The sequence below is a fragment of the Bacillus sp. GC_Bacil_1 genome, from assembly GCF_026540675.1.
Classification (GTDB): Bacteria; Bacillota; Bacilli; order Bacillales; family Bacillaceae_G; genus Bacillus_A; species Bacillus_A cereus.
The window spans coordinates 57,672-173,014 of sequence record NZ_JALNUG010000005.1; the positions used below are offsets into that span (position 1 = coordinate 57,672).

The window sequence follows — 115,343 nt, forward strand, 5'->3', positions numbered from 1 at the left end:
TATAATTGCTGGTCTTATAATTATTTTCTATCACTACGACCAAATTCCTGAAGCATTTTCACTTATTTTTTCTGGTGCATTTAATGGTACAGCAGCTGCTGGTGGTTTTATTGGGTCAACAGTTGCATCAGCTATTCAAATTGGAATGGCGCGTGGTGTATTTGCGAACGAAGCTGGTTTAGGGAGTGCACCAATTGCTGCTGCGGCTGCAAAAACTGATTCACCTGCAAAACAAGCTTTAGTTTCAATGACTGGTACTTTTCTAGATACGTTTATTGTATGTACAATTACAGGACTAGTATTAATTACTACAGGTGCTTGGAAATCTGGTAAAACTGGCGTTGAAGCTACAACACTTGCATTCCAATCTGTATTTGGTACTGCTGGTAGTATGATTCTCGGTATCGCAATTATTTTATTTGCCTACTCTACTATTTTAGGCTGGTCGTATTATGGAGAAAAATGTGTAGCTTATTTATTCGGAGAAAGTGCTGTTAAATATTATAAAGCAATCTTTATCGTCATGATTGCAATTGGTGCTAATTTAAAGCTAGGAATCGTATGGACATTTGCTGATATTGCAAATGGACTTATGGCCATTCCAAACTTAATTGGTCTAATTGGATTAAGTAGTATTGTTGTTGCTGAAACGAATCGCTTTTTACAAGCAGAGAAATTGAAAGAAAATAATAAAAAACAGGCCAGTTAATCTATGAAAAAAGGAATGACTCATACATGATGAGCATTCCTTTTTTCATCCCCTCTTTTACTTAATTACTATCATTAAAAATATATTTATATCAATGTTTACTCCTTTTTATTCCTCCAAAAGTTTTTCACATAAATGTCATAAATCGTATGGTCTAACTATATAGTTGAAAAGGAATGCGACATTAAAGTGTCGCTGAAAAACTCATCCAAGAAAAGGGAGGAAAAATCTTTTGAAAAACAAAATCATTGTTTTCCTATCTGTTTTATCATTTATTATTGGTGGTTTCTTCTTTAACACAAATACTTCAAGCGCTGAAACATCATCTACTGATTACGTTCCTAACCAATTAATCGTTAAGTTCAAGCAAAATGCATCTTTAAGTAATGTGCAATCTTTTCATAAATCTGTCGGAGCTAATGTCTTATCTAAAGATGATAAGTTAGGTTTTGAAGTCGTACAATTTTCAAAGGGTACTGTAAAAGAAAAAATAAAGAGTTATAAAAATAATCCAGATGTAGAATATGCAGAACCGAATTATTACGTTCACGCCTTTTGGACTCCAAACGACCCATATTTTAAAAATCAATATGGATTACAAAAGATTCAAGCTCCACAAGCTTGGGATAGCCAACGAAGTGATCCTGGTGTAAAAGTAGCTATTATTGATACAGGAGTTCAAGGTTCACATCCTGATTTGGCTTCGAAAGTAATTTACGGGCATGATTATGTTGATAACGACAATACATCTGATGATGGTAATGGTCATGGTACACATTGCGCTGGAATTACTGGAGCACTTACGAATAACAGTGTCGGAATTGCTGGTGTTGCCCCACAAACTTCAATTTATGCTGTCCGCGTATTAGATAATCAAGGAAGTGGTACTCTTGATGCTGTAGCGCAAGGTATTCGAGAAGCTGCTGATTCGGGTGCAAAAGTAATTAGTTTAAGTTTAGGAGCTCCAAATGGTGGTACTGCATTACAACAAGCCGTTCAATATGCATGGAATAAAGGCTCTGTTATAGTTGCAGCTGCTGGAAATGCTGGAAATACAAAAGCTAATTACCCTGCTTATTACAGCGAAGTAATTGCAGTTGGTTCTACAGATCAATCAGATAGAAAATCTTCATTTTCTACTTATGGTAGCTGGGTAGATGTTGCAGCACCAGGTTCAAATATATATTCAACATATAAAGGAAGCACGTATCAATCATTAAGTGGTACATCTATGGCAACACCTCATGTTGCAGGAGTCGCTGCTCTTTTAGCAAATCAAGGATATAGTAATACACAAATTCGCCAAATTATTGAGTCAACTTCTGATAAAATTAGTGGTACAGGTACGTACTGGAAAAACGGTAGAGTCAATGCATATAAGGCTGTACAATACGCTAAGCAATTACAAGAAAATAAAGCTTCTTAAGAAAACTTTAATCAGTCGATCTACCATGAATGCGGAATAAAATAGAAGGAGAGACTTCTATAATTAAAGCCTCTCCTTCTTACAAACTATATTACTCTCCCTGCTTTTTAACCATATGTAAATACAGTACAAAATCCATCATTGTCGACGAATGACCAAGTTGACGGATCATCGCTGTTATATTTCCTCTATGATATGTACCATGATTTACGACATGTTGCACTAATTCTAAAATCGAAGTTTCTAATTTCCCTACATATGGATTCTCAATAACAAATACAGCATTCACATCTTGTATTGTAATTAAAAAATCTTTATATTGATTTGCCATGTTTTCAAACATTTTTTCTAATTCATGTAACGATTTAGTTTCAATTTGTTTTCGTAAATCTTCTCGGTCTTGTATTGCTTCATTCATACTTTTACCATGCAATATATGTAACCACACTTGATCTGTAATATAAATATGCACAAAAGTATCCTTAATGGATGGAAATACACTCTGTATCTGCTCCTTAAAAATGGTCTCATAGTTTGGTAACTCTTTTAATCGATTGAATAATCTTGTATTAGCCCAAGCATGATAATCACACTGTTTTAATATATAATCTTTCAATTTATATTACCTCCTTATTGTATGAAACGAATGGTTTGTTTCTTCATTTCTGATTCTCTATCAGCCTTTGCAATCCCTTTTTCTTTCATTTCATGCTTATTTATCGTTTTATATTTTACATACGTATAAAATTCCGTTTGAAATGGAAATGGTGTAATCCGAATTGTTTCCTCATCCACCCATTCAGCTTGAATAAGTTTCTCCTCTTTACTATTAAACATTTCTGTTCCTTCAAAACCATCTTTAAATAAATCAATTTCATCTTTCTTTTTGACACCAGGCTTATTCATACATACGTATAAAGAAAGTTCATCACAAAACTTTAATAATCTATAATGTTTATCGAACATCGCAAACTGTTCCTTTGTTAACGTTTTCAAGATTCTTTTTTGTCGTTCTAATTCATGTTTATAAAATGACATCATCTCTTCATCTTCCTCGTTTAGTGGAAATGATAAAAAATGTTTACTACAAAGCAATGCCCCGTATGGATTAGAATTTTCAATTTCATTCAAACCAATCGTATAAAAAACAAAACGTAATGGGCTTGGACAATCCATAAATGTATATGGAATATTTTTAGCATCATTTAAAATTGGTACTTTATCAAGCTCTATCCATCCTCTGTCATGCTCATATATTGCATCAACTGTTTCTTTTAAATATGTTTTACCTTCAAAAAAGTGTTCTTTTATATGCTTTGCAATCTCTCCAGCTAAAAAACCATGATCATGTTGACGAATTAATATACTTTCCTTCTCATTTTTTTCACGAAAAATCATTCGTATACTCCCCCTCATCCTCATACTAAAGCTTTTTATATGCATCGATTCTTAATTAATCCCCAAATAATAGAAGGGATTCAGTCTCTTGCAACGAAATTAACATAATTATATAGTATTCTTTCTAATCATAGTGATAGCTTTATCTTTACTATCTATTATACTAAAACATTCATTCCAAAAATTTTTTTATGAGGTGAAAACATGAACAAAACAGAATTAATTAAAAACGTAGCACAATCAGCTGATATTTCTCAAAAGGACGCTTCTGCAGCTGTACAATCCGTATTTGACACAATTGCTAATGCATTACAATCTGGCGATAAAGTTCAATTAATCGGATTTGGAACTTTTGAAGTGCGCGAAAGATCTGCTCGTACAGGACGTAATCCGCAAACTGGCGAAGAAATTCAAATCGCAGCTGGTAAAGTTCCTGCATTTAAAGCAGGTAAAGAATTAAAAGAAGCTGTTAAATAAACAAGAAACCAGCCATTTTATAGGCTGGTTTCTTGTTTATTTAAGCAATTGCTTTATATTCTCTGCATGATACACTTCACAAATATAAAATACACATTTGCAGTTACTGACAATTTGATACTTTCTAGTTGGATACACATTCGCTGTAACAGAACATCCATCAAACAATTCGATAATATTTCCAGATGGCTGATATCCTTCATATAATACGTTTCTTCTTACTTCCATCTTTTCTATAAGCTTTTCAACAGGAATATTTCCACTCTCTAATTCACTCTTTATTGCGTCCGGTAAAAACGAAGTGTCTGCAAAAATTAGATTTTCAGATAACACCTTGCCTTTATAACTAACATTAGATACACGGTAAAGAAATGTTCCATCTTTATCAAAGAAATTCTTTGCTTCTTTCGGAATGTACTGTCTACCAAGTGCCTCTTGTTCAAGAACATCAAACTGAACTGTATCATTTAAAAGCTTTTCTAAAGCATGAATGGATGATGTATCTCCAGAAAATAAAATATTTTTAATTGCTTGTATGTTATAAGTGAATTCATTCTTTCTATTTTCCGCCACTAACATGAGGAACACCTCTTCTATAATTTTTTTATTTAAGATTTAAAAGTGCTACCGCGTCTAATTGCGTAATTTCAGTCACTTCCTTACTGAATACTGCAACAGAAGCCATATAATCTAAACTAGGCCTTACATCTTCCATCATTGTATTATCTGCCAACTCTTGCTTATCTTTAAAAACTAACAATTTTGGAGGAGTATTTGGAGCTGATACTGTAATATGTACTGGTGGAATCAATAGTCCTTCGCCTGTCGCTTTCAGCACCGCTTCTTTTCGAGTCCAATATGTTAAAAAACCTTCTATTTTCTGTTCATTTGGTAGTTTCATAACTTGCACTATTTCAATGTCTGTTAATACACCTTCTGCCATTTTCATAACATCTACATTTGGATTCATTTGTTCTACATCTATGCCAACAGGTGCAGATTTTGTAAATGCAACGACAACCCACTCACCTGAATGCGAAACAGATAATTGCGGCATACCTTCTGGTAATTGTGGTCTACCATGTTGCAATTTACATACTGAGCACATTCGATCAATTGGTACTTGGACTGGTGACATAGAAAGTATTTTGCCGAGAACTAATCTACTAATTACGCAACCTATTATAAAACGAGCTCGATCTGCCGAATGATGATACGAATTTGCTTTCTCTCGCTCTATATCATTTAGTAAATTGTAATGCCATGATTGTAAATCTGAAATTCTTGCCCACCATATTTGACAATCATTCTCATTCAAAGTTGGAACAGAATCTGCAACTTTACTTTCTATCATGTAAACTCTCCTTTATTCAACGAATATCAATTTTCATAAAAAAGCATACGTATATTGTTATTCATTGACGAGTGCTTTCTCTTTTTTTGATACAGATAATGTTTTTTCTTTCTTATTTGACATTACCTCTTTATCGGAAATACGTAAAGAAAATAGTAGTGCTATGAGCAAAAATATTGCTGATCCAATTAATGCTGCTTGATATGGTAAAAAATCGGATTGAACGTTATTACTTCCAAAACCAGCTAGTATACTAGCTAAAACAGCTACTCCTATCGCTGAACCTAATCGATTTTGCACATTGAATATAGTAGTCGCTCTCCCCATGGAAGGCGGCGTGATATTGTTAAAGGCAGAAAATTGAACCGCACCGACAGATTGACCTAAGAAAATACCGATACCAAACAATAATGCCCGAATTTGCCACGGATTCGTATCGTGATTTACAAAACTTAATAAAACAAAGATAATCGCCGTACAAATTAATCCTATAGAAATTACCTTTCGAGCTCCTAATTTCTTATATGACCATGGCACAATTTGTGAAGAAATCATTAATCCAATCGCCTCTGGAAATGTCGTAAGTCCTGATTCTAGCGCGGAAACTCCTATCACATTTTGATACATAAGTGGAAAAACAAATAACATTCCTAGTAAACCAGCTGATGAAAATAATGATATAAGGCTCATCTTTCTAAAGACTGGTTCTTTTAATAAGCGTAAATCTAACATCGGTTGCTTTACTTTCAGTTCTACGATTATAAACAATGTAATGAATACAACCCCAGCTATCCCAGTACTCATAATTTCTGGAGAAATCCACCCTTTTGATGGTCCCTGGCTGAGTGCATATATGAGCATCGCAAATCCTGGTGCTGATAAAATAAAGCCGAGAGAATCAAAGCGACCAGCTGATTTTTCAACATGCTCTGCTAAAAATAGAAGTCCAAAGAGCAATGCAACGATTCCAAACGGTAGATTAATATAAAATGCCCAACGCCAAGACATTTGATCTACAAAGAAACCACCGATGATAGGACCAATTGCTGGTGCTACAGCAATTGGAAGTACAATGAACCGAGAAATCTTCGGTCTTTCCTCTGGTGAAAATGTTCGAAATAACATCGCCATTCCGACCGGTGTTAAAAGCCCTCCACCAGCACCTTGAATAATACGGAAAATATTCAATGAAGTAATATCGTTAGCCATTCCGCATAAAGCAGAGGCAATTGTAAATACGAAAAGAGCAATTAAAAATACTCTTTTCGTACCAAATCGATCTCCTAACCAACCAGAAATCGGAAGGAAAACAGCTAAACTAACTAAATACCCAACATTAACCGTCCCCATTGCAGATGGAGGTACTTGTAGTTCTTTACTTATCGTTTGTAGTGCTACATTTACAATCGTTGCATCCATCGCAGCCATAAACATCGCAGTTATATAAACGATACTTACGACTACTTTTGGATTTAGTTTTGCTTTCATTATCGTTTTCCTGCTAATGTTTTTTCACGAACTTGATTACTTTTTGGATTCAAATCTTTCCAGTTATATTCAACATATTCTAAGCAACTCTGCCTACTAGCTTCTTCATATACGACACTCCAGCCAATAGGTACATCGAGAAAAGCAGGCCAGAGAGAATACTGGCCCTCCTCATTTATTAATACTTTATATGTGTAATTATCATTTTCAAATGGATTCGTCATACTCTACTTACCCCTTTCTTATTCTGCAAATATTTCGCTAATACTTGTCCAATTTCCGTAAGTGGACCTGGCTGACATAAATCTTTATGTCTACAGTCAATATCATGCTGCACAATTTGCCCATCTAAATAATTTAACCACGTATTTGGAGAAATAGGATCAAACCAGTCTGGTATAACAGTAGATCTAAAGAATAAGATGTCTCCGCTATAAACTTTCGGTACATATTTCCCTAACAACCCTACTGAATTTACATATGTTTCTTTCAAGTTCAATATAGTCTCTTCTTCAAGACTTGCTAATGCACTTCCATCTTTACGAAGGATTTCAACTGCACTTTCCATTGTAAGTGGTTTACCATCCATGTTATCTGGGTCATATCCGCCTAAAGCGAGTAATGCGATTAACGCTTCCTCTTCAGTAGGCGCTTCCGTATTCGGTAAGAAGTGTCCAGGATAAGAATCAAGCATAACGAGTAATTCTACTTCTTCCCCTTCATTTTGTAGTTGCGCCGCCATTGCATGCACAACATTTCCTCCAAGCGACCAACCTAATAAACGATATGGTCCATGAGGCTGTACTTCACGAACGTGTTTCAAGTAATCCGCCGCCATCTCCTCTAAACTTTTTGGAAGTTCTTCATTTTTAGCGATACCACGTGCTTGTACACCATAGATTGGATAATCTGTTCCTAAAGATTTCATAAGTCCTGCATAGCACCAACTTAATCCACCTGCTGGATGTACACAAAATAGTGGTAATTGATCCCCGCTTGCTCGTAATGGAAGCAACACATCAAGTGCACTTTGACCATTCCCCATCTCAAGTCTTTCAGCTACCCCTGCAACAGTCGGTGCTGCAAATAAAGTACCAATGTTTAGTTCCACTCCAAGCGCCTCTTTAATGCGGCTCATAAGCTGCACTGCAAGGAGTGAATGGCCACCAAGATCAAAGAATCCGTCATCAATTCCAATTTGAGGTACACTTAGCACTTCTGTAAACAAGTCACATAACATTTCTTCTTGCGGTGTTCTTGGACCACGACTAGAAGATGATGCGATAAATTCTGGAGCTGGCAATGCCTTTCTATCTAACTTACCGTTTGGAGTTAAAGGTAACTCATTTACTACTACAAAAGCGTATGGAACCATATAATCTGGTAAACTACCACTAGCAAACTGACGCATTTCATTCGTATCAATCGCTTCATTATTTGATGCAACGATATAAGAAACTAACCGTTTATCCCCTGGTTGATCTTCCCGTACAATAACGGCTACTTGCTCAACTTTAGGGTGCTTCATTATGACTGCTTCTATTTCTCCTAATTCAATTCGGAATCCACGAATTTTTATTTGATGATCTGCACGTCCTATATAATCTAGCGTCCCATCTTTACGCCAGCGAGCTAAGTCTCCTGTACGATACATTCTTGTACCTGGCTTTCCAAATGGATCTGCGATAAAGCGTTCAGCCGTTAATCCTGCTCTTCCTAAATATCCACGCGCAAGCCCTGCACCTGCAACATACATTTCTCCAACTACTCCAGGTGGCACTGGTTGTAAATAGTTGTCTAACACATACACTTTAAGGTCAGGTATACTGCACCCAATTAAACTATTTGCTCGTAAAGAGACGATAGTTTCATCTAATTCAATATAACTAACATGTACTGTCGTCTCCGTAATACCGTACATATTAATAAGCTTTGGTGCGTTATGAGGATGTCGACTATACCAATCTTCTAAGCGACTTAGCTCAAGTGCTTCTCCTCCAAAAACAACATATCGTAAAGATAATTTTTGGCCAATCTCTTCATTTTCACGATCTGCTTGCATCAATTGATAGAACGCTGATGGAGTTTGGTTTAAAACCGTAACCTTTTCTTTAACAAGAAGCTGTAAAAATTCTTTCGGTGAGCGACTTACAGTATGTGGCACTACAACTAAACGCCCTCCGTATAATAAAGGTCCCCAAATTTCCCAAACCGAGAAATCAAAAGCGTATGAATGGAACATCGTCCAAACATCGTTTCCGTCAAACTGGAACCAATGATCAGTTGCTCCTAAAAGTCTTACTACATTTTGATGAGGTATCATAACGCCTTTCGGTCTACCCGTTGAGCCTGACGTATAAATAACGTAAGCAATATGTGATGGAGATAATAGCTTAATTCGTTCCACTTCATCAATATTGTCATCACTATATTTCTCAACTTCTGCTATTACTTTCACATCATCAACTAAAACTTTTAGTGCCTCATCACATTCAATTTCCACTTCTGAATTCGTTAAAACACATGATGGTTTCGCATCGTGTAGCATAAATGAAATGCGGTCTGCTGGGTAATCTGGATCTAACGGAAGGTATCCGGCACCAGCTTTAAGAACAGCTAATAAGCTTACAACCATGTTTAATGATCTTGGCATCGCTAAAGCAACGAGTTGATCAGGACCAATCCCTTTTGCTATTAGGAATCGAGCTATTTTATTTGCTTTTCTATTTAACTCTTCATAAGTTAATTTCTTATTTTCAAAGACAACAGCTATAGAATTTGGATTTATATGAGCCTGCTTTTCAAACAATTGTGGCAATGTCATTTCTGGTGCAATTTGAAAACCACCATTCCACTTTTCTAACACTGTATTTTTCTCTGCTACAGTTAATATTTCTAATCTGCCAATTGATTGATCCGGATTTGTAGCTGCATCATCTAATAACAAAATGAATCGTTCTATTAGTTTTTGAACCGTTTCACGTTTATATAAATCGGTACTAAACTCTAGTAATCCATATAAACCGTTCGGAGTACCATCAACCTCGTTACTCTCACTAATTTCAAATGTTAAATCAAATTTTGCAGAACCAACGCTTTGAATTTCAAGGCTCGCTTCTAAATCGGGTGCATTAAACGTTGCTTCTGGTGTATTTTGAAAAGCTAACATAACTTGAAACAACGGGTGGCTGTTTCGAGTACGTACTGGATTTAACACTTCAACAAGCCTTTCAAATGGAACATCTTGATTTTCATAAGCTGCAAGATTTACCTGCTTCACTCTATTTAATAATTCTTTAAAACTTGGATCTCCTGACGTATTTGTACGTAACACTAATGTATTTACAAATAAACCAACGATATCTGAAAGTACATCATCATTTCTTCCAGCAATCGGACTTCCAATTGGTATATCAGTGCCTGCACCTAATCTTGTAAATAGTGCACTAAGCCCTGCTTGCAATACCATAAACAAACTAACTCCATTTTTACGTGCAAGCTCTACTAACCTACTATGCATACCTTCATCTATATGAAAATGAATTGTTTCCCCGCGGTAACTCGTCTCAATTGGACGCTGGAAATCTGTAGGTAACTCCATTTGGTCTGGTAAACCTTTAAGTTCTTCTTTCCAAAAATCTAATTGTGTTGAAATAAGACTCTCTGGTGTCGTTTCATCACCTAGCAATTGCTGTTGCCAAAGTGCATAATCTGCGTATTGAACTGGTAGTGTCTCCAGCTGAACTCTGTCACCTTGACATCGTGCTTTATACGCCGCTGTAAAATCTCTCGTTAACGGCTGTAATGACCAGCCATCACCTACAATATGATGTAATAAAATTAATAATACATGTTCGTTTTCACTCACTGTAAAAAGTTGCAAACGAACTGCCGGCTCAATATCGAGGTTAAAGCTATATCTTACCGCCTCTGAAAGTACACTTTCTAATTCATCTTTACATGTATTAGTTATAACCATTTCTAGATTTAAATTTTCCATATCTAAAATTTTCTGATAGGAACTACCTAATACGTTAGGGAAAATTGTTCTAAGTGTTTCATGTTTCTCAACTACATCATAAAAAGCACCTTGTAATGCTTCCCGATTCAATATTCCATTCATACGAATGACTAGCGGAATATTATAAGTAGGACTTGGACCTTCTAAACAATTTAAGAACCATAACCTGCGCTGTGCAAATGAAAGTGGAACTTCATTTGGCCTAATTGCTTTCTGAATAGCTGGTCTTGCGCTTTTTGCATGGTTTAATTGTTTCGCCAGTTCGGCAACAGTTGGTGATTCAAATAGTTTCCCAATTCCTAATTCCACACTTAACGTTTCACGAATTCTTGCCATTAAACGAGATGCGAGAAGTGAATGTCCACCCATTTCAAAGAAATTATCATCAATGCTAATTCGAGAAACACCAAGTACTTCTGCAAATAAATCACATAATATTTCTTCTTTCGGATTTCTAGCAACTCTCTCGTTGTTCATTCCATTAAAATCAGGAGCAGGTAATTTCTTTCTGTCAACCTTACCATTTGGCGTTAATGGTAATTCTTCTAGCACAACAAATGCCGATGGTATCATATAATTCGCTAAACTTTCTGAAACATAAGAACGAATTTCTGAAAGATTAATCGGTTCCTTTTCTTCTGCAACGATATACGCAATGATGCGTTTATCATTTGCACGATCTTCTCGTACCATTACTACCGCTTGTTGAATATTTTCATGTCGTTGTAATACCGTTTCAATTTCAGCTAATTCAATTCGGAATCCACGAATTTTAATTTGATGATCTGCGCGACTAATGTACTCTAACGCACCATCACTACGCCATTTCACAAGATCTCCTGTACGGTACATGCGCTTCCCTGATTCTCCATAAGGATTTGCAACAAACCGTTCAGCTGTTAACTCAGGTTTTCCTAAATATCCGCTTGCAAGTCCTTCCCCTGCAATATATAATTCACCAATAATTCCAGGTGGAACTGGTTGTAGCCCTGCATCCAATACATACACTTCTGTATTGCAAATTGGCTTTCCAATAGGTGGTATACCCTTTTCACCTTCATCAATGTTCATGAAAGTAGACCAAATCGTCGTTTCAGTTGGTCCATATAAATTAGTTATTGAACAACCTAATTCTTTTAATTTATTTGCTAAATGCGCTGGGAGAGCTTCACCACCAACAAGTATATTTAGCCCTTGTAGCTTCTCTGGATAATCAGTTACTAACGCCTGCCAAAGCGTCGGTGTAGCCTGCATAATTGTCACTCTTTCTTCTTGTAAAAGTGTCGTTAATGCTGATGGCTCTTGTATGTCTTCTTTTTGCGCAATTGTTAAACTTGCACCACTAATAAGAGGTAAATAAATTTCTAGAGCAGAAATATCAAACGCAAACGTTGTAACTGCTAATAAATGATCATTTTCATTTAATGAAAACTTTTGCTGCATAGCCATTAAAAAGTTACTTAAACCTCTCATAGGAACAATTACACCTTTTGGGTTTCCTGTTGAGCCTGAAGTATATATTGTATAGGCTGGGTTTAAAAGTGATACATCATTCTTACATGCTATATTCATACGAGAATATGTATGTAACGCTAGTTTCGTTTCTTCGTCATCTAATACAATTTTTTTCATATCCTTTTCTATAACTAACTTAGATGAAACAGATGAATGTGTTATGATACAAACTGGTTTTGCATCATTTACTATATAATTAACTCTTTCTGCTGGGTATTCTGGATCTATTGGTAAATACGCTGCACCAGCCTTTAAGACTGCTAGCATACTAACTACCATTTCTATTGATCTAGGGAATACTAAAGCTACAAACTGATTTGGTCGTATTCCTTCTTCTACTAAATAATGTGCTAGTTCATTTGCTCGTTCATTTAGCTCTTTATACGTAAGGATTACACCGTCACAAGTAATCGCTAGTTTATTTGGATTTTTTTGCACTTGTTTTTCAAATGATATAGGTAAACTGATTAACTCATCGTCTTCCTTCGTTTCATTCCATTCCAATAAAACTTTATGATTTTCTTCAGGCAGAGTAATGTTTATTTTTCCAATCGGCTCGTTTTTCTCATAATTATTTATTACTAATTCAAATAGATTCATAAATCTTTCTTTATGCAATGCTAGCTCTGCGCCATTATATACTTCGGGATTCGCATCAAAATGAATCATTAGCTCATTTTGATCAAAACGTTTATATACATTTATCGATAAATCATCTACAGGTCCTGCTGATAAGTTATGCGTAATACCACGATTTCCAGCAAAATTAAGCCCGTAATCAAAAGGCATAACATTCACTAACGGTCCAAACAACCTTTGATTTTCACCTAGTAACTTTAAGTCTCTTCTTAATTCCTCATGACGGTATTTATAATGGCGACGTACATCTCGGATTTCTTTAGAAACTTGCTGCAATAATTCCGCAAGAGTTATATTTGGAGTTACTGTGATACGAAGTGGAACTAAATTCATTACCATACTTGGTGTATGAATAGATACAGAACCTAGACGTCCCATCATCGGTAAACCTAAAACAATATCATTTTCACCTGTTAATTTATGCATATAAATACTTGTTACAGCCACAATGAATTCCGGCCAACTTGTTAACGAAATATTGATATCTTCTAGTAAAGTTTTCGTGCTAGAACTAGATAAATAAGCTGTTTCTCGTGAAAATCCATTTGATGTTCTCGGTGCTCGTTCTGCCAAACTTACAACTTCTGGGGCATCTGCAAACTTTTCTAACCAAAAAGTACGATTTTCCTGAAATTGTTTAGACTCACGATACTCGATATCTTCTTGCACGACTTTTGCAAGAGAACCAAATAGCTTTTCACTCTTGTTTGTTTCTTCTATAAGTGATGTATACTCATTCGCTACCTTTTGGCTAAGAAGTGAAAATCCATAGCCATCCATCACAATGTGATGGATGCGCTGATACCAAAAGAAACGATTATTTTCAACTTGAATAAGTGCTTCAGTAAATAATGTATCTTTTTTCAAATTGACTGGTATAGATAAATCATTTTTCATCCATACTTTAGCAGCTTCTTCAGGGTTTTCTTCTTTCCGAGCGTCAATAAAATGCATATGAAACTGTGATTCTTCAATAACTTGCCATGGGCCAATTTCATCCTCTTCGAAGCGAACGTGAAGTGCTTCCGCTTCCATTACAACTTTACGTACAGCTAATTCAAAAATGTCTTGATGAATATTCCCGTTTATTTCTACATATTCCCCAGTATTATATATCGGATTAAGCGGATCTAATTGTTGCGCAAACCACATACCAGACTGCGCAGATGATAACGAATGACGAATCTTTTGACTGTTAGGCATTCTTTACTACCCCTTTATTATGTAGTCTATTTGTTACAGCACCTGTGCTGTTTGTGAAGATAGTAAGCTGTACCAACCTGCAACAGTTGGACGTTCTGCTAAATCTGCAAACGTGATTTCTTTTCCTTCACGACGCCACTTCTCTACTAAACTCATAATTCTGACCGAATCAAGCCCTCTATTTAATAAGTCCTCATCAATATCAATACTCTCTACTGACTCACGAAGTAGTTGTGCAACTAGTTCATGTACTTGCTGTATAGTGATTCCTTCACTCTCATCACCTTTTACACTTTGTAAATCTTTTAACAGTAGGTTTGTTGATGTCGTTACTGCGCATCTATTAGATGCATACTCCAATGCTTGTTTATGATGCTCTAGTGAAAAATCAGCAACTGCATCTGCTACAAAGAACGGCTCTATACCATCCATAAATGCTTCACAAGCTGTTAAAAGGCATCCAATATGCGCATAAATACCGCAAATAATGAGTTGATCTCTTCCTTTTTCATTTAAAATTTCTAATAGATTTGTCTTTTTAAATGCACTATATCTCCATTTTGTTAGGAATATATCATCCTCATCAGGAGTAAGTTCATCAACAATTTTCTTTTTATCTGGTCCAGCAGGAATACCGTCACCCCAAAAGTCTTGTAATAAACCTCTTTGTTCTAACGTTTGTCCACCAGGTTGCGCTGTATAAACAACTGGTATACCAAGTTGTTTACATTTTTCTCTTATCATTTTAATATTTGAAATAAGTTCTACTTTTGGTGATTCTTTATCGCTATATGCATCAAGAAAATATTCTTGCATGTCATGAATTAAAAGTACTGCACGTTTCGGGTCTGGTGTCCAATTCACTTTATTTTTTGGTAGTTCTGATTCAATTGGCATTTTATATACTGAAATAGATGGGATAGCCATCTAATCACTTCCTTCCGGTTTTTATTATTGTTTTACTGTAATAAGTTTTTCAGCAATGACTTTACGTAGTTCTTTTTTGCTGACTTTTCCGACTCCTGTTTGCGGGAATGATTCAATAAATTCAATTCGATCTGGAATTTTATAAGCCGCTATACCACGTTCTCTTAAAAACATTTTTAATTCACTTACTGCCGGAACTTGTCCGCGAGCTATAACAAAAGCACAGGTGCGTTCACCTAAATAATCGTCAGGCATAGATACAATTGCTACGTCATGGACCGCATCGTGTGCTAATAAATGATTTTCAACTTCTTCCGCAGCAACTTTCTCACCACCACGGTTAATTTGATCTTTATCTCTTCCTTCTACAATGATGTATCCTTTTTCATTTACTTTTACAAGATCGCCTGTGCGATAAAATCCATCCTTTGTAAATGATCGTGCATTATGCTCTTCAGCTTTATAGTAACCACGAATTGTATATGGACCTCTTGTTAATAAACTACCTACTTCGCCAGGTTGTACATCGTTGTCATTTTCATCAACAACTCGTACTTCATCGAGTGCAGACATTGGTCTACCTTGTGTATGAATAATAATTTCTTCCGGATCGTCTAATCTTGTATAGTTCACTAATCCTTCCGCCATACCGAATACTTGCTGTAACGTACATCCAAATGTAGGGCGTATACGTCTTGCAACCTCAGCGCTAAACTTAGCACCACCTACTTGAATAACCTCTAGGCTCGATAAATCGGTATTACGAGAAGATGCAGCATCAAGCCAAATCATTGCTAATGGCGGAACGAGCGCTGTAATTGTAACTTTTTCTTTTTCAATAAGAGCAAATGCCTCATCTGGACTACCACCAGTTGCCAATACCACTTTTCCACCCGCATAGAAAGTTCCAAATGTCCCTGGAGAACTCATTGGGTAATTGTGTGCTACTGGAAGAACTGCCATATAGACGCTTTCTGCATTCAAATTACAAATTTCAGCGCTTACACGTAAACTATAAATATAGTCATCATGTGTTCTAGGAATTAATTTAGAAAGACCTGTTGTCCCTCCTGATAATTGGAGAAATGCAACATCACTTGGCTGAACTTCTGGTAATGAGACGGGATCCATATACAGATCATTTATGTTCACAAACTCTTCTTCTTCCCCCACTACAATTACACGTTGTAAAGTTGGCACTTTCTCTTTCACTTCTCTTGCTAGTTTTCGATAATCAAAACCGAGAGCCTTATCTGAAATAACGTAAGCGCTCGCCTCGCCAAACTCACAAAAATAACTAATTTCACTGCTTCGATGTGAAGGTAGTGCAAAGACAGGAAGCGCTCCAATTCGAAATAGTGCAAAACATATTTCGAAAAACTCGATAATGTTAGGTAACTGGATTACAACTCTGTCCTCTTTCTTTATTCCTAAATTCAGTAAACCTGCTGCTAAACGATCTGCATTTTTATCAAGTTCACTATATGTTATATGCTTCTTACCACTTACAACCGCGATTCGATCTCCATATTTCTCAGCCCGCTCTCTTAACACTCCTCCAAATGTTTCACCAAGCCAACATCCTTCATCTCGATAATGATCGGCAAATTCTTTTGGCCATTCTGTATAACCTACTAGCATTCTTTCTTCCCCCTATTTTTCATTAAGTGAACTATCTCTTAACCCTAAAGCTTTTAGCATTGTTTGGAACTTAGCTGATGTTTCTGCTAACTCATCTTCTGGTTTTGACTCAGCAACAACTCCAGCTCCTGCATATAAACGCAGTGTATTTTCTTGTACTTCAGCACAACGAATTGTAACAATCCATTCTCCATCTCCATTTAAATCGCTCCATCCTAGCATTCCTGTAAAGAACTCGCGGTCAAATGGCTCAATATGCTGTATAGCCTCTCTTGCTTTTTCCATCGGAGTTCCGCAAACTGCTGGCGTAGGATGAAGGGCAATTGCTAATTGTAAAGAAGAAGTATTTGGATCCTTCAGTTCACCTTTCACTTCTGTAGACAAATGCCACATCGCTTCACTATGAATAACTGATGGCTTTTCTGGAACATGTAATGTATGACAATACGGACGAAGTGCAGCGGCAACCGCTTCAACTACTACCGCATGTTCATGTAAATCTTTTGGAGAAGAAAGTAATTCCTCTGCTCTTCTTTTATCTTCTACTGGGTCCTCACTACGTGGCCTTGAACCAGCTAACGGATTAGAAATAACTTGCATACCATTACGTGAAACAAGTAATTCAGGACTTGCTCCAATTAGCGTCTTACTGTTCTCTTTTTCATCTTTCGGTAAATTCACAGCAAATGTATAACCATGCTTATTATGTTCTGCTAATTCTCGCAGAAGTTTTTGCTTATCAATTTTTTCGGAAGATTTAACATCTAACGATCTAGATAGAACGATTTTCTTTAAATCACCGTCCTGTATTTTTTTAATTCCTTGCTTCACACCATTCATATAAACTTCAGGGTCTGGTACTGGCGTCATTTCAAATGTTACGTTCTCATTTGTTTCAAGCTGATTTGTTGTATCCAATTGTAAACGCTCAGAAATCCTACTATATTCTGGTACGATAAGTTGGACTTCTTTTCTACGATCAAATGGCAAAGCACCCACAACGATAGGATTTGGATTTCCAGCTTGTTTCGCGTTACTTAATGTCGCTTGCACAAGCTCTGGGAAATTTTCAATTTCACGATGCTTTACTGTAGTAAACTCTCCTTCTGCTAATATAGTTCGAGTTGGTGAAGCGAAAAAGAATGAAGATTCAGTCTTATAATCTTCTAAAAGTTTTTCTGACAATTCCTTTACAGCTATATGTTCATTCATAATATAATAACCTCCTGAATTTTTATTAAACTCCTAACGTAGCACCGCCATCGACACATAAATTGTGCATTGTAATATGACTTGCTCTATCTGAGGCTAAAAATAACACTGCTTCAGCAACTTCTGAAGGTTGTGCAATTTTTTGTAATGGAATTCCGAGTCTATATGTATTTTGAGAACCAGCAATTATATTTTTAGCTCCATTCTCATCAGCCCATAGTAATCTTTGCATCTCAGTTTCAGTAGAACCTGGAGAAACTAAGTTGCAGCGTATATTGTATGCCGCAAGCTCTAGTCCTAAACATTTCATAAACATCGTCGTTGCAGCCTTTGACGCAGCATACGCAGCCATCTCCATTCTCGGCGTATTTGCCGCATTTGAACCGACTGTAACAATTGCCCCTGATTTTCTTAACATCATATTTTTACTTACCGCTCGGGACATATTGAAAACCCCTGTAGTATTTACAGAGAATGTTTTATTCCAATCTTCATCACTTAACGAATGAATTGGTCCCATACGTAAAACCCCTGCAACATTTATTAAAATATCTATTGGCGCTATTTCATTTGCAATATGATTTACCATGTCTTCAACAGCAGCGCTATCACTCACATCTAAACGAAACGTTTTCATACGTGTATTATTTAATTCATTTTGATTTAAGAGTACATTTAACCCCTCTTCATTTTGATCAACCGCAATAACTGTGGCTCCTCTTTCTAAAAACATTTTGGCAACAACACTGCCTATGCCTTGTGCTGCACCTGTTACTAAAACTGTTTTCCCATCAAATTCCCCTAAGTTCATTTTCTCTATCCTTTCACATAAACATTAATTTCATTAAGTAACACCACTGATATTGATTTTCATTATCAGTGGTGTTGTAAAAAATAATACACTTACTAAACTAATTGGTCAAGTGCGCATTACTTTAAAATCCATTTTATTGATAATGTTTTTCATTTACTATCTTACACCGAAATGATAATGTTTCTCAATAAACTTGTCAATCTTTTTTTATTTTTCAGACAAAGTATTTTAATGCTTCTTAATAAAATCATATGTAAACGTATTAAATGTACTTATATTATAAATAAAATTCCAAATCCTCTTTTTAAAATTGAAGAAGACAAACTAGAGATACGTTCATTTACAATGCTTTATGAAAAACTCAAGTATATATTTTCTCAATATTTTTCTGAAAATATATCTTACAAATACTAACGAATGTCTTCTTTATCATTTAAGATTTAATATATATTTTAAACGCGATGTATCAATTCATTATATTCTAATATATCCCACTCACTTTTACATCTATAAAAATCCCAAAAGTAATTTAACCTTGTTAAAATAACTCATAAAAAAAGCATCCTAATTAATAGAATAGGATGCTTTTTCGTAATCATAGCGTTATAGAAGATTTGTATACTTACGCTACGCTGCGATACTCTTCTTCGTGTTCTTTTTTCTGTTTAGGTGCTTGAATTAAAATTGCGATAATGAATGACACGACACATAATACACCGATCACCATGAACGTTGGTTTGAATCCACCTAGAAGTGCACCGATAAAGGAACCTGCAAGCGCCCCGAATCCAAATCCTTGATACACAATTCCGTAGTTCTTACTATGGTTTTTCATACCGAAGAAATCACCAACAATAGCTGGGAAAATAGTGATATTTCCACCAAAGCAAAACGCTACACTTGCTACACATACGAAGTATATACCGTAATTTAAATCTACAAAACTTAGAACTAATACTGAACTCGCCATAACAACAAAAGTACCAGTAACGATTTTTAAACGCCCAATTTTATCCGATAACGGTCCTAAAATGATACGACCTAATGTATTGAAGATTGCAACCATAGCCACCGCATTAGCTGCTGTTGCTGCGCTAAGTCCTACAAGTTGAACACCAATGTCTTTTACCATACCAATTAAGTATAAGCCACTCATACATGATGTAAATAACATGATAAATAATAAGTATACTTGTTTTGTGCCTAACATTTCTTTCGTTGTGTATTCCTTAGTTTTTGTTTCATGAACTGCTCCTTGATCTGCAGCTTGATGGATTAAACAAGCACCAATTACAATCATAGCTGTAACAATTAAACCCCAGTATATAAATGCTTGCGATACACCAACTGATTCAATCAACTGTGCGTTAACGTATTTAAAGATTAAGCTACCTGAACCATATGCAGAGACAGAAATACCAGCAATTAGACCTTTACGCTCTGGAAACCACTTTATTAAATTTGATAGTGAAGTGATATATGCTGTACCATCTGCATAACCTACAACAACTCCTGCTAGTGCATAAAGCAATATTAATGAAGACGCTTGTGAACTAAGTATTAACCCTAGTCCTAATGCTAATCCAGCTATCATAATAAGTTTACGAAGTCCCCATTTTTCTTGCAATTTACTCGCAAATAAAGTTGAAAATGCTAAAGAAAGACTAGTAATTGAGAAAGTTATCGCAACAGCGTTAAGACTCCAACCGTATTTACTAACTAAAGGCTGATTGAATAAACTCCATGTATATATCGTTCCAAGCCCCATTTGTACTATAACTGTGCCAAGGACAACAAACCATGGATTAACAGTTGATTTTTTCATATCTTTCCGCCTCCTCTTTCTATTTCAATGCTATTCGCTAAATTTACTTTTTTTATGTTCATTTTGGTCACCTCTTTTGATTTGACACCTTCATTGTATAAGATGTTTCTGTTTATGTAAGCACTTACAATACAGAGCGTCAAAAACATGGAATCAGTTACAAAAAACGAAGGATGAAATACAAAAAACTACTGATTAAATACACTAGAAAAATTTTTTATACTTCGATTCACCTTATTTTTTATAAAATCACAAATTTTTTCCCAATAAATAAAACTAAATATTCACTAATATATCTATCCGTGGTTTAATATATATAATAAAAAAATATTTCTGTCTTTAATGAGGAGGTACTATGAAAGCAAACGTAGGGGATACTATACTTTTTCAACGAAACAATTTAAAGATTACAGGATCTGTACTAAAACTTTATACTGAATCGGTCTTAGTTGAAATTACAAATGTAAGCGGTGGTACTTTTGAATTTGATCGAACAATTGTAAATCATAAAAACTATAAAGTTTTAAATACAAATACATAAAACAACACAAAATAGCCCCTGCTCAACAGCAGGGGCTATTTTATATAAAAATATTTCACTAGTTTATATACCCTAAAACATTAACAATCTTACTCGCTTTTAAATTGTTAATATGATAATAAATTTCTAAACCTCTTCTCTCTGCTCGTAACACTTTACCCTTCATTTTTGATAAATGTTGTGAAACAGTAGATTGCGGAATATTCAGTAACTCTGTTAATTGTGTTACATTACAAGTTTTTCTCGTACTTAATTCATTTACAATTTGCAGTCGGATTGGATGCGCCATAATTTTTAAAATATCTACATCTTCTTCTGAAACTAAAGTTTTTTTCATTTCACTTGTATATGTTGTCATAAGACATTCCCCTTTTATATGAATTCCATTTTTATAAGATCTATTTCCAAAATTTTTAAAACCCTCGATTAAAACTTTCATATAGAAATAAAAGGATTTTAAATTTTTGAAAACAGAACTTACATTCACTTTATTTATTTGGTACATATACATAATACAATGTTAATATGTGCTCTATGTGAAGTTCGCATAAATTTGTGATGAAGATTTATTTAGCCACTCGCATCCTACTCATCTAATTACCCACTGCATAAAATCATCAGTTATTTTAACACATTTTAGGCGTTTGTATATACTATTTATAAAACAACTTTTATAAAGGGGAATTCATATGCCTACAGCGTTACAAGAAGAAGTCGAAGAAGCACGGGAAACATATGTCAGTCGTATCATCTTAGTTGGAGGATCCGCTTTATTTTTAGTAGGCGGGGTTATCTCAGCAATTTCAGCCTTTAAAACTTATAATCGTTTGGAGAATACGCCGCCTTCTACAGATAATTCATAGATATTTTATAAAATAAAACGTCGCCTCCAATATGAAGAGACGACGTTTTATGATTCGTACATATGACACTAAAAGTATCGGTAGATTCCCTACTCCATTTTCTAAGCTTACTTCACCACAAACCTAGTCTGACTACATCCATCCTTCTGCTTCGTTACTTCTAATACAGCTGGCATTGCGTTTTTCAGTTCTTGTACGTGTGAAATGACACCGATAAATCGGCCTGATTTTTGTAGGTCAATTAAGGCATCTACTGCTTTCGTTAATGATTCTTCATCTAATGAACCGAACCCTTCATCGATGAACATCGTTTCGATGGAAATACCACCTTCATATGCTTGAATGACATCTGCCATTCCTAGCGCTAAGCAAAGTGATGCGTTAAATTTCTCTCCGCCGGATAATGTTTTTACATCGCGCGTTTGGCCAGTGTATGCATCGTACACATCTAAGCCTAATCCACTTTGACGGTTTCTTTTTTCAACTCGTTCACTTCGTTTTAAATAAAATTGTCCATTTGATAATTTACGTAGTCGTTCGTTTGCGATTTGAACGATTTGTTCTAAATACTCAATTAAAATGTAACGTTCAAATGATATACGACTTTCGTTATCACCTTTCATTACTTCATATAAATCAACAAGTTCTTGGAAGGCTTTTTCTTCCTCGTGAATTTGTTCGTCAATACGTCTAATGTTTTCATGTAAATCAGAAATATATGTTACCGCATTTTGCGCACGTTGACGTTTTTCTTTAATGATATCGAGATTAATTTCTAGTTCTTTTATGTGTTCACCTAAAGATGTAATATCCATATACTCTTTATCTTTTAATTCTGAGTTTAGCTCTTCAATTTGTTTTGCAAGCACTTCAAGAGATGAATAATAACCTTGAATTTCTTTCTGTAACATCTCCATCTCGGCGTCGCTTAATTTGGCTTCTTTATACGTGAATTGATCTGTAAATCCGCTTTGTTCTAGCTCTTTCATAAAGCGTGCGAAAGTCTCTTCTTTCTTCAATTTTGCACTTTCAAATTGATTAGAAGCACCTTTCTGTTCTGCTTGAATACGTATATTTTCATTTTGCCAATGTTGATACGCTTCCTGCACTTTCTTCCATTCGTCCTCCATTAACCTAAGTTCGTGCATAGCTTGGTCAAACTGTGATTTCCAAGCTTGTACTGTTTGCAAGTTTTCTGGAATATTTCGTTTATCATGTTCATATGACGTACGAAGTTGCATGCACTCTATTTCTGTACGGTGCTGCATTCTTTCTACTTCCCGTTTTTGTTTCTGAAGTTCTTCTATTTTTTCTTCTACGCTTTTCATGTTCGCAGCAATCTGCTTACGTGTTTCTTCACTTGCTTTTAACGTATTAACGTCTGCTGCTAATTGTTTTCCTTTTTGAACAAGTGCACTATATGTTTCAACTAATTTTTCGGAGTTATAGCCACGCTTCACAACTTCTTCTATCACTTGTTCATATTGTAGTCGATAAAAATTCCATTTCTCCTCTACTTGCACATGTAATTTTTCAGCAATGTTCTTCTTATCTCTTAAATCGTTTAACTCTTTTTCATCGATCGCATTACTTTGCTCTGTAGCTTTTTGCGGATGATTCGTACTACCACATACCGGACAAGATGCACCGTCATGTAAATGAAGAGCTAATATACCAGCCTGTTCACTTAACCAGCGGCGCTCCATGTTTTCATATGCACGAACTGCCACGTGCATTTTATTATTTGCCACTTCTTTTTCTTGCTCGAATTTTTGTTTTTCTTGCCAAACATCATATGCTTGCTTTAAAATTTTTGCATCTTCTCGCATATTCGTTAGTTCTTCTACTTTAGCTACATATTGCTCAAGTGCTTGTTCTAATTGATGCAATTCATCAGACATTCTCTGTTTTTGGCTTGTATGCTCTTCTAGTTGTTGATCCAACTTTTGCATACTTTCTTTTAATTTCCCTATTTGAATTTCGGCATTTTGTAAATTCAGCTTTCTCTCAGCTAATGATTCAATGATTGCTTGTAACTCTTCTAATCTTTGAACAAGTTTTTTAGCCTCTTCTCGTTCAGCTTCTTTATTCTTTACTACTTCATACTTCTCCTGAGCAAGTTCAAAGCTGTTCATTATCTGTTCTTGTTTGACGATTATCTGTTTTAACAAACTTTCAGCTTTCTGCTCATTTTGCATCGCTTCTTCATACCATTGTTCAAATGGTAATAAGCGCTTTGCTTGTTCCGCACGTTTAAAGGATTTTTCTTTCCTTTCAATTGCTGCACGGTTCTCTTGTAAAGTGTTATATTTCTCATTCTTTTGTTGTAAATCTATAAATTTCTCATTTACAGATTTTGCTGCATGAAAACGTGTTTCTGCATCCTTTAATTGCTTCGTTTGAACATCTTGTTCTACTTGTAATTGCTCAACCTCTGCCTTATACACTGTTGTTTCTTGTTCTAACGCTTCTACTACTTGATGCGTATTTACATGTTCTTGTGCCGCTAATGTCTCTAATAATGCTCCATCACGGATTGGTAATTTAAAAACATTACGGAAATAGAGCTCTCTCTCTTTTTGTTTTTCTTGTAAAACATCTTTCCATTGTTTTCTCTTTTGATCAAGTAACTCACGCATTAATTTATAACGATCCGTTTTAAAAATACGACGTAAAATCTCTTCTTTGTTTTCCGTCTCAGATGTTAATAGTTTTCGGAATTCACCTTGTGGTAACATAACAATTTGACTAAATTGATGTTTACTTAAACCAATTAAATCTTCCACTTTTTTGTTTACGTCTGTTACATGAAAACGATCGACGGCTGGAACGTTTTCTCCATCAATAACTTCATATAATTCTACTGCATGTCCTGTAATGGTCTTATTCCCTTGTTTTTTATGTCCAAGTTGTCTTTTTATTTCATAGCGTTTCCCTTTTAATTGAAAGGTTAATTCTACACTTGTATAAACATCATCATCAGCAAATTGACTTCGAAGCATGCTCGTATCACTACGTTCTTCTCCACTAGCCTCACCATATAACACATAACAAATCGCATCAAAAATCGTTGTTTTTCCAGCTCCCGTATTCCCAGAAATAGCGAAAATACGATGTTCTCCAAGATCTTCAAAATCGATTACTTCTTTCTGTTTATATGGCCCGAATGCTGTCATAATAAGCTGAATCGGTCTCATCCTCGTTCACCTTCCCGTTCTTGCACTGTTTGTAATACATCTATAAATAGGCGTTCTTTCTCTTCTGATAAATCTAACCCTTTCATTTCTTTATAGAAAGCCTTTAAAAGAGATAAATCATCCGTTTTATGTCTTGAAACCGTTACTTCATTTGTATCTGTGAGTTCTCGCCTTTGCATCGCTCTTTCAACGTGCATTGCATTTGGATATACAGATCGTATTTTCTCCATTGGCTGTAAGACAGGGTTTTCATCTAATAATTTTACAAATACGTAATCTTCACTTACTGGGTGCTGTAATAATTCATCTATTTTCGCTTCTACTGTTCGCATTTTACGACGTGGTGAAAGTAACCTTTTTTCAATTGCTACTTCACCAGTTTCATTCAGTTCTACAATGTAATAACCTTTTTTATGTTTCTCTTCAGAAATTGAATAGGCAAGTGGTGAACCTGAATATCTAATGGTCTCATTACGTACGAAATGCGCTTGATGTAAATGTCCAAGCGCAGTGTAATGAAACTTATCAAAATAATGACTATTTACATATTCAGCACCACCAATTGAAAGTGGTCGTTCTGCATCACTTGTATTCTCCTCCGCTTCTCCTGAAGAAGTTACAAATGCATGTCCAACAAATACATGTCTAGCTTCTTTATCCATTGTTTCAGAGAGCTCATTCATAAAAATGCGCATCGCATCATCATGAGAACGTACGTCTTCATTTTTCAACACGTGTCTAACTATGCTTGGGTCTGCATACGGTATTAGATGGAAGTGAACCTCTCCATATTCATCATTTAGTACAACAGGTTCATACGGGAATTGAAATTGGCCTGCAATATGTAATCCCTGTTTTTTCATTAAACTACTCCCAAAATGGATACGATCCGGACTATCATGATTACCAGCTACTGCAATAACTGGTGTTTGTAAATCAATAACTATTTTTTGCAGCACATCATTTAATAAGTCTACTGCTTCTGTAGGTGGAATTGCTCGGTCATATAAATCCCCTGCAATAATTACAGCATCTGGTTTTTCTTCTTCAACAGCCTGTACAAACTGATCTAATACAATCTTTTGGTCTTCAGTCATATACACGCCATGAACAAGCTTACCTAAATGCCAATCCGCTGTATGAAATAACTTCATATTTTTCTACTCCTTTTAATTTACTGATTTTAGTGAAACGAGTTGATAGTTTATTGTAGTTTTTCCGTTCTCCCACTCTAGCTTCAATATCGTTGCACTTCCAATTCTTTCTTCATTTGATTTATATAAAGGCAATATTTCTTGAATTGTAAATAAGTGATAACCATCCAATATTAATTGAAATATATTTTCTTCAATATGTAATCTTACTTCTTTTTCATTTGAAATAATTTTTGTGTGCATCTCAAATTTCATGATAGATACAACCCCTTTTTATAATCTCTACATTTTAATAGTATAGTGGCTATGCAAGATTGACAAGTACATACACAGCAAAGTACACACTTTTCTATTGTTATATGTTTTATGTATTTTATATAAAATACGGTATGTGAAATTTTATATTTTCTCCAAAATAAAAATGCCTATTGTGACATCTTTATTTTTGTATAAAGTCTTTCATTACATAATATAAAACGGTAATTAAAACGATTGCGACGAAAAATGAGAACACTGCGACAATGTACCCATCTTTATTTAATAAAATACAGAATGAAATAGATATTATAAAAATCGGAAATACGAGACGTACTTTATCCTTCACTTCTTCTGTCGTATCTGTATGATGAAAATACTGCGTTATCCCTATCATTAAAGAAGACAAAATAATAACCGACAATAGTAAAGGTCCTGGCATTCCGATTTCTCCTTTCTCTATTTCTAATTCAGTGTAAAATTTTTTATTACAATTGTACGATTCATTTTTTCTTCAAACACTCTTTTTAGAATTGATAATGAACAATTCACACCTATATAATAGCGCTTTTATCATTATAACTTCAAATAATTACACTTACAGTAATGTTGTAATATTCCCCCTCAGTCTCTGAAATCCTGCAAAGATAACTCGTCAAAATATGCGGTGACCAAATTAATATTTACCGTCAACTTTTGACAAAATTTATAAAGGACATTTCAGTACATATCAAGAATTAAGAATAAGAAGATATGTAAGGGAGGATGCATTATGACTGAACACGTTTTATTTTCTGTTAGTGAAAACGGCGTTGCAACAATTACTTTAAACCGTCCAAAAGCACTTAATTCTTTATCTTATGACATGTTACAACCTATCGGACAAAAACTTAAAGAGTGGGAACACGATGAGCGTATTGCACTTATCGTGTTAAAAGGAGCTGGCACAAAAGGTTTTTGTGCAGGTGGCGACATTAAAACTCTTTATGAAGCGCGTTCCAATGAAGTGGCATTGCAACATGCAGAACGTTTTTTTGAAGAAGAGTATGAAATTGATACATATATTTATCAATATACAAAACCGATTATTGCTTGTTTAGATGGAATTGTAATGGGCGGTGGTGTCGGTCTTACAAATGGTGCGAAGTATCGCATTGTAACTGAACGTACGAAATGGGCAATGCCAGAGATGAATATCGGCTTCTTCCCAGACGTCGGAGCTGCATATTTCTTAAATAAAGCACCTGGATATACAGGTCGCTTCGTTGCTTTAACAGCATCTATTTTAAAAGCTTCTGACGTATTATTTATTAATGCTGCTGATTACTTTATGACATCTGATTCATTACCAGAGTTTCTTACTGAACTTGAAAGTGTAAATTGGCATAAAGAAGATGATGTACATACTAATTTAAAAGAAGTTATTCGTACATTCGCAACTGCTCCAAACTTAGAAAGCGAGCTGACTCCTTCATTAGAAGTAATTAATTCACATTTTGCTTACGATACAATTGAAGAAATCATCCATTCATTGGAGAAAGATGAAAGCTCCTTTGCTCTAAAAACGAAAGAAACACTGTTATCAAAATCACCTATTTCACTAAAAGTAACATTAAAACAGTTTATTGATGGACAAGATAAATCCGTTGAAGAATGTTTCGCTACGGACCTTATACTTGCTAAAAACTTCATGAGACATGAAGATTTCTTCGAAGGAGTACGCTCCGTTGTCGTTGATAAAGATCAAAATCCGAATTATAAATATAAACAGTTAAGTGACGTTTCAGAAGAAGATGTGAATCGTTTCTTTAATTTACTTAATGCATAAAATGAAACTGTAATGAGTGGGTGTTTTGTTCATCCCCCACCTAACTTCTTTGCTCCAGCTAAATCTTGTGCGGTGGAAATCTTACTACTCGCAAATAGCGGGATAAAATCGAGGCTATATAGTAGTGTAATTACAGCTACTATATAGCCTTTTTTATTTAATAATTTTTAATAAAATTTAATTTTATTAAATCCATTTTTGTGCTACACTGATTTTAATCAAATATTCTAAAAATAAAAAGGAGGGGCGGCTATGATAGAAAATTATCTTCTTTTCATCATTATGTCTATTTGCCTTATCATTTTACCTGGTCCAGATACAGCAATGGCTACGAAAAACACATTGGTTGCTGGTAAAATCGGTGGAGTGAAAACAGTGTTTGGTACATGTATTGCACTATTAATTCATACTTTAGCTGCTGTAATTGGTCTTTCTGCACTTATTGTAAAGTCAGCTCTTTTATTTTCTATTTTCAAGTACGTTGGGGCTCTCTATTTAATATATATCGGTATTAAAGCCCTTTTAGCAGTAAGAAACAAAGAAAACTTAGATACAAATGATCTATCTTTGAATAATGAAAACGAACATACTTCTTGCTTTCGCCAAGGATTTCTTACAAATTTATTAAATCCTAAAGTTGCAGTCTTCTTTTTAACTTTTTTACCGCAATTTTTAAATCCAAATCATAATACATTTATTCAACTTCTTGTAATGGGCCTTACTTACCTCGTTTTAACAGTCATTTGGTTTGCATTTTATATATTTTTAATTGATAAAATTAGTGCTTTTATGAAAAAACCAAAGACGCAACGTTATATTCAAGGGCTAACAGGAGTCGTCCTAATTGGATTTGGTATTAAACTAGCTTTTGAAAAAAATAATTAACAAGATGAAAACCACCACCACTATTAATAGTGGTGGTGGTTTTCATTTAATAGCTGATTTGGCTGTTTACTCTATATTAAAACCAGCGCTCAGTTACAACTTTTTTACGTGTATAGAATTGAACGCCATCTGTACCATTTGTACCTAAATCACCAAAGAATGAAGCTTTATTTCCTGCAAATGCGAAGAATGCCATTGGTGCTGGAACATTTACATTTACACCGATCATACCAGCATCGATGTTATCACGGAATGTTTGTGCATGTTTACCATTTGACGTATAAATAACCGCACCGTTTGCAAATTTAGATTGATTTGTTAGTTTAATACCTTCTTCTAAATCTTTAACACGTACAATGCTTAATACTGGAGCAAAAATTTCATCTTGCCAAATTTTCATTTCTTGATTCACGCCATCAAAGATTGTCGCACCTACAAAGTAACCTTCTCCAACTTCTTCATTAATTTTACGGCCATCTACTAATAAAGTTGCCCCATCTGCTACACCGCTATTAATATAGCCTAAAACGCGCTCTTTATGAGATTCACGGATTAATGGTCCAACATAGTTATCTTCGTTAAAGCCATCGCCTACTTTTAATTTTTTCGTTTCTGCTACTAATACATCAATGAATTCATCAGCAATTTCATCCACTACTGCTACTACTGAGCATGCCATACAGCGCTCTCCACTACTTGCAAATGCAGATCCAATTACACCTTGTACTGTTTTCTCAAGATTGCAATCTGGCATTACAATCGCATGGTTTTTCGCACCTGCTAACGCTTGTACACGTTTTCCGTGTTTTGTACCTGTTTCATATACGTAACGAGCTACCGGCTCAGAGCCAACGAACGAAACAGCTTGAATATCTTTATTTTCTAAAATGCTATTTACAACATCTTTTCCGCCTTGTACTAAATTTAATACGCCTTTTGGGAAACCTGCTTCATAGAATAATTCTACAAGTCGCTCCGCTAAAAGTGGCGTTCTTTCCGATGTTTTTAATACGAATGTATTACCGCAAGCAATTGCAAGTGGGAACATCCATAATGGAATCATCATTGGGAAGTTGAACGGTGTAATACCAGCAACAACTCCGATTGGGTAGCGCCAAATTGATCCATCAATTCCGCTAGCGATATTCGGAAGTGCTTGACCCATCATTAAATTTGGCGTAGATGTTGCAAGTTCTACCGCTTCAATACCACGCTGTACTTCACCTGTTGCATCTGTTAGCGTCTTACCATTTTCTAGCGTAATAATTTTTGCAAGCTCATCTTTGTTTTCTTGTAATAGCTGTAAATATTTATATAAATTTCTTGAACGATTCGGAACTGGTACTTTAGACCATGTTTCGAATGCTGCTTTTGCCGCTTCAACAGCTTTTTCAACATCCTCTTTTGGAGATAGTGGAACGTAAGCGATAATTTTTCCAGTCGCTGGATTTGGAACTGCTTCTACTTCCGTACCTGTCGATTCAACCCACTCACCGTTAATGTGATTTTTCACTCGTTTAATTTCAGTTGTAATCATTGTATTCTCTCCTTTGTATAATTTATTTTTGATTAGAAATTAATTGCTCGCTAACTTTCTTATATAAAGCAGCCATATCGTTTTCACCATATCCAGCTTGACTCGCTTCGTCATATACATTTAATAACATTTCGCTTACCGGTAAATGGAGTTCGCTTTCCTTAGCTAAGTCAACTGCAAACCCTAAATCTTTCTTCAATAAGTTCACAGTAAATCCTGGCTCGTAGTTTTCAGGTGCTATAAAACTTTTAAAATTACGTTCATAAATTCTGCTTTGGCCGTAACTTACATTTAAAATATCAAACATTTTATCTAAATCCATATTGTTCTTTTTCGCTAATGTTAAAGCTTCACTTACACCAGCTGTATAAAAACCAATTAATAAGTTATTAATTAACTTAACAGTTGTACCACTATCAATCTGCTCACTAACATGGAAAATGTTCGCGCCTAGAACGCCCATGATAGATTCCGTTTTCTCATATACCTCTTTTGATCCACCAACCATAAACGTTAATGTACGATTTTCGGCTCCAATTACACCGCCGCTCACAGGTGCTGCTAAAAAGTTTACTTTCTTTTCCTTTGCAGCTTCCTCTAATTGTTTGTTTAACTGCGGCGATACCGTACTTGTATCAATGAAAACTACATTCGAGTGACCATTTTCAAATAATCCTTCTGCTCCAAAATATACCGCTTCAACAGCGCGAGGTGAAGGTAAACTTGTAAAAACTACATCACATGTTTCTGCTAGTTTTGAGATTGATAGACCGATAATTCCGCCTTCTTTTTCAAAGGACGCTTCTGCCTCTTTATTTAAGTCCACGCCATATACTGTGTAACCTGATTTAGCTAGATTTTTTGACATCGGAAGACCCATGTTACCTAAACCGATAAAACCAATCTTTTTCATATCGCTTTCCTCCTATTTACACAATATATTTCCCACGATTTATAATAGCTTTCGCAATTTCTCTCTTCTTCGTAAATACGTTCGTGTATAAAGGTACTAATAATTGACGGATTTCAGCTAAAATCACATGTCTATCTTGTTCTTCTGTGACAGCCGCCGAAAGTACAGAAATCGCTGCTTCTTCTACTTTACGGTATCCTTCTTCACAAATAACATCTGTTATGAGTTGCTTCGTATGTTCTTTTTCCTCACCATTTTTACTTACCGCTTTTCTCGTACGTAAAAACGCTGATTCCATGACGTACACGTCCGTCAACATATTTGAAATTACACGTGAATATTCTTGTTCTTGGTCAATTTTTAGGGCTGGAGTTTTAGAGAGCGTTTTCAAAGATTGTTTCAACAATTTTTTCGCTAATAAAATGTAACGATGGTTTCTTTCTACATTTGCTACATCACTTTCTACTGCAGTATCTTCTAATTGTTCGATTTGCTTCATTAACATTTTGGCAACTGTTAATCTATTAATTTCATTCGTTCCTTCAAAAATACGACTAATTCTAGCATCACGATATAATCGTTCTACCTCATACTCTTGCATATAACCGTAACCACCATGAATTTGTACAGCTTCATCTACGATATAAGCAAGTGTTTCAGAAGCGTTCACTTTATTAAGTGCACATTCAATTGCAAATTGGGACATTTTCTTCATAAGATCTTCATCGCTCTCATGAATTGCTTCATCGATTACACCTGCTGTACGATAAGCTGCACTTTCTGCTCCATATGTAGCAATGATCATATTTGCAATTTTCTCTTGAATCATCGTAAAGTCTACTAATTCCGTTTGGAACTGTTTTCGCTCTTTTCCATATTGAACCGACAAACCAATTGCTTGTTTTGCTGTTCCAATATTTCCAAAAGCAAGTTTAAGTCTAGCAAAGTTAAGAATATTAAGGGCTACGTGATGCCCTTTCCCAACTTCCCCTAAAACATTTTCAGCAGGGATGACAACATCTTCTAAAATAAGAGTCGCTGTTGAAGAACCTTTAATCCCCATTTTCTTTTCTTCTAATCCAATAGATACACCTTCACATGTTCTTTCGACAATAAATGCTGTCATTCCTTTATTTGTCTTCGCAAAAACAACGTATACATCTGCCATATGAGCATTTGTAATCCATTGCTTCTCACCATTTAACTTCCAAGCTGTTCCCTCTTCATTCAATACGGCGCTTGTTTTTGCACTTAATGCATCCGAACCAGCATTTGGCTCAGTTAAAGCATAAGCCCCAATCCATTCTCCCGATGCGATTTTCGGTAAATATTTTTCTTTCTGTTCTTTCGTTCCGTAATATATGTAAGGCAATGTACCAACACCAGCGTGTATATTAAAAGAAACGCTAAACGCACCAGCGTAACCCATTTTCTCTGCTACAAGACCTGAGACAGCCTTTCCTAACTCGAACCCGCCATAATCTTCTGGTACCTCAATGCCTAATAATCCAAGTTCCCCAGCTTTCTCAAATAATTGACGAGAAACTTTATAGTTATGTTGTTCAATATTCTCCATTTGTGGAACAATTTCTTGTTTAACGAATTGTTCTGTCGTTTTTGCGATTAAATCTTCATCACCTGAAAAATCTTCTGGTGTAAAGTAAGTATGATTTATATCTTTATTGAGTGAAAAAAATTCATCCCATGGTAACTTCGTTTTCTCCATATGTATCCCCCTATCATTCGGCTTTCATAGCTTTTTGCTTATGCTCGTCTACGATGAGTGGAATATCTTTTTTGAAAATAGAAGGCGATGATTTTTCACATCAAGCATTTTATTTTGCCAAAGATGTATTTTCATCGCCTTCGCTGCTTTATCTATTGATCTTCTGATAATACTGTTTTTGCAATACCAGTATCTAACTCTTCAAAGTCATGATATGAAATTGTTTCGTATAATTCACTTCTCGTTTGCATATTAGAAAGTGCATCTTTTTGAGAACCTGTTTCTTTAATTAAAGTAAACACATTTTCATACGCTTTCGCTGCAACGCGAAGTGAAGTTACAGGATAAATAACCATTTGGAAGCCCATATTTGCAAATTCCTCTGCACTATAATATGGAGTTTTTCCGAATTCAGTCATATTCGCAAGTAAAGGTGCATTTACCTTACTATTAAATAGACGGAATTCTTCCTCTGATTGAAGCGCTTCAGGGAAAATTGCGTCTGCACCTGCTTTTACATATGCATTTGCTCTTTCAATTGCTTCATCTAATCCTTCAACGCCACGAGCATCAGTACGTGCTACAATGTATAAGCTCGGTGCAACTTCTTTAATCGCTTTAATTTTTTGAACCAATTCTTCTGTAGTAACAAGTTTCTTACCATTTAAATGCCCACATTTTTTTGGTAATTGCTGATCTTCAATTTGGACAGCTGCTACTTTCGCTTCCACCATTTCTACAGCTGTTCTCGCTACATTTAGTACACCACCAAATCCTGTATCAATGTCAACAAGAACAGGTAAGTCTGTAGCTCTTACTAAATCTCTTGCTCTCTCAGCCACTTCAGTAGACGTCACGATACCTAAATCTGGTAAGCCTTTACTTGCAGTATAAGCAGCTCCTGATAAATAAAGAGCTGAAAAACCTGTATTTTTTGCAACTAAAGCCGCCATTGCATCATGAGCACCTGGAATTTGCAAAATTTCATTTGCTTCTACTAAAGCTCGGAATCGATTCGCAAGCTCCTCTTGTGTTGACTGCTTTTTCACAACCCAAGCCATTCTAAATTCCCCCTATTATTAAATTAAGAATAGATCTACAAATTCATTTACATTCATATTTTCTAGCTTTTCTTCATTTAAACAAACTTCATGAATTTGTTCTTGTTGCTTACTAGAATAATGACCTGCCATATTTGCAGTGAATTTTTGAACAACTTTTGGAATTGCTTCGTCTCTACGGAAACGGTGACCAAGTGGATATTCACATTCCACATTTTCTGTTACTGTGCCATCTTTAAAGTGAACTTGAACAGCGTTGGCGATTGAGCGCTTGTTCGGGTCAAGGTAATCTAAACTGTACTGTTTGTTTTCAACAACAACCATCTTATTACGTAATTCGTCTACACGTGGATCGTTTGCTACTGCATCTTCATAATCGTCTGCAACGATATCTCCTTTTAATAAACCAATTGCCGTAATGTATTGTAAGCAATGATCACGATCAGCTGGGTTATTTAATGGGCCTTCTTTATCAATAATACGAATTGCTGATTCATGAGTCGTAATTGTAATACGGTCAATTTCATCCAATCTCTCTTTAATTTCCGGATGCAACTTCACTGCACATTCTGCAGCTGTTTGTGCATGGAATTCTGCTGGATATGACACTTTAAATAATACATTTTCCATTACATATGACTCTAGTGGTCTTGCTAATTTTAATTCTTGTTTATTGAATAATACATCTTGGAATCCCCATCCTGGCGCAGATAATGCTGTTGGATAACCCATTTCACCTTTTAGAGCAGTCATTGCAAGATGAACACCGCGGCTCGTTGCGTCACCTGCAGCCCATGATTTACGTGAGCCCGTATTTGGAGCATGACGATATGTACGAAGACTAGAATTATCAATCCACGCATGTGATAATGCATTAAAGATTTCTTCACGTGTTCCGCCAAGCATTTTCGCAACTACTGCAGTTGTTGCTACTTTTACATATAATACATGGTCAAGACCAACTCTGTTTAAGCTGTTTTCTAAAGCAAGCACGCCTTGAATTTCATGTGCTTTAATCATCATTTCTAATACTTCACGTACTTTTAAAGCTTCTTTTCCTTCTGAAATGCGAACACGGCTAATATAATCTGCGACCGCTAAAATTCCGCCTAGGTTATCAGATGGATGTCCCCACTCTGCTGCAAGCCAAGTATCGTTATAGTCTAACCAACGGATCATACATCCGATATTAAATGCACCTTTTACTGGATCTAGTACATAAGACGTACCTGGTACACGTGTACCATTTGGCACGACTGTTCCTGGCACAACTGGTCCTAGTAATTTCGTACATTCTGGATATTGTAGTGCTAAAATTCCACATCCAAGTGTATCAAGTAATACGTAACGAGCTGTACTGAATGCTTCTGCACTAGTAACCTCTTTATTTAATACATAATCCGTAATCTCTTCTAATAATGCATCTTTTTGCTTAATTTCATTTGTTTTAATCATGCTATCCTTCCCTTTCTGTCGAAAATTCGTTATTATTAATGATGGGTGTCGGTCAAACACCCATCTGGCGGGCGGTGCTAACAACTCCCCAGTTGTTCTTATTTACTAAGTACATGTCGCTCGCCAATATAATTTACACGCGGACGGAACAAACGATTATTTGCATGTTGCTCAATAACGTGCGCACATAATCCCACTGTTCTAGAGCTAAAGAAGATAGGTGTGTAAAGTTGAATTGGAATACCTAGCATCCAATATACTGGAGCTGCATAATAATCAAGATTTGGATAAATTCCTTTTTCCTTTTCCATAATCTTTTCTCCAGCTTCACACATTTCATATAGTGTATAATCACCTTTTACATCACATAACTGTTTTAAAGCTTCCTTCATCATAAGTGCTCTTGGATCCATCTTCTTCATATAAACACGGTGTCCAAAGCCCATAATTTTTTCTTTGTTATATAGTTTCTTCTGTAATAACTCTTCAAATTTCTCAACATTACCAGCTTCTAAAAGCATGTACATAACCGCTTCATTTGCACCGCCATGTAAACTTCCTTTTAAAGATGCAACTGCACCTGTTAAAGCACCGTATAAATCTGATTGTGTTGATGCAATAACGCGCGCTGTAAATGTAGAGTTTGGCATTTCATGCTCACTATATAAAACAAGGGAACGATCAAAGATCTTTTCCTCAAGTTCAGTTGGTTTTTTACCAGTTAACATATAGAAGAAATTCGCACTATAAGATAATTCTTTAAGAGGTTCAATTGGCTCCTCATTATTTAAAATATGATAGCTATTCGCTACAATGTTTGGCACTTTACTTAACAGCTTGTACCCTCGGCTTTTATTCACTTCTAACGAGCGGTTTTCGATATCATTATCGTAACCAGCTAACGCTGACACACCTGTACGTAATCCATCCATGGGATGCGTCTCTTTAGGCAATGCCTTTAGTACGTTGAATACACCTTCTGGTACTGCATATTCTTCTTTTAATTTCTTTTCAAGTGTTGCTTTTTCATCTTCATTCGGTAGATGTTCCTCCAATAAAAGGTGCACAATGTCTAAATACTCTTTTGTTTTTGAGAGTTCGATTAAGTCATACCCTTGAATTACAATTTCACCTTTTACTGTGTCAAGAAACGAGATTTTCGTCTCCGCTGCCACTATACCATCTAATCCCGGGGAAAATTTTTCTTCAGCTTTCATCATTATTTCCTCCAATCCTAATAGATCTTCGTGCACATAACTGTAAGCCTTTACAATATTGTGAAACTACATTTCTATTTCAATGTATCAGAGTTTTTAGAAGATTTCAATTTATTTTATAATGATAAGTTTCCTACACTTTTCTTACTGTAACAATACAATTTTTTAAAAATAATTCTTATATTTTATAAAGAAAGAATAGACTTTTTTGCGTATTTTCAAAAACAAGATATAAAGATTTTTCATATAACACCGCCAAATATACAATTATTCTAATTTTATTTGAGAAATAAAAAAAACGAGCTGTACATAAATACAGCTCGTTACTATATGATATTTATTTCACTATCTCTTAAATATAATTTTTATATAAAACTTATTCATTTTTAATAAAGTTATTATTTTACATAATTAAATTGAATTTCTTCCATTTCCTCATGATAACTTACAAATAAATCATAGTTTTGAAAATACCAAAGATCATCAGAATCTACAAAAAATATAATACCTTCCTTCTCAACTGACACTATTTCCCCATCTGGTTTCTCAGCAACAACCCCTAAAGAATATCCGGGCTGAATTGAACTATCCCCTCCGTACCTTACAGTAAAACGTACAGATTCACCGTGCTTTATACGTAATTCTTCCTGGAACCATTGCAGAGCTTTACGATCAATTGAAATTCTCATCTTTATTCCTCCAGTTTACGCAAACTCTTTTTTTCCTAATCGTTGTTTTACAAAGAAGACAAAAATGATTAAGGCTATTAATGCCGAAATTGCACTCCCTGAAAATAAAATACGATAACCAAACATTTGTGAAACAACTCCAAGTAAAATAGCACCTAACCCGATTCCTAAATCAAACGCTGTAAAAAATGAAGCATTTGCAACTCCTCTTTTACTCGGATCGACAATTGTAAGCATTGCCGCTTGCAAAGCTGGCTGCGCTGAACCAAATCCAATACCGTATAATGTTGCTGCGATAATTACACCTAACAAACCATTTGAAATAGTTAAAACAACTATAGCTAAAATAGTAATACATAATGCTGGGAGTATGATGAATACTTCTCCATACTTATCTAATAGTTTCCCTGAAATTGGTCTTACAATTGTTAATGCAATTGCATATACAAGAAAGAAAGTTCCTGGATTCACATGAATTGATGATGCAAATAACGGTAAAAAGGTTGTTATTCCTCCATATGCAAACGATAAAAAGAATACTACAATCGTGATTGTTAATACAGATTTCTCAAATAGCTGAATTTTCCCTTTTTCTTTTTGTGGCGTAAATGGCATCTTCGTTATTAGTGATAATACGACTGCCATAAAAGATAACAACGTCGCTAATAAAAATAGACCATGAAATGAATAATTTTGTACAACCCATAGTCCAATCATTGGTCCGATCGCCATTGCAATTGTCATCGCCATCCCGTACCAGCCCATACCTTCACCACGGCGTGAATCTGGAATAATATCCGTTATTGCTGTTCCAACAGCTGTTGTAGAAACAGCCCATGTTACTCCGTGAATAACACGTAAAACAGCTAAAAGGACAATAGTCGATGCTATATTATAGGAATACATCGTTAATCCAAAAAAGATGAGTCCGAAAATAATAAAGGATCTTCTACCATATTGATCTAACATTCCTCCAATAATCGGTCGTATTACAACAGCAGCTATTGTAAACATTCCCATCATGAGTCCAACTTGCGATTCATTGCCACCTATCTCTTTAATAAAGAGCGGGAGCGTTGGAACAAGTAAATAAAATCCTGTAAATAAAAATAACATTGCGAAAGTCATTTGAATAAATGATTTCGTCCATAATCGTTCCATAAAAATACCTCCATACACTCGTAAAATATTACGATTAACACCCTCATTGTACATTTTTTTTATCTCTTTTCCCTCCGCAAATAGACGTATCTTTTCATATTAAATAGTCCACCATCAGCTTACATTAGTCTTAAGACTTTGTACGCATGTTTTAAACGAAAGTCCTATATATGTGCCTTTATATGTGTGAAAAGAATATACTAATTTATTATCACAACTTAGGAGTGAATATTTCATGTGGGTATTATTAAGAGTAACTGCCGTAGTTCCTTCGACTCCTGGAATACATGTTCCTGCAGTTCATACAGCTAGCTCCGATGTAGGAATTGAACTTCCCGCAACTTGGCAGCAATATCAAATTCCCGGTCAAGTTACCCCATCATTTTGGCATCATGGTACACACCCCAGTAGTACTCCCATTCATAGCCATAGTTATCCTCCACTACCTCCGACTCAAGTCTTTTATCATTTCCCTTCAATTTTTTTTCAAAATTTTTATGGTACGTTTAACATTTAATAGCTATCACTGTATTACCCCTACATTTTAATAAGGCGAACCTTTAATCCAGTTTCAACATAAAAAGTCGAATTCCTTAAATAAGAAATTCGACTTTTTAATTGTTTTCCAAACTAAAGTAACCGTTAAAGAAAGACATTTATTAAAGATTTGAATATAATTCCCACTCATTTAATGGTTTATGTAATCCATCACAGTTAGTCCCTTTCCGGGATAACCCGCACGTACAATCATTTCTCTCTTTACGTTATATTTCACATAAACTACATTCACTCTTTTTCTATCCGGCCCTTAACATTACATTTTCTGTAGCAAAATGAAAAGAGCACTTAAGATTGTAAATTCCTACAAATCTTAAGTGCTCTTTTGAAAACTTTTCTATAAATTTTTCTTATTGTCCATTATTGGCAGGAACCTCTCCTGCATTTCCACCATTATTTGGTTGTACTGTTGCAGGTGGGGTTGGAGTTCCTTGACCTCCATTATTATTCGCTGGAGGTGTCGTTCCTTGACCTCCTCCGTTATTTGCTGGAGGTGTCGTTCCTTGGCCTCCTCCATTATTCGCTGGAGGTGTCGTTCCTTGACCTCCTCCGTTATTTGCTGGAGGTGTCGTTCCTTGGCCTCCTCCGTTATTCGCTGGAGGTGTCGTTCCTTGACCATTTCCGTTATTTTGTTCATTTTGTTTCTTTTCTTCTTCTTGTTTCTTTTGCTCTTCTAGTTTCTTTTGTTCTTCTTGCTTCTTAAGTTCCTCTTGTTTCTTTTGCTCTTCTTGTTTTTTCAGTTCTTCTTGTTTCTTTAATTCTTCTTGCTTTTTCTCTTCTTCAGTTTTTTGCTGTTGATCTTGTTTTGGTTGCTCCGTTGTATCCGGTACGCTAGTATTTGGCGATGAATCACGTTTTTCACCTTTTATACGTAGCTCACTACCTTCTTGAATAACGCTACTTGGCATTTTAAAGCGTGATTTATCTGTAGCCATTTCACTCATCATTTCTTTAAAGATCAACTGTGCAATTTTCGTATTTTTACTACTAATATACTCGTCTTTACCATCTTTCATATACCCCGTCCATACTGCCATCGTATATTGCGGTGTATATCCAGCAAACCAACTATCACGAGTTGCACTTTCTGGAATTTTATATTGAGCTAATTGTTTTGATGAGTAGTTTGTCGTACCCGTTTTACCAGCTACATCTAAAGATGCTATATTTGCAGATGTACCAGTACCTGATGTAACTACAGAACGAAGCATATCTGTAATCATATATGCCGTAGAATCTGTCATAACTTGTTTTGGCTTTTGTCCAAAACTTTGTGACTTACCATCTGGATAAACAACTTTCTTAACAAAATGCGGTTTCGTATATTTACCATCATTACCAAATGCCGCATAAGCGCCCGCTATTTCAGTTGGTGATACTTCATTTGTACCAATCGCTGTTGATTCAGTCGGTGCCGCATTAAATGTAATGCCTAATTTCTCAGAGAAGTCTTTTGATTTATTAATTCCAACTTCTTTCGCAGTCTTAATTGCTGGGATATTTCGTGACTTTTCTAATGCTACACGCATTGTAATAGGTCCCATATGACTTCTATCTGAATTTCGTACTTCTTGTCCCGTTGAATACTTAAATGGAGAGTCATCAATTTGATGGTACGTGGCCCATTTTAAATATTCAATTGCAGGAGCGTAGTCGAAAATCGGCTTCATCGTTGAACCAGCTGCACGATCTAATTCAATTGCCATATTATGCCCTTTAAATACAGCTTTATTTTCTCCACGGCCACTACCTATAGCACGAACTTCTCCTGTTTTCGTATCCATAAATGTAAATGCACCTTGGAATTTATCGTTCGGATAATCAATGATATTATTATTTAAAATATTATCAGCGAGTTTCTGTGCTTTCGGATCTAACGTTGTATAAATTTCTAAACCATCAGAACCAATATTAGCATCTGGCAATTCTTTTTCTACTTCTTTCACAACTGCATCCATAAATGCAGGGTATGGCATTGTTTGTAGTTGAGTTGCAGGCTTGAGTCCCTTTTCTACGTCAACTTTTAATGCTTCTTCCATTTCCTGTTTTGTTATATATCCATGTCGATTCATTAAGTTTAGAACAACATTTCTTCTTTCTGTTGCTTTTTGAACATTTTCTTTTTTCGTTGGATCATAGTTATTCGGTGCTTTCGGTAAACCTGCCAACATCGCAACTTCTGGTAATGTTAAGTCCTTCAATTCTTTACCATAGTAGTTTTGTGCTGCTGTTGCGATCCCATATGAACGGTTTCCTAAGTTAATTTTATTTAAGTACATCTCTAATATTTCATGTTTTGAATACTGTTGTTCTAGCTTATAAGCTAAATATATTTCTTGCGCCTTACGCTTTGGTGTTTTGTCCATTGATAAGAAGTAGTTTTTAATAACTTGCTGTGTTATCGTACTTCCACCTTGAGAACCGTAATCTCCTTTAAGACTTACTAGAACAGCACGCGCAGTACCTTTAAAATCTACTCCGCTATGCTCATAAAAACGTGAATCTTCTGTCGCTAAAAATGCATTTTCTACTAATTTAGGTATTTGCTCATACGTAACATTCGTCCTTTTTTCTTTTCCATATTCATATACCAAATCCCCGTTTTTATCATAAATTTTTGAGGATAACGGATTAACAAGTTTTGCTTTCTCAAGTTTTGGTGCATCCTTAATCATTACGAAAAAGGTAGCAACCCCCGCCACTAAACCAACAATACCAAGTAATAAACAAGTAATTAAAAACTTGCGAAAGAATGATGTTTTACCTTTTGGTTTTTGTGTTTTAGAAGCTGGTTGTTTTTTCTTTTTAACTTGTCGTCGTTCCTCTCGAGAACGATAATTTTCTGACATGTTACTTTCTCCTGCCTTTCAATTCTCCCGTTGATTTACTTAAAAATATTGAGGTCACTTTCTAAAATGCATTTGATTAAGAAAGTATATTGACCTGGAGCATTCAATATTTTCCCAATTCACAGATTATAAATTTTAGAATACTTCTTATACAAACTATTTTCACTTCTATTTTTCCTAATAACGCTGCCCCTTTAAGCATAGAATGTAAAAAGTGAATTTTTAATACCTCGTATAAATAATATACCTTTTTTTCAAATGGTCAATATTTTCTTATTTATAAATCAAAGGTGAAATAAAAATAGCACAACGATATGTACTTCGTGTGAACTTCCTTATAATTACGTATAACAAACATTTAATATATTGCATATAAGTATAATACCTCTTAATTTATAAGGATTTCAACTTCACAACCTCAATATCTACAAGAAATTATTAAAAATGAAAAGTGAGGAGTTGCGTAATGATGAAGCTATCTCCCGTGATTTCAAAAAATATAGTTGCTGTTGGCTATAATCCTTTTTCTATGATTTTGCGAATCCAATTAAAGAATGGTATGTACGATTTCTTTAATGTACCAGAAAGTATTTATACTGGCCTATTACATGCACAATCTAAAAGTTATTATCATAAAACTTATATTAAAAATTCTTTCCGCCACACAAAAATTTAAACTTAACACCCACTAAAAAAAGGAGGTTAATCCTCCTTTCTTTTAAAAACATTTCACAGATGAATTATCTTCGATTCCTCTTATTAATTTCATCATATGCTTGAATTTGTTTTTTCAAACGCCGATCAGCTTTTTTATCATGCACTACAAGAATTGCATGTATAACTCCTGGCACCCAAAATATTAATGTTAATATGAAATTTATTATTGCCTGAATTGGTTTTCCACAAAATAGTACAGCAACAGGTGGAAGAAAAATTGCTAATAAATACATCATCCCTTGAAAACTCCTTATTTTGTATTTTATATATCCCTTTTCAAAACATACGTAAAGAAACCTTATGATGTTGTTGTTACATAAATTTTCATTAAGTATATATAACATCTCTTACTTTATATATTCTATCTATAGGCAAAAAAACCTACTACTATTTTAATCTTAACGTACCTATAAAATTCATGTATCTCCTTCTATTTATATAAGTATTTCAACCTTTTCATTGTTTTCTAGCCTATTTTCTTCCTCTATTGCAGTTACTCCAATTGCAGAAATTAACGTTCCTATCGCTTGTATCCAAATACCAATGAGTGCAATTATTCTCTCATCCTTCTTATCAAAAATACTATCTTCATTTTCTCTCTCATCTTTCAATACATTTGAAACACCTTGATACGCTTGTAATCCAGCACCTAAACTTTGCATGGAGTTACCTAATATAATAATTTTCTGTAGTACATTTATATCCATCAAAGCTGCTTCTACTCCTAAAAAAGCACCGATCGATTGTAAATTGTTCCCTGTAATAATAAGATAATCATTTTCTTTCGATTGTTCATTTATATTAAAATATGTTCCTATTACATTTGATATATTCCCTAATGCTAATAGCTCAATTCCTATTTGATCAAGTAATTTACTTTGATTCTCTAAGCCTATATTTTGATTTTCTCTTTTTTCTTCCCCATCATCATAATTGCTCGCAATGATTTGTAATATATACCCGAGGGCTTGTAATGAGCTTCCTACAATAACGAGATCCGATTCAACTTTCTCTTCTCCAATAAATCCTCTTGTCGTTCCAATTGCAGCTGTAAGGTTCCCACCTACTTGAAACCATGCCCCTGTAACTTTTAAACCGCTTGGATTCATTTTTATCACCTATTTAAATATTTTCTAAACCTTTCAAAATAAAGTGAAACTTTAATCAGTGGGGTTTTCTTCATCCCCCTCCTAAATTCTTTGCTTTCGCTGAATTTTGAGGTAGGGGTCTTACTAATCGGCAAATAGCGGAATAAATAAATTCCACCCTTAATCTTTTATTTTATTTTTTAAATGTAATTTTGTGAATGATATAATGTGCTACTAATATAAAAAGCACCTTAAAGGTGCTTTTTATATGCATGCTGGGCATGTCAGTGAATCTCCATTTTTATCTATTGTTATATTCAATATATATTGAGTTGCTTTATGTGACCAAGTTTCAGGTGTAGGTGATTCATTTATATATTGTGGCGCACATGACTTCAGCATTGGAGTACTAATACTCCCTCCAGGATCTAAAGCAACTACAGCCATGCCATGAGGTAATTCCAGTGCCATAGATTTAGTGATACCTTCAATTGCAAATTTTGAGGCACAATATGGCGCAAGCTCAGCTTCACCTTCTCTCCCCCAACTAGAACTCATATTAATGATAATTCCTTCTTTCCTAGCTACCATTGCGGGAACAAACGCTCTTATTACATTTACTACACCATTCACGTTTACATTCATTACATTTTCGAATTCTTGAGCCGTAATTTTCCAAAGTTGTGCATTTTGATTTACAATCGATGCATTATTTATTATCATATCGGGAGCCGTATGTCTATTAAGTATATAATTTGCCCAGTTGTTAACTTGCTGAGAATCTGAAACATCAATTACTTGAAAATCATGTATTTTACTGTACTGTTTTTTTAGTTCTTCAATTTTATCTTTTGAACGTCCACAACCATATATGTTCCACCCTAATTCATCAAATCGGTCAACCATCGCACGTCCTAACCCTTGTGTCACACCTGTAATAATTACAGATTTACCAATTTCTTTTCTCTGCATTTCTCTCATCCTCCTTCCCTATATCTTACTCTCTTCATTTTTATTCAGCCATTTACTATAGTATCAACTCAACTCATACTTTAGTAATGGTTTTGATATTGCATACATAAATAAAAAAAGTAACCATCATGGTTACTTTTTGCTATATATCTAAAAATTCATTGTTTATTTCATTATCGTTTTTACATTTCAACTTCTCTTTTCCACATTTTTCACACTGGTAAATATAAACTACACCTAATGTATCTTTTTTAAAATCCTCATTATCCTGCATCTTAATAAAAATATATTTATGTTTACAATGCGATTCACCCAAATAATTTTCAAACCACTTTTTCAACACAACACATTCCACCTTTATGATAGAACCTTTATTTAGCTGCCTTATTACATACTTTTATTTAAATATTCAATCTCATATTGCAATTTTTTAAATTGCTCAAAATGCATGGTAATAGATTGGCTACTACCATAATCAACATTTTGTTTCACTAATATAACACCCGTATCATGAAAAAGCGCTTCAAGTTCTTTCCTAATAGACACTTTCGCAATATGAGCTGTTTTAATTGCAGATAAAATTGCAATTTCATTAAACTTTAATTTTATTTCATTTGGACAAAATGCGTCTTCAACTAATATAACTTCATTACTATAAATTAGTGCAACAAGATTACTTGATTTGGCATCTGTTAAATCAACTTTTTTCATAATATCTTTCATTACATTTTGCCTCCTTTATTTTCGTATATATCAATTATACAAATTTTTTAAAAAAATTACTCAACTTTATTATATTAATTTTAACACACTTTTATTGAAATCCATGCTCCAAACGTTTTACTATTCCACAATTTTTATTATATGAACCATCTGGACTATAACTCCATATAGTAATGTTAACAACTTATTATAAAGCAGGTGAAAATTATGCCATCAGTTGTAGGGAATTTAGTTGTACAAAATAGTAATGGTTCATTTAACTTAGGTGATTTCTACAACGTTTCTCCAAAAGAAAATACGAAAGCTTATAATGGCTCTGGCGCATCAAACGTTGGTTTTGTTGTTAATACTTTTAGCGGTGTTAGCGCGACCAATACATTTGATTCTGACCTTGCAGATCAAAACCAAGTGGGTACAGCCTAATCTTATGTTCAACTTTTAGTATAGAAAATCTTAATTTGTCTATACTATAATCAGGCTGTTTGACAGCTCTTGTTGATTTTGGAGTACCCTATCTTTTTCTCCCTTTCCCTGGGGCTCAGCAGCTAGCACGAAGCTAGCTGCTTTTTCTTGTATTATTTGTCTCATAAATCAGAAATAAAAGAAGCTGCCATTTAATATTCAGCTTCTTTTACGTTATTTCAATAATATCCATAGCGTTAAATACGTAAGTTTTATAAAAGGCGTCTGTACAAATTACAATTTGTTTTACCGGATTGATATGTACAACAGTCATGTAGTTTGTTAGTATGTAACCATCTTCAAAATATGTTACCAATATTTCTTTCTCAGACAGTAATGACGTTAATAATTTATCAGAAATTCTCTCTTTTGCTTCGTTTGTTAAAAGCGGTTTTTGTACTTTTAATTTCTCTCCAATAATCTTTCTCATATTTAAAAGTTGTTCGGATATTACTGTAAACGGAACCCACTCTCTTTCTTCCTTTTGTATCTTTACATCGTTCATTTTTATCTCCTTGATCATTTATACATTTATTTAGCCATACTATCCCTTAGTTATTTTTAATACGCACTAAACTCGGATTTACTTCTAAACTATAATTAGGTTACCTCTCAAAAGAACATTCGTTCTTTTGAGAAGAGCCATACTTATTATTTTTTAACAAAAAACATAATTTTATTTATCTCCATACTTTTTTCCTTTATCAAATAAACTTCTCATTTCTTATGTAAAATGCATATAACAACTAAAAGGCGACTTCACACAAAGTGAAATCGCCTTTTCTTAAAAAATATTTCAATGTTTATTTTTCTATCCTAACTAATGTTCTTTCTGGAATACATAATTCATCTATATTAAAATGATTTATTTTTAATTTCAATTCCCCTACTCGTTCCTTATCTTCATCACCAACCCAACAACTGAATAATTCGAAATAGTCTCCATCTTCCAAATAACCTTCCATAATCTTGCATAAAGTTAAAAGTTTTTCTTTCGCTTCTTTTTTTTCCTTTACGTTTTGCCACTCGACAAGTTCAATTCCCCAACTAGTTGAAACCTCATATATGTAATTTTTTTGGAATTGATACTCTTGTACCATTTCAAGCATACTTTCCTCTGCAAAACATGATCCAAAAACAATTACATCATTAGAATCGGGCTCCGTTAACGGAATTTCTACATTACAGCCTATGTAACTTGCTAAACTCATTTTATACTCCTCCAATATTCGTATAAAAAATACTTCATAGTATATTTATTTACTTAAATATAAAATCCCTGCCTAAACAAAAAAGTTTTAAATTTTTTCGTTTATTAACCATCTATAACTGAACACATATACTATGATGAACGAACTCACAAAGCATAAGAAAAGAGAGCATTTACAACACTCTCTTTTCTTACATACTCTATGAAACTTTACAAAACTGAATCAGTGATTTTTATTATTATATTTCATTACATATACTTAGGTTGTACTATTATATGTAACTCTCTCTCTGTATCCGCTTTTTTCGGATGACGAAAATAATTAAGTTCGTACTTTAACACTTTATACTCAACAATCCCGATTTTAATCCCTTTCGTTTCTTTTAATATAGCTAATAAATCACTTACATTTTCATCATATGACTCAAAAATTTTCGCGCCGCCCTCTCCTTGAAAGATTACTTTCATATATTCTCCCCACCTTAATTTATTGATGTGGTAAATGACGCGTTTAATACGATTCATTATTTATCCTAAAATTTTCACACCAAAAAGAACATCCTTTCCATTCGAATGCTCAGCTTTTTACTAATTATCCATATTAAATATTTATTCAAAAACATTATATGTATTATTTTTTAAATTATGTTCGATATCCATTATTTCCCATTGTAATTCTTAATATTTAAATGTAATATTGTATTGTCTTACTATCTATTTATAACTCACACACTAATTAGAAAAGGGAACTCTATATGAGTTCCCTTTTCTAATTATGATTACAATCATTATTTCTTTTCTAGAAATTTAAATGTATCTTTAAATTCTTTATTATTCACTTTAATATCAGCATCTTTCAATAAATCATTGACTACTTGTTGTTTCCATTTACCTGTCGTATCTTGTAGTCTTTGTTGTTCTAAATCTTTACGAATTTTTTCCTTTACTTCATCAAATGGCTTCAATTCTTTTTTATCCGTCACTTTAATAATATGGTAACCGTAAGTTGTTTTAACTGGATCACTTACTTGGCCTGCATCTAATTTATACGCAGCTTCCTCAAATTCTTTCACAGTTTGTCCAGGAGCAAAACCAGATATTTCCCCGCCCTGTTCCTTTGAACCAGTATCTTCTGAATACTGTTTTGCTAAGGCAGCAAAATCTTCACCATTATTTACTTTCTCCTTTACTTCTTTAGCTGTCTTTTCATCTTTCACTAAAATGTGACTTACTTTCATTTCTGGTTTATAGTTATTTTTCACATCTTTTTCTGTGACTGTTGCTTTAATCGCTTTCTCAAATGCAATTTCTGGCTTCATTTTTTCTTTTAATTCATCTTCATTTTTCAATCCAAGTTGTTCTAAAGTTGATTTAAAGTTCTCACCCATTTTATCTTTTGCTTCTTCTACTTTCTTTTTTGCTTCCTCATCCGAAACTTTATATTTATCTAACAATGCCTTACTTAACATCATTTGATATAAAGTACTTTCTCCATATTGTTGTCTTAATTCTTTACTTAATTCTTTCTCTGTAACATTTCCTACTTTTGATGTTACTACGTTGTCTGAAGAACCACATGCAGATAATGCTAGCATCACGCATGAAATAATTGTTCCAATAAATATTTTTTTCTTTTTCAATTCAAATACCTCACTTTTATCATTATGCAAATTAACTATACACAGGCATTGTGAAAACAGTGTGTTTTCTGCATGTAATTCATTTCATATGAGTTGACTATGTATCATGCATTTCCATTTTTAAACATAAAGAGTCTTCTTACTATTATGTATAGTAAGAAGACTCTTTACATACACCTCAAAAACAATACGGCTGCTATAGTTACTTAATACTTACATGTTCTTCAGGTATCCAACTATTCTGCCCGATATCTACCGCATTTCCCACTCTACCCCACACTCGAAAAGATGTCGATCCATCTATATTTCCTTTATAATTCATACATTCAGGCTCTTCATAATAATTTACTCTGTAGCCGACAGGATATTTCGAAGTTGCATAAAACCATTTCACCTTAAAATGTTTTAAATATGCCCACTGCTTATCGTTCCCTAAACAAATCATATCTTGCTCACCGCCTCCCCAATAACCTGTTAAGATTAAATATGGAATTTTCTGAGTGAGTGCACCTGTAAATTGAGGATTCATGGGGTTCTCATATAAATTTATTCCGTATCCATCAGGATATTTCGAAACTGCAATACCAATGCCATTCGGTTGCTGTTTATACACTATGTTAGATTGATTTGCTTTGTTCGAATCTATAAACCAAGAAAGTGACTTATTTCCTACTAATCGATTCAGATCACATTTCCCAATCCCAGGAACATTCCCTGAATCCGTATATTGCCAAATATCACATGGATATGCTGGCTTATTCCCTCCATAACGAGGGATCCATACGAAATCAGCTTCAATATTACGTGCTCCAAATGATAAATACATGTGATGCCCTACATATAATCCTACTTTTTCCGCACCTAAACGGCGTAATTCATCAATAAATGCCTGTGTCCCGCCTTGCATATCTGCCATCGTTTGAACTTCTACGTCCGCCACCCAAAACTTAGCTGATTGATCACCACGATTCCAAAAATCTTGTGCCTCTTTCTTTGCATCAGCAATAGATATAAAACGGCAAAAAGCATAATTACCGAATGGGATACTATACTTTTTCATTTCACTAACATAATTTTGATACATAAAATCCACCGTATTAGAGCCATCTTGAACTCTAGCAATCACTAAATCTAGCTGAGATGCTGCAATATCCCAATTGATAGTTCCATTCCATTTTGAAATATCTACAATATAACCCATACATTCCAGCTCCTTTTTAATGTCTTATTCATAGCTTGTTTTATTGTAAGCCTTATCTCTCTAAAACTAGCTATCTATAATATAAATAAAAAGAATCGTTACTGTTTTAAAAAATATATTCTCTTTCAGAAATATTTCTATTAACTTTAACATATATACCATATAAAACATTCTCATATTTGAAATATACCCTACTATTCATTTGTTATGTAATCTCGTCCTATCAATCCAGGTATCAATCATTTTTACGGATATTAGAAAACATCCCCCTACATTATTAAATTAAAACTTCCAAACTTAACGCATGCACTAAAATAATATAATTACCACCAACAGGAATAAGCGGCCCAACTGTAACAGTTGGATCAGCACCTATTGAATTTTTTAATTCATTAAAATATGTGATCCACGGTGGCGAAAGCTGAGCTTGTACATTTTCTTCCACTATTTTATACTACCTCCTTATACAATTCTTACTAACATAATATGTAGAAAATAAAAAAATGCATTAGTTATATTAACCATTTGCGTATTTATTGATTATATTAATTAAACGTTTTATTTCGCATTCTCAATTTCCCCTTTACATCTTTAAGCAATTTTACTACTATGAAATTCTTTATTATAAGCAAATCCACTGAAGTTTCATATTATACTAATACGACTCTACATCCTTTAACTTATAATACTCAATATTAGGAGCTGATTTCATGGAAAAAAAACCTATCGTGTTCAAAATCCCACCAAATTCAAAACTAAAAGTTACATTTTTCGGTCCTTGTAACGAAGTAATTACAAATGTGTCTATAATTAATCAACTATGCACCCCTAAATGTCAAACTATCACGCAATATCCAGACTTTAAGAAATATGTGACTGAAGTACGATCGCTATCCCGTTGTTAGTCCGCATAATGTACGATTTTCACAAATTTGTTACCTAAAATAACTGAGAAAGAAAATAAATGCATTCCTAAACTAAAATTACACATTTTATGATATTCCATTGATAATTCATTGATTTTTTACACGTTTTTATTAAAAGAACATATATTATCGTATGGAGATTATCCACTCATAAAACCTATCTTTCTTTAGAGCGTACTTATTATGTATGCTCTTTTTTTATGCAACCGTCCCCCTTCTAAATTGACCAATAATATATTAAAATTCTTTATATACTCAAGGAGGTCAAATATGTTCAAGCTGCATCCAATACTACTCATCTTAGGATTGATTTTGTTTTTATATAGTGTAATCGCCTTTATGTTATTCTTTTCAGTGTATTAGTATTACCTTCACAAATCTATGTTCAATATATAATTTCTATATAGTAAAGAAAAAACGTAACGATACGATCTTTTATGTATTCCTTCTTTCTTGTTCTATAAGAAAACTAGTAAACTTACTAACAATGAGTTTGTACAAGCATGTTACTTATTATTCTGTTTATTATCTGAAGAAGATTGAAACCCTTACAAATTAAACTATACTTAACCTGTTTACTTATATATTTTAGAAAAACAATAATAATCCCCCACCATTTGGTAAGGGGATTAACTAAACCTACTAAAAAACATTTAATGATCTGTTTTATTTAATTGGAGAAGGAAATCTTGCAACTTCAAAGTGAACCGTATTTACACCATTAACATTTTGTACAATTACGCCAGCAATACTACTTTCTGCAAAAATTTCAACTACATCTCCTGCTTCTAATTGAAGAATAGTAGTTACGGAAACATCATTATTAAAAAATACTCCTGTTCCAAAGAAATCATTATCTATCGCTATTGCTGGATTTCCATTCACACGAATTTCTACTCTAGCTCTGTAATTCACATTAAAATCATTTGGAGAAAATGTTATATTTCCTAATACACTATATACCCCTCTAGTTTTCGGAGTGAAAATGGATGTTACTGGATTATATTCATTCGCTAGATCAAATTGTTCATTTTGAAATAATACTTTAACAGGAGTATTTGCTAGAACAGGTTGATTAACTGTATTCACAGCTCTAAATGCCGATGCCCTTACAAGCTCCTCTTTCTTATCATCACAACACTTCACCTTTACATACTTCCTATCACATTTACTACTTTTCCTATAACAATCATGACTTTCCTTTTTGTAATCTTTACAATACTTACAGTAATAATAAGACATAGTTAGTCCCCCTTTACACTTATTTTTACATAGTATGCTATATAGATTAGAATAGCTTGGACGACCTGTTACTATTTTTAATAGAGTAAAAAACCCTCACCATTTCGGTGAGGGTTTACCTTTAAGCTTCTGTAAACTCATTGTTTAATGACTTTATTTAATTGGAGAAGGAAATCTAGCTGCTTCAAAATGTGCACCATCTTCTAAAGGACTTAAAACTCCATCTATACTACTTTGTGCATAAATCTCAACTTCATCCCCTGCATTCAATTGAACAATCGTCGAAACACTTACTACATTTCCAAAACTTATTGGACCAAAAAAGTCATTATCTATAGCTATCGCTGCGTTTCCATTCACACGAATTTCTACACGCGCTCTATAATTTAAAGTTGGATCGTTTGGAAAGAAACCAATCGTTCCAATAATAGAATATACTCCTTTAGTCTTCGGCATAAAAATAGATGTTGCTGGATTATACTCATTCGCTAAATCAAATTGTTCATTTTGAAATAACACTTTCACAAAAGTATTAGCAGGAACATTTTGATTTACTGTATTTCTAGCTCTAAATGCGGATGCTCTAACAAGATTGTCCTTGTTATCATGGCACTTACTAGTGTTCTTACAACAATCATGATGCTTCTTTTTATACTCCTTACAATACTTACAGTAGTAATAACAAGACATACTAATTCCCCTTTCAAACTTATTACTACATATTATGTAAGATTGATTTATAAGGTTTGGACTAGCTATTTTTATTATTCATAAGGGCGCTATTAACCTGCACCCTTATTTATATACACCACTTCATTCCTTACTAGTTATAAGTTGTATACAGTTCCATATGGAATAGTAAGAAAAGAACTTCCGTACGGTGTAACATGATGTACTGGGTAAAAATACTCTACGGATGAATAATACGGTTGTACACCTTGCTGCTGCATTTGCAATTGTTGTTGCATTTGCAATGCTTGTTGAATAGCTTGGACTGTACTTTGTGCTCCACTATACGTTATAGATGTACCATACGCTGGTCGCATACCAGTTTCAGAATTAAAATATGAATAAAACATGATTTTCAGCTCCCTTCCCGTATAAGTTATTACAAATTATATTATGATTCTTTATTTCAGTGGGTACTATAAAGGTAGTCCACTCGCTTATATTCAAATAACAAAATAAAAAAGTAGCTGCTAGACTACTTTGACTCCTTCTTATTACCAAATGAAATGATATACATATTCTCCTGTTACACGCTCATTAATTCCCGCAACCCTGACGAACCTAAGTAAATCCGCCCCTTGCAGAAAATATATCGACATCGTAACCGGTACTTGTGACCACATGAATTGAAAAAGCTCATTCACCCTCTGATTCGTCGTAATGATTAAATCATTTACAGGTCCATGATTCCATGCAGAGGTTTGAACTGAAGTGAAAGAAAGGTCTTTTCCATTAACCACTATTCTTGATACGCTTTGAGTTATGTCCACAATAATCCCCTCCAACATTACAAAAATCGGACCTTTTTTAGTTCATATTATTATAAATATTCTTAACTGCAATAAATGTTTAAGGCAAATCCCTAATAAAGTGAAACTTTAATCAGCCCTCACCAATCGGGCTTTTACGGGCATCCCGACTCCACCTAACTTCTTTGCTTCCGCTGAATTTTGAGGTGAGGATCTTACTGCCCGTTAATGCGAGATAAATTTTTTTATTCATATCCCTTAATTCCCGTTACAACCATATAATTTCTAACCTTATTCAATTTTTGTAATTAAAATAAAAAATAGCTAATTCACTACTTAAAAAGTAAAAAAAGCATCAGATTGACTAGTATGTAGATGGTTAAATGAATGTAAAATGTTTTTAAATTATCTACTCTTTTTTTAGTTTGGAAGTAACTCTCATCTCGTCCCATCTTTATACACCACTTTCTTAATCACACTGAACGCAATATTCAATTGATGAGTTTGTCATTTCGTTACCTCCAATTAACGCCTTTGTTCAATGTAGTAATTTTCTTGTATAATAAAAGTTAATTAATCTAGAAGGGACTGAATTATGCGCAGATATCAATATTTTTAATCTACCTATCATTACAACATAACGGAGGTAAAAGTATTGATTACAGAACTACACTCACAGAGATTATATTTAAGGAAAATGAAAGCATCTGATTCACTAAGTATGTTTAAAATATGGTCTGATCCTGATGTTACTAAATTCATGAATATAAGTAATTTCACTGATGAGAACCAGGCAAAAGATATGATTCAATTCCTTAACGAACTCGCTAAAAATAATAAAGCTATACGTTTTACTATTATTGAAAAAGAATCTAATCACATTATCGGTTCATGTGGCTATAATTCCTTAGATTTTGAAAACTCAAAGACTGAGATTGGCTATGATATTTCAAAAACATTTTGGGGTAAAGGATATGCACCTGAAGCAATATCCTCTTTATTAGATTATGCTTTTACACATCTAAAACTAAATCGTGTTGAAGCAAAAGTTGAACCTGCAAATGTAAATTCCATAAAAGTATTAGAAAAATTAAACTTTACTTTTGAAGGTACTCTGAGAAAGAGCGAAAAATCAGCTGGAAAGCTTATCGATTTAAATATCTATTCGAAATTAATAAGCGATTAATTTTAGTCCCTCTGCCCATACTCAATCAAAGTGTGGGCTTCTTTAATTTTTGTATAAAATTCAAAAGTTTGACACAATCCTGGAAAAAGCTTATAAAGAAAAGTGAGGTTTCGTTATTTTCACACTTAGTAGCGCAGTCATGTTACATACAATTTTATAAGTGTGAACGAACTACAAAACTAAAAAACAAATAATAAGTTTGCAACATGTTTGCAAATACGAATTTTGCATATAAATTCGTGTGATATTGAAAGGAGTTTTACTTATGAAAGAAATTAAAACAGAACAAGAATTCAAAGACATCATCGCAAGCGAGGAGCCTGTAGTTGTTAAGTTCTTTACTACATGGTGCCCAGATTGCGTACGTATGGACAACTTTATCGGAGATGTAATGGAAGAGTTCAATAAATTTGAATGGTATTCTATTAATAAAGATGAGTTTCCAAGTATCGCTGAAGAGTATCAAGTAATGGGTATTCCAAGTTTACTTGTATACCAAAATGGTGAGAAGTTAGGCCACTTACATAGTGCTAACGCAAAAACTGAAGAGCAAGTTACTGAGTTTTTAGAAGCATACTAAAATAAAAGCCCTCTGGAAAATATTTTTCAGAGGGCTTTCATCTATTTTCACACTTACCTTTTGACGTTTTTCATCGTTTAATGAATTACACCTTGTCATTATAAGAATAATACATAGTAAGAAAAGTATTCGTTTCCTCATCCATCTCCCCTCCTATCTCTTTAGTAAATAAACTCCAATTCGGTTTACACCCTGACTTTGTACTTTTCAACATATTTTTCCTTCACGAAACTTTGTTATCCCCTTCTTAAAAAGCTATAAAACGTCAACAATGTTTGTATAGACCCACACGACTTTCGTTTGATACTCTATTTATAGAAAGAATTCCTTTAAAGAAAGGTGAGTGATTAAAATGGATACTCTTTCTCATAAAGAAGCTGATAAAGGTGCTATTGTCAGCATTATGGCCTACATATTTTTATCCTCTATGAAAATCATCATCAGTTATATTACCCTCTCTAGTGCATTACGTGCTGACGGTTTAAATAACTTAACGGATATCGGTGCTTCTTTAGCGATATTAATTGGTCTAAAAATATCTCGTAAACCTCGTGACCCAGATCATCCGTATGGGCATTCGCGGGCCGAACAAATCGCATCACTTGTTGCGTCCTTCATTATGGCAACAGTCGGATTAGAAGTTGTTATTAGTGCCATTCAATCTTTCTTAAATCCGAAACAAGCAGCACCTAATGTACTCGCTGCATGGGTTGCTCTATTTTCTGCTGTCGTTATGTACTGCGTGTATTTGTATACGAAAAAAATTGCAGCACGAACAAAAAGTAAATCATTAGAAGCCGCTGCAAAGGATAATTTATCAGATGCACTCGTAAGTATTGGTACTGTAGTAGGTATTGTCGGTTCTCAGTTCCAAATGCCTATTTTAGACCCTATTGCCGCTTTAATTGTCGGTCTTATTATTTGTAAAACTGCATGGGAGATTTTCGTAGAATCTTCTCATATGCTAACAGATGGAATTGATCCTGATAAAATGGAGGAATACGCTGATGCTATTGAACATATTGGCGGTGTGGAAAACATTGTAGATATTCGAGCTCGTATGTACGGGAATCAAACGTACGTTGATATTACAATTGAAGTAGATGCTCGTATGGATGTTGGAGAAAGTCACTGTATTACTGACAATATCGAGGCTATGCTTCGCAAAAAGTTTGGAATTTACCATGCACACATTCATGTTGAGCCAATGAAAAAAGAACCTATTATGACATAGGTTCTTTTTTTATGAACGTTTTATGAAATATAACACATAAAACGAGCCAGCTACCGCCAGCTGCCCATCCTGCTAATACGTCAGATGGATAGTGCACGCCAAGATATATTCGGCTAACTGAAATAGATAATACAACAAAGCTTGCTATAAGAATAATTAATAATTTTTTATGCAATGAAATACGATCTTCAGTAATTGTGACGTATGCAATAAATCCTAAAAAAGCAGTAGCATTCATCGTATGACCGCTCGGAAAACTATATCCAGTTGCAGTAACAAGCTGCGTGACATCAGGTCTTGCTCGTTCGTACCATAGTTTAAGCATACTGTTTAAATAACGAGATCCGTAGTAATTAATTGTTAGAAGTAACGCACTAAGCAACTTTTTTCTAACGAGAAAATACATTACAAGAATAATGAGTAATGGAAAATATATTCTTTTTGAACCGATAAAAGACACCCAAGTAAAATAGGTCGTCAAATAATCGTTTCGAAAGCTTTGAATAAAATGTGCGACTATATTGTCAAAATTCTCAATACAAGCGGTATGATACGAAAGTGATAATACGACAAAACAAATGAGTAACGTAAAACTTAGCAAGTATAAATGTCGATATCGTTTCACATACATAACCTCACTATGCAAAAAAATGGAGCGGTTGTTTTAGTTTTCCTCTCCATTTCTTTTTTATGCATAGTTTATTAAAAAATATAATTATTAATTTTTTGCTTCATCTCAGGGATATCTTCTCTTGTTACGGTAAAACGAATCACCTTCTCATCAAGATCAAGCGCCTCAGCGAATAATCCAGCTAAACCACGGGATTTTCTATCTACTTCCATAATAATTTCTAGTCGGTCGTATGCACGTGGCAAGATTAATAATTCTAATTCATCTAATTTCCCATAATGCTCTCCAGAAACCCGAATAAACTCAAATTCTTGTGCGAATGGAACTTGCTTACGTAATCGATGCGGTAATTCTTCACATTCTATATGACGTGCTTTAAACCCTAATTCATTTACACTATCTAAAACACTACTTAATAATGCATTGGGTAACACTTGAACGTAGTCGCGGTCACTTGGGTCTATACTACGTTTAATATCAAGACCTGTATGAATCCAAACCGTTTTCATACCAAGTGTAAGTGGTGCTTCAATTGGCATTGGAAAAGAAAATGGAATTTCAACTTTTTCATTCGGTTCTACAGAAAAAGGTTCTGTTAAGCGTACTCGCTCTAAATCATATGTTGCTGTTACTTTTTTATCATCCACTTCTCGTACATACGACGTCGATAATGTTAAGTAAATGCTTTCAATTTGTTGGCTAACTGAACCTCCAGTTATATGAACCTTTCCAACTATTTCTTCCCCAACAATATACTCATCTTTTTCAAGAACAGTATCTACCTTTGCACTTCCAATACCAACGCTTGCTAAAAACTTTTGAAACATGGAGTCTCCATCCTCTCTAAAGCAGAAGCTACATCTTGTTTTAAATCTTGTACATTCTCATAGTACGGCGTTTTTATTTGTAACATTCGCATAAGCATTTCGCGATTATAATTTTCCAAAGTTAATTCTTCGTACCATGGTTTTTCCTGTTTTTCATTAGATTCATATCCTGCATATAATAAAAATAATGAGAAATGACCGAGCGCATAAAAGTCGCTACGAAATTGAACTTCTCGCATCAAAGCTTGTTCACCTTCGTAAGTTGTAGCTCGCTCATCATCCTCACCTTTCCATTTAGCTAATCCAAAATCAATAATACTAATTTGATTTTCTTTCATTAATATGTTTGGAATGCGTAAATCTCGGTGAATAATGCCTTCACTATGAAACACCGATACAATTTCTAATATTTCATATAAAATCTCAAAAACTTCACGTTCTGTATATACATACTCATCTATGAAAATATAATCTTCAAAATTTTTACCAGGCATGTACTCCATCACAAAGAAGCTCTTTTTCTCCCATATGAAATGATCATATAGACTAGGAATTGCATGATAATTTAATGTTTGTAAAATCATTTTCTCTTGTTCAAATGATTTTCTACCAGACTCATATCTTTGTTTACTTTGTCTTAATTGTTTTAAGACTTTATATCTATTTATTTGCAAATCATTAACAACATATGTAACCCCATAACTGCCCATTCCAATTACTGATTCAATTTTATAACGCTCTGCAACAATTGTATTTTTTCGCAGTGGTCTATCAAATAATGCTAGTACACGACGCCATTTCATCAGCTACTTGAAAAGAAGCTACGGCTTTTACGTTTTCTTTTATAATGTTGATGTCCATAACCAGATGAACGTCGTTTATAATCGCTACTTGAATACGAGCGCCCTCTACGACGATAATCACTACTTGAATACGAATGATATTTTTTCTTTCCTAATAAAGAATCAATAATTTTTTTGAACATTACTTCACCTCTTGAGTAAAATTTCCTTTTCATTATACCAATAATTATTGACTATATTTGTGACAGGTTTGTAAAGAGTAAAAAACGACGAGTTATGCCCGTCGTTACTTTCATTCATCCTCTTCATCAAAAACTTCATCAATCATGCATTTCTCTAATAAATACTCAAATGTAATATCTGCGAGATCTTCAATTTCTTCTCGTTTTGGGACGTACCCTCTTTCAATTAGTTGCTCATAAAAAAACTCCGCAATCTCTTCCGTATCAATCACGACTTCAATTTCCTTCATGAGCATCACTCCTTTATTTCTGTTTTATGAAAAAATCTCAAAATTATGTATATGAGATTAGAAAAATAGATTTTATTTTTTTATAGGTCATAAGCTTTGGACGAGATGCATACGATTGTAGTACAAGCTATTCAAAGGGGGAAATAATAATGGAAAATCAATATGAAGTAGGACAAACAAAAGAAGAGTTCATGCATGAAGATCAATGGGCAGACTCTCTTATAAAGTGGCTTTTTATTTTTTTAATAGTTGTAGGCATACCTTATACTGCATATGTTGTTGTTCAATTTATTCTCTCTTTCTAGTTAACTATTTTTTCTCTGTCAATTTAACTAAATAATTATGAACAACATCCATTACAATTTTATATTCTTCATCTTTAAATGTATCGAACAATAATTGATAATCGTTATAAATATCAAGTAATCCATCAATGATTTCTTGACGATTCGTCTTAACACTCACTTTTTTCGAGTTGTTAATTGACTTTAACTTTCCTAAATCCAATTTATTCATACCTGCTTTATCTTGTTTCAGTTTCTTCAAAATTGCATTTGCCGTTTGAGCATTTGCAAGTAACGTTAAATCTGACTCATCCGCTTCTAACCATTCACCATCCGTAATCCGTGACAATTCATAAATTGTATCTTCCCATGCGTCATTCTTATATCTCCATACTTCTGTACGAAAACCAACAATACGGAAAACATCTTTATCATATCCAGTTACTTGCACAAGATCACCAAACGTGAAATTATAATTTAATTCAATCCACTCCGTATCGCCCTTTTTCATATCTTGCTCTGTAACGTGCTGCAATGTTTGCTCTACGTAAAATCCATCATGATTATTGACTTCGTATACATAAACTCCATCTAAAACCTTCATATTTGTGATTTTCCCAACGGTTCCATATAGCGTAATCACGACTATGTCCCCTACGTTGTATTTAGGTTGTTTTTTTCTTGCCATCTCTATCTCTCCTTTTTTTGACGTCGTGATTTTGATATCAGTATATGCAACCTACATAAAAACGCTTATCACAGAAGCTTATATTCATAAATTTTTTCAATAAAAATTATAATCTTATAAAATTTACGTTACACTCAAAAAAAAGCTAGTAACTAGACTAGCTTCAAATCAACAAATTTCGTATAAAAAAACATACAGAATACTTCACTTTAAACAAAGTAATGTATTCTGTATGTTTTCAAATAGTTTTTATCTATCTTGTATGTATAAATCCCAGGCTTCATCAAATATAGACATACTTTCTAGCATTCCGCTCAACTCTAAGTATGAACTAATTTCATCATAGTCTTCAGATTGCTTCGGAAAACTTAAATCATCATACATCGCCTCTGCTAAATCTGAAATTTCATTTCTAAATAAAGCTGCACGATGCTTCATCATATAATGGTAAAATGTTTTTTTCAAAAATATTCCCTACCTTTCTAACTTGGGTACATTATACAAGGCGAAAAAGAAAAAAACCAGCATAAAAGCTGGTTAAAAGTCGAAATAATTTCTTTTTAATAGACGCGGTCTTCCCATTAATTCTTCATACGTTAGTTGTTTTGGTAAATCTTTCGTGTAAATTAAAAATAATTGATCTTCAATTTCTTTTACTGTATGGTCTGATTGATAGTCCATCCCGCACGAGGAACAAGAAATACATGGTGTCTTTTGGATTTCAATGGCTTTCGTACCATCTGGTAATTCCCAATATACAGTATTCAAGCTTTCTTTCGCTTCTGTACTGTCACACCACATACAATTCATACTGCATCACCCTCAGTTTTTTTGTCGTTTTCTTCTAATTTAGCCATTTGTGCTTGATATTTTTTATCTTTTAATTGATCACGCTTATCACGTTTATCTTTTAAAGATGCATGCGTATCATTATCTTCATAGTCTTTACGACGGTTCATACGCTGTAAGTCGTCTGGAACGAGGTTAAATTTCTTATCGCTCATAAGACCTGCGATACCAACATCTGAACGTTTTTCTTCGTAGTTCGGATAAATCTCTTTAAAGTATCCTTCCGCTCTTCCTGGAATATAGCTCTCTGGCTCTGGATACGTCGTAATAACACCTTCAAAGTTACGAAGTACAACTTTATCTGCACTTTGTGAGATTAAATAGTTTGGTTGAAGTGCAATTTTACCGCCTCCACCTGGCGCATCAACAACGAATGTCGGAACAGCATAACCAGATGTGTGTCCACGTAAACCTTCAATAATTTCAAGACCTTTAGATACTGGTGCACGGAAGTGACCGATACCTTCAGATAAATCACATTGATAAATGTAATATGGACGTACACGGATTTTTACTAAGTCATGCATAAGTTTTTTCATAATTGGAACGCTGTCGTTAATACCAGCTAAAATTACTGCTTGGTTTCCGACTGGAACACCAGCATTCGCTAACATTTCACATGCCTTTTTCGATTCTTCAGTAATTTCAATAGATGTATTGAAATGTGTATTTAACCATACTGGATGGTATTTTTTAATAATGTTACATAAATTTTCTGTAATACGTTGTGGGAATACTACTGGTGCTCTCGTTCCGATACGAATAATCTCAACATGCGGAATCTCACGTAAATTTTTTAATACATATTCTAAAATTTTATCGTTAATTAGAAGTCCATCACCACCGGAGATTAATACATCTCGTACTTGTGGTGTTTCACTAATATAAGCAATCGCATCATCTAATTGTTTCTTCGGTACACCCATTCCAATTTGTCCACTAAAACGACGGCGTGTACAGTAACGACAATACATAGAACATTGATTTGTTACTAAGAATAGTACACGGTCCGGATAACGATGTGTTAGCCCTGGAACTGGTGAATCTTCATCTTCGTGAAGCGGATCTTCTAAATCATATTTTGTTTTATATAACTCTTCCGAAATCGGTACTGATTGCATCCGAATCGGACAGCGTGGATCATCAGGATTCATTAGCCAAGCATAGTACGGTGTAATGTTTAACGGGATCGTTTTCGTTGAAATTTTAACGCCCTCTTCTTCTTCAGGTGTTAAGTTAATTACTTTTCTTAAGTCATCTAACGTTTTGATCGTATTCGTTAATTGCCAAACCCAATCATTCCATTGCTCTTCAGTAACATCTTTCCATAATTCGATATCCTTCCAGTGACGATTTGGTTTGTATACATCATGTAACATTGCTATTCCCCCTTTTTATACGCTCATCCTTTATATAAGCAATAGTTATGCCAACTTTACATTGTTGATAAGTAAATGTGCGGAGAACCCTATTACATAAGCGAAAAAATATTTTTAAGCGTTGTATGAAATCAATACTTAACATCATATTCATTACTTTTTATATATGTAAACGCTCTTTTATTCGTGCAAACACACAAAAACCGCCGATTATTCGGCGGTTTTGTCGTACTTGCTCAGTTTATATTGAAGCGTTTGACGAGGGATACCTAACATTTTTGCGGCTTGTAATATATTCCCTTCCGTTTCAATCAACGCTTGATCTATTAATTCTTTTTCTGTTTGATGAAGTGCTTCTCTAAGTGGCATTATACCCTTCTTCTTCGAAAAATTCTCTTTCCGAAATGTACGTGGTAAACAATTGGCTGTTAATGTATTCCCTTCTGCAATAATAACAGCATGTTCAATCGTATGTTTTAACTCTCGGACATTTCCAGGCCACTGATAAGCTTGCAGTCTATCTTTCGCTTCCTCATCAATTTGAAGTACACCTTTTTTATAACTTTTATTATATTCTTTCAAAAAATAAGATGCTAATAATAGTACATCCTCAGTTCTTTCACGAAGCGGTGGGATATATAATGAAAATACGTTTAAGCGATAATATAAATCAGTGCGAATTTTATTCTCTCGTAAACATATTTCTGGAGGCTGGTTCATTGCGGTAATAACACGAACATCTACTTTTCTCGTCTTATTATCACCAATTCTTCTAATGACTCCATCTTCTAACACTCGTAACATTTTTGCCTGCAAATCAAGAGGCATTGAATTCAGTTCATCTAAAAATAATGTACCACCATCAACAAGTTCAAATAGCCCAGCTCTTTCAATCGCTCCTGTATAGCTTCCTTTTGTCGTTCCAAACAATAAACTTTCTAATAGCGACTCTGGTAAAGCTGCACAGTTTTGTGCAATAAATGGCTTGTTTTTTCTTTTAGAAGCTTCATGAATTGCTTGTACGAACAGTTCTTTTCCTGTTCCTGTTTCACCATATATTAAAACATTTGCGTCTGTTGGTGCTACTTTTTGTGCTAACTCTTTCGTCTGTTTAAACCGCGTATCATTTGTCACTATCGTCTCAAATGCAGCATGCTTTTTAATCACTTTTTTTCTAGATGATCGCTTTATTTTCGACTGTAAGTCAACAATTGTGTCAGTAAGTTTTTGAATTGTAGAGTAATCCTTTGCAATTTCAACAGCCCCAGCAATATTCCCATCTATAAAAATAGGTAACGTCGTATTTACTGTACAAACATCTTCACCATTTAAATTTTGATAATGCTGTGCTTGATGTACGATAGGTTTTTTTGTATCTAGTACTTTCATCAATGTACTCGTTTCCCTTGATAAAGACGGGAACGCTTCTAACAGATGTTTCCCTAACACTTTTTCAATCTTCGATCCATCGTGTTTTGCAGCTACAGAATTATAAAATATTGTAATTCCATTCTCATCTACAGCGTGTATAGCCTCATCAATACTGCCCAAAATCGCTTCAATGACTTCTTGTGTCGAAACTGCTAGCAATGTCATCCCCCCTCTTGCCGAAAATCCAGCAATTACATGCCGAATTTTGGGCACACCTATGTGCGATTGTAAGCATGACGATTCCGTTCTATAATTTTGACCAATTTTATATTTTCATTAGATAACTCGAAACTCTAATTAGTACAGCTTTTCGAACACCCAGCTCCACCTAACTGTTTTGCTTTACAGCCGAATTTTGAGGCGGAAGTTTTACTGCTTTCGAATAGCTAGAAAGATCTTTCACCCATATATTCATATCTTCCAACTTATCGAAAATGTAGCAATTATTCGCCAGTCTTCCTGTATACGTATAACCTAATTGATGAAAGGCAGCATTCATTCCGAAAGAAAGCGATCGAGCAATTGTATAGGAGCAGAAAATAGATCTTTCTCGAAGCTCTTCCTCTAATTTAATTAGTAAACTTTTCATAAATCCATGTTTACGATATTCAGGTAAAGTAGCACAATTCGTTAATTCTGCATTCCCTTCTTTTATATTCATTTCTGCAGATGCTGTACTAATAATTTTTCCCTCATATTCATATACGTAGTAAATTGTATCGTCTTCTTTCATCGTCTGTAATACATAACTCGCTTCATTTAAAGGTGTCGGATACACTTCAAATACTTTTCCGAATACAGTTGCTAATTCTTCTGCATCTTCTTCAGTCGCTTTTCTCAGCAAAAATTTCTCTGGAACTACTTTTTCTTTTATTTCTTTTCCTTTTACACCGCTTAATATAGTATCTTCCTCAGTCCAATGCATACTATTTCGTCTTTCATCATTATTATATTTCACCAAAAAGTATGCATCGTGTCCTTGAAAATAATGAGGTATCGTTGCTTCCAACAAAAAACCGAAAGAGAGCCATGTTGAAACATGCTCTCCCTTTCCTTTAATAATACATTTAGTGAAAGAATGTTCCTCTGCTAGTTCGTCAATTGTCTGTATAATACTTTCAACATTTCCTGTATAGTGATCTACCCGAATACGCTTATTAAAATAATCTAAAACGCCTTCTACTGTATAACAATTCGTCTGTTCTCTAAAAGATTCATAGTATTTCATTTTTTCACCTCACACCAATCTAGTAATGTACATGCAATAATTTTTGCGGCAGCTATCATTTTATCAACTTCTATATATTCGTTTGGATAGTGTGCTACTTTCGTCTCTCCTGGACCAAATACTATTGTTGGTACGTTTGCAATTTGTGTAAATAAACCTCCATCAGTCCCCCACGGAGATGCTTCAATAATTGGTTCGTTCTCTTCGATTTCAACAAAGTTGTGATGAAGTGTTGTAATGAGTTCATGATTCTCTTCTAATTCACCAGGAACCCATCTCGCTCCAAACCACTCTACTTCTACTGGATTTTCAACAAACCAATTGTCCACATCATTTAATTCAACAATCCAATTCTCAAACTCTTCTTTTGCCGCCTCTATAGTCTCATTCGGCGCAACACCGCATCTTCCTTCTAAAATTAATTCATCTGGAACAGAACTTGGCCAACTCCCTCCTTCAATTTTCCCAATGTTAATTGGAATTGGAATCGGAATCCCTTTAAATAACGGATCTGTAATTCGACTATTTCTTTTCTTCTCTAGCTTTCTTACATGTTCTATAACAAACATACTTTTTTCAATTGCACTAACCCCTTCATAACGCGTTCCACCGTGTGCAGCTTTCCCTTTTACACGTAAACGAAACCACATGGAACCTTGTTGTTTCGGGAAAAACTTCATATTAGTAGGCTCTGGAATAATGACACCATCTGCCTTATATCCTCGTAATATAGTTGCTAATGTCCCTGCTCCGCCACTTTCCTCTTCTATTACACTTTGAAAATAGATGTCTCCTTTTAATTCAATGCTAGATTCAATAATCGCTTCCATTGCAAGCATGAGTGCGACATTTCCACCTTTCATATCCGTCGTTCCACGGCCATATATACGATTTCCTATTTTCTCACCGCTATAAGGATGATGTTCCCACTGATTCACATCCCCTTCTGGAACTACATCAATATGCCCATTTAATATCATAGATTTCCCGTCGCCACTTCCTTTTAAAGTTGCTACAATATTTGGGCTATCTGAAAAACTTGTACGGGGTGATACAAAATAAGGATGATCTTTCATTTTAGAAAAAGAAGGCTCCCATATATCGAGGTCTAAACCTAATTCACGTAATTTTTCAATCACAATCGCCTGCGCACCGCTTTCATCACCAGATACGCTCTTTTCTTGAATTAATCGTTTTAAAAATTTCACACTTTCCTCTTCATGGCTCTCAATATAATCACAAACTTGCTTTTTTAATTGCTCCATATATTACATCTCCCTTCATTCAATTACTAGTAAGTTAGAATTAATTTGAAAATCAGCTTCTGTATGTCGTTTTATATCTTCTACTGTGTATGGGCTCATTAATTCTTGTAATATAAGTCCACTCGGAGTTACCTCCATGACTGCCATATCAGTAATAATTAAATCTACACATTTCTTTGAAGTTAATGGCAATGTACACTCTGAAACAATTTTTGCATTTCCGTACTTATCAACATGATTCATCACAACAACGACCCGCTTCGCTTTTTGTGCTAAATCCATTGCTCCACCAATACCTGGAACACGTTTTCCAGGTACAATCCAGTTTGCTAAATCACCATTTTCACTTACTTGTAATGAACCAAGAATCGTTATATCTAGCAAACCTTTTCGAATCATACCAAACGCTGTGCAACTATCGAAATAACTCGCTCCTGTTATAAGAGAAGTTGGTAAACCTGCTGCATTACACAAATTTTCGTCTTCATTCCCTTTACTTGGCGTTGGTCCCATGCCGACGATTCCATTTTCCGCATGAAACATAACATTTATATCGTCAGGCAAATGATTTGGTACAAGCGATGGTATGCCAATACCTAAATTTACAATCATACCATTTTGTATTTCTTTCGCCGCACGCCTAGCAATCTTATCCCTCACTTCTACGCCCATACCCATTTCCAGTTCACTCCTTCCGACGGTACAATATAATTTACGAAAACACCTGGAACGACAATTTCCTCTGGATCTAAACTTCCAAGCGGGACTATTTCTTCTGCTTCTACAATTGTTATATCCCCAGCCATCGCTACATGAGGATTCATATTTCGTGCACTTTTGTCAAATACAAGGTTACCAAACGGATCTGCCTTTTTCGCATATACAATTGAAACTTCAGCAGTTAATGCTGTTTCAACTAAGTAGGTCTTACCATTCATTTCAACTGTTCGTTTTCCCTCTTCCACAATCGTATCAACACCAACATCAACTAAAACACCACCAAGACCAACGCCACCAGCGCGAATGCGCTCTGCTAATGTTCCCTGCGGAGAAAACTCAATTTGTAATCTTCCCTCGTTTAGTTGCCTTCCTGCATTTGGGTTGGAGCCAATATGAGAAGTAATTAGTGATTTAACTCTTTCATTTGTAACAAGACGACCGATACCTACATCAGGGAATCCAGTGTCATTTCCAATCAAATTTAAATTTGTAACGCCTTTTTCTAAAATTGCCTGTATTAAAGATGGAGGGGATCCAATCCCTCCAAATCCCCCAAACATTAATGTCATATCATCATGGAACAAAGAAATTACTTCCTCAATTTCTTTTAATTTACCGAATGTATTTGTAATAGTTGTCATGCGATACTATGCCCTCCTTTTTGCATCATCTCTTCCACACTTTTAGAGAAAATTGAAAGTAATTCATCTAACTCGGAATATGTAGTTGTCATTGGCGGTGCTACAAGCAGTGCACTATCTTCTTTTCCTGCTTGCCCTGAAACTGCTTGGTATAAAAGTAGACCATTTTTAGCTGCAACTGAAATAAGCTCCGACGCTTTTGTAAACGGTTGCAATTCTACTCCGATTAGCAACCCTTTTCCGCGCACATCAGCAATGATTGTCGATTGTTGCTGAACTTTCTGTAAGCCTTTTATTAAATACTCTCCCTTTTCTGCTGTTTTTTCAGGGAGATTATGTTTCTCCATATATTCAATAACAGCTAAAGCCGTTGCTGCAGACAATGGATTGGCACTTAACGTATGACCGCTCATTACTGAACGTGACCCACGTAATATTGGTTCCATAACACGATCACTTACAACTGTCGCTGCCATCGGTGTATATCCCGCTCCTAACCCTTTACCAAGTGTCATGATATCCGGTTCTACACCCCAATGCTCCATTGCAAACCATGCTCCAGTACGACCAAGCCCAGTCATCACTTCATCCGCAATAAATAAAATATCGTAATGGTCGCAAATATCTTTAATGACTTTATAATAGTCTTTCGGCGGAACAACCGCGCCTCCAGCTGCTCCGATAATCGGCTCAGCAATAAAAGCAGCAATATGCTCTGCACCAATTCTTTCAATTGATCTTTCTAGTTCAGTCGCACATGCCAGCTGACAAGTTGGATATACCTTTTGAACAGGGCATCTGAAACAATATGGAGCTGGTATAGTCGGATAATCTTCCAAAATAGATACGAAACGTTGTCTACGTAGTGGGTGGCCAGACATCGATAACGCACCCATCGTAATACCGTGATAACTCATCCATCTTGATAATATTTTATGTTTCCCTTGAATACCTCGCTCTTGAAAATGCTGAATTGCAATTTTCATAGCTGTTTCATTTGCTTCCGTACCACTATTTACAAAGAAACTCCAGTTCAAATCTCCTACACTTAAATCACTTAACTTCTTTGCTAATTTTTCAGCTGGTTCACTCGTAAACTGTGATCTATAAACAAAAGCAATCTCCTCAGCTTGCTTTTTAATAACGTCTGCAATCTCCTTTACGCCATGCCCAATACCTGCCGTAATTGCTCCTGACGAACCATCAAAATATTTATTACCATTTTGATCATACAAATAAACACCTTTTCCATGTGAAATCATTGGATACGGCTGACCAACAAGTGGTTTAATTAAGTAATCGCGCATAGCGCTCCCCCATTTCTCCAATTTGTATATATATATGAAGAAAATTGACGTTTCTTTCATAAAAAAGAATCCTCTGCAAAAGCAGTGAATTTATCAAAAAACTATTATAAAATATACAAATGAGTGCTTAAAAATATTTATAAAACAGAAAATTCAGAACTCAAAGTGAAGACCAATCCTTTTCTATACGCCCAAATAACCCTCCCTTTTATATGAAATGACTACATCACCAAATGTTTTTATAGCATAATGCCAGCTGCCCTTAAATGCCGACATTCTGTACACTTCGACGGAACTCCCGTTAAACTCCTTCCTAATATCCTACTTTAAATTGCATATTTTAAAACAAATTTCGACACCCCACCTTACTAACCAATTCAGATTCATATTTAATATGTAAACTTTTCATTTTTAAACTATAAAAAAAGAACCGATTAACCACACTAATCAGTTCGTCATGACGCTCTCTTATGGGTTAATACTGTCAATTGCTAAAATAAATAGAAAAATCATGTTTACAAATTCATCCTACAGCCTATAAGACAAAACCTTTTCATAACTTCATTCACAATTACTATCGGGATATCCCTATCCCGAAGTGGCACCCCTTTCCTCAGATTCAAACTACCTTTCCTTTATAATTTATGTAGGACAATTATCACTTTGTATGTGTATTTGCCTATAATTAAAAAAAACTCTAGTTTTCTAGCGATTGCTGGACATGTATTCAATATGTTAATTGAAATGCAGTTTCAATTTGGCATTTATTTTACTTTCGTGCAGTCATATGTACTGCTTTACTCTGCCAAATACTCGTAAGCACCAGCACCTCTTTATGAAAACATATTTGTTGTCAATTTTTAATTTTCCCTTTATAAAATTATTTTTTTCGCATAACCGCTTTCTTGCTTCGCATATAGTTTTAATGATGACAAAGGAGGAATGTTCATGTCTCAATCTGAAATTGAAAAATATGGACAAGAAGTTACGCAATACGAACAGCTCGCACGTTACTATCAGTTTCGTAATCCTAAAAAATATATAGAATTATATATGAAATATTGCGATGCACTTTCAAAACTTGTACAGGCGCATGAGAAAAGGGATTCACAAGAAGCTGCTTTACCGTCACATATAAGAATTTTTCATGCCAATCCAAATATATCAGCGGTTGATATTTTAGTAAACGGACAAAAGGTTATTAAAAGTATTTCATTTAAGCAATTCAGCCCTTATTTATCATTAGTGCAAGGTAAATACCGTATAGATATTGTCCCTGTCGGAAATGAAACTCCAATCTTTTCAGCATTGGTACCAATAATGGGAAATCATACTTATACTCTTGCTGCAATAAATAGTGATAATCACCTACAATTACAACCTATACTTGATAATACACATTTACCAGCTGGTCAAGCTAAAATACGCTTTGCACATTTCTCTCCAGATACCCCTGTTGTAAATGTAGATTTAAAAGATGGAGATCATTTATTTGAAAATGTACTCTTTAAACAAATAACAGATTTTTTACAAGTTAGCCCTGGTACAGCAGATATTGAAATTTCACTCGCAGATAATAAAAACGTTTTATTGACTATTCCGAAATTCAATGTTGAACCAAATGTTATTTATACAATTTCAATAGTAGGTTATTCAACTAAAGATCCTAAATTAGAAGCCGTTATACTTACAAATTAAAACAGTCTACACCATTCATTTGGTGTAGACTGTTTATTTTTGAAATGCAATTTGAAATTCTGTCCAATCGTTATCTGATCGACACATAATGGATCCATTATGTTTTTCCACAATTTGTTTACATACAAATAATCCAATACCAGTTCCTAACTTTTTAGTAGTTACAAATGGTTCAAAAATCGTTTCTACATTTTCAGCTGGAATCATTGGTCCATTATTTTTTATCACAATTCGAATAGCTTGATCTTCTTCAAATACATCAATGATAATTTTTCGTTCTTCTTTCATTGATTCAAGAGCATCAATTGAATTCATTAATATGTTTAAAAATACTTGTCTCACTTCACTTCGATAACCAACAAGCGGAATTGGATACGGTAAATTCTTTTCAATCAAAACATTCGCATTGACCAAACTCGGATATAAGAATTGTATAATGTCTTGAAACAAGTCATTAAGCCAAAACCGTTCCGATTCATTCCACATTTCTTTTTTCGATACGAGTAAAAATTGCGAAATGCGAAAATTTAATTGATCTAATTCATGCGAAATAATATCTAAATACGATAAACTCGGATGATCTGCCTTTAATAATTTGACAAACCCCATAATGGAAGTAAGCGGATTACGAAATTCATGTACAAAACTAGCTGACATTTGTCCTAAAATCGTCAGCCTTTCTTTATGTGTTTCGTTAATATATTGCTGTTTTTCCTCTAAATTCTTCGATATAATTTCCGAGTATTTTAAAACAGTATAATAAATTAATTTGTCAAAACAAGTATGTATTTTTGCCATAATTGGTTTCAATTCACGAGCGCTAACATCTAATTCACACATCGCTTCGAAAAGTTCATTTCTTCCCACGTTTGCGTTATAAACAAAATCTCCAATATTCGCATCTGCTCCAGCACGTTCAATAGCAATTTTCTCGCATAACGGTTGAAGATAATTTATATCTTTATCTTCCATAGTAAGTTCGATAATTAACTCTAGTAAATCCTCTCCATTTTGAACTACTTCTAGTTTAAATGGATCTTTTTCGGAAATTATCATTTTGTTTTTCCAGTTCTCTACGAATTGGTGCCTATTGTTTTTCAAGTGTGAACAAAATATTTCTTTAATATCCTTATCGATTGGAAAAACCTCCATTCCCTCCATTTCCATACGACGAATACCCTTTATATTTTGAATATTAACACAAAAAATACGATTCGTTAATAGATTTTTGTCACATTTTGTTAATTTCTGTTGATAAAATTATTTTTTCTTTCTTATTTAACTAATTGTATGCAAATTCCCTTTTTCCTTCACATATTTTCATTATTTCCGTAGTCAAAACGACTTTTTTTTGCATCATTTTTAATTCTTGCGTACAATAGAAAATGAAAGGTGTGAAAAATATGGTAAATAAAAATGTGGAAGATTATCTCCAAGAAGGCATTTACGGCCAAAAGCAAAACAAACCAGAAGAACGTAATATGTATTTAACTACATTACGTGAGCGTGTAGAAATCGCTTTAACGATCGGTCAAGTAATGCAAAGTAATGTATACTCTGAAGTGGCAGGTAGCATGCGCTCTTCTCAATCATTACAACTCCTCCTAAATGGTAGCATTGCTTACCCACATTTATCAAAATACATTAAATTAGCAAACGAAAAAAATGTTCCTTTTACAATTGTTCAAAATAAAGATACAGAAACACCAATCGGTTTAGTATTAACTCATGCTACTGCTGTAGATAAAGAACAAATTTATGTAGAAGATACTATTTTCAAACAAGAAATGAAGTAAAAGTTACACTTAATTAAATAGTTACTAAAAGCGTAAAAAAACGAGTATGGAATCGTAAACATTCCCTACTCGTTTTTTAGCGCAAATTTTAAGTTTTCTATTTTATTTTTTAATACATACTAATTTCATTTCTGTCATTTCTTCTATTGCATATTTAATTCCTTCGCGCCCCGTGCCACTTTCTTTCACACCACCATAAGGCATATGATCTACTCTGAACGTTGGAATATCATTAATCATGACACCACCAACCTCTAGCTCATCAATTGCACGCATTGCTTTAAATAAATTATTTGTAAATACTCCTGCCTGTAAGCCGTAACGCGAATTATTTACTTGCTCAATCGCTTCATCAAATTCTTTAAATGTATTTACTGTCATGAGTGGACCGAATACTTCTTGGCACTGCACAGATACATGATCTGGAACATTTGTTAATACAGTTGGTTCAAAAATTCTTGCATCCCGCTTCTTACCACCGCATAAAACAGTTGCTCCTTCCTTAATTGCTTCTTGAACCCACATATCAATTCGCTCTACATCTTTTTTTGAAATTAAAGCTGATACATCCGTTTCCTCAAGCAGTGGATCACCAACAACAACTGATTCCATCGCTTTCTTTAGCTTCGAGAGAAATTCATGCATTTTCGTTTCATGTACAAAAACACGTTGTACGGAAATACAAACTTGCCCATTATTAACAAATGCTCCCCATTTTACACGTTCAATTATTTCATCTGTTAACTCTACATCTTCATCAATAATAACAGCAGCATTTGAGCCTAGTTCTAACGTAACTCGTTTTAGCCGAGCCTTTTGTTTTATTCCGATTCCAACTTTTGGACTTCCAGTAAAAGTAATAGAAGCAACGTAATCATTTTTGACGATTGCCTCACCAACCGTGACGCCAGGGCCAGAAATGATATTTAAAGCTCCATTTGGCAATCCTGCCTCTTCAAATAACTCAACTAATGCATAAGATGATAATGGCGTTTGATCAGCTGGCTTTAATACAACTGTATTTCCAGCAGCAATTGCTGGTCCAACTTTATGCGCTACTAAATTTAACGGGAAATTAAATGGTGTAATAGCCCCTATAACCCCAATCGGCTTTCGGATTGTATATGCAATACGCCCATCCGCACCAGGTGCGGCGTCTAATGGCAATGTCTCACCATATATACGCTTCGCTTCTTCAGCTGCAAATTTGTACGTTTGAACAGTACGATCTACTTCTCCCCTTGCAGCACGTATTGGTTTTGCAGCTTCTTTTGCAATAATCTCTGCAAATTCTTCTCTTCTTTCATCCATTTTTTGTGCAACTTTCTCTAAAATAGTCGCACGATCATATGCAGATAATTTATTCATTTTTATCATTGCATTTTTTGCAGCAGTAACAGCCTCTTTTACATCTTCTTCCGTTCCTTGTGCAATTTCCGCTAATGTTTCTTCAGAATATGGTGCGTATAATGGTTTATACGTGTTTACAGATTTCCAATTTCCGTTTATATATAAATGCTTTTTCATACTTCTTCTCCTTCCAAATATATGTATACAACAATACTTCACCTAGTGAAGGTTTCAACTTATGTCATTGTATCATAGCCCTTATCCCTCAAAAAACATTATGCTCAAAAAAACTCTGCTATATAGCAGAGTTTACGAGCTAATTTGCTCTTGTAACGAAATTTGTTTTTCATCTTCTAAAATAACAATCGATTCTACTATCTTTGTAACTTCTAATCTTTTTATATAATGTCCATCTAATTCTTTCACACAAAACTTATAATTTTCAATTTCAACGGAATCCTCTTCAGCAATCTCTATATTCTTCGTTAAAATCCAACCACCGATTGTATCAACACCATCATCATCAATCCCTAAACCAAATAACGTATTCACTTCACTAACAAGTACTTTTCCCTCTAGTATCGTCTTCGTTTCACTAACCTTTTGAATTTCTGGCTGCTCATCCGTATCAAACTCATCCTGAATATCTCCAACAATTTCTTCCAAAATATCTTCAACAGTAACAAGTCCAGATGTCCCACCATATTCATCTATCAATATAGCAATATGTGTTCTTTCTTTTTGCATTTTTAAAAACAAATCATGAATTGGAATAGAATCGATAACTAAAATAATTGGTCTCATATATTGCTCTACTGTCTTCTTATTAACAGCTTTATGTTGTACAAACTCAGTAAAAATATCTTTAAAATTCACAAAACCTATTACGTGGTCTTTGTCGCCATCAACAACTGGATACCTTGTATATTTTTCGCGAGACATTTTTTGCAAAGCTTCTTCAGCAGGCATTTCTTTACTTATAATATTCATTTCAGTTCGAGGTACCATTATTTCTTTTGCAATCCGATCATCAAATTCAAAAATTTTATTTACATATTTATATTCAGATTGATTAATCTCACCATTTTTATAACTTTCTGAAACTAACAACCGTAATTCTTCTTCTGAATGAACCTCATCATGCCCCTTCGGCGGTTTCAGCCCTAGCAGCTTCGTAATGATTCGAGCTGAACCATTTAATAGCCAAATGAATGGGAATGCAATACGATAAAAGAAAATTAACGGCTTAGAAACAAGCAAACTCACTTGTTCAGATTTTTGAATTGCAAATGTTTTTGGGGCCAATTCCCCTATTACAACATGTAAAAAAGTAATTAACAAAAATACTAAAGTTACAGCAAAAATGTCTGCTAGTTGAGTAGAGATATTCCAATTTGCAAAAAGCGTATCAAACATTTGCTTTAACGCAGGTTTACCAAACCACCCAATTCCTAAAGCTGTAACAGTAATTCCTAACTGACAAGCAGATAAATATTCGTCTAAGTTTGTAATGACTGTTTTGACCGATGTTGCACGATTATTTCCTTCTGCAATTAAATAGTCAATTCGTGAACTTCTCACCTTAACAATTGCAAATTCTGCTGCAACGAAAAATGCCGTTAAGGCAATTAAAACAATCACTATACTTATACTATATATGTCCAAATACTTTTCCTTACTTACATTGTAAGCAAGGAAGCCACCTCCTACTTAATTTTATTCAAGTGAAGTAAGCATTCTAATACTCTAACAAAATTCTACATTAGCAACCACCTTTTTATATATTATATGCATACATAAAAAAGATATTTATCATTATGATAATCTAATTCATTTACACTCGTCAAATTATTCTAAATGTTACGATAAAACATTTTTATTTAAACTAACTATTCTTCTCAACTCAATTTCGTGAAAAAACACTTTCTTTGCCGATTCCACACTTCTTTTGTCGCACTAGAAGGGAACTTACTTCATAGCTCGAAATCATTTAACAGGATATATATAGGAGGGATTATTTTGGAATATAAAACACCATTTATCGCAAAAAAATTAGGTGTTAGCCCAAAGGCTGTTGTCCGGATCGCGCAACAATTAAATCTTACGATAGAAAAAAACAAATATGGCCACTTTATTTTTACACAAGATGATGTCGATCAAATGTTAGAACACCATCTATTTCAAATAGAGCAGTCTCAAAATCCTCAACCTACTCAAAAGACTTCCTCAAATGAGGTTGAAGAATTAAAAACTCAAGTCAATACAATTGTTCAAAACATATCATCGAATGATTTTGAACAATTAGCTGATCAATTAAACACTATTACGAGAAGACTCGATCGAATGGAAGAACAAATGCAAGATAAGGCAAATGATGTCGTCACGTACCAACTTTTACAACACCGTCGTGAAATGGAGGAAATGTTAGAACGAATTCAAAAGTTAGAAGCTGCCCTAACGAAAGAAGAACCCATTTATATTACTCCTGATTCAAAACCAACATACGAACGAGAAAAGAAACCGAAGCGCCGCAAAATGATTTTTAGTATATTTGGATTATAATTTTTAGACCCTTATTAAAATAATAAGGGTCTTTTTTTATGAAGAGTTATATCTTATAAAAATATTATTCTCTTTATTATACATATTCACTTCGTTTTATTTCGTTAACATAATATTTTTACTGTATTCTGCAATTAATGCCTGTGCATGAGCATTCCCTTGAATCACATCGCGAAATTCTTTTAAAGAATACAAATGCGTAACCCCTTTTCGAGCATGAATTCTTACTGGTACACCTTGTAAAGTATCATGAAACTGAAATGGATTATCTATCGGTTCAATTGGAAAACCGAGTGTAAGTAAATACATATACATTCTTTTTGTTACTGCTGCAATGTACCATTCAGCTTTTGTTTCTAACGCATGTATAAATAAAATAGCTGTTAGCCTTTTGAAATGTCCTCTCCCACGAGACGTTTTCGAAATACTTAACTTGCCTATTTCATACACATTCTTCAAATCTTTTACTAAATCATTTTTAGAAAACGGATAGAAAAACTCAGAATTTGATTGTTCAGGTACCGTATACTTAATACATTCTACTGTACCAATAGGATGTTCATCTTCTATTAATAAAAATCGTGATGGATTTAAATTACGTTCTACGAACATTAAGTTTCTTTCTTCACAAAAATCTCCCCATAGTTGCTCGAACCCAAAATGTTCTTCCTTTGTTTGAACACGCTGGAACATATTTAACCGCCTTTCCCATCGTCGCTCTGTTTTTGATAACGCTTTCACTATCTATCATATAAGAACAAATCTTCGTATGCAACTAAAAATATTTATTACTTATTATATTCTGCAAAATGAATTAGATTCCAATTTAATCGACTTTTATCCCGCGCTCACATTCCTTTTAATAACACATTTGTATCACTTTTCAAATCTAACTTACAATATGTTTCTTTCCATACAGCATATAATTCTTCTTAATCTAAAAAAATCCTTTATGAAAAAGGATTTCTTTTACTTCTCAATGCTTTTTAACCACTTTTCAAAAATTTGTACCATCCCATGTTTTCCAGCTAATTTCTCTTCCCCTTGTTTCGTCTTATATGGATATAACTGCAAGAAAACACCGCATCCAGACTCAATTTTTTTACTATGCATATGGCTTCCTGGATATACACAAATGACTTCATAAATTGACCTTCGATAATAGACTCGCTTTCCATCCTGTTCTTCTACATACTTTATAGACCAATACTTATACATTTGCTCAGTTGCTTTCGTATTTCCGACGTGCTGAAAAATATTGTACATTGGACTATACTTCACTTCAATAATAATAGAAGATTTATATACGTATTTCCCATCTTCTTTTACAAAACAGTCTAAGCGAATATCTGGCTTCTTCGTATCCTCACCATTGTAAAAATTACTCCCTTTACTTAATGCAATAAGGGGATGTGTTTCAATTAAGTCATTAAATGCGACATGCACCTTTAAATCATCTCGTCGTAAAACTACTGTCGTTCCATCTTGTAATCCATCTACATAAAAATGTTCTTGTATTTGTTCACGAATGGAATTTCTAGCCTCAAAACCAATTTGCTCTAAAATTGAAATAACGATAAAAAAAGCGTAATATTCATACACTAAAAACGTTGGCTTATAAACAAATAATAACGATGGAGATTGATCCGTATATTGCGGGAGTACTTCTAAATGATGTAGTAATTGTTGATGTGGTATCGGTAAATCATGTAAGTTCATGTTACTTGTTTCAGTAACTTCCCTCCAAAACGAGGAGTGCATTAACATTTGAAAGTATTGTACATTTTCATGAACAATGTGCGCCAATATTTTATATTCTTGTATTTTCATTGAGCTCTTTCGTAAATCGGCTTCTTTTAGTAAATGTATATTTTTATATTTTTGCTTCTCTCTATCGGTTACTGATCCATTACGCTCAATTGTTTGTATAATTGTTTTTACGGCTTGAAACTCTTCTGATTTTTTCTTTTTTTCTCTTTCTAATATTTCAATTGTTTGACGTAAAAAACTTTTAGCTTCAATTAAATAATGATAAAATTGCATCGATTTATATTTAAGAAATGCATTTTCCTTACTATTTTTTTGTTCCATAAACTTACGATTATAATGTTTTGCATAAGGTTTTCTTTCTGCCACTATGGTTCCTTTTCTTGTTGGCTTTCTCTCTTTTCCTTCCCATTTATATGCATTTATAAATTTTGAGCTTGATTCTATTTTCTTAAAGATTTGCTTTATCATCTTCATTTTTTGGGGTAACTTTCTAAGCAACACTAAATAAGAAGAATCCTCAATATCGCTAAGTGCAGAGAAAGTCTTTTTATAATAACCTCTATCCAAAATCAACTCATTTAAAATTGACTTCACATAGTCTTGAATCATTTCAAATTGATCATCAAAAAAGTTTTTCGGTACGATTTGAAAAGCACCATAATACGTTGTATCTTCTATACGCACTTCAAAATGGTATAAACCACAGCGCCATGGATAAAAGAATTCTGTTTTCCCATGTTCATATATTAATACTCTTTGTTTTTTTTCATTTATTTCATATTGAGCCTCTTTTATATTTTTCTGTCCCTCATATACTTTATTCCATATAAAAGTAATATTCATTGGGATTTCATAATTGTACTGCAATCTAATCGGTTTTAATTCTTGTACTTTATAAATGCATTGAACTAATGCTGTAGTAGATGTACAAAGACGATTTAATAAAATATAATCTCCTTTTCCCTCATTTCCAATGATTAACTTTAATACAAAAGGGAGCGTTTCATTCGTATCAACGATTTTTGTTTCGTAACGCCCTTCATTTTGCATATCCATACAGCTCCAGTTCCCTACGTTTTTCTCGTATATATGATAAAGAGTGTTCAAATGTAGATACTCTGTTTGCAAGTGCAGATTGCAAAAGAGGTACTAAGGTCGCTCCCCTTTTTGCTTCTTCAGAAAGTAAAGAACCAACCATCATTTCGGTCCCTCTGATTTTCGTCAATACACGCTGCTTTATTTGTAAATCAAACCCTTCTTCTCTACTGATCATATAGGTATGGTTATTTTGGAACGGTATATTTTGCAAATAAGTCGCAATTGCGTTTGCACATCGGAAAGAAATTCCCTTAGACGCATCATGTGATGACAATACGACATGCAACTTATCTAATAGCTCTAATTCTTCTTCAGAAAACACTTCAATCATCGCTTTATTTCTCATCCAATTTATCCGAAATTCTCCCGCTGTTACTTTCAAAGGTGGGTGTAATACGACTTTCCCCAGTTCCATGCCCATCTCACAAAACGGAATTTTTTGTAACGTTATTAAGTTCGTTCGGTCTAATAATCGATCGGAGAGCTCTTTCGTTGTTTCATCAAAATTCACAGTACCTACAAATATAATATTTTCTCCAATTTCAATTGTTGATGGAATTGAATTCTCAATGTCCTGAACACCCTCATACAAGTTTAAAATACGATTTTTTGTTTCAAGTTGAAGAACAGATAAAAATGGAGTAAACCAATGCTCAATATGTGACATGTTCATTTCATCAAAAACGATAATATACAGTTGATTGGGATTTTCTTTCGCCTTCATTAACGTCCTAACTAACTTCGTTTCACTTTCAATAAAAGTACCATTTGGATGAAGGTAACCAAGTAAATCATGTGGTTCTTGATACGATGGTGAAATTGGAATCCAAACCAATTCTTCCCCATACTGTAATCCTAATGCTTCTGCATAAGTTTGCACAAAACGTGATTTCCCAACGCCCGGTATACCACCAAGAATCGTTAACATATTTGTTTTTACACTTATATGGAAATTATAAATATCCGTTGCATCCAAATATAGCCCTTTATTATGCACCATACTTTGTACATACTGTAAAAAGGACGATTCACGCTCATCCCATTCCCATTCATCTTTTTGCACTTTTATATCCTCTACTTCAACTAGCTTACCTTCTTCATGCATTCGTTTTTTTAATTGCTCATACACATGATCACTTACAAAATATAATTGATCTTCTACCGCTATTTCTACATACTTCGTCCAGTCACTGCAGTTTATATATTTACATTCACGTTTCTGTTCAAAATATGCGATTGAGCTAATTGATGACTTTAAGGATATGTTTCCATACAGTCTTCCATCGTGCCACAATAATTCGGGAGGCTCAAAGTCCTTCGGAAATTTAGGCATTAGGAATGATAAATAACCGTTGCTAAGTTTTCGTTCTAAAGATTCTCTTTTTTTATTATTTGTAACTTTAGGTGCCGGAATCATTTTATAGCTGCTTGCTATTTCTTTCGGTTCTTCTGTACATATTAACTCCACGTATACATTTCCTCTTTCATAATAAAGACGAAACATCACTAATTGCTTTTCTAGTTTTCTTTTCTTTAATTCCAAAAAGATTTTTTCATTCTTTTTATTACTACATAACCCCTCAAATACATATGGTTCATTTGCAAATTGTTCCTGTAAAGTGAATGGTATTGGCGATAAGCATTGTACAAAGAAATTCTCTCCACTCTTCTCTTTTTCAGCTTTTGTAAATTTCCCTAAAAATCTCATATAGTACATTCGTTTTATAAAACTTGGCTGAAGAGCTTTATGTAATTTCACCTTAGTCACCTTCTTTTTTCATACTATTCTTAGTGTATGAAAGAAACGAAAAACTAGAAATAAAAAACCTGACGTTATCCGCCAGGTTCAAAATTAAAACGTATATTAATGAGAAGGAAATGCTTTTTTCTCTTGTAAAATTGCATTATGAGCAATTTTCATTTTAGCAAGTACGTAACGTAATCGATCTTCAGCGTTTTCATCTTTACTTTTTTGCAATTCCGCCAAATTTTCAACAGAACTTGCTAAATTCTCAATGACTCCTCTCAGCTCAGGATGATGATTAAAAAAAGATTCTTGCACTAATACTTTCCTTAACTCACTAGCTAAATCAATTATTCTAGACAACTGTTCTTTTTCTTCCATTCTCATCCCTCCTGAATATCTTATGTAGTAAATATTCTCTAAACAAAGAAAAAAGCCCTTTAAATGAAAAGGACTTTTTACATTTTTATATTTCCAGTTAATAACATATACAGTGATGTGATAGCCGCAATAATAATTGCCCACATCACATATTTCTCTGCACCTGCAAAGCAACGGTTCCCTTGTTCTTTTCTTGCAAACGTGTAAACAATAATTCCAATTCCATATACAATTGAAACGAGTAGTAAATTCTTTAAACCAGCTGCATAAAGAAGCCATACAGAGTAAATAGAAGCAATTAAAGCTAACGCTCCATTTTTTAATTTAGCGTCTTTTAGCTCGTTTGTAATGACTAATTTAAATTGGAATAACGCTGATAATAAATATGGTAATAAAATTGATGTTGATGCAATGAAATACATAATTTGATATGTTGATTCTGAAAACAGAACGATGATAAATATAATTTGGGCAACACCATTTGAAATCCATAATGCCATGTGCGGTGTTTGCTTTTTATTTGTTTTCGTAAAGACTTTCGGAAATACGCCATCTTTTCCGGCTACATGAGAAATTTCAGAAACAAGTAAAAACCAGCCAATTAATGTACCGACAAGTGAAGCAACTAACCCAATGTTAATCGCAACTGCACCCCATGGACCAACAACATGCTCTAATACATGTCCCATTGACGGAGTTTCTAGCACAGAAAGTTCGCTTCTTGTCATCGCTCCCATTGACAGAACAGAAATTAAAATATATATGGACATTACTAAAATAAGTCCCATTACTGTTGCCTTACCAACATCTCGGCTATTCTTCGCTCTTCCGGATAATACAACCGCTCCTTCAACTCCAATGAAAACCCAAAGTGTTACAAGCATTGTATTTTTCACTTGACCAAGTATAGCGGAAAGTGAGAAGGTTCCTTCTCCCCAAAAGTCATGTGTAAATGTGTCCCAGCGAAAGGCTGTTACCATTACAACAATAAATAAAACGATTGGAACTAACTTCCCTATTGTTGCGATAACATTCATAATAGAAGCTTCACGGATTCCAAATAAAATTAGAAAATGAAGTGTCCATAATAAAAGTGATGCCCCAACGATAGATGCAACATTATTTCCTCCTTTGAAAATTGGAAGGAAATAACCTAATGTACTAAACAGTAACATAATTGTTGCGACATTACCTAAGATTCCTGCTAGCCAATATCCCCAAGCACTATTAAATCCAATATATTCACCGAAACCAGCACGTGCATAACTATAAATTCCACCTTCAAGTTCCGGTTTTTGTCTTGCTAACGTTTGATATACGAGCGCAAGTGGAATCATTCCCATCGCTGTAATACACCAGCCAATTATTATTGCACCACTGTTTGCTCCTACTGCTAAATCATGCGGTAAACTAAAAACACCGCCACCAACCATTGTTCCAACTACTAATGCGATTAACGGAAAAAATCCTAACTTCTTTTCTATTTGTACCACCCCATCTGTCATTCTAGGTGTTATGTTCGTTCAACTATTAAAGTCACCTTTTTCTCTAATAGACGTTTCTCTTATATTTTTTCAGGAAAACATTACTTATTCTAAAAGAAAATGAACAAAAATGGAATACTTTTTTGAAAAAATGTATAAGTATGCACAAAAAAAACCGCTCATTTTGTAATGAACGGTCATTTCAAACATATAAATTTGTATATTTCTTGTAAATTTAACGAAGTAAATTCTCTTTTTCTAAAAATTGTTTTGCGACTTCTTCACTACTTTTACCATTTACGTTAACTTCATAATTCATTTTTCGCATTTCTCCATCTGTAATCTTTCCAGATAATTTATTTAATACCTTTTCAAGTTCAGGATATTTCTGTAACGTTTCTTTTCTTAATAATGGTGCTCCTTGATAAGGTGGGAATAACCCTTTATCATCTTTTAGCACTTTCAGTCCGTATTGCTCCAATTCACTATCTGTTGAATATGCATCAATTACGTTAACATCTCCAGATTGAATTGCGCTATAACGCAGCTTCGGCTCCATCGTTTTAACATTCGAGAACTTATAGTTATATAATTTTTGCATTCCTTTATAACCATCTTCACGATCAGCAAATTCCAATGTAAACCCTACTTTGGCTTCCTGCGCAACATTCCCTAAATCAGAAATTGTATTTATATTCTTTTGATCTGCTATTTTTTTCGGCATGGCTAGTGCATATGTATTGTTATACTCCATTGGCTTCAACATAACCATATTATATTTCTTTTCCATTCCAATGCGAGCCTGATCATATACTTCATCACGATTTGTGCTCTTTGGTTCTTCTTTCACGAAAGTAGATAAAGCTGTTCCTGAAAATTCTGGGTATATATCTACTTCCCCGGATTTCAACGCTTCAAATACAAATGCTGTTTTTCCAAGACCTGGTTTTAATTGTACGTTTAAATCGGTATCTTGTTCAATAAGCTGCTTATACATTTGAATTAAAATTTCAGGTTCTGATCCAAGTTTGCCCGCAATAACAATATCTTTCTTTTCTGTACTCCAAAGAAATGGAGAAGCAATCATTACTACAACTATACATATCGTCAATATAACACGCTTAGAAGAGCGTTTCGGTCGTTCAAGTATGCGAAGTACTATATCAAAGAATAAAGCGAGTAACGCGGCTGGTACGGCCCCTAAAATGATAAGTGCATGATCATTTCGATCTATGCCTAATAATATAAGCTTACCGAGCCCACCAGCACCAATGAGAGCTGCTAATGTAGCCGTTCCAACAATTAATACCATCGCTGTACGAATACCTGCCATAATGATAGGCAATGCAAGAGGAAGCTCTACCTTCCACAGCCTTCTCCAACTATTCATCCCCATAGCTCTCGCGGCTTCTATTAGTGATTCATCTAATTCCCTTATTCCTGTATATGTATTTCGTAAAATAGGTAATAGTGCATACACAACTAATGCAATAATCGCTGGAAGTTTTCCGATTCCTACTAACGGAATTAATAGTCCGAGTAATGCAAGTGATGGCACTGTCTGCATTACTGCAGAAGTTCCTATTATAAATTCAGCCATTCGTTCTTTTCTTGTTAATAAAATGCCAAGTGGCACCGCTATAATTACTGCAAAAAATAATGAAATAAGCGATATTTGTAAATGCTCACTTAATGCAGTTAGTAATTCTATTTTTCGTTCTTGGAACGTTTGTATAAAATTAGTCACTGTTTAGCCTCTTTCCTTCATTTGTTCAACAATGTAATTGACGATATGACGACTTGTTAACGCTCCAATATATTGACCGTTTTCTTCAACTGGAACGATTTCCTCATCACGCACACGAACTAACGCTTCTTGTAAAGAAGAATGTAATGATAGTGCCTGCCCTTCTAATTGCACACTTTGATCAAGTGGCAATACATCTGCTACACTTTTCTCCTCATACCAAGTTCGTCCACGATTTCCAATGAACTCCTCTACAAATTCATTTTTCGGATTATGTATAATTCCTTCTGGTGTATCTAGTTGAACAACTTTTCCTTCTTTCATAATACAAATGCGATCTCCAAGTGATAATGCTTCTTGCATATCATGTGTTACGAACACGATTGTTTTTTGAATCTTTTTTTGCAACTGTACAATATCCTTCTGAAGCTGTTCCCTACTTAATGGATCTAACGCACTAAATGGTTCATCCATAAGAACGATTTTCGGGTTTGCGGCTAATGCTCGCACGACACCGACACGTTGTTTTTGTCCTCCTGACAATTCATCAGGCATACGATCTCGATATATATCCGGATCTAATCCAACCATATGTAACAAGTCATCGACGCGTGCTTTTATTTCCTTTTTGCTCCATTGCCTCATTTCTGGAACAACTGCAATATTTTCAGCGATTGTCATATGAGGAAACAAAGCGATTTGCTGCAACACGTATCCTATATCCCAACGTAATTCGTTTATATTATATTGTTGAATATCTTTTCCATCGATTAAAATCGATCCTTCAGTCGTTTCGATTAAACGATTAATCATCTTCATTGTCGTTGTTTTCCCGCAACCACTCGGACCGATGAGAACGAAAAATTCTCCCTTTTTAATTTCTAAATGCAATGAATCCACTGCTTTCGTGCCATCTTCATACGATTTTGACACATGATTAAATTGAATCACAAACACAACTCCTTTACTGTTGTTTCCTTTATTTTGATGGAAGATGGCATTCATTTCAAATGATACGCTTTTAAATTAAAAAAGAGCTCGCATTTGAGCTCTAACGGTCGAACAATATTGTTTTCATAATAGCAGCATATTCGCGAACATACATTTTTCTCTTAGAACGAATTGGTGTTTCAGCAGCTAGCGCCTCCATCTTCATACCTAAACGCTTTGCAATTATTTTCGTTCGATATAAATGATATGTATTACTTACAACTACCGCATGTTTCACATTATATAAATCCATACTAAATTTTAAGTTTTCATACGTATTTGTAGATTGATCTTCTATTAAAATACGACTCTCATCTATACCGTGTACCATTAAATAATTTCTCATGCTATGAGCTTCCGGTATATCTTCATCTTCTCCTTGACCACCTGAAACAATTACTTTCGCTTCAGGATGGGAAAATAAATACTCCAACGCTACATCCAAACGATTTTGAAGAGATAAAGACGGTCTATCCCCAAATAACTTTGCACCCAGTATAAGAACGTACGGAGAGTGATAGCTCAACTTTTCACGAGCAACTTTGTTCATTCGAAACGTCATATAAATGATGTATAGTGGCGGTAATAATAAAATCATAAGAAAGATCCATTTGTTCATAAATAAGTATTCACTCCCTTTCTTGTTATTATATAGAAAAAGAAAGGGAGGCAGAAGTGTTTTTTCAAACGATTGATTTATTAGAAACATGCGCCGCTACTTTACGTTGTGATAGTACATAATAAATAGCGATTCCTAATGAGAAGATCAATATGCAGCTTAATACGTAAAACGGCAGCATGACTCCGACTTTAGATACACCCGCTGTAAACAACATTAATAATAAAATTCGTATTCCAGTACCAATTAGGCGAAATAAGCTGTCTACACGTCCCATTACTTCATTTGGAATTTCCTCCATCATCAATACATTTCTCGCCACTCTTGTACCCGCATTTCCAACTGCATGAAAAATTGCAAGTCCATATAAGAAAATTACGGAAGGTTCAATACTCATTGCGGTAATTGAAATTACATAAATGAACATCGTCATAACGATTGAAACTTCTGTTTTGACATATTTCATTATGAGTGGAATACAGATTCCTGCAACAACCGCTCCGACACCGTACATCGTGCCCTCTATTGCGTATACAGAGGCATTGGCTTTGAGTATATCCGAAATATACACGGGTATTAAATAATTTGCCATCATGACACCTATAAACGGCATATAAGTAGCCAGTAAGAACCAAAAGAGCTTAGGACGTTTTTTCATAAAGTGAATTCCTTCAAACAATTGCTTCTTAAATGTTATTTTTCTTTTCACTTCTTTTTTCTTTACGTACGGTATACATAAGAAAAGAAAAAATGCTCCAGCAAAAGTTAACATGTCTACTAACAAAATCCACTTCAAAGATACAATTTCAATTAAGAAGCTCGCGGCCGCTCCAGAAATAACTTGTGTTAACTGTCCTTGTATTTCCATCGTTCCACTTAAACTTTTATAATGTTCCGCTTGAAATATCTCTTGGTTGAACGCAAATATTGTAGGATAAAATAATAAATAGTAGAATGATCCGGCTATATAAATAAGAATATAGTGAATAGAATGATAAGGTTGCCCCGCAAATCCCCATATAACCATTATTCCAATTACGGCAATTCCGATTCCTTCGTTACATAGCAATAAAGATTTTCTTGAAAAACGATCAATACTTTGCCCAATGAATGGTGTTAATAAAAACATAATGAGGGTTGCAATGATAGAAACATAACCAAATGTTGTCTCTCCTCCACTCTCTTTAATTAACAGCCACGGAATCGTTATCATAACAATTCCGGAACCAATAGCAGATAGACTATTGGCCCCTAGAATGTAATACAAGCGAGAATCATGATAAAGTGAGGACATATCACTCCACTCCTAGTTGCTTTTTCACCTCTTTATATACGCTCATATATGCTTTTAATTCTTTAACTACATCATGAATTAATGGTTTGGCATCTTCCCCAAGTTCACCATCTTGCACATGTAATCCATCAAGCACAACTTGTTTTGGAATGGCATTTGCATAAACACCTCTAGCGACCGTTCGCATGCTGTTTAATGCATTTATTCCACCTTTACCTCCACCAGCAACCGCTAACAACGCAACTGGTTTATGAATAAATTCACTACTACTTAAGTAATCTAAAGAGTTTTTCAGCGCACCGCTCATCGCATTATGATATTCTGGTGTACATAATACAACCCCATCCGCAGCTTTCACTAACGTTTTCAATTTTTTTACTGCCTCTAAATCACGTTGTGACTCTTCTCCATTGTATAAAGGTAACTCCTCAATTGCTAAATCATATAATTCCCCTTCAAATTGATCCGCAATATATTTTGCCACCACGCGAGTTCTACCAAATTTTCTTGGTGTACCATTAATAACGACTAGTTTCATGATTATTTCTCCCCTTTGTTTTCAAGTTCTACTTATATATTATCAGAAATTTCTATACAAAACACAATATTAAGAGTTAACTTGTTTCATAAAATAGTATGATAAACAAAAAAGAACTCATACTTTCGTATGAGTTTCGCACAATTACTTCGTTTCATCTCTGAGACTCAATGTACCTAAACTTTCATTTGCTTCAAAATGATTATATGCTTTTTCCGCTAATCTTTTCCGTTCTTCTGGTAATTCTATATATTTCATTACGTTTTCAATTATTTTTTCGTACGGAGTAAACACAATTCCTGGCCACTCTACCTCATCTTCTGGATTACTATTTTCGGAAATAATAAATTTCTTATTTGCGACTGCATAAGACACGCGAGGTGTTTCAAGAATTCCTGATAAATAAAAATGAATATTTAATATAATTTTAGCTCTAGCAATCAATTCATTTCTAACAATTCCCCACGCATTATTTTTAAAAACTATATTTAAATTTGGGGCAATCGCTTTTAGATGATCAAAAATAGCTTGCCGCCTCGGATTAAGAGCACCTATAAACAGAATATCAATATCTTCAGTAATGTCATCTTCAAATGCATCTTTTTTTATTTCCAAAGTTGGAGCATAGTTCATTTTTACATGTTTTATTTCTTTTCCTACCCCTTTTTGTTTTAGCCATTCTATATTTTGTTTACTATAATCCCAAATCACTCTATCTTTTAATAATATTAAATAAAGGGGGTGCGCATATGGACTTCCTTCGTATAGCTGTTCTAAATTATAAATAATTGCATCTTTCGGAAGAAGATTCGGGTTATATGCGTATGTATGTGCTCCAAAAACAACTGTATTCTTTACATTTTCTAGTATTGTTTCTGATATAATTACTGTATTTCCCTCCTGCTCCAACCGCCACTTTAAAGCTCGCGCAACATCTATGAAACTACCGTATGTCTTTGGGCATATAAAAAGACAATAATCATATTCTTTATTCAAATAAGCTTCCATTAATTTTAAATTATTTTTATATAAATCTACATCCGGATGTTTAAGCACTAACTCATTTGCATGTTTTCTTGCTACTTTATATAATCCAGCATAATAAGCAGCGATGCATCTTCTTAATTCGATTCTTTCACGATGTTCATCTAATACATCCATGTTTAAAAGAAGATTTGCGATACAATACGCTTTTAAATGATCACGGTCATAATAATAGTCTAGTAGTGGCATCAATTCTTCATACGTATTTCCATGCACCGATTCTCCTAGTTCAATCGCCCATCGCATTAATTCCATGATTACTCCACTACTCCTTTAACCGAAAATGTATTTAATAAAATTTCGCATTATTCTCTACTACATTTGCTATATGAAATGGAATCTCTTCTTTAATCGATTCCAAATACTTTTGCGACACGGCCCCTAAATGTTTTTTATGAGGTATATAGAAAGCACTAATAGAAATTTCATAGTCAAATAAGTAATCATACACATGATAATCTACAAATAAAAGATCATCCTTTGGAAAAGGAATTTCCTTGCCTTGCAGAGCATACATCAAAGCAATATTGTTTTGAGATCGTAATCGATACAACCTTGCAAGTTGGTATAATGGTTCAGCCCGAGTTGGTCTATATTCCCACGCTTTTTGAAAATAAAAAACAGCTAATGCTAAATATTTCTCTTCTTGCCCTTTAACAGTTTCTTTTTCATCAGCATCTGTCACTTCATTTTGTTTATTTGCTGAACGATTTGCTAACTGCTCATAACAAAACCCTATTCGCAATAACGAATAGAATACCTCTTCAACCCAACCCCCTGCTTCCACTCGTTTTTTATACCATTTAATCGAATCTTCAAATTGACTTAAATGAAAATAAGTTTGGGCTAAATAAAATAAATATCTTATATGCAAATCTGGCGTTGTTTCTGAATCGTTTATTCCTTGTAACAACAACCTCTCATCTCTTTCAAATTTATCAGCTTTACTCCCGCCATCTCCGGGATCATTCACGACAAGAGTCTCTAACCGATCTACCCTCGTATTGTAATTCGCTCCAACTTTTGAGCGATCTATATCCCAATACTCATGAGTAACACCGACAGATTTCCATGGTAAAGAAGCTTTTAATAGACGTGTAAGCCAATATTTAATATGAACATCATATTGCAATGTAAGATAATGATCTTCCGTTAAGCTCGTTTTATCGAAATTCGGATCAACCTCTAAAATCATATCCGCATCTAATATTAATAAATAATCCGCTTCTGGATATGTTTTTTGCGCTAATGAAACTGCTAAGCTTCTGTTATAACCAAAGTTTTTAAACGGCTCATGATGAACTGTCCCAGGTATCTCATTTTCCTTACACCAATTTTCTATAATTTCAGGCGTATTATCCGTCGATCCAGTATCACAAATAGAAACATAATCTACAATTGATTTTGTTGCATTTAAACATCTTTCCATAATTCTAGACTCATTTTTGACAATCATACAAAGACATAACTTTTTTTCTTCCTTTACAGACTTCACTTGCTCATTTCCCATTTAACCACCTCATATTTTATTAACACGCTCTTCTCATATGTAACAACATTTTTTAGCTATACTGATGACATAAGCACCCTTTTACTATTTATGAAAACTTCATTTTATTTATTCTTACTTTTATGTTGGGACATATTTCATGCTTCGCTTTATATTTGATACAATCAATACAAAAAAACATAATACGGGAATCCGTACATTTCAAAGTCTAAGAGGAGGTTATGTTTTGTTGGATTACATTTGGCTAGATGACAAATCACCAATTTTAGAACAACTACCAAGTAATTTTAAATCTGCAGCTATATTGCTACATCCATTTGTCCAAATGCCTTTAGGATGGGAAAAGTCTGTGAGAAAAAGACCATATGAGCACATCTATCCTAGCGCTGAAGAAATCATTCACAATGGGAAATCCGTTTCTTGGAAGGAAATGATGTCTTGTAGTGGATTACATTCATACGCAGACCTAGCAATGGCCATGTTGACTTCCATTAGTGCCTTTTCAGAAGAATATAAAAGAGAGGATTTAGCTGAAAAGCTACATTCAAACTTAAAAAAAGATCTTTATTATCCAACAGAAGATTATACGTCTATATTTTTATTACACAAATTACTTAAACTCCTCGGTTCTAAAGGTGCAAAAAATCTATATTTCTCTGAACCAATTCTTGATACAAACGGATTATTACAGGTAAATAATACTACTCCATTAGATATTTGGGACATTAGCAATAATGAGTTAATTATTACTGGGGAAGACAATGAGTATGCGTTTATGAGTATATACGATTCCTTTACAACCTTATTATTAGCTAAAGAAGAAAATATAGAATATATTGTTCAATCAATGAATGTTGAAGCTGTCATTTGTGACAAAAAAACGATGATTGATTGGTATTTTTAAATTAGTAATTTCTTAAACTATAAAAAAGAAACTTGCGCTTATGCACAAGTTTCTTTTCAAAAACATCCTTATTTTTTTACAACTTCATGTCCACCGAACTGATTACGTAGTGCTGAAACTACTTTTCCATGGAATGTATCATCTTCCTGAGAACGATAGCGCATAAATAATGACATCGCGATTACTGGTGCCGCTGCTTGTAACTCAAGCGCAGTTTCAACAGTCCATTTCCCTTCTCCTGAAGAGTTCATTACACCTTTAATGCCATCAAGTTTAGGATCATCTGCAAATGCTTTTTCAGTTAAGTCCATTAACCAACCGCGGATTACTGATCCGTTCGCCCATACTTTTGCAACATCTTCATAATTGAAATCAAAGTCACTCTTATCTAGTACTTCAAATCCTTCAGCAATTGCTTGCATCATGCCGTATTCAATACCGTTATGAACCATTTTTAAGAAATGACCACTACCAACGCGGCCAGCATAAGAATAGCCATTTTCTACTGCTAAATCTTTAAATAAAGGTTCTAATTGGTCGTAAATTTCTTTTTCTCCACCAACCATTAAACAAGCACCGTATCTAGCTCCTTCTACACCGCCAGATGTACCGATATCTACATAATGTAATCCGAAGCTTTTTGCTTCTTCAGCACGGCGTAACGTATCTTTATAGAATGAATTTCCACCTTCAATAACGATATCACCTTCATCTAATAACGGATACACATCTTTTAATACTGACTCTACAACTTCTCCTGCAGGCACCATTACCCAGATCGTACGAGGAGCTTCTAATTCAGCGATCATTTCTTTTAATGTATGACGTGCAGTAATTCCTAGTTTTCCTGCCTTTTCTACAAGCTCTTTATTTACATCGTATACAACTACTTCATGCTTGTCTTCATGTAAGTGTTCAGCTAATGGGAATCCCATTTTTCCTAATCCAATTAATCCTAGTTTCATATTAATCAATCTCCTATTCTATACAAATATATTTAATATCGAAATTAGCCCAAGTGCTACTACAGATAATATAGTCTCCATTGCAGTCCATGTTAATAACGTTTCTTTCACAGTCATTCCGAAATACTCTTTAATCATCCAAAATCCTGAATCATTCACGTGTGATAAAATTAATGACCCTGCACCTGTTGCAAGTGCTAATAATTCAACATTTACACCTGGTGTACTTGCTGCAATCGGCGCAACAATACCAGCTGCTGTCATCATAGAAACAGTTGCCGATCCTGTCGCAACTCGGATAAGTGCAGCAATTCCCCATCCAAGTAATATTGGTGAAATATGTGATTCTTTCGCCATTTCAGCAATTGTAGTACCAATTCCAGAATCTAATAATACTTTATTAAATGCGCCACCTGCACCAATTACTAACAATATGTTTGCAATTGGTCCAAGGCAATCATTTGTAAATTGTAATACTTTATCTTTAGAAAATCCTTTTGCATAACCAAGGCTAAAGAAAGAATAAATCGTTGCAATTAATAAAGCGACTATTGGATCTCCAATAAAGTGTAACACTTGTGCAAGTTGACTCGTTTTATTTAATGCTACTTCAGCAATGGATGCACCAAGCATAAGAAATACTGGAAGTAAAATAGTAAACAATGTATTTCCGAAGCTAGGAAGTTCTTTCTTCTTATCTTTTTCAACAAATTGCTCCGCTATATCTAATGGTACTTCCTTATGTATACGAGCACCAATCCATTTCCCGTAAAGTGGACCTGAAATAATTGCAGTTGGAAGTCCGACAATTAACGCATATAAAATTGTCTTCCCTACATCTGCTTTAAAAATACCAACTGCCGCCATTGCCGCTGGATGCGGTGGAACAAGTCCGTGTACGACTGACAGTCCTGCTACTAGCGGAATACCGATTGTAATAAGTGATACCCCAGTTTCTAACGCAATTGTAAATACTAACGGAATTAATAGGACAAATCCAACTTGGAAAAATACCGGAATCCCTACTAAAAATGCAACGAACATCATCGCCCAGTGAACTCGTTTCTTCCCAAAACGATTAATTAATGTGTTAGCGATACGTTCAGCACCGCCAGATTCGGCCATCATTTTTCCAAGCATCGTTCCTAGTGCTAAAACTATCGCTAAAAAGCCTAACGTATTACCAAGCCCTAGTTTAATAGAATCAATAATCCCTGGATCTTTTGGTGAAGTTCCAATTAAAGGCATTCCCATTGCTAAACCTACACCAATTGCTGTTAAAATTAATGCGACAAATGGATGCCATTTTACTACCGTAATAAGTAAAAGTAGTATGACAACTGCCGCTAGTACGATCCCAACTACCATTTCTCCCAATCCCCCTATTGTTTACGTTGGAAAGCAGCTATACAATCAAATTCTTCTTTCAAGCGATTGTAAAGTCGTTCATACATATAAAACATTTCTAAATATATAGCCGTATTTTCTTTATTCGGTACATGATGATGGACAATATCAATCCAATCCTTTACCTCTTCAAGAGAATCAATTTTTCCTACAGCATATAAAGCAACTGCCGCTGCCCCAAGCGCAGATGCTTCATGACTTTCAGGTACAAACAATTCTTTTCCCATCATATCGGACAACATTTGTCTCCAAAATGCAGATTTTGCAAACCCTCCTGAAACTCGTATTTCAGTAAGTGGCCCTGTACAATCCCTGATTGCGAGTGCTACTGAATATACACTCATACAAACACCTTCCATCACTGCACGTATAAAATGTTCTCGTTTATGTTGAAGATTGATTCCAAAGAATGTACCACGAGCGTTTGCATTCCAGTAAGGTGCGCGTTCTCCAGATAAGAAAGGTAAGAACAATAGCCCATCCGCTCCAGCTGGTACGCTTTCTGCATATTTAATTAATAAATCATAAGGATCAATGCCGAGCTTTCTTGCTACTTCTTGCTCTGGACTACCAAATTCATCACGTAACCATCTCAGTAATATTCCGCCGTTATTCGTTGGACCACCGATTACCCAGTGCTCATCTGTTAATGCGTAACAAAACGTTCTCCCTTTCTCATCTGTATTTATATTTGATGAGATTGTTCGAACCGCACCACTCGTTCCAATCGTAATTGCAGCCGCACCCGGTGATATCGCACCAACTCCTACATTTGCAAGAACCCCATCACTTGCTCCGATGACAATTGGTGTTTCTGCACTTATCCCCATCTTCTGTGCTAATTCTGGCTTCATACCTGATAAAATATATGTAGTGGGTACAGGGGTTGATAATTGTTCTGGTGACATATGTAACATAGTCAAAACATCTTCATCCCAGTTTAATGTTTCTAAATTAAATAACCCTGTAGCAGAAGCAATCGAATAATCAACTACGTAGCGTGAAAATAATTGGTAAATCACATACTCTTTAATGGAAATGAATTTATAGGCACTTGTATATAACTCTGGTTCCTCTTCTTTCATCCATAACAATTTAGAAAGTGGTGACATCGGATGAATCGGTGTACCTGTACGTCTATAAATTTCATGCCCATTCATTTGTTGTAATAATTTTTCTGATTGCTTCGTACTTCGATTATCTGCCCAAATGATAGAACGCGTTAATGGCGCACCATTTTCATCTACTGCAATTAATGCGTGCATAGCTGTACTAATACCGATTGAAGAAATATCTTCTGGTAATACATTACCTTTTTCAATGGCAACGCTTACACTTTTGTATACAGCGGCACATATTACATCAGGATCTTGCTCAGCCCATCCTACATTCGGTTGAATAATTGGGTAATCGATTGCATGTGATGCAATGACTTTTCCTTTTTCTGTGAACACAACCGTTTTTGTACTTGTGGTACCGATATCAATCCCGATTACTCTCCCCCTTGTTTCCATGCGAATCTTCCCTTCATTTCTAGCAAAATACGATTTAGTAAACCGTTTACATGAATTAGTATATAAAATATTTTTTCATTTATCAAGTTATAAAAAGAAAATTTTTTTCACAACAAAAAGTAAATCCCCTCATTCCATTTCACTTATATACTAAATTTAGCTTTTCCGTGCGGTAAAATTACGTTATATTCTTTACGCAATACACTCTTTCCTCTCATTAACAACACATACATAGTCCTCCATACGTTCTACTCATTTGCATGAAAAAGCGTTGAAAAGCAATATTCATTTTTAGGGATCACGTTACATAACCATCAAGCCAAGAAAAGTAACTACCCGCAGAATGAGAATTCTGTGCATTTTGCTCTTGTTTATTGCTTTAGATTCACTAGTCCTTTTATCTTGATAAACATAGAGCGCGGCCCCCCTGCTATCACTTTTTTATCTTGTAAATATATCTTACATACTATAAAATTTAATAGCATTTTTATTTTTCAGAAAAATAAAACAATAATATAGAATTTATTGTATAATGTTGTAAAAAGGTGTCGGAGGGGTTTAATGTTAAATAAAATATCTCAATTCACAATTAAGCTTTCATCAATTCTTTTATCACTCTTACTATTATTAAATTTACCTTATTTATTTATCACTCAACAAGGGTTTACCATTCAACCAATTTATTTTTTTAATCAGATCGTTACCATGTTAAAACAGGTCTTCTCCCCTGAATCATTAGTGATTATAGGATCAGACCCGAAGTTTGGCCATTTCAAAAAAACACCATTATTTCCAACTGTTTTAGAACCTTACCTATATTCATTTACTATATTATTTTTAGCCTTTTTTCTTGCTCTCTTTCTATCATCTAGCATGGCATTTTTTTATTTTTTAGCGAAAGATTATATAAAAAAATGGATAAACCGAATTGTTTTCATATTAGAAGCTGTCCCTGATATGATGATGATGATTTGTTTGCAAATATTCTTCATATGGGTACTTCAAAAATTCGGGGAATCTCCTGTCACTATTATTTCTTTTAATGAAAATCGAGCTTATTTACTCCCTATTTTATCATTAGCTGTCTTACCTACATTACAAATGTTTCGGATGATGGTGTTATACATAAAAGAAGAAGAAGGAAAACATTACGTAGAGGTTGCATATGGAAAAGGCCTTTCATCAAGTTATATACTCTGCATTCATTTATTCAAAAATATATCTATCCACTTCTTTCACCATTTAAAAACGATTTTTGTTTTCTTACTTTCTAATTTATTCATTTTAGAATTTGTTTTTAATATGGAAGGCATTATTCAATTTCTATTTAATAAGGCGTTTGTTTCACCTCCCGCTGCATTTATCATACTTGTTATGATTATTTTACCGTTTTATGCCATTTTCCAAATAGTCTCATTCATGATGAATAGATGGAAAAAGCAATTGAAAGGAGTATCATTATGAAATCTATTTGGAAATCAAAACGCTTTTTAATCGGCTTTACTTATCTATTCATACTTATTTCAGCTAGTTTTATTTATAGTTGGTTCTTTAAAGATAACATCCCAAAACCTCCTCAGTTACTTTACAATGACAATAACGAATTACTTGGAAAGGCCCCCTTTCCGCCATCGTTAATTCCACCTTTTGGATCTGATCGTTTTGGAGAGTCTGTTTTCTTACAAATTGTAGAAGGAGCAAAATTCACTATTTTATTAGCCGTAGCAATTAGCTTCTTTCGAATTTTATGCGGAACATGTATAGGAATCCTCTTAAGTTTATATGCTCCAAAACTCAAGAGATTTTTCCAGTCATGCTCAGAAGTTTTTTATTATATTCCAACTCTATTTATCGCATTCATACTCATCACGCCCGTTAATATTATAATCACATCAAATGCTGATGGGGTAGATCCAAATATTTCATTTACGTTTTATCAAGTACTCGTACTTATTTTCGTCGCTCTGCCTACACTTTCTTTATACATATCCTCAGAGGTTGATGAATTTATGAAACAAGATTACATCTTAAGTTCACAATTACTAGGGGCTAGTCGTTTTCATATTATTAAAAAACACTTACGAGTCTTATTACTTGACCGCTTATTTGTATTATTTATGGAACATATCGTCCAAACACTCATACTCGTTATCCATTTAGCGTTGCTTAACATTGTAATTGGCGGCATACAAATGCGTGAACTCTATGACGGAGTGCTCAAACCTGTTTCTCTATCTAATGATTGGGCAGGTCTTATTGGATTAAATCGTAATGAAATGAATCTTTCATGGTGGATTATTTTTTATACTCTCGCTTCATTCTTTATTACGATTCTATTTATTAAGCTTATGACCATCGGGATTCAAGATGCACTGAAAGCAAGAGATTCGCAAATTGTAGCAATTCAAAACGTTCCAGATCATAAAAAATTTGTTAAACATAAAGATTCCTTTTCGTTTGCAAATAAAGTAAACCTTTAATCATTTCTCATTAATCAAGTATTAATTGGCATCGATATTAGTAGAAAATAAAGAAGATGATCCCTATTAAATACAGGGATCATCTTCTTATGCTGTCTAACTTTTTTACATGTCCTTTGCTAGACTCATGCTTTTTATATTTAAAGTGAATTATTTGCAATTACAATTATGTTTTTTAAAATCAATTACCATACGCCCTTGAATTCTACCTTGTTCCATTTCTTCGAATACATTTTGTACTTTATCTAGCGAACAAGTTTGAACAACCGGCACTACTTTTCCTTCTGCCCCAAACATAAACGCCTCTTCCAAATCTTTACGAGTACCCACTAGAGAACCAACTACTTCAATTCCATCCAGTACAAGTCGCGGGATGTTTAAGTCCATTGTTTCTACTGGTAGCCCTACTGCAACTACTTTACCGCAAGCACGTACTGCATCAACTGCTGAGTTAAAGGCTACTTTAGAGACTGCTGTTACTACCGCAGCATAAGCGCCACCAAGCTCCTCTTGAACAATTTTATCAGCAGGACCTTGAGAAATTGGATTGATAGTCATATCAGCACCAACTTCTTTCGCTAAGGCTAATTTGTCGTCATTAATGTCTACTGCGATTACCTTTGCACCAAATACATTTTTAGCATATTGGATAGCTAAGTTACCTAATCCACCGCAGCCATAGATTACAATAGGTTGACCAGGTTTAATATCTGATACTTTAATAGCTTTATATGTAGTTACACCAGCACATGTAATTGATGATGCTTGAGCAGGATCTAATCCTTCTGGTACTTTTACCGCATAATCAGCAGTAACGATACATTGTTCAGCCATACCACCATCTACTGAATAACCTGCGTTTTTAACTTCACGGCAAAATGTTTCTCTACCAGTTACGCAATATTCACAACGTCCACAAGATTGGAACATCCATGCAATACTTACACGGTCACCTATCTTTAGCGAATTAACATCATCAGCTATTTTCGTAACAATACCTACACCCTCATGACCAAGAATACGGCCATCAGTGTTACCAAAATCATGATTCGCAACGTGTAAATCAGTGTGGCAAACTCCACAATACTCTACATCTACTAACGCTTCGCCTGAGCGTAACGGACGTAATTCTTTTTCAATCACTTCGATGTTTGCTTTGCTGTTTTTATTAACCACTACTGCTTTCATATGTGATCTCCCCTTTAGTGTTTTAGCGTTTTAATGAGTTTATCTCACAACTACTTTCCTCACTACTTTGGCTAGTTATTGTACCAAATTTAAGTGTTCAATCATCATTACATCTTCATCATAACATGACACTTCATAAACAGCTTGTGAAATTATGAACAATATTTGAATTATTACACAAATCGGTCTTTATTTTAAATTTTTAAAAATGAGAGTTTATCACTGACTATAAGTAAGTCATACATTTCTAAAAGAAAATAAAGTAACAAACTTCTCATCGATAAAAAAGCTCTTCACTCAATATTTTCTATATTTAAACACTTAGTTTCACAGTAATAGCCTTTACCGCCAACATAAACTTTTTCTATTTTATTTTTGCTATTGGTTGCTAATTTAACTAATATTTCAGAAGGCAAGTGTAATGAATAACCTTGTTCAAATACATAGACTTCTTTTTGCAAGTAGTGCTGTTCATAAAGGTAGCAAGCTAATGCACCGTTTGAAGTTCCAGTCGCTGCTTCTTCATTAATGTCGTATAGTGGAGCAAAATTTCTGCATATAATTCGATTGTCATTAAAAGTATATAGATGCATCCCGACAACATTATAATACTTGCTGATTTCTTTAATTTTTTCAAAATTAGGTTGTAGCGCATGTAATTGTGTTTCGCTTTTTATAGGAATTAAAATATCTTTTAAGCCCGTGGAGACAATTTGAATTGGGTAATTATTGTCTATATCTTTAATGTCAAAACAGTCGATGAACTCGTTTGGAGATACAACATCATAGAATATCGGTTTGTTTTGTTCCATGAATATGATGTCATCTTTTATAGTAATAGTAAGAACACCGCTGTTCGTTTCAATCGTATAGCGATTCTTGAAATTTTTATTTAAATGCATCAGTATCGTGAAAGATCCGATTGTGGCATGACCACATAAATCAACTTCTTCTTTTGGTGTAAAATACTCAAATTTATAATCAGCAATTTCAGATTCTGATATAAATGCGGTTTCCGCATAGCCCAGTTGTTTGGCTATTTCCATTTTTTGAGTAGTGGTCAATGTATTCTCAATAAATACCACTCCCGCTTTATTTCCGCCTTTATGATCCTTGCTAAATGCACTTGCAACATAAACAGATATTTTCATAAGACACCTTCCTCGCCTATAGTAAATTTTAATATAATAATCACTATATATAAATATAATTGGATAAATTATCAATAAAACAAGATACAAACTATTTTTTTTAGCATTTGAACTCTCCAAAAATAGTTTGTCTACAGTCTGAAAGCACTTCATTTGAAGAGCTTTTTTTATATTCGCTTCATCGAAATCGTTTCACGTATACTTTGTAAATTTTTTAGCGTTTCCTCTTGTCGCTGCAACGACAACCCTACATACAAAGTATCTAATAAGCTTAACTGTGCTAATCGTGATGAACTTGCTTCTGTGCGGAACTCAGTCTCACGTGTTGATGTATATAACGTAATATCAGCAAGTTGACTTAATGCTGATTTCTTATAGCTCGTAATCGCAATAATTTTGGCCCCTCTTGCTTTCGCTACTTCTAACGCTTCAAGTAATCCTTTATTGCTACCAGAATGAGAAATGCCAATAACAACTGAATTTTCCGAGAGTAAACCTGCTCCCATAATTTGAAAATGCGAATCAGTATGAGCGATACAAGAAATACCCGTTCTCATAAACTTATGATACGCATCCATCGCAATAATACCAGAGCCACCATTTCCATAAAACTCAATTCGACTTGCTTCTTGCAAAGCTCGTACAGCCTGCTCAAGTGCTGTTTCATTTAGCAAATGTAAAGTATCTTGCAGTCCTGTAATATGCGAATGAAAAACTTTTTTAGCAACAGTTACCATACTATCTTCTGCTGATACCTCTTCATGAATATTTTGCATCGGTGTATGTACAATTTCACGAGCTAATGTAATCTTTAAATCTTGAAAACCTTGCAAACCAAGGTGTTTACATAAGCGGAATATCGTCGCTTCGGAACTACTCGTAACTTCAGCTAATTCTGTAATAGATTTATGTACAACATCTTGTGGATGTTTCAAAATATGTTCGGCAATACTTCGCAATTTCGGTGATAAACCATTTAACGAAGCCTGAATCTTTCCAATCCCACTCCTTGTACCAGGCATAGCATATCCTCCTCTTCTATCGTAGCTTTATCCTGTAAAAACCGATTAGTTTAACTTTATTGTACCTAATTATTGAAAGAAGAAAAACCTATATTAGGGATTACTATAAATTTTAATTGCTCCTATGTATTCTGTCATACGATATAACAGAATTATTCATGCTTATGAATAATCCTCCCCATGTTTCACTGCGTATAATGCGGCTTGCGTACGATCATCCACTTCCAATTTAGCTAAAACGTTTGAAACGTGTGTTTTCACAGTTTGTTCTGTAATATGAAGTTCTGCTGCAATCTCCTTGTTGCTTCTTCCTTTCGCAATTTCGCGAAGTACCTCTTGCTCTCTTTTCGTTAACATTGAAAAAGGATTTTCTATTTCCTTCTTTACTGCGGTACGCCCCATTAATGCAGGTGTTACTTTCGGGTGAAAATTCGCATTTCCTTGATGTACTGCAATAATAGAAGCGACAAGTTGCTCAGGTTGTACTTCTTTTAATTGATAACCATCTGCTCCAGCTTCAAGTGCTGGTATAACATAATCTTGCTCTGAAAAACTACTTAATATAAGTACCTTTATCGTCTCATCGTATTGCTTTAGACGTTTTGTTGCCTCAATTCCATCCATTTTCGGCATCGATACATCCATTAGTACGACATCCGGTCTTTCTTTTTGCACGAAATGTAATGTCTCTTCGCCATTTTCCGCTTCCCCAATAATTTCAAATTCTTCTCTCGTTTTCAAAAAGAATACAAGTCCTCTTCGAACGATATGATGATCCTCAACTAGTAGCAATTTAATCTTCAATCTTATTCTCCCCTTCAAATCGGCAATTGAATTTCTATTTTTGTACCCTTTCTCAGCTCTGTTATAATTTGAAACGACCCCTTCATTAACTGAATACGTTCCTTCATACTTTTCAGGCCAAGTGCTGACTCCCTTACTTGCTCTTGTATAAATCCTATTCCATTATCTTCTATGTAAAAATGTAACTGGTTATTTTCTATTTTCAAAAGAACATGTACCTTTTCACACGAAGCATGCTTTTTACAATTATGTAGCGCCTCTTGGCTAATACGCCATAAAACTTCTTCTATTTCATCCCCAATTGAAACCATCCCATCAATTCGAACTTCCACTTGAACTCCTAATAACTTCCCGTAATTTTGAATTGCTTCTGCTAACCCTTTCTCTAATCCTTCAGGTCTTAATTGCCAAATTAATAGAGTCATCTCTTGTAATGCTTCTTGTGATAATTCTCCAATATAACTTAACATCTCTTGCAATTCTCTATCTTGCGTCATATTCAAAGTACCTTTCGCTGTTAGCATAATAGAAAATAACAATTGTTTTACTGAATCATGTAAATCACGTGCAAGTCGATTTCTTTCCGCTACCACTACATATTTACGTTCTTTCTCAACTAACTGAATACGTTGTATTGTTGTTCCAATTTGAAATGCAATTGATTCTAATAACGCTAACTCTTCCTCTGAAAAATGAGTCTTATGAGGCGCAGCCACATTTAGTAGACCAAATTTTTCTGATCCAGACCTAAGCGGAATTGTCGCATGATGTGTAACATCTTCTGTCTCTCCCCAATTACATTCAATTGCATCTTCTATTCGCTTACATTCAATAATATTAGTCGCTTTTTCTAATCTCCCATTCACAAAACGTTCTACACACCAACAGTTTCCTTCACACATCGGCTTCTTCTCTTGCCACGTAAGAGCCTCTGGTAAATTTTCGTCTACAAGCATGCTATGCTTTCCACTTTCATCAATAAAGAATATCCACCCTGTTTGTAAATTCATTACTTGTAACAATGTATGCAACACTTTTTCTAACATATCCTGTAAGTTTGTTGCTTCATTTAATAATTCAGCAATTTCTTTTAATGCTTCTAAACGATGCATCTCTTTTTCTTCAAAGTTCATTCTCATCACCAACTACAATTATAACATTAAGAAATTTCTAAATTCTATAAATAAAAAAAGAACCGAATCCCTTCAGCCCTTTCTTTATATCAATCATTTTATTATTGTTATTCTATCCAATGTTGGAATCAGAATTTTTGTTAACAAACGATTCTACTTTAGCTTTCCGATAAAGATTGTCCACCATGGATATGCTGTAAACCTTCAGTAGTAACAACCATATTCGCTGCTGGCATTTGCACTTGATTCTTATGAAACATAGACATTAATTCAAATCTTACTTGTCTAGAAGTTTCAAAATAATCTTCTGGCTTTATTAAACCTGTAATACAAAATTCATAGCCAACATATTTCAAGTTAGGATTTAAGTCTGTAACACCGACGTATTTAAATGGTTCAACAGCGTCATCCTCTACTCTATAAAGAGTTTGATTCAATTTTTCATTGCATATAACACATACTTCTTCTAACAATTCCTTCACTCTTGTTGGATCTTCCTGATAACTTACCGTGATGCGTTCAATTACACGCATCCATCCTTTATTAAAATTTTGTATCGTTCTAATCTCTCCGTGCGGGATGGTAAGTAGTTTTCCTGACCATTCACGTATTTGCATAAAACGAATACTAATCTCTTCAATAGTTCCTGAATTTGTTCCGTTAAAAGTTACAAAATCACCAACTCGGAACTCTTTGTCCGCTAATCTTGCAAAGCCTAATATAACATCTTTTAGCATCTGTTGTGCTGCAAAACCGATGACAACTCCAGCTATCCCTGCACCTGCAATAATACTTTTTATATCTACAAATTGGCTAATTAAATATATGATAAGACTGATGATAATGATATATCTAAAAATAGATCGAATTACACTTTGAATCGTCTGCTCTACCTCTTCATCAAAAAAGCTTGATTTCCTAAAAAACCAATCAATAATACGATTTATTACAAATGAAATAATGATTAAAACTAAAGCAAATAGTAAAAATCTTAAAAGTAAAAACTCCCTTACATAATTAAAAAATTCTTCAGTATACGTTAATAAGCTCATTCATCCACTTCCTTAACTAATAAAAATTCTATACAAAGCTGCTATATTTTTAAAATTCATTAGACATTCTTCTATAAATATACCCTTTTTCATAACCTAAAGGGAGCTGACAATTGAATTTTTTTATGACTTTACTTTAAGACTACACTACCCATCCAAATAAAAGGAAAACATTTACATAATATCGAATAGTTCATTTGAAAATATTATTACTCACGGAGGTTGCAAGCAATGGGATATATTGAAGAACTAAGAGACGTTGTTGGATCAAGACCGCTTAATTTAGCAGGCGTTGCGGTAGCTGTTTTCAATGAACAAGGACAAATACTACTACAACAAAGGCGAAATGGCATGTGGGGCGTTCCAGGAGGTTTTGTAGAACTTGGTGAATCTATAGAAGCAGCTGGAAAACGAGAAGTACTTGAAGAAACCGGAATCGAAATTGGTACACTTCAGCTAGCAACTGTATTTTCAGGTAAATAATTTTTTGTGAAATTAACGAACGGAGATGAATTTTACCCTATAACAATTGCTTACCTTTGCAAAGATATTACAGGTGGCTTGCTAAAAGCTGATGGAGTCGAATCATTACATGTACAATTTTTTAATTTAAATGAGCTACCACAAAATATTAGCCCATTCATAAAAAAATTAATTGAACAAAATGTCGTCTCAGTTTAAACGCAAAAAAGAGACCTTTTTAAAGGCCTCTTTTATTTCACTTCTGCATGTAAACAAGATTTAAAATGTCCAAGTGCAAATTCATGCCCTTGCGCATTAAAAGATGCAACTGCCTTTTCATAAACAACAATTTTAAATCCTTTATTATAAGCGTCTACTGCTGTGTGAAGAACACAAATATCAGTACAAACACCTACAAGATGAACTTCTTCTATTCCTCTTTCTCTTAACTTCATTTCTAAGTCGGTTCCTGCAAATGCACTATATCGTGTTTTATCCATGTAATATACATTTTCAGCATTTTTATATGTTTCGTATACATCTTGTAATTCCCCAAACAAATCTCTTCCACTTGTACCAGCTATATTATGGGGTGGGAATAATTTTGATTCTGGATGATATACATCATTTTTTTCATGTTTATCAATCGCAAAGACAACGTAATCTCCATTTTCAATATATTGCGTCGTTATATGTACAATTTCCTTCTCAATTTCTTGACCTGGTTTTCCGCAAGTTAAAGCACCTTTTTCCGCTACAAAATCATATGTATAATCAATATTAATAAGAGCTCGTTTCATAACTACTATCTCTCCTTCTTCTGTTTCACAGTAAACAATAGAAAATTTGTTATTACGACATCGTATGTACTATTCGACATTTCAAATGAAATACCTACATTTTTCTTGTAAAACTCACCTTAATTCGAGTTTATCATAAAGTGAAACTTTAATCATTGGAGAGTTTGTTCATCTCCAATGATTATTAGTTAAACCAATCGGACAGTTGATCTCCCACCTAATCTCCTCACATATACCGATTTTTAAGGCGAGGTCTTACTGCCCATTAATGCGGGATATAATAGATACACAATGGTAAAACAACTAGCTCCTATTACTAAGTCATGAATTTGGTAATTAAACGTAATTTGAATCACCTCTTGTATCGTAAACCAAATTACTGCCATCATTATACTAATCAAGACGATACGAATACACCGATTCACATCTTCAACCTCTTTCTCTGTCATAGTAGTAGCAAGTGATTTCTTCCTATTTAATCGTATTAGAAAACGAAACAAGTTATTCACTCTTGCACACTCTAGTCCAAATAAAAAAGCACACTACTTTTTTAAGTAATGTACTTTTTATTCTTATTAAGACGCAGGCTTTGTCTCAAATGTTGCTTGATTAAAACTAATAACCTTTCCTTTCGGGTCATTGTTTTCATACTGAACTGCAGTAATCGTATGACTACCTGTTTCAAGCGTCTTTTCTTTTAATTGTACTGTTGTCTGCGTTGTACTAGTTACTTGATGTCTATCTGTATACATTTGATCTACAAATATGAAGGTTTCTTTATCACTTTGAAAATTAGAAAGTTCTAATTCAACTTGCTGAATTAAAGTATCCTTTTTAATGAATACAGTCGGTATATTGCCATTTTCAGAAGTACCATCTGGAGTAATAACTTTTACTTTCCCTTCTCCAATTGACATTGCACCTTCAGGAAATACAACCATATTCTCATCACTTGCGTTTACAACTTGTTCTTCCTGTTTTGATTGCGCGTCCTCTTTTTCCTGTGGAGCACCGCAACCTACTAATAACAATACAGACAATCCAGTGATTATGAATTTTTTCAAAATTCATCCCCCCTGTCATTTGATTATAATTTATTATACAAAAATAACTTTTAAATTTTAAGACAACTTTTAAAACTTTTATGAACATATAGAAGCTTGCTCACGATTAATGTATCATACTTTCCTTAATAGAACATTAATTTTTTTTATGAAATAAATAGTAATTCCTTCTTATTTATCATTTTAGCCCAACAAATCGATATAATACCCCCTCAAAAATAAAAAGACATTGATATGTCCAATGTCTTTTCTATGTAGCACTTTAAAAAACAAATGTTGTGATTTCTTCTACTTCTTTTCTTGGAAGTTTTTTTGGCTTATCTTTCGGAAATCCTAGTGAAATAACCATATTTATTTGTTTTTCAGGCTCAATTTGTAAATATTGGCGCAGTTCATCTTGAGCTAGCAATACTGGCCCTGTCATTGGACAAGTACCAAGTCCCTTTGCATGTGCAGCTAACATTAAGTTTTGTGCCGCTAAACAGCTACTCTTAATCCCTTCTTCTTCCCAAACTGAATCTGGAACAAAAGCAATTGGATCAAATATCTTTTCACGGAACTTTGATTCATATGGTGTTGCCAAACATACGATTAATACTGGTGCCTCCGAGAAAGCTGTTGCATATGGTCCGAAAGAACGTGTAAGTAATTTCCCTGCTTTCTCTTCTCCATTTTCTGCTGCTTTTGCCGCAAGTTTATGTAATGCATCCCATGTCATTTGTTCAATTTCTTTAATCTTCTCTCGATTCATGATAACTAAGAATTCCCACGTTTGTGAATTCGTATCACTCGGTGCGTAACGCGCACAATCAATTATTTCTTTTATATCATTAGTAGATACTTCTTGATCTTTAAACTTTCTAACACTTCGTCTTCCGTGAATTACTTCTTTAAAATCTTCATAATTCATATATTAAATCCCCTTTTTACAGCGTTTTCAAAACTTGTCCTATGCTTGAATTATATCATGAAAAAAAGCCGGAAGAATACCAGCTTTTTTCTTCATGATTAATTTGTCACTTTAAACAAACGAATACTCTCTTCATATGCAGCTTGTAATTTTTTCGTAATTGGTCCTCTTTCACCAGCTCCAAACTGTTCATCACCAATTTGAACGACTGGGAATATTTCAAGTGGCGTCGCTGTAAAGAAGCACTCATCAGCTTCATATACTTCTTGTAATGAAAACTCTCGTTCTTCTACTTCGATATGTAACTCTGTCGCTAATGTAATCACGTAGTGACGTGTAATACCATGTAAAATGAAATGATCCGCTGGATGTGTAATTAACTTATTATTTTTCACAATAAAGAAATTGGAATGACACCCTTCAGTCACAATGCCATCCCGTACTAATATTGCTTCTTGATATCCTTGTTCATTTATTTTGTTTTTGATCATAATATTAGGAAGCAAATTTAAAGATTTTATATGGCAAAACTTCCACCTGATGTCCTCTTCTACTGTTACCTTAATCCCTGCCTCCATTGAAGCAACTGGTCTTGGAAACGAAACAAGATTTGCAAAATATGTCGGTTGTAAATCTGATTCATATACATGATTGCGCGGTTGTGCACCTCTTGATATTTGTAAATATACATTCCCATCTTCTTGAAATTGATTTTTTTCAATCATTTGATATAACTCTTCTACTAATTCTTCCTTCGTAAATGGTGGAATTAGTTTTATTTCTGCCATAGAGTTAAAGAATCGTTCTAAATGTAAATCTAATAAATGAGGCTTGCCATCGTATAGTCTAAATACTTCATAAATACCATCACCAAATTGGAAACCGCGCTCTTCTAATGCGACCATCGGCTGTTCTTCCTTCGTATTAATCATTCTCCCATTAAACAAGATCCAATCTTTATGAGTAGCTTTCATTCTTCCCCACTCCTTTATCACATGATTGATTTTATTGTACAACTTATGTCACCTCGAAAGAAGGAATTTTCTGTATTTTCACAAAAAAATACATCACTTCGTAAAAGTGATGTATTTTATCATTTATTTAAGGAAATATTTTTCAATATCATCTAACATAAGGTTCGCAGCTTTAATACCGCCTGCTGTATTCCAGATTACCTCATCTACTTGGAATACTTTATTATTTTTAGAAGCCTGTAGTTGCTTAAAGAGTGGATCTTCTGTCCATTCCTTTGCTAACGAATTTCCTTCATTATTCTTATCTGCATCTTTATCAGACGTGAAATAGAATAAGTAGTCTCCGTCCATATTTGGAATTTGCTCTTTTGTAATTCCTTTTATCGCAAAATCATCTTTATCTTGTAATGGTGGTCGTTTAAATCCAATATCATTTAAAACAACTCCCGAGAATGAGTTTTTTTGATAAATACGAACATCACCTGGCACGAAACGAATAATAGAAACTTTAGAATTCAATTTATCGCCTAACTTCTCTTTCATTCCTTCAATACGTTTTTTATAATCATCAAGAGCTTTTTGCCCTTCTTTTTCTTTATTTACAGCTTTTGTATAAAGCGTAAAGTTTTCTTTCCAATCACCGCGTAATGTTTCTGCATAAACAGTTGGTGCGATTTCTTTTAGCTGATTATATATTTTTTCGTGACGCATTTTATTTCCGATAATTAAATCTGGCTTAAGCTTCATTACTGCTTCTAAATTAATATCACGTTCAGTTCCTACAACTTCCGTATTTTTTAACTCTTTCGCTACATGAGGATACCATTCATCACCAGCACGTGGTTTCGTAGTCCCCACTGGCGTTACGCCCACAGCTAGAAGAGCCTCTGCACCTTCATTTGTTAAAACAACAACTTTTTTAGGTGTACCATTTACTGTCGTTTCACCCATTGCATGCTTTACCGTATATGAATCTTTTGCTTTCGCTGATATATCATTTTCCTTTTTCTCTTCTTTACTACATCCTGCAATTACAAGCATGAGTATCATAATGCAGAACATAATTAGTTTTTTAGTATGTATCATATGTCCTCCCTAGATGAAATCGATTATCATTAACAATTAAAGATTAATGTATCCTACATACATTGTCAATGTATATCAGAAAACTTTTTTAATATATACTGTTTAGATTCTATCCGCTTTTCTAATGTTTCTTTTTAAAACATAGTGCATAAGTATGAAAATAAATGTTGTTATTAAAATGCGTATCTTTGTTATACATAACAAAGATACGCATCCATATTGCATTATCATTTTAATTGCTAATATTGAGTATACTTAATATACGATGGATCATTATATACCCACTGATTTCCACCAAGGTTTAACCAACCATTTTCATTTATATATACTAAATAAGATTCTGGAGAATTTAATTGGCGGATAACTGCAGATGTAGTTGATGGACCACTTCTTAAATTTACATTCATCCCTTGTATATATGCAACCCCAATCGGACTTCCATCACTATTACTTGTCTTTACAAAATTAATGTAAGAAGGATCATTATACACCCATTGTCCATTCCCCAAATCTAACCATCCGTTACTTTCCTGATATACAACGTAAGATTCTGGAGAATTTAATTGACGAATAACTGAGGAAGAAGTTGATGGACCATTTCTTAAATTTACATTTTTCCCAAGGATATAAGCGATTCCCTTCGTTTGAGGTGTCGGTTGTGGGTTAGGAGGTTGTGGATTTGGAGCTACTCCAAAAATAGCCGCTATTCCATTCGCATACGCTTGACTTAGATCTTCAATAAATTGTGGATTTTTTAATAAATTTGCATCAAACGTTGTATCAATAAAGGCAGTCTCAGTTAAAATTGCATCCATTGCGGTTTCTCTTAATACCGCATAATTTTCTTTTTTTGCTCCTCGATCACGAAGACCGTATTTTGTTAATACAGGATTTACTGCTGTATGCATCTTTTGTTGCTTTGCATATGCAGTGCTGCTGTTGGATAACGCATTATAAATATAGCTTTCAAAACCTGTACCCCCGCCGCTATTAATATGAAATGAAATAAAATAATCCGCACCAAAAGCATTGGCAATATTAGCACGTTCCGATAAAGAAATAAACACATCACTATCACGTGTCATTTTAATTGTAATTGGGTAATTTACCGTTAAAATGTCTCGAACGCGTCTAGCAATTTGAAGTGTTAAGTTTTTTTCTACTAAACCATTACCAACAGCACCAGAATCATATCCACCGTGCCCTGCGTCTATAACAAGTTTCATTTTATTGCCCCGCCCCTTTCTTGTAATATGTTTGCATTGCTACTCGTCCTATTTTATGTGAAATGTACAAGTTCTGTTACAATTACAAATAAAAAAAACGCCTTATGTAAGGCGTTTTCTATCATCTTGCTTTAACCAATTTAAAATAAATATATACGATTGATAGTGAGCATAACGTATGCAAAATAAAATAAATAAAAGTATTATTCCAGCACCACTATAAAGTAAACCGAACTTTAAAAAAACATTCACAAGTGGTGGAAAGTTCATTAGATTTTGTAATGTACTAAGCATACAAAACATAATGAAAAAGACAGGGACGTATTGTAATTCATACGGCTTTTTTTTCTTACTCATTCTTTTCCGAATGAGTATATGACATAATTCTGCTACTATAAAGCACCCTCCAATTAATACAAGACCAGAAGTCATCGTCATACATCCACCTGCCTTATATTTATTTTATCGCATAAGTAATCATCGTTATATTTTTTTTACATACTCTTCATCTTCTGAAGTAAAACCAAAACTCTCTATGAAAGACTTCGCCTTTTCTGTTAATTCCTCTTGTAGCACTTTTATTTCTTTCACATTTCTTTGTTTCATCATTTCTTCAAATGTAAAATACGTATTTGCACCATAACCGTAACCTTGGTAATCAAAATGAATAATTAGCTGTGATAAAACAGCTCGTTCCTCTTGAACACTATAATCTATTACACCAATATATGTATCATCAACTTTCACACAGTACTGTACCTTTTTCTCACCTAAACTATGCGATTTAAACATTTCTTTAACAACGCTTTCATTTTCTACGGTAACTTTCTCAAACGTAATCATATGTTGTCCATCCTTTTACTATTATTGTATCAATAATACTTCCTATTTATGAAAAAAACCTTAAGACCGTATGCGATCTTAAGGTTTTTCTAATTAAACTAAGCTATACGCACGTTTTGTTTCTTCATGGAACTTATTCGTATCGTATTTATGCTCAACATAAATTTGGTGCCATACCATAAACGCAAGGACAGTCCAAATTTTACGGCTATAATCGCCTTTATCTGCACAATGTGCTTCCAGTAAGTTTAATACATACTGTTTGTCGATTAAATGCTCTGTTTTACTCTCGTTTATAATATTGATAGCCCAATCATGCATTTCGTCTTTTAACCAGTGACGAATTGGTACTGGGAATCCAAGTTTTTTACGATCTAATACGTGATCTGGAACGATTCCGCGTGCTGCTTCACGTAAAATAGCTTTCGTAGTTCCGTTAGCAATCTTAAATTCAGTTGGAATTTTAGATGCAACATCGAATACTTCTTTATCTAAGAACGGTACACGAAGTTCTAATGAGTTTGCCATTGTCATTTTATCAGCTTTTAATAAAATGTCACCACGTAACCATGTGAACATGTCAATGTACTGCATTTTGCTTACATCATCATAATCTTTAATCTCGTTATACAATGGTTTCGTGATATCCATATAGTTAACACTTTCATTGTAATACTTCATTAATTCAACTTTTTCTTCTTCACGGAAGATTTTCGCGTTTCCATAGTAACGCTCTTCAATTGGCGTACATCCACGCTCTAGGAAGCTCTTACCTTTAAATCCTTCTTTAAGAGCACCACTTAATGCTTTTAGAACGCTCTTACCTGGGCTAGGAATGTAAGAGAACATTTTTAGTGAGTTTGGCTCACGATAAATGTTATAACCACCAAATAGCTCGTCTGCACCTTCACCTGAAAGAACAACTGTTACATGCTTACGTGCTTCTTTTGCAACGAAGTACAATGGTACAGCTGCTGGATCTGCTAAAGGATCATCCATATGCCAAATGATTTTTGGGAACTCATCCATAAACTCTTTCGCTGAAATGAATACGTTATGGTTTTTAACGCCTAATTTCTCAGCAGTTTCTTTGGCAACATCAACTTCACTGAAACCACGTTGTTCAAAACCAATAGAGAATGTTAAAAGATTTGGATTCATTTCTCTTGCGATAGAAGCGATAATAGATGAATCGATACCACCAGATAAGAATGAACCTACTGGTACATCACTGCGCATATGCACTTTTACTGAATCGTATAACACATCACGAATTGCTTGGATATGCTCCTCTTTCGTTGCGCTTGAAGCATTGAAATAAGGTTTCCAGTAGCGATGAATCTCCATCTCTTTACCGATTTCTTTTACGAAATAATGACCAGGCTCAATTTTATTAACATCAATTGTTAATGTTTCTGGCTCTGGACCATATTGGTACGTAAAGTAATGTTGTAGTGACGTTGGATTAACTCCTTTATCTTCCATCACATGCATAATACTTTTCTTCTCAGATGCGAAGAATGTAGTATCACCTTGTTGTGCGACGTATAAAGGTTTAATACCGAAGTGGTCACGTGCACCGAAAAGTTTCTTCTCTTCACGATCCCAAATCATAAATGCAAACATACCACGAAGATAGTCTACACATTTTTCTTTCATATGTGCATACAATGCAATGATAACTTCTGTATCAGATTGTGTTGCAAACGTTGCACCTTTTTCAAGTAACATTTCACGTAATTCTACATAGTTGTAAATTTCACCATTAAAAATAATTACATATCGATCATTTTCATAAGTTAGCGGCTGATGTCCTGCCTCTAAGTCAATGATACTTAAACGGCGGAAGCCAAATTGTACATGTTCATCACGAAAATATCCTTCGTCATCTGGACCACGGTGGAAAATCATCGTGTTCATATTTTCAAATTGATGTTTTTCTGTTTCTGAAAACTCTCTAGGGTTTTCACATAAACATCCTACAAAACCACACATACTTCTTACCCTCTTTCGGTTTTCATTCTGTTTCTATACTACTATATCAACCCTATTTATACTAGCATAATCAACTGAATATGGCGACCAAAAACTATAAAAAAATCACTCCATTTCACATTTTTAACAATTTTTTATGAAAACATGAAAACTAGGCACTCACCTTTCTCCGCTTTTGTCATATGATATTGCAAATTGATTTCTAGGAGGGAATACCATGAGTGAAGAAAAAAAAGATTCTTCTCGCCCACCGGTTCGTAATTACTTAAAGCAAATTGATGATTTCTTCGAGCAAACACCTCTTCGCAATGTAATCGCTGATTTAAATCATTTTTTCCAAAAAGGAAACCGTTTATTAACATTCCCTGTAGATTTATATGAAGTTGGTGAAGAACTCGTTGTTACAGCTGAACTACCAGGTATACAAAAAGAGCAAATTCAAATTGAAATACAAAGTGAATACTTAAAAGTCTCTGTAAAAGAAGAGATACTCGAAGAAGAAGAAGAAACATCCCATAACTATTATCGCCGGGAACGTTCCATTTCAGAAGCATCAAGATTGATTAAGTTGCCGTATTCAATTAATAAAAAAGCAGCAAAAGCTTCTTATCAAAACGGCGTATTAGAAATTCGGGCGCCGAAACTTCCCCAACAACATGACATTTTATCCATAGACTAATGCAAAAAAAAATAAGGGTGCATAGCACCCTTATTTTTAATCCACTAATCGCTTCATATCACGTATAATGTCTTCATATGGCGTATTACTAATTCCACTATACTTTTTCATTACTTTTCCGTTTTGATCAATTAAATAAAATGATGTACCATGCATGACCTGACCATTCTCCGGCTTATCTACAAGTGATTGGAAATTATCTTTTGAAAACTTCGTAATATCTTCTAACGAATATCCCGTTAATAAATTCCAGTTACTAGTATCCTCTGTAAACTTTTGAATAAAAGCTTTCAGATTTTCCGGCTTATCAAGGTCTGGATCTACACTAAATGAAACA

At 34.3% G+C, this 115,343-nt stretch carries 113 protein-coding genes and 2 pseudogenes (2 of these 115 cut by a window edge); 23 read left to right on the forward strand and 92 right to left on the reverse strand.

The genetic code is table 11. The annotated features are described in order from the left end of the window. Positions 1-709 carry the 3' portion of an alanine/glycine:cation symporter family protein gene (locus OXT04_RS09500; protein ID WP_016512868.1) on the forward strand. Its footprint begins 659 nt before the window's first position, so the window shows 709 of its 1,368 coding nt (coding positions 660-1,368); the start codon falls outside the window, past its left edge; the stop codon is at positions 707-709. Between the two features lie 232 nt (positions 710-941). Further along, positions 942-2,135 (forward strand): S8 family peptidase, encoded by a 1,194-nt coding sequence (locus OXT04_RS09505; RefSeq protein WP_000790932.1) that lies wholly within the window; start codon positions 942-944, stop codon positions 2,133-2,135. 91 nt (positions 2,136-2,226) lie between these two features. On the opposite strand, the gene OXT04_RS09510 is transcribed toward OXT04_RS09505, so the two are convergent. Next, positions 2,227-2,751, reverse strand: a complete 525-nt coding sequence (locus OXT04_RS09510) for a DinB family protein (RefSeq protein ID WP_000656263.1) — start codon at positions 2,749-2,751, stop codon at positions 2,227-2,229. A 14-nt stretch (positions 2,752-2,765) separates the two neighbouring features. Continuing rightward, the gene (locus OXT04_RS09515; protein WP_000577301.1) at positions 2,766-3,533 is read right to left on the reverse strand and encodes a DUF3891 family protein; all 768 of its coding nucleotides are present in this window, start codon (positions 3,531-3,533) and stop codon (positions 2,766-2,768) included. A 204-nt stretch (positions 3,534-3,737) separates the two neighbouring features. On the opposite strand from OXT04_RS09515, the gene OXT04_RS09520 reads away from it, so the two are divergent. Further along, positions 3,738-4,010, forward strand: coding sequence for an HU family DNA-binding protein (locus tag OXT04_RS09520; protein WP_001043905.1), 273 nt, complete (start codon positions 3,738-3,740; stop codon positions 4,008-4,010). 36 nt (positions 4,011-4,046) lie between these two features. On the opposite strand, the gene OXT04_RS09525 is transcribed toward OXT04_RS09520, so the two are convergent. From OXT04_RS09525 to OXT04_RS09570, 10 genes are all read right to left on the reverse strand, one after another. Continuing rightward, positions 4,047-4,589, reverse strand: a complete 543-nt coding sequence (locus OXT04_RS09525) for a hypothetical protein (RefSeq protein WP_000959120.1) — start codon at positions 4,587-4,589, stop codon at positions 4,047-4,049. Positions 4,590-4,614: 25 nt separating this feature from the next. Next, positions 4,615-5,364, reverse strand: coding sequence for a 4'-phosphopantetheinyl transferase Sfp (sfp, locus tag OXT04_RS09530; protein WP_000572987.1), 750 nt, complete (start codon positions 5,362-5,364; stop codon positions 4,615-4,617). Positions 5,365-5,421: 57 nt separating this feature from the next. Next, complete coding sequence (locus OXT04_RS09535; RefSeq protein ID WP_000644934.1) at positions 5,422-6,852, reverse strand: MDR family MFS transporter; 1,431 nt, start codon at positions 6,850-6,852, stop codon at positions 5,422-5,424. Beyond that, a complete protein-coding gene (locus tag OXT04_RS09540; RefSeq protein ID WP_000184060.1) occupies positions 6,852-7,076 on the reverse strand; it encodes an MbtH family protein in 225 nt (74 codons plus the stop codon). Before OXT04_RS09540 ends, OXT04_RS09535 begins: the two co-directional genes overlap by 1 nt. After that, positions 7,073-14,230, reverse strand: coding sequence for an amino acid adenylation domain-containing protein (locus OXT04_RS09545; protein WP_267414183.1), 7,158 nt, complete (start codon positions 14,228-14,230; stop codon positions 7,073-7,075). Before OXT04_RS09545 ends, OXT04_RS09540 begins: the two co-directional genes overlap by 4 nt. Positions 14,231-14,263: 33 nt before the next feature. After that, positions 14,264-15,157 carry an isochorismatase family protein gene (locus OXT04_RS09550; RefSeq protein ID WP_071714333.1) on the reverse strand — a complete coding sequence of 298 codons (894 nt, stop codon included), beginning with the start codon at positions 15,155-15,157 and terminating at the stop codon, positions 14,264-14,266. 24 nt (positions 15,158-15,181) lie between these two features. Further along, positions 15,182-16,798 carry a (2,3-dihydroxybenzoyl)adenylate synthase gene (locus tag OXT04_RS09555; RefSeq protein ID WP_267414184.1) on the reverse strand — a complete coding sequence of 539 codons (1,617 nt, stop codon included), beginning with the start codon at positions 16,796-16,798 and terminating at the stop codon, positions 15,182-15,184. A gap of 12 nt (positions 16,799-16,810) precedes the next feature. Further along, positions 16,811-18,010 (reverse strand): isochorismate synthase DhbC, encoded by a 1,200-nt coding sequence (dhbC, locus tag OXT04_RS09560; RefSeq protein WP_001002071.1) that lies wholly within the window; start codon positions 18,008-18,010, stop codon positions 16,811-16,813. Positions 18,011-18,035: 25 nt separating this feature from the next. Further along, positions 18,036-18,821 carry a 2,3-dihydro-2,3-dihydroxybenzoate dehydrogenase gene (dhbA, locus tag OXT04_RS09565; RefSeq protein ID WP_001048430.1) on the reverse strand — a complete coding sequence of 262 codons (786 nt, stop codon included), beginning with the start codon at positions 18,819-18,821 and terminating at the stop codon, positions 18,036-18,038. 625 nt (positions 18,822-19,446) lie between these two features. Next, on the reverse strand, positions 19,447-20,649 hold the full coding sequence (locus tag OXT04_RS09570) for an L-lactate MFS transporter (protein WP_090976494.1): 1,203 nt from the start codon (positions 20,647-20,649) through the stop codon (positions 19,447-19,449). Between the two features lie 355 nt (positions 20,650-21,004). Here OXT04_RS09570 and OXT04_RS09575 point away from each other — a divergent pair, with 355 nt between their 5' ends. Then, complete coding sequence (locus OXT04_RS09575; RefSeq protein ID WP_000646793.1) at positions 21,005-21,190, forward strand: YkvS family protein; 186 nt, start codon at positions 21,005-21,007, stop codon at positions 21,188-21,190. Between the two features lie 58 nt (positions 21,191-21,248). Here OXT04_RS09575 and OXT04_RS09580 read toward each other — a convergent pair whose 3' ends face one another. Further along, a complete protein-coding gene (locus OXT04_RS09580; RefSeq protein ID WP_000214794.1) occupies positions 21,249-21,548 on the reverse strand; it encodes an ArsR/SmtB family transcription factor in 300 nt (99 codons plus the stop codon). Positions 21,549-21,879: 331 nt separating this feature from the next. Between OXT04_RS09580 and OXT04_RS09585 the strand changes: the two genes are divergently transcribed. Further along, a complete protein-coding gene (locus OXT04_RS09585) occupies positions 21,880-22,053 on the forward strand; it encodes a hypothetical protein (protein WP_001141667.1) in 174 nt (57 codons plus the stop codon). Positions 22,054-22,160: 107 nt separating this feature from the next. Here OXT04_RS09585 and OXT04_RS09590 read toward each other — a convergent pair whose 3' ends face one another. From OXT04_RS09590 to OXT04_RS09605, 4 genes are all read right to left on the reverse strand, one after another. Then, entirely contained in the window at positions 22,161-25,250 is a 3,090-nt protein-coding gene (locus tag OXT04_RS09590; RefSeq protein ID WP_100910290.1) for an AAA family ATPase, read from the reverse strand. Then, on the reverse strand, positions 25,247-26,404 hold the full coding sequence (locus OXT04_RS09595; protein ID WP_000765150.1) for an exonuclease SbcCD subunit D: 1,158 nt from the start codon (positions 26,402-26,404) through the stop codon (positions 25,247-25,249). The genes OXT04_RS09590 and OXT04_RS09595 overlap by 4 nt, the downstream gene beginning before the upstream one ends. A gap of 15 nt (positions 26,405-26,419) precedes the next feature. Further along, positions 26,420-26,659 (reverse strand): DUF2584 family protein, encoded by a 240-nt coding sequence (locus OXT04_RS09600; RefSeq protein ID WP_000667344.1) that lies wholly within the window; start codon positions 26,657-26,659, stop codon positions 26,420-26,422. A gap of 184 nt (positions 26,660-26,843) precedes the next feature. Further along, a complete protein-coding gene (locus tag OXT04_RS09605) occupies positions 26,844-27,101 on the reverse strand; it encodes a hypothetical protein (RefSeq protein ID WP_001119409.1) in 258 nt (85 codons plus the stop codon). Positions 27,102-27,431: 330 nt separating this feature from the next. On the opposite strand from OXT04_RS09605, the gene OXT04_RS09610 reads away from it, so the two are divergent. Together OXT04_RS09610 and OXT04_RS09615 are read left to right on the forward strand one after the other, a co-directional pair. Beyond that, positions 27,432-28,487 (forward strand): enoyl-CoA hydratase/isomerase family protein, encoded by a 1,056-nt coding sequence (locus OXT04_RS09610; RefSeq protein ID WP_074047299.1) that lies wholly within the window; start codon positions 27,432-27,434, stop codon positions 28,485-28,487. A gap of 252 nt (positions 28,488-28,739) precedes the next feature. Continuing rightward, positions 28,740-29,372, forward strand: a complete 633-nt coding sequence (locus OXT04_RS09615; RefSeq protein ID WP_000572348.1) for a LysE family translocator — start codon at positions 28,740-28,742, stop codon at positions 29,370-29,372. A gap of 76 nt (positions 29,373-29,448) precedes the next feature. On the opposite strand, the gene OXT04_RS09620 is transcribed toward OXT04_RS09615, so the two are convergent. From OXT04_RS09620 to OXT04_RS09655, 8 genes are all read right to left on the reverse strand, one after another. Further along, on the reverse strand, positions 29,449-30,909 hold the full coding sequence (locus OXT04_RS09620; protein WP_000633344.1) for a CoA-acylating methylmalonate-semialdehyde dehydrogenase: 1,461 nt from the start codon (positions 30,907-30,909) through the stop codon (positions 29,449-29,451). Positions 30,910-30,931: 22 nt separating this feature from the next. After that, on the reverse strand, positions 30,932-31,822 hold the full coding sequence (locus OXT04_RS09625) for an NAD(P)-dependent oxidoreductase (protein ID WP_000719400.1): 891 nt from the start codon (positions 31,820-31,822) through the stop codon (positions 30,932-30,934). A 16-nt stretch (positions 31,823-31,838) separates the two neighbouring features. Continuing rightward, on the reverse strand, positions 31,839-33,548 hold the full coding sequence (locus OXT04_RS09630; RefSeq protein ID WP_098834788.1) for an acyl-CoA dehydrogenase family protein: 1,710 nt from the start codon (positions 33,546-33,548) through the stop codon (positions 31,839-31,841). 152 nt (positions 33,549-33,700) lie between these two features. After that, positions 33,701-34,609, reverse strand: coding sequence for a methylisocitrate lyase (gene prpB, locus OXT04_RS09635; RefSeq protein ID WP_000312640.1), 909 nt, complete (start codon positions 34,607-34,609; stop codon positions 33,701-33,703). 18 nt (positions 34,610-34,627) lie between these two features. Next, positions 34,628-36,064, reverse strand: coding sequence for a 2-methylcitrate dehydratase (prpD, locus tag OXT04_RS09640; protein WP_000598139.1), 1,437 nt, complete (start codon positions 36,062-36,064; stop codon positions 34,628-34,630). Positions 36,065-36,162: 98 nt separating this feature from the next. Continuing rightward, positions 36,163-37,284, reverse strand: a complete 1,122-nt coding sequence (mmgD, locus tag OXT04_RS09645; RefSeq protein ID WP_001987369.1) for a citrate synthase — start codon at positions 37,282-37,284, stop codon at positions 36,163-36,165. A 395-nt stretch (positions 37,285-37,679) separates the two neighbouring features. Further along, positions 37,680-37,970: a HesB/YadR/YfhF family protein gene (locus tag OXT04_RS09650; RefSeq protein WP_001222842.1), complete on the reverse strand. Its 291-nt coding sequence runs from the start codon at positions 37,968-37,970 to the stop codon at positions 37,680-37,682. Positions 37,971-37,985: 15 nt separating this feature from the next. Next, complete coding sequence (locus tag OXT04_RS09655) at positions 37,986-39,131, reverse strand: MFS transporter (RefSeq protein ID WP_014482022.1); 1,146 nt, start codon at positions 39,129-39,131, stop codon at positions 37,986-37,988. Positions 39,132-39,366: 235 nt separating this feature from the next. On the opposite strand from OXT04_RS09655, the gene OXT04_RS09660 reads away from it, so the two are divergent. Beyond that, on the forward strand, positions 39,367-39,648 hold the full coding sequence (locus OXT04_RS09660) for a hypothetical protein (protein WP_000270089.1): 282 nt from the start codon (positions 39,367-39,369) through the stop codon (positions 39,646-39,648). Between the two features lie 391 nt (positions 39,649-40,039). Here the strand turns inward: OXT04_RS09660 and OXT04_RS09665 are convergent, their stop codons facing one another. Next, positions 40,040-42,538 (reverse strand): transglycosylase domain-containing protein, encoded by a 2,499-nt coding sequence (locus OXT04_RS09665; protein WP_025118549.1) that lies wholly within the window; start codon positions 42,536-42,538, stop codon positions 40,040-40,042. A 466-nt stretch (positions 42,539-43,004) separates the two neighbouring features. Between OXT04_RS09665 and OXT04_RS09670 the strand changes: the two genes are divergently transcribed. After that, entirely contained in the window at positions 43,005-43,214 is a 210-nt protein-coding gene (locus tag OXT04_RS09670) for a KTSC domain-containing protein (RefSeq protein WP_000977080.1), read from the forward strand. A gap of 64 nt (positions 43,215-43,278) precedes the next feature. On the opposite strand, the gene OXT04_RS09675 is transcribed toward OXT04_RS09670, so the two are convergent. From OXT04_RS09675 to OXT04_RS09695, 5 genes are all read right to left on the reverse strand, one after another. Further along, positions 43,279-43,491, reverse strand: coding sequence for a YqaE/Pmp3 family membrane protein (locus OXT04_RS09675; RefSeq protein WP_000990219.1), 213 nt, complete (start codon positions 43,489-43,491; stop codon positions 43,279-43,281). 198 nt (positions 43,492-43,689) lie between these two features. After that, positions 43,690-44,364: a DUF6944 family repetitive protein gene (locus tag OXT04_RS09680; RefSeq protein ID WP_098235643.1), complete on the reverse strand. Its 675-nt coding sequence runs from the start codon at positions 44,362-44,364 to the stop codon at positions 43,690-43,692. A 243-nt stretch (positions 44,365-44,607) separates the two neighbouring features. After that, positions 44,608-45,315 (reverse strand): SDR family oxidoreductase, encoded by a 708-nt coding sequence (locus tag OXT04_RS09685; RefSeq protein ID WP_001189038.1) that lies wholly within the window; start codon positions 45,313-45,315, stop codon positions 44,608-44,610. A 142-nt stretch (positions 45,316-45,457) separates the two neighbouring features. Continuing rightward, positions 45,458-45,658, reverse strand: a complete 201-nt coding sequence (locus tag OXT04_RS09690; RefSeq protein ID WP_000915134.1) for a hypothetical protein — start codon at positions 45,656-45,658, stop codon at positions 45,458-45,460. A 44-nt stretch (positions 45,659-45,702) separates the two neighbouring features. Then, positions 45,703-46,038 carry a hypothetical protein gene (locus OXT04_RS09695; protein ID WP_000651909.1) on the reverse strand — a complete coding sequence of 112 codons (336 nt, stop codon included), beginning with the start codon at positions 46,036-46,038 and terminating at the stop codon, positions 45,703-45,705. Positions 46,039-46,245: 207 nt separating this feature from the next. Here OXT04_RS09695 and gerPF point away from each other — a divergent pair, with 207 nt between their 5' ends. Then, positions 46,246-46,461: a spore germination protein GerPF gene (gene gerPF, locus OXT04_RS09700; RefSeq protein WP_001141569.1), complete on the forward strand. Its 216-nt coding sequence runs from the start codon at positions 46,246-46,248 to the stop codon at positions 46,459-46,461. 208 nt (positions 46,462-46,669) lie between these two features. Here gerPF and OXT04_RS09705 read toward each other — a convergent pair whose 3' ends face one another. The 6 genes from OXT04_RS09705 to OXT04_RS09730 form a co-directional block, all read right to left on the reverse strand. Further along, positions 46,670-47,005 carry a YolD-like family protein gene (locus OXT04_RS09705; protein ID WP_002093988.1) on the reverse strand — a complete coding sequence of 112 codons (336 nt, stop codon included), beginning with the start codon at positions 47,003-47,005 and terminating at the stop codon, positions 46,670-46,672. A 298-nt stretch (positions 47,006-47,303) separates the two neighbouring features. Next, positions 47,304-47,711, reverse strand: a complete 408-nt coding sequence (locus tag OXT04_RS09710; protein ID WP_061660149.1) for a hypothetical protein — start codon at positions 47,709-47,711, stop codon at positions 47,304-47,306. A 248-nt stretch (positions 47,712-47,959) separates the two neighbouring features. Further along, complete coding sequence (locus OXT04_RS09715; RefSeq protein ID WP_000864277.1) at positions 47,960-48,178, reverse strand: hypothetical protein; 219 nt, start codon at positions 48,176-48,178, stop codon at positions 47,960-47,962. 320 nt (positions 48,179-48,498) lie between these two features. Then, complete coding sequence (locus OXT04_RS09720) at positions 48,499-49,350, reverse strand: peptidylprolyl isomerase PrsA (RefSeq protein WP_000727353.1); 852 nt, start codon at positions 49,348-49,350, stop codon at positions 48,499-48,501. Positions 49,351-49,552: 202 nt separating this feature from the next. Continuing rightward, the gene (locus tag OXT04_RS09725) at positions 49,553-50,551 is read right to left on the reverse strand and encodes a glycoside hydrolase family 25 protein (RefSeq protein WP_000540668.1); all 999 of its coding nucleotides are present in this window, start codon (positions 50,549-50,551) and stop codon (positions 49,553-49,555) included. A 277-nt stretch (positions 50,552-50,828) separates the two neighbouring features. Then, the gene (locus tag OXT04_RS09730; RefSeq protein ID WP_000392277.1) at positions 50,829-50,996 is read right to left on the reverse strand and encodes a hypothetical protein; all 168 of its coding nucleotides are present in this window, start codon (positions 50,994-50,996) and stop codon (positions 50,829-50,831) included. A 265-nt stretch (positions 50,997-51,261) separates the two neighbouring features. On the opposite strand from OXT04_RS09730, the gene OXT04_RS09735 reads away from it, so the two are divergent. After that, on the forward strand, positions 51,262-51,456 hold the full coding sequence (locus OXT04_RS09735; protein WP_000412557.1) for a hypothetical protein: 195 nt from the start codon (positions 51,262-51,264) through the stop codon (positions 51,454-51,456). Positions 51,457-52,143: 687 nt separating this feature from the next. On the opposite strand, the gene OXT04_RS09740 is transcribed toward OXT04_RS09735, so the two are convergent. From OXT04_RS09740 to OXT04_RS09760, 5 genes and pseudogenes are all read right to left on the reverse strand, one after another. Next, positions 52,144-52,719, reverse strand: a complete 576-nt coding sequence (locus tag OXT04_RS09740) for a complement C1q domain-containing protein (RefSeq protein WP_000122945.1) — start codon at positions 52,717-52,719, stop codon at positions 52,144-52,146. 153 nt (positions 52,720-52,872) lie between these two features. Next, positions 52,873-53,409, reverse strand: a complete 537-nt coding sequence (locus tag OXT04_RS09745) for a C1q-like domain-containing protein (RefSeq protein ID WP_001278088.1) — start codon at positions 53,407-53,409, stop codon at positions 52,873-52,875. 137 nt (positions 53,410-53,546) lie between these two features. Further along, complete coding sequence (locus tag OXT04_RS09750; RefSeq protein ID WP_000500095.1) at positions 53,547-53,798, reverse strand: DUF3947 family protein; 252 nt, start codon at positions 53,796-53,798, stop codon at positions 53,547-53,549. A 144-nt stretch (positions 53,799-53,942) separates the two neighbouring features. Next, entirely contained in the window at positions 53,943-54,218 is a 276-nt protein-coding gene (locus OXT04_RS09755; protein WP_130813707.1) for a hypothetical protein, read from the reverse strand. Between the two features lie 320 nt (positions 54,219-54,538). Further along, positions 54,539-54,649 (reverse strand): annotated as a pseudogene (locus OXT04_RS09760) (2TM domain-containing protein); the annotation flags it as partial. Positions 54,650-54,852: 203 nt separating this feature from the next. Between OXT04_RS09760 and OXT04_RS09765 the strand changes: the two are divergent. The 3 genes from OXT04_RS09765 (at position 54,853) to OXT04_RS09775 (ending at position 57,197) form a co-directional block, all read left to right on the forward strand. After that, the gene (locus tag OXT04_RS09765; protein ID WP_046392668.1) at positions 54,853-55,383 is read left to right on the forward strand and encodes a GNAT family N-acetyltransferase; all 531 of its coding nucleotides are present in this window, start codon (positions 54,853-54,855) and stop codon (positions 55,381-55,383) included. A gap of 265 nt (positions 55,384-55,648) precedes the next feature. Beyond that, positions 55,649-55,963: a thioredoxin family protein gene (locus tag OXT04_RS09770; RefSeq protein ID WP_000658787.1), complete on the forward strand. Its 315-nt coding sequence runs from the start codon at positions 55,649-55,651 to the stop codon at positions 55,961-55,963. A 352-nt stretch (positions 55,964-56,315) separates the two neighbouring features. Then, complete coding sequence (locus OXT04_RS09775; protein ID WP_000380385.1) at positions 56,316-57,197, forward strand: cation diffusion facilitator family transporter; 882 nt, start codon at positions 56,316-56,318, stop codon at positions 57,195-57,197. On the opposite strand, the gene OXT04_RS09780 is transcribed toward OXT04_RS09775, so the two are convergent. The 5 genes from OXT04_RS09780 to OXT04_RS09800 all read right to left on the reverse strand — a co-directional run bounded on the left by OXT04_RS09780 (position 57,187) and on the right by OXT04_RS09800 (position 59,930). Continuing rightward, on the reverse strand, positions 57,187-57,822 hold the full coding sequence (locus OXT04_RS09780; RefSeq protein ID WP_000833369.1) for a phosphatase PAP2 family protein: 636 nt from the start codon (positions 57,820-57,822) through the stop codon (positions 57,187-57,189). The genes OXT04_RS09775 and OXT04_RS09780 overlap by 11 nt on opposite strands. 77 nt (positions 57,823-57,899) lie before the next feature. Beyond that, positions 57,900-58,655 carry a sporulation protein gene (locus tag OXT04_RS09785; protein ID WP_098256937.1) on the reverse strand — a complete coding sequence of 252 codons (756 nt, stop codon included), beginning with the start codon at positions 58,653-58,655 and terminating at the stop codon, positions 57,900-57,902. Then, positions 58,637-59,458 (reverse strand): serine/threonine protein kinase, encoded by an 822-nt coding sequence (locus OXT04_RS09790; protein WP_086392386.1) that lies wholly within the window; start codon positions 59,456-59,458, stop codon positions 58,637-58,639. Before OXT04_RS09790 ends, OXT04_RS09785 begins: the two co-directional genes overlap by 19 nt. Beyond that, positions 59,458-59,640, reverse strand: a complete 183-nt coding sequence (locus tag OXT04_RS09795) for a hypothetical protein (protein ID WP_071714344.1) — start codon at positions 59,638-59,640, stop codon at positions 59,458-59,460. Before OXT04_RS09795 ends, OXT04_RS09790 begins: the two co-directional genes overlap by 1 nt. 110 nt (positions 59,641-59,750) lie before the next feature. Beyond that, on the reverse strand, positions 59,751-59,930 hold the full coding sequence (locus OXT04_RS09800; protein WP_000658451.1) for a YozD family protein: 180 nt from the start codon (positions 59,928-59,930) through the stop codon (positions 59,751-59,753). A gap of 149 nt (positions 59,931-60,079) precedes the next feature. On the opposite strand from OXT04_RS09800, the gene OXT04_RS09805 reads away from it, so the two are divergent. After that, complete coding sequence (locus tag OXT04_RS09805) at positions 60,080-60,235, forward strand: DUF3930 family protein (RefSeq protein WP_000431486.1); 156 nt, start codon at positions 60,080-60,082, stop codon at positions 60,233-60,235. Positions 60,236-60,239: 4 nt separating this feature from the next. Here OXT04_RS09805 and OXT04_RS09810 read toward each other — a convergent pair whose 3' ends face one another. The 10 genes from OXT04_RS09810 to OXT04_RS09855 all read right to left on the reverse strand — a co-directional run bounded on the left by OXT04_RS09810 (position 60,240) and on the right by OXT04_RS09855 (position 69,722). Further along, a complete protein-coding gene (locus OXT04_RS09810; RefSeq protein WP_000101498.1) occupies positions 60,240-60,902 on the reverse strand; it encodes a hypothetical protein in 663 nt (220 codons plus the stop codon). Positions 60,903-61,151: 249 nt separating this feature from the next. Beyond that, the gene (locus OXT04_RS09815; RefSeq protein ID WP_000750717.1) at positions 61,152-61,367 is read right to left on the reverse strand and encodes a YozE family protein; all 216 of its coding nucleotides are present in this window, start codon (positions 61,365-61,367) and stop codon (positions 61,152-61,154) included. 72 nt (positions 61,368-61,439) lie between these two features. Next, positions 61,440-61,712, reverse strand: coding sequence for a YokU family protein (locus OXT04_RS09820; protein ID WP_000995766.1), 273 nt, complete (start codon positions 61,710-61,712; stop codon positions 61,440-61,442). After that, entirely contained in the window at positions 61,709-63,130 is a 1,422-nt protein-coding gene (gene kamA / locus OXT04_RS09825; RefSeq protein WP_000902145.1) for a lysine 2,3-aminomutase, read from the reverse strand. Before kamA ends, OXT04_RS09820 begins: the two co-directional genes overlap by 4 nt. 210 nt (positions 63,131-63,340) lie before the next feature. Next, positions 63,341-64,726: an arginine utilization transcriptional regulator RocR gene (gene rocR, locus OXT04_RS09830; RefSeq protein WP_023521852.1), complete on the reverse strand. Its 1,386-nt coding sequence runs from the start codon at positions 64,724-64,726 to the stop codon at positions 63,341-63,343. Positions 64,727-64,889: 163 nt separating this feature from the next. Beyond that, entirely contained in the window at positions 64,890-65,789 is a 900-nt protein-coding gene (gene ablB / locus OXT04_RS09835; RefSeq protein WP_000878591.1) for a putative beta-lysine N-acetyltransferase, read from the reverse strand. Then, on the reverse strand, positions 65,786-67,054 hold the full coding sequence (locus tag OXT04_RS09840) for a peptidase (RefSeq protein ID WP_097925457.1): 1,269 nt from the start codon (positions 67,052-67,054) through the stop codon (positions 65,786-65,788). Before OXT04_RS09840 ends, ablB begins: the two co-directional genes overlap by 4 nt. A gap of 15 nt (positions 67,055-67,069) precedes the next feature. Next, positions 67,070-67,732 (reverse strand): CoA transferase subunit B, encoded by a 663-nt coding sequence (locus OXT04_RS09845; RefSeq protein WP_000525276.1) that lies wholly within the window; start codon positions 67,730-67,732, stop codon positions 67,070-67,072. Further along, positions 67,717-68,415, reverse strand: a complete 699-nt coding sequence (gene atoD, locus OXT04_RS09850) for an acetate CoA-transferase subunit alpha (protein ID WP_000208107.1) — start codon at positions 68,413-68,415, stop codon at positions 67,717-67,719. Before atoD ends, OXT04_RS09845 begins: the two co-directional genes overlap by 16 nt. Further along, entirely contained in the window at positions 68,412-69,722 is a 1,311-nt protein-coding gene (locus tag OXT04_RS09855; RefSeq protein ID WP_001205877.1) for an aspartate aminotransferase family protein, read from the reverse strand. The genes atoD and OXT04_RS09855 overlap by 4 nt, the downstream gene beginning before the upstream one ends. A 948-nt stretch (positions 69,723-70,670) precedes the next feature. Here OXT04_RS09855 and OXT04_RS09860 point away from each other — a divergent pair. Beyond that, the gene (locus OXT04_RS09860; protein ID WP_098447513.1) at positions 70,671-71,420 is read left to right on the forward strand and encodes a DUF4397 domain-containing protein; all 750 of its coding nucleotides are present in this window, start codon (positions 70,671-70,673) and stop codon (positions 71,418-71,420) included. Between the two features lie 33 nt (positions 71,421-71,453). Here the strand turns inward: OXT04_RS09860 and OXT04_RS09865 are convergent, their stop codons facing one another. Continuing rightward, positions 71,454-72,587 (reverse strand): BA2291 family sporulation histidine kinase, encoded by a 1,134-nt coding sequence (locus OXT04_RS09865; RefSeq protein WP_000425086.1) that lies wholly within the window; start codon positions 72,585-72,587, stop codon positions 71,454-71,456. 236 nt (positions 72,588-72,823) lie between these two features. Here OXT04_RS09865 and OXT04_RS09870 point away from each other — a divergent pair, with 236 nt between their 5' ends. Then, positions 72,824-73,216 carry a YueI family protein gene (locus tag OXT04_RS09870; protein WP_000247562.1) on the forward strand — a complete coding sequence of 131 codons (393 nt, stop codon included), beginning with the start codon at positions 72,824-72,826 and terminating at the stop codon, positions 73,214-73,216. A gap of 102 nt (positions 73,217-73,318) precedes the next feature. Here the strand turns inward: OXT04_RS09870 and OXT04_RS09875 are convergent, their stop codons facing one another. Further along, positions 73,319-74,743 carry an aldehyde dehydrogenase family protein gene (locus OXT04_RS09875; RefSeq protein ID WP_000716481.1) on the reverse strand — a complete coding sequence of 475 codons (1,425 nt, stop codon included), beginning with the start codon at positions 74,741-74,743 and terminating at the stop codon, positions 73,319-73,321. A 132-nt stretch (positions 74,744-74,875) separates the two neighbouring features. Beyond that, positions 74,876-76,231 carry a hemolysin family protein gene (locus tag OXT04_RS09880; protein ID WP_000356253.1) on the reverse strand — a complete coding sequence of 452 codons (1,356 nt, stop codon included), beginning with the start codon at positions 76,229-76,231 and terminating at the stop codon, positions 74,876-74,878. Between the two features lie 354 nt (positions 76,232-76,585). On the opposite strand from OXT04_RS09880, the gene racA reads away from it, so the two are divergent. Then, positions 76,586-77,128 carry a chromosome-anchoring protein RacA gene (gene racA, locus OXT04_RS09885; protein ID WP_000456013.1) on the forward strand — a complete coding sequence of 181 codons (543 nt, stop codon included), beginning with the start codon at positions 76,586-76,588 and terminating at the stop codon, positions 77,126-77,128. Between the two features lie 96 nt (positions 77,129-77,224). Here racA and OXT04_RS09890 read toward each other — a convergent pair whose 3' ends face one another. The 12 genes from OXT04_RS09890 to OXT04_RS09945 form a co-directional block, all read right to left on the reverse strand. Continuing rightward, positions 77,225-77,821 (reverse strand): hypothetical protein, encoded by a 597-nt coding sequence (locus OXT04_RS09890; protein ID WP_000487795.1) that lies wholly within the window; start codon positions 77,819-77,821, stop codon positions 77,225-77,227. A 276-nt stretch (positions 77,822-78,097) separates the two neighbouring features. Further along, positions 78,098-79,948, reverse strand: a complete 1,851-nt coding sequence (locus OXT04_RS09895) for a hypothetical protein (protein ID WP_100910583.1) — start codon at positions 79,946-79,948, stop codon at positions 78,098-78,100. Beyond that, positions 79,938-81,755, reverse strand: coding sequence for an AAA family ATPase (locus tag OXT04_RS09900; RefSeq protein WP_142669934.1), 1,818 nt, complete (start codon positions 81,753-81,755; stop codon positions 79,938-79,940). Before OXT04_RS09900 ends, OXT04_RS09895 begins: the two co-directional genes overlap by 11 nt. A gap of 105 nt (positions 81,756-81,860) precedes the next feature. After that, positions 81,861-82,121, reverse strand: coding sequence for a hypothetical protein (locus OXT04_RS09905; protein WP_000391447.1), 261 nt, complete (start codon positions 82,119-82,121; stop codon positions 81,861-81,863). Between the two features lie 77 nt (positions 82,122-82,198). Continuing rightward, positions 82,199-83,626, reverse strand: coding sequence for a basic amino acid/polyamine antiporter (locus OXT04_RS09910; RefSeq protein ID WP_267414203.1), 1,428 nt, complete (start codon positions 83,624-83,626; stop codon positions 82,199-82,201). A 214-nt stretch (positions 83,627-83,840) separates the two neighbouring features. Continuing rightward, the gene (locus OXT04_RS09915; RefSeq protein ID WP_090976475.1) at positions 83,841-85,352 is read right to left on the reverse strand and encodes an ABC transporter permease/substrate-binding protein; all 1,512 of its coding nucleotides are present in this window, start codon (positions 85,350-85,352) and stop codon (positions 83,841-83,843) included. Positions 85,353-85,355: 3 nt separating this feature from the next. After that, positions 85,356-86,303 carry an ABC transporter ATP-binding protein gene (locus OXT04_RS09920; RefSeq protein ID WP_000614076.1) on the reverse strand — a complete coding sequence of 316 codons (948 nt, stop codon included), beginning with the start codon at positions 86,301-86,303 and terminating at the stop codon, positions 85,356-85,358. 100 nt (positions 86,304-86,403) lie between these two features. Next, the gene (locus tag OXT04_RS09925; RefSeq protein WP_001045718.1) at positions 86,404-86,961 is read right to left on the reverse strand and encodes a YdcF family protein; all 558 of its coding nucleotides are present in this window, start codon (positions 86,959-86,961) and stop codon (positions 86,404-86,406) included. 64 nt (positions 86,962-87,025) lie between these two features. Beyond that, complete coding sequence (locus tag OXT04_RS09930) at positions 87,026-88,255, reverse strand: MFS transporter (protein ID WP_053564593.1); 1,230 nt, start codon at positions 88,253-88,255, stop codon at positions 87,026-87,028. A gap of 1 nt (position 88,256) precedes the next feature. Beyond that, on the reverse strand, positions 88,257-88,793 hold the full coding sequence (locus OXT04_RS09935) for an NADPH-dependent FMN reductase (RefSeq protein ID WP_000780355.1): 537 nt from the start codon (positions 88,791-88,793) through the stop codon (positions 88,257-88,259). 144 nt (positions 88,794-88,937) lie between these two features. Beyond that, entirely contained in the window at positions 88,938-90,092 is a 1,155-nt protein-coding gene (locus OXT04_RS09940) for a CgeB family protein (RefSeq protein WP_088023313.1), read from the reverse strand. 34 nt (positions 90,093-90,126) lie between these two features. Then, positions 90,127-91,347, reverse strand: a complete 1,221-nt coding sequence (locus OXT04_RS09945; protein ID WP_000526231.1) for a tetratricopeptide repeat-containing glycosyltransferase — start codon at positions 91,345-91,347, stop codon at positions 90,127-90,129. Positions 91,348-91,486: 139 nt separating this feature from the next. Between OXT04_RS09945 and OXT04_RS09950 the strand changes: the two genes are divergently transcribed. Continuing rightward, positions 91,487-92,251: a DUF2711 domain-containing protein gene (locus tag OXT04_RS09950; protein ID WP_100910296.1), complete on the forward strand. Its 765-nt coding sequence runs from the start codon at positions 91,487-91,489 to the stop codon at positions 92,249-92,251. A gap of 68 nt (positions 92,252-92,319) precedes the next feature. Here the strand turns inward: OXT04_RS09950 and gnd are convergent, their stop codons facing one another. The 3 genes from gnd to gntK are packed head-to-tail and all read right to left on the reverse strand — an operon-like array spanning position 92,320 to position 96,137. Then, a complete protein-coding gene (gene gnd, locus OXT04_RS09955; RefSeq protein WP_000765981.1) occupies positions 92,320-93,216 on the reverse strand; it encodes a phosphogluconate dehydrogenase (NAD(+)-dependent, decarboxylating) in 897 nt (298 codons plus the stop codon). Positions 93,217-93,234: 18 nt separating this feature from the next. Further along, on the reverse strand, positions 93,235-94,584 hold the full coding sequence (locus OXT04_RS09960) for a GntP family permease (RefSeq protein ID WP_139213224.1): 1,350 nt from the start codon (positions 94,582-94,584) through the stop codon (positions 93,235-93,237). Between the two features lie 14 nt (positions 94,585-94,598). After that, entirely contained in the window at positions 94,599-96,137 is a 1,539-nt protein-coding gene (gene gntK / locus OXT04_RS09965) for a gluconokinase (protein ID WP_000449997.1), read from the reverse strand. Between the two features lie 561 nt (positions 96,138-96,698). Here gntK and OXT04_RS09970 point away from each other — a divergent pair. Together OXT04_RS09970 and OXT04_RS09975 are read left to right on the forward strand one after the other, a co-directional pair. Beyond that, positions 96,699-97,601 carry an ABC transporter permease subunit gene (locus OXT04_RS09970; protein WP_267414215.1) on the forward strand — a complete coding sequence of 301 codons (903 nt, stop codon included), beginning with the start codon at positions 96,699-96,701 and terminating at the stop codon, positions 97,599-97,601. Then, positions 97,598-98,617 (forward strand): ABC transporter permease, encoded by a 1,020-nt coding sequence (locus OXT04_RS09975; protein ID WP_000836572.1) that lies wholly within the window; start codon positions 97,598-97,600, stop codon positions 98,615-98,617. The genes OXT04_RS09970 and OXT04_RS09975 overlap by 4 nt, the downstream gene beginning before the upstream one ends. 150 nt (positions 98,618-98,767) lie before the next feature. On the opposite strand, the gene adhP is transcribed toward OXT04_RS09975, so the two are convergent. From adhP to OXT04_RS10005, 6 genes are all read right to left on the reverse strand, one after another. Beyond that, complete coding sequence (gene adhP, locus OXT04_RS09980; protein ID WP_098256942.1) at positions 98,768-99,805, reverse strand: alcohol dehydrogenase AdhP; 1,038 nt, start codon at positions 99,803-99,805, stop codon at positions 98,768-98,770. A gap of 293 nt (positions 99,806-100,098) precedes the next feature. Beyond that, a complete protein-coding gene (locus tag OXT04_RS09985) occupies positions 100,099-100,956 on the reverse strand; it encodes a PhzF family phenazine biosynthesis protein (protein ID WP_097987479.1) in 858 nt (285 codons plus the stop codon). Between the two features lie 167 nt (positions 100,957-101,123). After that, positions 101,124-101,978, reverse strand: a complete 855-nt coding sequence (locus OXT04_RS09990; protein WP_001119652.1) for a MurR/RpiR family transcriptional regulator — start codon at positions 101,976-101,978, stop codon at positions 101,124-101,126. A gap of 162 nt (positions 101,979-102,140) precedes the next feature. Beyond that, positions 102,141-102,782: a two-component system response regulator CasR gene (gene casR, locus OXT04_RS09995; RefSeq protein ID WP_098256943.1), complete on the reverse strand. Its 642-nt coding sequence runs from the start codon at positions 102,780-102,782 to the stop codon at positions 102,141-102,143. 14 nt (positions 102,783-102,796) lie between these two features. After that, the gene (casK, locus tag OXT04_RS10000; RefSeq protein WP_001008460.1) at positions 102,797-103,915 is read right to left on the reverse strand and encodes a two-component system sensor histidine kinase CasK; all 1,119 of its coding nucleotides are present in this window, start codon (positions 103,913-103,915) and stop codon (positions 102,797-102,799) included. A gap of 158 nt (positions 103,916-104,073) precedes the next feature. Next, positions 104,074-104,967 (reverse strand): mechanosensitive ion channel family protein, encoded by an 894-nt coding sequence (locus OXT04_RS10005; protein WP_000055430.1) that lies wholly within the window; start codon positions 104,965-104,967, stop codon positions 104,074-104,076. Between the two features lie 231 nt (positions 104,968-105,198). Here OXT04_RS10005 and OXT04_RS29720 point away from each other — a divergent pair. Beyond that, positions 105,199-105,648: pseudogene (locus OXT04_RS29720) on the forward strand (NUDIX hydrolase). 32 nt (positions 105,649-105,680) lie between these two features. Here the strand turns inward: OXT04_RS29720 and OXT04_RS10015 are convergent. From OXT04_RS10015 to asnB, 10 genes are all read right to left on the reverse strand, one after another. Beyond that, positions 105,681-106,229, reverse strand: a complete 549-nt coding sequence (locus OXT04_RS10015; RefSeq protein ID WP_000816771.1) for a cysteine hydrolase family protein — start codon at positions 106,227-106,229, stop codon at positions 105,681-105,683. Positions 106,230-106,471: 242 nt separating this feature from the next. Then, positions 106,472-106,678: a hypothetical protein gene (locus tag OXT04_RS10020; RefSeq protein WP_015406474.1), complete on the reverse strand. Its 207-nt coding sequence runs from the start codon at positions 106,676-106,678 to the stop codon at positions 106,472-106,474. Between the two features lie 126 nt (positions 106,679-106,804). Further along, entirely contained in the window at positions 106,805-107,293 is a 489-nt protein-coding gene (locus OXT04_RS10025; protein ID WP_000713495.1) for a putative periplasmic lipoprotein, read from the reverse strand. Positions 107,294-107,555: 262 nt separating this feature from the next. After that, positions 107,556-108,203, reverse strand: a complete 648-nt coding sequence (locus tag OXT04_RS10030) for a nitroreductase family protein (RefSeq protein WP_001105280.1) — start codon at positions 108,201-108,203, stop codon at positions 107,556-107,558. Positions 108,204-108,301: 98 nt separating this feature from the next. Then, complete coding sequence (gene dat, locus OXT04_RS10035; protein WP_023521836.1) at positions 108,302-109,177, reverse strand: D-amino-acid transaminase; 876 nt, start codon at positions 109,175-109,177, stop codon at positions 108,302-108,304. Between the two features lie 123 nt (positions 109,178-109,300). After that, positions 109,301-110,263, reverse strand: coding sequence for an ABC transporter substrate-binding protein (locus OXT04_RS10040; RefSeq protein WP_098256944.1), 963 nt, complete (start codon positions 110,261-110,263; stop codon positions 109,301-109,303). A 239-nt stretch (positions 110,264-110,502) separates the two neighbouring features. Next, positions 110,503-111,489, reverse strand: a complete 987-nt coding sequence (locus OXT04_RS10045; protein ID WP_000779885.1) for an N-acetylmuramoyl-L-alanine amidase — start codon at positions 111,487-111,489, stop codon at positions 110,503-110,505. A 102-nt stretch (positions 111,490-111,591) separates the two neighbouring features. Then, positions 111,592-111,921 (reverse strand): hypothetical protein, encoded by a 330-nt coding sequence (locus OXT04_RS10050; RefSeq protein WP_043924652.1) that lies wholly within the window; start codon positions 111,919-111,921, stop codon positions 111,592-111,594. Positions 111,922-111,972: 51 nt separating this feature from the next. Beyond that, positions 111,973-112,332 carry a GNAT family N-acetyltransferase gene (locus tag OXT04_RS10055; RefSeq protein WP_000627519.1) on the reverse strand — a complete coding sequence of 120 codons (360 nt, stop codon included), beginning with the start codon at positions 112,330-112,332 and terminating at the stop codon, positions 111,973-111,975. Between the two features lie 93 nt (positions 112,333-112,425). Further along, complete coding sequence (gene asnB, locus OXT04_RS10060; protein WP_000333826.1) at positions 112,426-114,327, reverse strand: asparagine synthase (glutamine-hydrolyzing); 1,902 nt, start codon at positions 114,325-114,327, stop codon at positions 112,426-112,428. Positions 114,328-114,544: 217 nt separating this feature from the next. Between asnB and OXT04_RS10065 the strand changes: the two genes are divergently transcribed. Beyond that, positions 114,545-115,006, forward strand: coding sequence for an Hsp20/alpha crystallin family protein (locus OXT04_RS10065; protein ID WP_001288086.1), 462 nt, complete (start codon positions 114,545-114,547; stop codon positions 115,004-115,006). 36 nt (positions 115,007-115,042) lie between these two features. Here OXT04_RS10065 and OXT04_RS10070 read toward each other — a convergent pair whose 3' ends face one another. After that, positions 115,043-115,343: the 3' portion of an SCO family protein gene (locus OXT04_RS10070; RefSeq protein WP_000833332.1), read on the reverse strand. Its footprint extends 287 nt past the window's final position; only the last 301 of its 588 coding nucleotides appear in the window; its start codon lies beyond the right edge, outside the window — the gene reads right to left on this strand; the stop codon is at positions 115,043-115,045.

Bases quoted from the DNA above. Each gene is read 5' to 3' on its own strand.
- OXT04_RS09945 (WP_000526231.1), bottom strand. From the start codon at position 91,347: ATGGGAAATGAGCAAGTGAAGTCTGTAAAGGAAGAAAAAAAGTTATGT.
- atoD (WP_000208107.1), bottom strand. From the start codon at position 68,415: ATGACAACTATTACAAATACATTCGGTAAATTAAAAGAAATTGAGGAA.
- OXT04_RS09805 (WP_000431486.1), top strand. From the start codon at position 60,080: ATGGAAAATCAATATGAAGTAGGACAAACAAAAGAAGAGTTCATGCAT.
- OXT04_RS09540 (WP_000184060.1), bottom strand. From the start codon at position 7,076: ATGACGAATCCATTTGAAAATGATAATTACACATATAAAGTATTAATA.
- OXT04_RS09910 (WP_267414203.1), bottom strand. From the start codon at position 83,626: ATGACAGATGGGGTGGTACAAATAGAAAAGAAGTTAGGATTTTTTCCG.
- OXT04_RS09680 (WP_098235643.1), bottom strand. From the start codon at position 44,364: ATGAATCCAAGCGGTTTAAAAGTTACAGGGGCATGGTTTCAAGTAGGT.
- OXT04_RS10030 (WP_001105280.1), bottom strand. From the start codon at position 108,203: ATGAATTATGAAGATTTTAAAGAAGTAATTCACGGAAGACGAAGTGTT.
- OXT04_RS10015 (WP_000816771.1), bottom strand. From the start codon at position 106,229: ATGAAACGAGCTCTTATTAATATTGATTATACATATGATTTTGTAGCG.
- OXT04_RS09575 (WP_000646793.1), top strand. From the start codon at position 21,005: ATGAAAGCAAACGTAGGGGATACTATACTTTTTCAACGAAACAATTTA.
- OXT04_RS09860 (WP_098447513.1), top strand. From the start codon at position 70,671: ATGTCTCAATCTGAAATTGAAAAATATGGACAAGAAGTTACGCAATAC.
- OXT04_RS09890 (WP_000487795.1), bottom strand. From the start codon at position 77,821: ATGTTCCAGCGTGTTCAAACAAAGGAAGAACATTTTGGGTTCGAGCAA.
- dhbC (WP_001002071.1), bottom strand. From the start codon at position 18,010: ATGAATGAACATATAGCTGTAAAGGAATTGTCAGAAAAACTTTTAGAA.
- dat (WP_023521836.1), bottom strand. From the start codon at position 109,177: ATGAAAGCTACTCATAAAGATTGGATCTTGTTTAATGGGAGAATGATT.
- casK (WP_001008460.1), bottom strand. From the start codon at position 103,915: ATGAACTTTGAAGAAAAAGAGATGCATCGTTTAGAAGCATTAAAAGAA.
- OXT04_RS09665 (WP_025118549.1), bottom strand. From the start codon at position 42,538: ATGTCAGAAAATTATCGTTCTCGAGAGGAACGACGACAAGTTAAAAAG.
- OXT04_RS09705 (WP_002093988.1), bottom strand. From the start codon at position 47,005: ATGAACGATGTAAAGATACAAAAGGAAGAAAGAGAGTGGGTTCCGTTT.
- rocR (WP_023521852.1), bottom strand. From the start codon at position 64,726: ATGACATTGCTAGCAGTTTCGACACAAGAAGTCATTGAAGCGATTTTG.
- OXT04_RS09515 (WP_000577301.1), bottom strand. From the start codon at position 3,533: ATGATTTTTCGTGAAAAAAATGAGAAGGAAAGTATATTAATTCGTCAA.
- OXT04_RS09675 (WP_000990219.1), bottom strand. From the start codon at position 43,491: ATGATGTATTTATTAGCAATTTTTCTTCCACCTGTTGCTGTACTATTT.
- OXT04_RS10055 (WP_000627519.1), bottom strand. From the start codon at position 112,332: ATGATTACGTTTGAGAAAGTTACCGTAGAAAATGAAAGCGTTGTTAAA.
- OXT04_RS10005 (WP_000055430.1), bottom strand. From the start codon at position 104,967: ATGAGCTTATTAACGTATACTGAAGAATTTTTTAATTATGTAAGGGAG.
- OXT04_RS09605 (WP_001119409.1), bottom strand. From the start codon at position 27,101: ATGCCAGGACCTTTACTATTGTCGGTTATTATTTTGTCTTCTTTAATG.
- OXT04_RS09865 (WP_000425086.1), bottom strand. From the start codon at position 72,587: ATGGAAATGGAGGGAATGGAGGTTTTTCCAATCGATAAGGATATTAAA.
- OXT04_RS09870 (WP_000247562.1), top strand. From the start codon at position 72,824: ATGGTAAATAAAAATGTGGAAGATTATCTCCAAGAAGGCATTTACGGC.
- OXT04_RS09585 (WP_001141667.1), top strand. From the start codon at position 21,880: ATGCCTACAGCGTTACAAGAAGAAGTCGAAGAAGCACGGGAAACATAT.
- OXT04_RS10040 (WP_098256944.1), bottom strand. From the start codon at position 110,263: ATGATACATACTAAAAAACTAATTATGTTCTGCATTATGATACTCATG.
- OXT04_RS09975 (WP_000836572.1), top strand. From the start codon at position 97,598: ATGAAATCTATTTGGAAATCAAAACGCTTTTTAATCGGCTTTACTTAT.
- OXT04_RS09905 (WP_000391447.1), bottom strand. From the start codon at position 82,121: ATGGAAGAAAAAGAACAGTTGTCTAGAATAATTGATTTAGCTAGTGAG.
- OXT04_RS09710 (WP_061660149.1), bottom strand. From the start codon at position 47,711: ATGAGTTTAGCAAGTTACATAGGCTGTAATGTAGAAATTCCGTTAACG.
- dhbA (WP_001048430.1), bottom strand. From the start codon at position 18,821: ATGAACTTAGGGGAATTTGATGGGAAAACAGTTTTAGTAACAGGTGCA.
- OXT04_RS09580 (WP_000214794.1), bottom strand. From the start codon at position 21,548: ATGACAACATATACAAGTGAAATGAAAAAAACTTTAGTTTCAGAAGAA.
- OXT04_RS09735 (WP_000412557.1), top strand. From the start codon at position 51,262: ATGGAAAAAAAACCTATCGTGTTCAAAATCCCACCAAATTCAAAACTA.
- OXT04_RS09785 (WP_098256937.1), bottom strand. From the start codon at position 58,655: ATGTTTCAAAAGTTTTTAGCAAGCGTTGGTATTGGAAGTGCAAAGGTA.
- OXT04_RS09925 (WP_001045718.1), bottom strand. From the start codon at position 86,961: ATGAACAAATGGATCTTTCTTATGATTTTATTATTACCGCCACTATAC.
- OXT04_RS09630 (WP_098834788.1), bottom strand. From the start codon at position 33,548: ATGGAGAAAACGAAGTTACCATGGGATGAATTTTTTTCACTCAATAAA.
- OXT04_RS09845 (WP_000525276.1), bottom strand. From the start codon at position 67,732: ATGGGTATGGGCGTAGAAGTGAGGGATAAGATTGCTAGGCGTGCGGCG.
- gntK (WP_000449997.1), bottom strand. From the start codon at position 96,137: ATGGAAACAAGGGGGAGAGTAATCGGGATTGATATCGGTACCACAAGT.
- OXT04_RS09695 (WP_000651909.1), bottom strand. From the start codon at position 46,038: ATGAAAGATATTATGAAAAAAGTTGATTTAACAGATGCCAAATCAAGT.
- OXT04_RS10020 (WP_015406474.1), bottom strand. From the start codon at position 106,678: ATGACAGAGAAAGAGGTTGAAGATGTGAATCGGTGTATTCGTATCGTC.
- OXT04_RS09940 (WP_088023313.1), bottom strand. From the start codon at position 90,092: ATGGAATTAATGCGATGGGCGATTGAACTAGGAGAATCGGTGCATGGA.
- prpB (WP_000312640.1), bottom strand. From the start codon at position 34,609: ATGGCTTGGGTTGTGAAAAAGCAGTCAACACAAGAGGAGCTTGCGAAT.
- OXT04_RS09990 (WP_001119652.1), bottom strand. From the start codon at position 101,978: ATGCCTGGTACAAGGAGTGGGATTGGAAAGATTCAGGCTTCGTTAAAT.
- OXT04_RS09895 (WP_100910583.1), bottom strand. From the start codon at position 79,948: ATGCAAAATGAAGGGCGTTACGAAACAAAAATCGTTGATACGAATGAA.
- OXT04_RS09535 (WP_000644934.1), bottom strand. From the start codon at position 6,852: ATGAAAGCAAAACTAAATCCAAAAGTAGTCGTAAGTATCGTTTATATA.
- OXT04_RS09950 (WP_100910296.1), top strand. From the start codon at position 91,487: ATGCTTCGCTTTATATTTGATACAATCAATACAAAAAAACATAATACG.
- OXT04_RS09590 (WP_100910290.1), bottom strand. From the start codon at position 25,250: ATGAGACCGATTCAGCTTATTATGACAGCATTCGGGCCATATAAACAG.
- OXT04_RS10045 (WP_000779885.1), bottom strand. From the start codon at position 111,489: ATGAAACTTGTTATAGACGCAGGGCACGGTGGATATGATTCTGGTGCT.
- OXT04_RS09655 (WP_014482022.1), bottom strand. From the start codon at position 39,131: ATGGAACGATTATGGACGAAATCATTTATTCAAATGACTTTCGCAATG.
- OXT04_RS09790 (WP_086392386.1), bottom strand. From the start codon at position 59,458: ATGAAATGGCGTCGTGTACTAGCATTATTTGATAGACCACTGCGAAAA.
- OXT04_RS09550 (WP_071714333.1), bottom strand. From the start codon at position 15,157: ATGGCTATCCCATCTATTTCAGTATATAAAATGCCAATTGAATCAGAA.
- OXT04_RS10050 (WP_043924652.1), bottom strand. From the start codon at position 111,921: ATGACTTCTGGTCTTGTATTAATTGGAGGGTGCTTTATAGTAGCAGAA.
- OXT04_RS09715 (WP_000864277.1), bottom strand. From the start codon at position 48,178: ATGAAAGTAATCTTTCAAGGAGAGGGCGGCGCGAAAATTTTTGAGTCA.
- OXT04_RS09930 (WP_053564593.1), bottom strand. From the start codon at position 88,255: ATGTCCTCACTTTATCATGATTCTCGCTTGTATTACATTCTAGGGGCC.
- OXT04_RS09800 (WP_000658451.1), bottom strand. From the start codon at position 59,930: ATGAAGGAAATTGAAGTCGTGATTGATACGGAAGAGATTGCGGAGTTT.
- OXT04_RS09810 (WP_000101498.1), bottom strand. From the start codon at position 60,902: ATGGCAAGAAAAAAACAACCTAAATACAACGTAGGGGACATAGTCGTG.
- OXT04_RS09855 (WP_001205877.1), bottom strand. From the start codon at position 69,722: ATGCGCGATTACTTAATTAAACCACTTGTTGGTCAGCCGTATCCAATG.
- sfp (WP_000572987.1), bottom strand. From the start codon at position 5,364: ATGATAGAAAGTAAAGTTGCAGATTCTGTTCCAACTTTGAATGAGAAT.
- OXT04_RS09620 (WP_000633344.1), bottom strand. From the start codon at position 30,909: ATGATTACAACTGAAATTAAACGAGTGAAAAATCACATTAACGGTGAG.
- OXT04_RS09615 (WP_000572348.1), top strand. From the start codon at position 28,740: ATGATAGAAAATTATCTTCTTTTCATCATTATGTCTATTTGCCTTATC.
- OXT04_RS09660 (WP_000270089.1), top strand. From the start codon at position 39,367: ATGTGGGTATTATTAAGAGTAACTGCCGTAGTTCCTTCGACTCCTGGA.
- OXT04_RS09625 (WP_000719400.1), bottom strand. From the start codon at position 31,822: ATGAAAAAGATTGGTTTTATCGGTTTAGGTAACATGGGTCTTCCGATG.
- OXT04_RS09840 (WP_097925457.1), bottom strand. From the start codon at position 67,054: ATGGAGCAATTAAAAAAGCAAGTTTGTGATTATATTGAGAGCCATGAA.
- OXT04_RS09685 (WP_001189038.1), bottom strand. From the start codon at position 45,315: ATGCAGAGAAAAGAAATTGGTAAATCTGTAATTATTACAGGTGTGACA.
- OXT04_RS09725 (WP_000540668.1), bottom strand. From the start codon at position 50,551: ATGGGTTATATTGTAGATATTTCAAAATGGAATGGAACTATCAATTGG.
- OXT04_RS09985 (WP_097987479.1), bottom strand. From the start codon at position 100,956: ATGAAAATATCTGTTTATGTTGCAAGTGCATTTAGCAAGGATCATAAA.
- OXT04_RS09670 (WP_000977080.1), top strand. From the start codon at position 43,005: ATGATGAAGCTATCTCCCGTGATTTCAAAAAATATAGTTGCTGTTGGC.
- OXT04_RS09970 (WP_267414215.1), top strand. From the start codon at position 96,699: ATGTTAAATAAAATATCTCAATTCACAATTAAGCTTTCATCAATTCTT.
- mmgD (WP_001987369.1), bottom strand. From the start codon at position 37,284: ATGATGAAAGCTGAAGAAAAATTTTCCCCGGGATTAGATGGTATAGTG.
- asnB (WP_000333826.1), bottom strand. From the start codon at position 114,327: ATGTGTGGTTTTGTAGGATGTTTATGTGAAAACCCTAGAGAGTTTTCA.
- OXT04_RS09795 (WP_071714344.1), bottom strand. From the start codon at position 59,640: ATGTTCAAAAAAATTATTGATTCTTTATTAGGAAAGAAAAAATATCAT.
- ablB (WP_000878591.1), bottom strand. From the start codon at position 65,789: ATGAAATACTATGAATCTTTTAGAGAACAGACGAATTGTTATACAGTA.
- OXT04_RS09650 (WP_001222842.1), bottom strand. From the start codon at position 37,970: ATGAGAATTTCAATTGATCGTAAAGCTCTGCAATGGTTCCAGGAAGAA.
- OXT04_RS09770 (WP_000658787.1), top strand. From the start codon at position 55,649: ATGAAAGAAATTAAAACAGAACAAGAATTCAAAGACATCATCGCAAGC.
- OXT04_RS09960 (WP_139213224.1), bottom strand. From the start codon at position 94,584: ATGGTAGTTGGGATCGTACTAGCGGCAGTTGTCATACTACTTTTACTT.
- OXT04_RS09935 (WP_000780355.1), bottom strand. From the start codon at position 88,793: ATGAAACTAGTCGTTATTAATGGTACACCAAGAAAATTTGGTAGAACT.
- kamA (WP_000902145.1), bottom strand. From the start codon at position 63,130: ATGTTACATGATGTATACAAACCAAATCGTCACTGGAAGGATATCGAA.
- gnd (WP_000765981.1), bottom strand. From the start codon at position 93,216: ATGAAACTAGGATTAATTGGATTAGGAAAAATGGGATTCCCATTAGCT.
- prpD (WP_000598139.1), bottom strand. From the start codon at position 36,064: ATGATTAAAACAAATGAAATTAAGCAAAAAGATGCATTATTAGAAGAG.
- OXT04_RS09875 (WP_000716481.1), bottom strand. From the start codon at position 74,743: ATGAAAAAGCATTTATATATAAACGGAAATTGGAAATCTGTAAACACG.
- OXT04_RS09555 (WP_267414184.1), bottom strand. From the start codon at position 16,798: ATGCTAGTAGGTTATACAGAATGGCCAAAAGAATTTGCCGATCATTAT.
- OXT04_RS09525 (WP_000959120.1), bottom strand. From the start codon at position 4,589: ATGTTAGTGGCGGAAAATAGAAAGAATGAATTCACTTATAACATACAA.
- OXT04_RS09745 (WP_001278088.1), bottom strand. From the start codon at position 53,409: ATGTCTTGTTATTACTACTGTAAGTATTGTAAGGAGTATAAAAAGAAG.
- OXT04_RS09610 (WP_074047299.1), top strand. From the start codon at position 27,432: ATGACTGAACACGTTTTATTTTCTGTTAGTGAAAACGGCGTTGCAACA.
- OXT04_RS09775 (WP_000380385.1), top strand. From the start codon at position 56,316: ATGGATACTCTTTCTCATAAAGAAGCTGATAAAGGTGCTATTGTCAGC.
- OXT04_RS09520 (WP_001043905.1), top strand. From the start codon at position 3,738: ATGAACAAAACAGAATTAATTAAAAACGTAGCACAATCAGCTGATATT.
- OXT04_RS09820 (WP_000995766.1), bottom strand. From the start codon at position 61,712: ATGAATTGTATGTGGTGTGACAGTACAGAAGCGAAAGAAAGCTTGAAT.
- adhP (WP_098256942.1), bottom strand. From the start codon at position 99,805: ATGAAAGCAGTAGTGGTTAATAAAAACAGCAAAGCAAACATCGAAGTG.
- OXT04_RS09570 (WP_090976494.1), bottom strand. From the start codon at position 20,649: ATGAAAAAATCAACTGTTAATCCATGGTTTGTTGTCCTTGGCACAGTT.
- OXT04_RS09750 (WP_000500095.1), bottom strand. From the start codon at position 53,798: ATGTTTTATTCATATTTTAATTCTGAAACTGGTATGCGACCAGCGTAT.
- OXT04_RS09545 (WP_267414183.1), bottom strand. From the start codon at position 14,230: ATGCCTAACAGTCAAAAGATTCGTCATTCGTTATCATCTGCGCAGTCT.
- OXT04_RS10065 (WP_001288086.1), top strand. From the start codon at position 114,545: ATGAGTGAAGAAAAAAAAGATTCTTCTCGCCCACCGGTTCGTAATTAC.
- gerPF (WP_001141569.1), top strand. From the start codon at position 46,246: ATGCCATCAGTTGTAGGGAATTTAGTTGTACAAAATAGTAATGGTTCA.
- OXT04_RS09740 (WP_000122945.1), bottom strand. From the start codon at position 52,719: ATGTCTTATTATTACTGTAAGTATTGTAAAGATTACAAAAAGGAAAGT.
- OXT04_RS09600 (WP_000667344.1), bottom strand. From the start codon at position 26,659: ATGAAATTTGAGATGCACACAAAAATTATTTCAAATGAAAAAGAAGTA.
- OXT04_RS09595 (WP_000765150.1), bottom strand. From the start codon at position 26,404: ATGAAGTTATTTCATACAGCGGATTGGCATTTAGGTAAGCTTGTTCAT.